Genomic DNA, 115,343 nt, shown 5'->3' on the forward strand with positions numbered 1-115,343 from the left:
TGCTAAACGAGAGCAAAATGTCAGGTTGAAACGGCAGCCCATAGGCCGCAAAAGACGCGTTTTCTACTCTGGTAGCACCCCAAACGACAATGGGAGCCAGTAAGTAGAGTGACACCAGTAACGGCAGTTTTTGGGCAGGAGCAAGGGGTTGCCCCGGGTGCCACTTCAACCAAATGGCTAAGGGAATAGCAATGGGCATCCATAGAGCCACCCATGCCAGGAAAAAGGCTGCAATGCTGAATAAAGCAGAGCGTTCCATGACCCATCCAAACGGTACGAATTCAAGCAGCTAACTCAGTGAGAGGATACTTTAAAAGTGCTGATTGTGACTCAAACTGCCCCCTATATTCCCCAGGGTTAGGAAATGTAGGAGGCGAATGCAGCCCATTTGATACCTTATAAAACAACCTCTAAAATATAGATTGATCAGGCAATGACTTGAGTTTCACACGACTGGATGCTGTAGTTTCTATGCAGGGATAAGAAGTATCGTCGCGAACCTGAACCATTCACAGCTAGAGAGTTGAACGCCAAAGGGCAACTGCATCCCCAGTGATGCTGAACCTTCAGATTCAGTAATACGTCTTACGTCAAACCAATGACAAAGTGCATTCGTCAAACCGCTTTCATCAGGATGCGGATTGTATCTACAGCACTAATGCAGTGGCTAATCAACACATTAGCTGAGCGATCGTTGCAGTTTGGTGTTAATCATCTTTAATTAGTGTTGAAGTAAAACACGCCTGGCGCTATCCCCTCAGCCTATCTAAAGTTATTCCTCTTCATCTTCATCTGCGTAACTGGCAGAACCATTTCGGTCGGCATCAATTTGGATTAAATGGATGTGCTTATAGCCCAACTTAATCTCAAATTCGTCTCCGGGCTTCAAACCCATCTTTTCGGTATAAGTTGAACCAATGACAATTTGTCCATTTTTGTGAACACTGACCCGATAGGTTGGTTCGCGACCACGACCATCTTTAGAGCCTTCAGCACTTAAGGGAGTCCCTTTTGCTTCAAGCAATGCTTCAAAAAAATCGGCGAGATTTACACGCGTCTGACTATTCTTTCCAACTGTGTAATATCCACAGCGCTTTGCTTTTTCGCGCCGGGGCAAATGTGAGAGTTCTTTTACTTTTTGAAGTAACGCTTTCCCCGTTAGCGGAGCAGTCGCAGTCTCAGTCATTGTTCTCAAGTTATCCCTATGATCTTCAAGAATAGACAATAAGAGCTGATGTTTGACGTTCCTCTACCAAAAATATAGCCTTAAATCTCTCTGTTGTGACAAGCACTTGATCAGCTAGATCTTTGACGTGGTGATTCATCAACCCATTCAATCTTATCCTACAGATTTCTATATCAAAATTAAACTCTTTTATAACTCAAAATTCAAGCCGCGAAATGAATTTCAGCATAAGAATCGTACAACCTGAGCTGATATCTGCGTTCAGTCAATTACAAAACTAGTCATTTGATGTTCTAACATTGTTGTCAGGATAAACCAGTGATGTATCTCACTAGAGCCAACACAACAATAAAGCAAAATAGTTCATTTATTGAGGCATGGCACGTTGAATCCTGCGATCGCTAACCCGTCCGATTTGGAAATCATCCTGGCTGAACGGCTACTGAGGGCTATTTCTGTCGATGGGTCACCCATAAGTGTCACTAAGTATCGCTGTGATGAAAACCTACTGTAGCGATACAAGCTTAGAAAATTTCGCTTTAGACTGGTAGATAGCAGCAAGGTTAAACAAGCTCGTTTCTACGCGAATTTGCTTTGTTCTTTGCAGAGGATGATGCTTTTTGAACTGAATTCAGAGAACGATCGACAAGCTAAAGAAACGTTAAGCAACCTCTGTCCTATTAATTTTTAATTTTGAAACCTTGGTTTTGCTTTATGCAAGTTTTGTTCAAGATTGTCCGGCAACAGGCTAATTCTGCCCCTCAATTTCAAACCTATAAGTTAGAGGTTGACCCGGGCAACACGGTTCTCGATTGTTTAAACCGAATCAAGTGGGAGCAAGATGGTAGTCTTGCTTTTCGTAAAAACTGTCGCAATACCATTTGTGGTAGCTGTGGTATGCGAATTAATGGCCGTTCTGCCCTGGCCTGCAAAGAGAGTATTCGTCACGAAGTGGCTCGGCTTCAGCAGATTACTGATGCGAATACATCGGTTAGTCACGATGGCGGTATTCCAACGATCACGATCGCCCCAATGGGCAACATGCCCGTCATTAAAGATCTGATTGTCGATATGACCAGCTTCTGGGACAACCTCAAGGCAGTCGATCCGTATGTGAGTACTGAAGCGAGGCAGGTTCCCGAACGAGAGTTTCTTCAAACTCCAGAAGAGCGCGATCGCCTCAATCAAACTGGCAACTGTATTTTGTGCGGTGCTTGTTATTCTGAATGCAATGCGCGGGACGTTGATCCAACGTTTGTGGGGCCACACGCGCTGGCTAAAGCCTATCGAATGGTCGCTGATTCCAGAGATAGCAAGACGGAGGAGCGTTTAGAGGACTACAGCCAGGGAACCAAAGGCGTTTGGGGTTGTACTCGCTGCTATTACTGCAACGAGGTGTGCCCGATGGACGTGGCACCGATGGATCAAATCGGCAAAATCAAACAGGAGATTCTCGATCGCCAGACGGAGCAAACGAGCCGTCCGGTTCGCCACCGCAAAGTCTTGATTGATCTGGTTAAACAAGGCGGTTGGATTGATGAGCGTCGGTTTGGTTTGCGCGTAGTAGGCAACTCATTTCGGGACATCAACGGAATTGTTAGCCTGGGTCCCCTGGGGCTACGAATGCTGGCCAGAGGCAAGTTCCCCTTCAGCTTTGAGCCATCGGCAGGGACAGCGCAGGTGCGATCGCTCATAGAACGGGTTCAAACGGCCGAGTTAGATACGCCCCCTCAGTCTTAATTCTGCTTCAGCTATCGGCTTAGTGCGCTATTCTCCGAGGTATATCCATTTCTTGCTCACAACGTTTTCTTGCTCACAACGTTTTGCTTCTAACGAGTACTGCACCGATGACTTCTAACGACACGCCTTCTGCCAACGAAACTTCATTAGAATCCTACAATCGGCCTGAACCGGCCTTTGGCTGGACAGCCTATGCCGAACAAATCAATGGCCGTTTTGCCATGATTGGGTTCGTCGCGCTTTTGATTCTAGAATGGTTCACTCGTCAAGACTTTTTTACCTGGGTGGGGTTACGCTAGTTCGATCCAGGTTCAGCGTCTCCGTAACGGTTGCCGGGTGGAGGTAGAGAAACTATCTGCCAGCGCAAAAAGTGAGCCTGTAAACAGGTTCACTCTTTGCGTCCACTCGTCCTACTAAACGCTAACGCACGGTCACGGTATACCGTCCCTGCCCGGTTGAGTCATAGGCGTTTGCAATCACGCGATAGGTGCCTGTGCTAGGAAGAGTGACCGTCAAGGCCGAGTTGCGATCCTCAGGAGAGATGTCGTCATTTTGCCCAAGTAGCTGATCGCCAGGGCCAAGCACAATCAAATAAGTATCGAACTCGTCGCTTGCTAACGTCACTGTCACGGTTTGGCCTGCACTACCCTCAAACGAATGCTCTTGATAGAGACTTCCATCAGAACGGAAGACGGGCGAGCCAGGGCCAAGGACTCCTTCTTCCTGCAAGATCACGCCTCCCGTGGGAGTCGGAGCTGGAGTCGGAGCCGGAGTCTGGGAGTTCGATTGCAGCCTTGCCTGTTGGCTTTGTTGTGTTCTGGCTTGCGGTTGGCTCCCGGCTCCTGTCGTTGCAACTCTGAGGCTATAGTTTCCTGTTTCTCTAGACGAATAGGAATTCGCCAGAATAATGTATGTCCCTGTACTGGGCAGGGTTGTGATCAGACGGGCGTTGGTGTCACCACCACCATCATCATCTTGTGCCAGGTCTGTTCCATCCGGTGCCAGCAATATCAAATAGGAGTCGAACTCAGAGCTGTTCATCTCTATGATGACTTGCTGTCCGGCTGTGCCATCAAAGCTATAGGCGTTGAAGTAGCTATCGTCGGCAGGCAGAATGTAGCTGTTCGAGGTAAGGCTCCCCTGGATTGGGGCACCGTTGAGCGTCACCCGTTGGGCATCATCCGGGGTTGGAATGAGGCGCTGGCGCTGTGCCGTGGTGGGTGCCCGCCCTTCTCGAACGGCTGCCAGAAATGGCTGCACCTGATCAACCGATAGGGCAAAGCCAATGCCAATATTGCCGGATGTTCGTCCAGTGGTGAAAATTGCGTTATTCACGCCAATCATTTCTCCACGGCTGTTCAATAACGGCCCCCCCGAGTTGCCTGGGTTAATCGCTGCATCGGTTTGAATCAAACCTCGCTCTCGATCAATCCGGCTAATGATTCCAGTGGTGAATGTGCCTTGAAACCGGCCAAAGGGATTTCCAATGGCAAAAGCTCGTTGGCCGACCTCAACCGAATTCGGGGCAGCCAGCCGTACACTGGGTAAATTCGTCTGGCCGGAGATACGAACGGCAGCTAAATCTAACCCGTTTTCGCCAAATGCAACGACCTCTCCTTGTATTTCTCTGCCATCCGCTAAAATAACGGTAACGTTGCGAGAGTCCTGCACAACGTGCGCGTTCGTCAACACCAATCCATCTGAATTAATGATTGTGCCGCTACCTTCACCCTCTCCAGCCTTAATTGAGACGACGGCTGGGGCAGCTTGTTGATAAACTCGAACGTTAATACTTTCTTCGGCATCTTGTGCCAAAGCAGTGTGAGATGTGGGCTGCCCCAAACGAGTCAGGCTTAAAAGATCAACTGGAGCGATCGCATTCAGGATGTTCATCCCAGTTGCGGCTCCGAGCACAAGGAAACCTGATGCAGTCAGACGGAGAAATTTGCTGTTCATGCTGCGAGTGTGGTTGACGGCTATCGTACAGAGCTTTAAATACCTAACAGATACCAATAAAGGCGATGCCACTCTGCCTACTTTCTATTTTCCTTCACACGCTTACTTTCATCCTCTGCAAATGACTTTGTTCCGGATCGATGCATTGCCAGGATCAAAGGTTTTGAATGGCGAAAGCTATTGACGTCAGTAGGGGTTAAACACCAGGCCAGAAAACTTGAATAGATAGAACTGGCGAGTACAATCTACCGGTTAGCGATTGTATCTATGATTGATGTCTTTAGAAATGCTTGGCTTGTTCCTTAAAATCTAGCCTGTTCTTCTCGATCTGGCTAACTTTTTCCTTTCGATTAACGTGGAGCAGTCGGTACAGGTAGCGGCTGCCCTGCGCGATCGTACAGCACAATATCCCACTGACCGTTGAGATTAGATTCAAATGCGATCGTGCTTCCATCCGCACTAATGGTTGGATGCCGGACTTCTGCCTTCAGGGATGTGGTCAGGTTACGGGTTTGACGCAACTGGCGATCGTGTAAATAAATGTTGGCTTTCCCCTCCTGGCTTGCCGCAAATACAATGTAGCGGCCATCCTGCGAGATGGCGGGATGGGACGCAACCGTATCAATAGCATTCAACTCTGGTAGCTCGACTAGCCGCCGCTCAACCCAATCGAACAGATAAATATCCTGACTACCGTTGCGGTCTGAGGCAAAAACAATGTACCGATTCGTGACCTGTGGTGAGAGATCCGCAAACGGGCTATTTAGGCTGCGGCCACTGGCATCAACCGGAAAGCTGAGGATGCGAGAGCCAGTGCAACCACTTACTAGACTCAACAGCGCGATCGCCAGAGCAAAAGCAAAAACGTTTACAAACAAGAGGAATAGGGGATGCCCGTTGGCTAGTCTTTAGGGCAAAACAATACGAGTGTAAGGCCAAATGCGTTACATGCCTCAAAGATTTTTTGACCGATTCATTGCCGTTTCGTGGCCGCCACTGAATCAGGCTCCATCACAGCTGGTGCGAGTCGATTGCTGCCGCGATGGCAGGAGCCAGATGGGAGCCACCACGACGACACGCCATGAAGCACCGCCTAATTTCTGTCGGGAAGATCTAGCTCAATTCTGGAGCCGCGATCGATGACTTCGACATCCCATTGTCCCTGCTGTCCCGTTTCGAAGGTGATATAGCGCCCGTTGGGACTGATACTGGGGTTCCGTACCCAACCTCGATAGCCAACAGTCAGTCCTTGAATTTGACCCGTTACCCGATCGTAAAGCTGAATTTCGGGCCTGGCGCGATCGCTGGCGACATACACAATATACCGGGCTGTGTTGCTAATACTAGGACTTTCTGCAACAGCGTCTCCCCGATTCAACCGGGGTAATTCAATGAACTGCTGTTGCCGCAGATCATAAAGCAGGATATCGCGCCCGCCGTTTCGGTTGGAAACATAGGCCATAAACCGACCATCTCCGCTGAGGCTGGGCTGCTCGTCGTTGTATCGGCTGTTCAGTGTGCCAGATGACCTGACGATTGGTTCGCTGCTCGGTTGGCAAGCACTAAGGATGATCAACCCACAAAAAACCACCGCTAAACTCAGCGGACGGTAAGTGCGGCTGTTGATGGGACGCAAGCGCTGGTTACTCGAACCCAGTTCCCGGCTCATCATCTGAGTAATCGACGGGTTGATAATCAACGTAGTCGGCAGATGATTGCTCTGAACGGACGCTGCGTCTGGCCGAGCCGCCCTGGGATCTGCTTCGTCTACTTTTGCTGCTAGCAGAACCGGAACTTCTTGCAGACGAGCGGGAGGCAGCAGAACCACGGGACGAATCGGCAAAATCATCATCCCATACGCTATTGACACCCGGTTGCTCCGATGGGCGACCTTCCGGACGAGCAGATGGGCGACGCTTCCGAGGGCGATCGCTGCTGGTTGCTCCATACCGTTCATCGCTAATACTGCGGCTACTCGGAGGGCGACGGCGCACTTCATCACCATACTCTTCCACTGGCGCAGGGCGACCGTCACGCGTTCCCCGAATGCGACGCGTCACGGTTCGCTGCTCTTCCAGGGGCGTTAGCTCATCCAGCTCGGCTCGATAAACCCGGCTAACCGGACGCTCATCGTCAACAACGGGCGTAGAGCGTTTGGCCTGCTCGGTGGCAACTCCACGCAGACGAATTGCTTCAAAGGCAAACCAGATGGTGGAACCCGTTAGCATGAACTGCCCAAATTGCAGAATTGGGTCTTGCCGCCAGCCTTGAAAGAACAAAATACCGCCGCACAATAGGGCAACTGCGGCAAAGAAAATGTCGTGATCCCTTGCTAAATTGGGACGTACAGAGCGCAAGAAATATAATCCTGCCCCTGAAACCGCGAGCGCAATGCCCACCATGCTGCTCCAGCTCAGCCCGACATTTACCATTGCTTTTCTCCGTGAGTACGTCCTAATCTTAGCGATTTTAAGAATGAAACCTCTACTATAGCCGAGCCGTTAAACCTCAGATGTGATCTGATGAACCCTTGGCAATTCATCGGCTCACCCGAGGGTAGGCGATGGCGATAAAAAGCCCCAGATTCGAAATGTTGACAGCGGATGGCTGTTTTTCATTTCTAGTTTCTGAGGCTGACAAATCATCAAACTATACTGTGTTGAAGCTTGCTGTGTTGAAGCTATAGCTGCACCAGCGTTGAATGCTGGTGCAGCAAATGAGTGGATGGTTAAGAGCGCTGAATCTTGTCTTTTTGGCTGATGAAGATCAGACCAACTACGATGGGAACGACTACAACGACTGCACCGGCTAGCAGGCTGTACAGAAAGTTTGCTAAAGATGGTGTCATAAAATCTTTGTCCTTGTTCGGGCAACCTCTTCATAAACAATCTTATCGGTCTATTAATCCTTTGAGAAGAGACTTGCTCGGAATATTTCGGCAGAATGGCGAGCTGATCCGGGTTTAGCGTCGAAAGCGAATCGCGGTAAAATATGAAGTGGCTCAGTAACAAAAATTAAAGATTTAACGGTTACCATGACTTCTGCTGCGATCGCCACCTGGATTCTCGGCCCCCTGGTAGGGGTGATGATTCTGCTGTTTATTCTTCGTATTGTGTTGACCTGGTATCCCCAGGCGGATCTCAACCAACTGCCCTATAATCTGGTTGCCTGGCCTACCGAACCGTTCCTGGTGCCGCTGCGTCAGATTGTGCCTCCTCTGGGTGGGGTCGATATTACCCCCATCATTTGGGTAGGAATTTTTAGCCTGTTACGAGAACTGCTGCTGGGTCAACAGGGCCTTTTAACCATGATGACGTACTGATGACGTACTGACGGCAATGGCTTATCGTTCTGCTTTCTCCTGGAGCGATCGCATCAGTTCTTCAACGAAATTGGTATACACGTGGCCTTGGGCAAACTCTATGCTGTCCAGAATCTTTTGATGAAAGCTGATGGTGGTGGGCAGCCCGGTGATAGCACACTCACGCAGCGCTCGCCTCATGCGCTGAATTGCAGATGCGCGATCGGGTGCCCAGACAATCAGCTTACCGATCAAGGAATCGTAGTAGGGCGGAATTTCGTAATCAGTATACACATGTGAGTCCATCCGCACACCAGGGCCACCGGGCGGCAAATATCCACTAATTCGTCCGGGTTGAGGGCGAAAGTTGTGGTCTGGGTCTTCTGCATTAATGCGACACTCAATCGTGTGTCCTCGAAATTGCACCTGCTCTTGAGTAAGCGCCAGTTCTGCACCTTGAGCAATTCGGATTTGTTCCGCAATCAGATCTAGCCCGGTAATCATCTCGGTGACTGGATGCTCGACCTGAATCCGGGTATTCATTTCCATGAAGTAAAAATGGCCGGATTGGTCGAGCAAAAATTCAACGGTTCCGGCTCCTACATATCGAATGGCTTGGGCTACCCGGACGGCAGCGGTGCCCATCTTATCTCGCAATTCCTGACTCAGGGCAGGACTGGGCGCTTCCTCTAGCAGTTTTTGGTGGCGACGCTGAATTGAACAGTCTCGCTCGCCTAAATGAATGACATTGCCATACATGTCTGCCAGGATTTGAAACTCGATGTGACGAGGGCGTTCAATAAACTTTTCTAAGTACACCCCTGGGTTGCCAAACGCCGCTTCAGCTTCACCTTGCGCGGCCAAAAACGATTTGACCAGTTCGCTTTCGTGCCGCACCAGGCGCATACCCCGTCCACCCCCGCCCGCCGTGGCTTTAATCATCACGGGGTAGCCGATTTTGTCGGCGATCGCCAATGCTTCCCGGTCATCGGTCAAGAGTCCTTCACTCCCCGGTACCGTAGGAACGCCGATTCGTTGCATCGTCTTGCGAGCTGTAGACTTATCGCCCATAGCCTGCATCGCCTCTGGAGATGGGCCAATAAACGCAATCTGGTGGTCGGCACAAATTTCTGCGAAGCGGGCGTTTTCGGCTAGAAAGCCGTAACCAGGGTGAATAGCCGTCGCGTTACGAGTCAGAGCCGCTGCAATGATATTGGGAATGTTGAGGTAACTCTTGCTGCTCGGCGGTTCACCAATACAAACGGCTTCGTCGGCCAACTGAACATGAAGGGCGTGGCGATCGATCGTTGAATGGACAGCGACGGTAGCAATCCCCATCTCCTCACAAGTGCGGAGAATGCGAAGAGCAATTTCTCCTCGATTAGCAATCAGAATCTTGTCAAAACGCATCTTCCGTATAGTCAGGTGAGGATGACGTGAAATAGAATTTTCCGAGTCACCTTAGCAGTCAAGCTTCAGCAGTGTAGCGGAGAGGCGCAATCTCGTAAACAGAGACAGGGATTCGGAACACGAATATTCAGGAGTTAATCCTACCACGCAGCCGCGCCCGCTTAGGCATCATTTGCCACAAGCAAGGGCACCCTGATCAAGAGTGCCCTTGTCTAAATCTGGTTAGAAGATGAGGTCAGATCGAGAACTAACCCCAGGCTCCGAATCAGCGATATTGCTCACGAACTTAGCTGTTGCCAGTAGCCAGTTCTGTGGCACCCCGAGACCGACGACGAGTCAAGCTATTGAACAGCATTTGGCCGATCGCCTTGACCAGGTTGCCTTCTAGCTCTTGGAAGAGTTTCATATTCATCCCAAACGCAGCATTAGCCTCATCCACGATGCGATCGGCCATGTCATCGTCAATCGGCAGCTCGTCTAAAGACTGACGATACTTCGCCTTAAACTGTTTTTCGTCCGGAATAGCTTCAAACTCATAGAAAGCCGTTCCTTCGCCGCTGGACAGGTTCATTGCCCGCTGAGCAATGTTTTTGAGAATTTGTCCACCCGACAAATCGCCCAGGTAGCGAGTGTAGGAATGAGCGACAAGCAGCTCTGGCTCTGTGTTGGAAATATCGCGGATTCGCTGGATGTATGCTTGAGCCGCGGGCGAAGGAGCAACCTGCTCTCGCCAGTTACCGCCATAGTAGTAGTACAAGTCCTGCTCAAGGCTTTCCTTGCGGTTCAGTTCAGAAAAATACACCTTGGACAGAACCGGATGCTGGCGGTGCCGTTCCATTTCTTCTTCCATTGCCGAGTAGACAAAGTAAAAGTTGGACACTAACTTCCGGTAAGAGCTTTTCTCAACAACCCCTTTAAGAAAGCATTTTACAAAACCAACGTTCTCAGCCATCGTATGGGCTTTTTTGGTGCCCTCTCGCAGCTTGGTTGCTAAATTACTGGTCATGCTAAATTTCCTAATGTTCTCGACACGAAATTTTGTCTACTGGAGTATCTGCATTTACAGAAGCGCTGAAAAGCCACCTAAATTGTTACAGTAGTCTGATTTGATGAGTGGTTTTATTAAAAATTTTTACGTAACGCGGCTGATTCTGAGGTCAGGCGATCGATTCACCCGGCAACCTTAAAGACATTGATGCCAATTGGCTGTGAATTGATACAATCCTGCTAAGATTAAAGGTAAGCATAATTACTTATTGAACCAGTCGCACTGGGGAGTGAATCTGCAAGAATAGCAAAAGCAGCGTAAAGCACCCATTTGTTTTTGGAGCGTTTTTTGCTGCCTATTCATTTCGGTGGTCAGATTTTGATAGTCAGATTTGATCCCTTGCTAAGACTAACTCTTGAGAGGCAAACTCGCAAAAGTGTATGATCTGGTTCATCATCTGGCGAACTATTTTAGTAAATACAGAGGGCAAGACGCAGTGATTAGAGTAGCGATCAACGGTTTTGGACGTATCGGACGCAACTTCATGCGGTGCTGGACTACCAGAGAAGCAAGTAATCTGGAACTGGTGGCTATCAACGATACCTCTGACCCCAGGACTAATGCTCACCTGTTGCGATATGACTCGATGCTAGGCAGGCTCGATGCAGATATCTCTGCTGACGATAGCTCCATAACCGTTAACGGTAAGACTGTTAAATGCACGTCCGATCGCAACCCTCTTAATCTCCCCTGGAAAGCGTGGGATATCGATCTGGTGATTGAGTCTACCGGAGTGTTTACCAGCCGGGAAGGTGCTGCAAAGCATTTAGAAGCAGGTGCCCGTAAGGTTCTAATTACCGCTCCTGGCAAAGGCGACGATGGGACGTTTGTCGTCGGTGTGAACCACCATGACTACGACCATCAAAAGCATATCGTGATCAGCAATGCGAGCTGTACCACAAACTGTTTGGCTCCTGTTGCCAAGGTTTTGCATGAAACCTTCGGCATTGTCAAGGGGACGATGACGACCACTCACAGCTATACGGGCGACCAGCGCTTGCTGGATGCCAGCCACCGTGACTTGCGTCGTGCAAGAGCAGCGGCTCTCAACATCGTGCCAACAACAACAGGTGCTGCTAAGGCGGTCGCTCTGGTGTTGCCAGCGTTAAGCGGAAAACTGAACGGAATTGCGCTGCGGGTTCCTACTCCTAACGTCTCAGTCGTAGACTTGGTCGTTCAAGTAGAAAAGCCAACGATCACAGAGCAGGTCAATGACGCGCTGCGGAGTGCGGCTGAAGGGCCACTCAAGGGCATTTTGGCGTACAGCGATTTACCTCTGGTTTCCTGCGATTATCGTGGGCACGACGCGTCATCGATTGTGGATGCCAGCCTCACCATGGTGATGGGGGGTGACATGGTGAAAGTGGTGGCCTGGTATGACAACGAGTGGGGCTATAGCCAGCGCGTTGTTGATATGGCAGAAGTAGTGGCTGAGCACTGGGTGGCTTAAGTGACTTAAGGCGGCATAAGAGTGCAGGTTGGTAGGCAAACAGCTTAAGGTCTGAATCCTGCCAATCTGCATTTGCTTTTGGTTTGAAGGTTGAGTTACAGGTCGATGTCGCCCTGGGACATGCCGGGTGCTTCAAATTTGTACCCTACTCCACGCACCGTTTGAATTAAAGCGGGTTGAGTGGTGTCAATCTCAATCTTCTTGCGAATTTGCCCGATGTGGACATCTACAACGCGTTGGTCGCCAACGTATTCGTAGTCCCACACTTTTTGAATCAGCTCTGCCCGTCGCCAGACGCGGCCAGGATGGCTTGCCAGGAAATGCAGCAAGTCGAATTCTAAAGCAGTTAAGGGCACAATATCGCCATTCAGGGTAACTTCTCGCCGAACCGGATCAATCGTTAATCCATTGAACGAAAGGCATTGCTGTTCGGCTGTGGTGACGGGGCGTTGACGTTTAAGGATTGCCCCCACTCTGACTTCTAGCTCGCCCAGGCTAAACGGTTTCGTTAAGTAATCGTCTGCGCCCTGGGAGAAGCCTCGGATCTTGTCGGCTTCATCGCTGCGGCTAGTCAACATCAGTACGAACACTCCAGTGCGACTTTGCATTTCCTGGCAAAGGGCATAACCAGTTGCGTCTGGCAAGTTAACATCTAGAATCACTAAGTCTGGATTGAACTGCTCAAAAATTGCCATTGCCGTTTTTCCGTCCTCAGCAGATTCCATCTGATAGCCCTGCTTTGACAAAAAACGATGAATTAACGTCCGAATTGAAGGATCATCATCAACTACGAGAATCTTGGCTGGGGCCATGGACATAACCTTATGTTGAGCTATGAAGAAACATCAATGAGGTGGTTGCGAAGGCTGGATAGATAACATGCTGGAATCTGACGATCGCCATCTCTATATAAGTAGATTCACAACAAATTTGTATATCCAGCACGTTATGCAGTTCTTGGAACAATTATCGTTTCATAAATCAGCAATGCAAATACCCGTGCTCATGATTCTAATGAGCTTAGGGGCAGATCCACCGCTCGTAAGAATCTTTTGTTAACTCTGTTTCCGAAAAGGAGTCAGGCGGTTACACTAATGGCAAGCAGCTTAGCGTGGGGCAGTAAATACTGAACTCCCGTAGGTCTCCTGATTTTCCTTATTGCCAATCATAATCGAATATAGAGGGAGTCTTCTGGAGGTTGTAGATGAGTGAGCAAAATCACTACGAAAAGCTTGGGGTAGACGAGAGCGCCTCATTTGACGAAATTCAGGATGCACGTAATCGCTTAATCATGCAATATAGCGCCGATCGCAAACAAGTAGAAGCGATCGAATCTGCCTACGATGCCATCCTGATGGATCGGTTGCGGCAGCGTCAAGAAGGAAAGATAAAAGTTCCAGATCGAATTCGGTTTCCAGAGCGGGTAGTCGAGCCTCCTCCTGAGTTTACTCCAGCGCCTCCTAAACAAACTCCAGACTGGTTACAGCGTTTCGTTGATACCCCTAGCCAGTCGGATATTTTGTGGCCAGCAGGTTTGTTTTTGGGCGTTTCCTTACTCAGTTTCAGCGCTCCGTCGCTGGCTTTGGCGTTGGGCGTAGGGTTCAGTCTCTACTTTCTCAACCGCAAAGAGCACAAGTTTGGTCGAGCGTTTCTGCTGACCCTGGTTGGCTTGATTGTTGGCGTGGTGTTGGGCTTACAACTGGGTGCCCTGGTTGCGGCTCAACTGGCCGGGTTCAATCTTGAAGTGACTTCGCTGGCGGCACTGGTGGCACTCTTTATCCTCTGGCTGATGAGCAGTTTTTTGCGGTAGATTATGCTGCCTGAGACAGAATCAAGTCTACTGCTGTGCTGAGATTGGGTGTAAGCCAATCAGGCTCGTGCTGTGAGAGTTGGGTGCGATCGCGAATCCCGCAAAGCACCCCAATGGATTTAACGCCATGAATTTTGGCTGCAATAATATCCGCCTCAGTATCACCTATCATCCATGTTTCAGCGGTTGAAGGACGCTCGGAAAGCGCCTTTTGCATCAACAACGGTTTGTCTTTAACATCGGATGCCTTGACGTAATCATTGCTGAGGCAATAGCGGCGATCGCTGGGAAAGAAGGATGTGAGGTGATAGCGATTGAAAGCATCTTCTAGCTCGCACTCTCGCCGCATGGTCATCACAGCTAAGTCTATGCGGAGGGTCTGAAGCCGTTCTAGGGTCTCAATGGCTCCGGGGACAGGCGTATCGTATTTCAGGTAGGGTGCCGTATGAACCGTGGTGCGCCGCAGCGATGCAAAGGTGCTGGCCTGTTTCTGATCTAACCCGGAGAGGTGGCCGATCTGGCGCTCTGGTACCTGCGATCGCTTCAACCGCCAAAACTCGCTTTTAGAGAGCCTGTTCACCGCTTGCCCTGGATGACAAGACTCTGCCAAACAATATAAATAAACGCGGTAATATCGCTCTGAAACGTCCATGATTGGCCCGTCAAAGTCCGTAATAATTCTCAGCATTTGGCAGAGGTTATCGAGTAACGTTTATTTAATTTTTATTTAATTTTATAACAGATATGTCTGTTTCCAGAACAACAGCTTGGATCTAGACGGTTCATTCCGAGGTCAAATAGGAAGAAGTTAGACCCTTCCCGGTCACTCTTTAGCTCTTAACCCTGGGACGCTATCAGGACAACCAAGGCCAACAGATTTTTTAGCTCAACACACTGACGAAGGGACGATTAGCCTCGCCGAGCAACGTCTGTTGAGGACTTCAGCCCTCTATCTGGGTGAAGCGTGGGTGTTGAAGCGACGTGAGCGGATTTCTCATTGAGGGCTGACGGGTGCTTGCTGGTCGCAGAGAAGCCCCGTGGGCAAACCGTCAATGCTATGCTGATTTTTCTCTTGCCAATACTTCAAAATTCCGTCTTCGCCTTTCTTTTCGGCCCAAGTTAATAGCGTTTCTCGACCTTGCTTGAATTCGTACATTGGAACGCCAAACCCGCATGATGTTTGCACCGCCTCAACGCTCAGCACGACGATTTGCCGTTTACCGGGCAGCAAGTCGAAGTGGGGGCAAACCTGTTGCCATTCGTCAGATCGGGGTTGAATCGCTTTCCCCAGTCCATAAAGCCGCAGAATAAGCGGCTGTTCTGAAAAACTGCAAAACATAATGGTCATACGGCCATTCTCTTTGAGATGAGCCGCCGTTTCGTTGCCGCTGCCGGTTAAGTCTAAATAGGCAACGGTGTTGCGATCGAGGCATCTAAAGGTATCAATCCCCTTGGGAGAAAGGTTTACTCGCCCCTTCGATGGAGCGGTTGCCGTAAAAAACAGCTTTTGTTCGGCAATAAACTGCTCTAGCTCGTCGGTCAGCTCGGTGTAAAACTTAGCCATGTTAACTGAAGGATGGAATGGGATAGCACTTACGGCAAGAAGCGATCGAGGGCTGCTTTAAGTTCTTCCAGTTCAACTTCAATATTGCCTTCCTTTGCTGCCCGCCCCACGCATTCGGTCAAATGTTCGTCTAAAATGATGCGTGCAACCCGATCGAGCGCACCACGAACGGCAGCAACCTGAATCAACACATCAGGACAGGGACGGCTCTCTTGCACCATAACCTTGATGCCGCGAATGTGTCCTTCGATGCGAGAGAGGCGATTCACAACTCGTCGTAGAGATTCCTCGCTGTGGACATGCGGATGCGGGGACGGCTCATTGCCATGATGATGCTCAGGCTGATCGGGAATCGGTTGGGGCTGAGGTAACTCAAAAGCTGTCATTTGAATACGTTTGGGAATATATTTGGATAGTTAACACAGGACTGAGCAATAGTCCATCTAGATTCTCTAAATGAGGAACCAACGATTGGTGAAATAGCTCAATTGTTGTATTCCGATCACACAACCTGGTTGAACGAAGGCGACCTGGCGTTTCAACAACTTATTCGTTTCTGGAGCCTTCCACCAATTCTAGCCCACTCTGTAGAAACTCCAGTGCTTTGAAGCGTTAGACGCCTTTGGCAATGCTGTTGTAGTCGCTACAATTTGAATTATGATTCGTCTTCTGGGACTCAGGACGCTACGATCGCCTGAGCATCTTCCCCAGATGAGGTTTCACCTGGAGGCTTTAAATGGATACTGAGCAACTTTTGTGTAAAATTCGGCACTATTTTCAATCTAAATTCGCTCGTGTATTTGCAGTCGGATGGCTAACAATTTTACTGCTGGCTGTTCCAGTGTCATCCAGTTGGGCAAAATCTATTGCAACTCCGGGATTCGTGCCCGCTTTCAATAGTGAGTCGGCTGATGTTGGCTCAACTGCGGAGACGTTAGAGCCGATTGTGGCTCAGGCTCCAGCCGCAACCGTTAGAGCAGGTAGCTTTGTGGCGGCAGCCGTTGAACGAGTGGGGCCAGCGGTCGTGCGAATTGACACGGAACGAACAATTACTCGTACGTCTGATCCGTTGTTTAACGACCCCTTCTTTCGCCGCTTTTTTGGGGATGGCATGATGCCGCAAGGCCCCTCAGGGGAGAGATTACAGGGGCAGGGATCAGGGTTCATTGTTGATGGCAGTGGCGTTATTCTTACGAATGCTCATGTTGTCGATCGAGCCGATCGCGTTACGGTCAGGCTCAAGGATGGACGGGCATTTGATGGAGAAGTGCGCGGGGCTGATGAAGTAACAGACCTGGCGGTTGTCAAAATCAATGTCAGCGGTGGCGGGTTGCCCGTTGCACCTTTAGGCGATTCTGACGAAATTCAGGTGGGCGATTGGGCGATCGCGGTGGGCAACCCGCTAGGACTGGACAACACTGTGACGCTGGGTATTGTCAGTACGCTCAACCGCTCTAGTGCGATGGTTGGCATTCCCGATAAGCGCTTGGAGTTTATTCAAACAGACGCGGCCATTAATCCGGGAAATTCGGGTGGGCCACTGTTGAACGATCGGGGTGAAGTGATTGGCATTAACACGGCTATTCGAGCCAACGCGAATGGTATCGGGTTTGCAATTCCGGTGAATAAGGCTAAAGAAATCACCGATCAGCTAGTGCGCGGTGAGTCGGTACAGCACCCTTACCTGGGTGTTCAAATTGCAACGCTGACTCCGGATTTAGCCAAGCAAAATAATGATGACATTAACGCTACAGTGATTCTGCCTGAGGTGAACGGTGTTTTGGTGATGGGTGTCATTCCTAATTCACCAGCGGCTCAGGCTGGAATTCGTCGTGGAGATGTCATTGTTCAAATTGATGGACAGCCCGTGACCAGTGCCGATCGCCTTCAGTTACGGGTAGACAGTAGCCGAGTGGGGCAACCCCTTCGCCTGACGATACGGCGCGGCGATCGCACACAGCAGATCTCGGTTCGTACGGCTGCACTCCCTTCGCCTGGACGCAATTCTTAGAGGATGGTTTAGAGGGCGGTTCGTTTCAACTCGAACCGCCCTCTAAACGTCCCAACGCTGGGGACTTTGAAATAGAACTGGCTCGGAAGTCCTCCAGGATTGGGATCTTGAAGTTCAGGCATACCAGAAGGAGCAGCCATTTCTCCCATCTTCATCATCTTAGAGACCAGTTATAACGCCACATAAAAAAGCCCCCTTGAAGCTGTTCAAGGGGGCTTTTGAAACACCTAAATTAATAGATTCTAAGAGGATGTTTCACAGGGCTGATTGTCACTTGAACCGTCCCCTAATCCCCAACTCTGGAGGAGTTTGAAACAGAATGGCTCGGACGTTGCCAAGAGCGGGGGTAGGGGGCGAATGCAGCACATTTGATACTTTGAAACCTCTAAAATCCATCAACAGGCTAAGATTTTAGTCCTCATCATCGTCATCGTCGTCGGTGTCAACTTCTTCGAAGTCGTCATCGTCGTCATCCAGGATAGGAGAATAGTCGTCACCATTAGAGCCAAAGCCGTAGCTTGAGCGGGTAAAGTCGAGACCGCCCTCCTGGCGATCGCGTGCAGGGGCACCGGGCGACGGTGGGAACATGTCAAATCCGCCCTCTAGCTCATAGGTGCGAGCGGTTCGGTCATCCAGCACAACGTCTTGCAGGCTAACATCGTCCTCAAAAACGCTGCCATCGTAGGTCAAATCGACATCAATGGGGCTAGGTTCTTCGTAAGCGTTGAAGCCTGTACCTGCTGGAATTAGACGACCAATAATCACGTTCTCCTTTAGACCTCGCAACCAGTCAGATTTACCTTCGATCGCAGCTTCCGTCAGAACCCTGGTCGTTTCCTGGAAACTGGCCGCCGAGATAAAGCTGTCCGTGTTGAGTGAGGCTTTTGTAATACCCAACAGCATGGGAGTATATTCTGCTGGAGCGCCCCCAGCAACAGACATCGCCTGGTTAAACTGCTCAATCTGATGCAGTTCAACTAGCTCGCCGGGCAGCATTGTCGTGTCGCCACCGTCATCCACTCTGCCCTTAGAGGTCATCTGTCGCACAATTACTTCAATGTGCTTGTCCGAAATCTCGATACCTTGAGATTGGTAAACCGACTGCACCTCATTCACCAGGAAGGTTTGCACCTTCTCCAGGCTGATCAGTGCTGCTTCATGGATGCCCTTAGACTCCTTGTGCAACTTGAAGAAAATCTCCAGGATTTCGTGTGGATTAGCTGGCCCATCGGTTAGCGGTTCTGCCGCCCCTACACGCTGTTCATCCATCACCAGGACATTTTGCCCAGGGCCAAGCGGATAGTCTGTAATGACTCCATCATCCTCAATCACTTTGACTTCGACGGTATCATCCTCACCGTAGACGACCTGGGCGACCCCAGGACGCGCCGCTAAGATGCAGGCTTCCTTCGGCTTCCGCGCTTCCAGTAGCTCTTCAATTCTGGGTAGACCCTGAATGATATCTCCAGTCTTAGCGCGCTCAAACACCAACAGCACCAGGTTGTCGCCCCGTTGAACGAGATCGCCGTCGTCAATGTGGAGCACGGCACCTGCCGACACCCGATAGGGACGAGCAATTCGCAGAACGACCTCAGAATCCGTGATCTTGACGATTTGACCTGACTCTTCAATGACTACACCGGGTGCAACTTCAGCACCTGCGACTAACAGGTTGCCAAGCTTAACCGTGGGCGATTTGCCCTGAAGATCGACCGTGAAGCGATCGGCATCTCGCACTACAAGAACACGACGGATAGCCTCAGCCCCTTCCCGAATACCGCGAATTTCCCCGGCTTCCTTACACTGAATCTCTGTGCGGGCAACAACAGCACCAGGGACAATCTGGTCACCGTCGTGTACCAACAGGCGGGTCAGTGTACTGCCCTGGGTTTGGTCTGCAACTACGTCCCGTCGAATCACCAGAGATTCTAGAATCACCAATTGCAAACGCATTACCGCTGGATCGGTCTCGTCGGGAACGAGTTCAATATCAGCAGCCAGTTGCGGTGTTTCCCGATCAATTTCCAACACTAGCTGAGTTCGCAGGAGTTCTAACCCTTCAACGGATTTGACCCGCTCACCATCCTTATAGGGAATACGCTGAATGGCTCGCAGACGGATTGAGCGCCCAGACTCTTCGTTGGTTGATTCCTGACTGGGTACCGATGGCTCGTTGGGAACCTTGAACTCAGTCACCGGACGCAGCAACAATGCTGGCCCTTCAGGAGATTCAATGTACTCGACGTAGCGCAACTCGGGAGATGTCAATCCGGGCATGACTTCCTGTCCCGGCGTGACGATAGTTCCATCTTTGCCCATGACGGCTTCAGGGTTATCAACCATGTGCATTTCGCCGGGCTTGATCACAATCTCCCGCAGAATGTCGTTCTTCTGAGTGACCTCAATTACACCACTGCTTTGACAGAAGATATCTTTAACGACCTCACTGCCGGCTTCAACATACTGCCCGTCTTCCACGAGCAGCAGGGAGATATCTTTGTTGACTTCGTGCGATTCTTCGGGAATCCAAAGCAGCGTGCCGCCCTGAACAACTTCGTAGCCCTGCTTCGCTTTGCCGCGTTTGCCAACCTCTACACCAGAGTATTTGAGAATACCGCCAGTTTGAGTGTGGTAGCGATCGTCAATTAATTCTGCAACGACCTGGTTGTTGGTAACTTTGGTGCCTGGGGTCGCAATAAGGGAGAAGCGCTGATTATGATTGGTTTCAATCACATAATGCTCACGTCCCTGATAGCTCTCTGCCATCACCCGCGCTTCATCTAGCAGCACAGAAGCGGTGATGATTTCAACCTCACGACCGCCTTTCCCTTCACTTTCGGGCGGGATGCGGACGACTCCACCATGCTCAGTCACCAGCTTGGTTTCCGCCAGAATGCTGTCTGAATCGACGCGATCGCCGTTCTTTACCACAGGCTCCGCGCCGGGTGGCAGGTTATAAACCTCACCCGAGAGAATCCAAAGCAAACCGCCTCTTTGGGCAATACGGGTTGTATTTCCCTGACGGTCTTTCTTTTCTTCTGGCACAACGTCTGCAAACTTCACTTCTCCGGCCAGGTCAGAGGCAACGTCTTTAGTAGCCTTCTCTGTGACCTTACGAACCCGGCCAGTGGCAGGCATTTCGGCTAACATTTGTCCCAGGCTAACGGTTTGACCATCGTGGGCAAAAAGAATTGAGCCGGGTGGAATGGTGAAGTTTTCTTTGCGCCCGCCGCTGGATTCAACGGTGATCGTGACGTTCACTTCAAGAACCAATGCCTCATCCCCATGACGGGTGCGGAAGGCTCGTGAGCGGAACTGCTTCGACTTGAAATGCACCACTCCATCAAACGGCGCACGAATCTGGGGTACTTGCTCTCCAGTAAACGTTCCACCCGTGTGGAATGTCCGCATGGTGAGCTGGGTTCCCGGTTCACCAATCGACTGAGCTGCAATAATACCTACCGCTTCGCCCAAATCTACCATGTAGGCATGGGCTAAACTCCAGCCGTAGCAGTGCTGACAGACCGATCGGGTTGCTTCGCAGGTCAGGGGCGATCGCACCACAACTTGCGAAACCTTGGCCTTACCAAATTCCTGAGCCAGTTCATAGGAAATAGCCTGGTTGCGGGTAGCCATGACCTCACCCGTTTCGGGATGCAGCACGTCTTCAGCCACGACTCGACCCAACAGGCGCTCTTTCAACGGAATCAGAACTCGTTCACCGTCGGTCATACTTCGAATCGGAATGCCGCGTTCGGTACCGCAATCGAGTTCTCGGATAATCACATCCTGTGAAACATCGACCAGGCGACGGGTCAAATACCCTGAGTCAGCAGTTCGCAGAGCCGTATCAACCAACCCTTTACGGGCACCGTAGGACGAGATGATATACTCCGTAACCGTTAGACCTTCGCGGAAGTTGGTTTTAATAGGAAGGTCGATGATCTCTCCTTGGGGATTGGCCATCAGCCCCCGCATTCCGACCAACTGGCGCACCTGGGAAATATTTCCCCGGGCACCCGAAAACGCCATCATGTAGACCGAGTTTAGCGGGTCATTAGACTTGAAGTGGCGAACAACCTCGTCTTTAAGTTCTTCACTCGTATCGTTCCAGGTATCAATTACCTTTTGAAAGCGCTCTACTTCTGTGATATCGCCACGGGTATACCGACTTTCTGTAATTCGAATCTGCTCTTCGGCAGCTTGCAACAGTTGCCGCTTGCTAGGCGGCACTTGTAAATCGTCTACGCTGATGGAAACCCCTGCTTTAGTGGCATACCGGAAGCCCAGATCCTTAAGATCGTCTGCCATGTTGGCGGTTCGCGCAGTGCCGTAATTGGTAAATGCCCACGCCACTAGCCTGCGCAGTTGTCCTTTATTGACAACATGATTTTGAAAAATTGCCTTTTGCTCAGGCTGTTGTGTTGAATTTTGATCGGCCATCATGTACCTCTGCCCCTCAATTGATGTATACCTCGCCGTTAGCGGTCAGCATCAGCCCACCATGCAGGCCAATGCTGACCGTCTCGTTAGCTAACCAGGGCATCCTGGATTGTCTTGTTGTAGATAATGCGTCCGGCAGTTGTTTTCACATATTGCGAAATCACATTGCCTTCGGCATCCTCGCGCACGCGACGGAACTTGTAGAGTTTTGTAACCGTACCGTCATTTGCTGGCTGAGTCTCGATAGGTTCAACGTCTGGTTCGTCCGTTTCGATTTCACCGTCATACCGCACCCAGATATAGGCATGGATGTCGATGATCTTTTGCTCGTAGGCAACAATCACATCCTCCAAACTTGAGAAGTAGCGTCCTACTCCCTTTTCAGCCTTAGGGTTTTCGGCTGTCAGGTAATAGCATCCCAAGACCATGTCTTGACTCGGCGTAATGATCGGTTTGCCGGTTGCCGGAGACAGGATGTTATTAGAAGCCAACATCAACAGCCTTGCCTCCGCCTGAGCTTCCAGAGAGAGCGGCACGTGAACCGCCATCTGGTCGCCATCGAAGTCAGCGTTGAATGCTGGACAAACCAGCGGATGAATTTGAATCGCCCGACCTTCTACCAGAATGGGTTCAAATGCTTGAATGCCCAAACGGTGCAGAGTCGGTGCTCGGTTGAGCATGACGGGGTGCCCATCAATCACTTCTTCAAGAACATCCCAAACGGCTGGATCGCCTCGCTGAATTAACTTCTTGGCCGCTTTAATGTTGTTGACCATGCCCTGACGAATCAGGCGGTGGATCACGAACGGTTGAAACAGTTCGATCGCCATCTCACGGGGCAGCCCGCACTGGTGAATCTTTAACTTTGGACCCACCACAATCACCGAACGGCCAGAGTAGTCTACCCGCTTACCCAGAAGGTTTTGGCGGAACCGACCCTGCTTACCCTCAATGATGTCGGATAGAGATTTCAGCGGGCGGTTGTTAGCACCAACCACCGTCCGTCCACGGCGACCGTTGTCAATTAGCGCATCCACAGCCTCTTGCAACATCCGTTTCTCGTTACGAACAATGATTTCAGGCGCTAGAATCTCCTGAAGCCTTGCCAGACGGTTGTTACGGTTAATGACGCGACGATAGAGGTCGTTTAAGTCGGAGGTCGCAAAACGGCCTCCATCAAGTTGCACCATTGGGCGCAAGTCGGGTGGAATCACCGGAATCACCGACAGCACCATCCATTCTGGTTTAGACTGGGTGGCAATAAAGTTATCGATCACACGCAGCCGCTTAATCAGCTTGGCTCGCTTCTGGCCTTTAGCCGTTGCAATCTCTTCTCGGAGTTGCTCTGCTTCCTTTTCGAGTTCCAGGTCTTGCAGTAGCCGTTGCAGTGCTTCCGCACCAATTCCAACTTCAACCCCCGTCAGTTGAGAATCTTCGCTGTAAAGCTGATCCTCGATCTCAATCCACTGATCTTCAGTGAGAAGCTGCTTGTAGGATAAGTTCTCCGCATTACCAGGGCTGAGGACTACATAGGCGTTGAAGTATACTATTTGCTCAACATCCCGCAGCGGCATATCTAGCAAAATAGCCATGTAGCTGGGAATCCCCTTGAGGTACCACACATGAGCCACAGGTGCGGCCAGCTTAATGTAGCCCATGCGGTGGCGGCGTACGCGGGACTCAGTCACTTCTACGCCACAACGCTCACACACAATTCCCCGATGGCGAACCCGCTTATACTTACCGCAGTGGCATTCCCAGTCTTTTGCTGGCCCAAAAATCCGTTCGCAGAACAGGCCATCCATTTCTGGCTTTAATGTCCGGTAGTTAATGGTTTCAGGTTTGGTTACTTCCCCGACAACCATGCCGTTGGGTAAGGTACGTTCTCCCCACTGGCGAATTCGCTCCGGAGATGCCAGACCAATTTTGACGTAGTCAAATCGCTGTTCGAGCTTTGGCATCGCTAATTCTTTCCTCTTTACGCTGGCAATAACACATAAGCTGGTGCGGCCATCAGCAGACGCTTTCACGATGCTGATGGCCAGGGGCGATCGCAACAGATGGCTAATCTTCTACTTCTTCCATCTCCTCTCGAGTAATTGACTCGTAGGTTGGACGAGATGGGGTTCGTCGAGCGCTAACATCGGCCATCAAGTCAACCTCAACATCACGGCTGGTGCCATCTTCCTGGGTTTGCAGCTTGTGAGCTGCAATGTCTAAACAGAGCGATTGAAGCTCACGCATTAACACCTTGAAGGATTCTGGCGTTCCCGGACGAGGAATAGCCTTGCCCTTCACAATGGCGTTGAGCGCTTCGTTGCGTCCCTGCATGTCATCTGATTTAACCGTCAGTAACTCTTGCAAGATGTAAGCGGAACCAAAGGCTTCCAGTGCCCAAACTTCCATTTCACCGAAGCGCTGGCCTCCCTGCTGAGCCTTACCACCAAGAGGTTGCTGAGTCACCAGTGAGTAAGGACCGGTTGAACGAGCGTGGATCTTGTCATCAACCAGGTGAACCAGCTTCAGCATGTACGCTTTGCCAATGGTGACAGGGCGATCGAACGGTTCACCCGTCCGCCCGTCGTACACCTGGATTTTGCCAGGATTATCCGGGTTGTAGACCCAGTCTTGCCCCGTCAGATCTCGGGCTTCTTGAATCTTGGCGTGGGTGGTGAGACGAGAAGCTTCTTCACCGTGCATTTCGTCAAAGGGGATCATCTTGAAGCGAACCCCCAAGTTATGTCCTGCCCATCCCAGCAGACACTCAAACACCTGGCCTACATTCATCCGAGAAGGGACACCCAGCGGGTTGAGCACGATGTCGATCGGAGTACCATCCGGCAGGTAGGGCATGTCCTCGATTGGCAAAATGCGGGAAATAATTCCTTTATTGCCATGACGACCAGCCATCTTATCGCCCACTTGAATCTTGCGCTTTTGGGCAACGTAGACTCGAACGACCATATTGGCACCCGGCGGCAATTCGTCTCCTTGCTCCCGTGTAAAGACACGCACGTCAACCACACGGCCTTTTTCACCATTCGGAACACGGAGTGAATTGTCTCGAACATCTCTAGCTTTTTCGCCAAAGATTGCTCTCAGCAGCTTTTCTTCAGGCGGCTGGTCAGATTCCCCTTTAGGAGTGACCTTACCTACCAAAATATCTCCAGCTTCAACCCACGCACCAATCCGAATGATTCCTGTTTCGTCTAGCTGGCGCAGTGCATCTTCCCCAACGTTAGGAATTTCACGGGTAATTTCCTCAGGCCCAAGCTTGGTTTGACGAGCCTCGATCTCGTATTTTTCAACGTGAATTGAGGTGTAAACATCGTCGTAAACCAGGCGCTCACTGATGAGGATTGCGTCCTCATAGTTGTAGCCTTCCCACGGCATGTAGGTGACCAGAATGTTTTGCCCAAGTGCCAGTTCACCGCCCTCGGTAGCTGAACCGTCGGCAAGCACCTGGCCTGCCACGACGCGATCGCCTGCAAACACAATAGGTCGCTGGTTTAGACAGGTATCCTGGTTCGATCGCTGGTATTTCTGAAGGAAATACTGGTGATCTTTGCCCTGTTCGTCGCGCACGCGAATCGTGTTGGCATCAACGTAGGTTACGTCTCCAGCCGTGCGGCTCACAATTACCATGCCAGAGTCGCGTGCCGCCTGCGCCTCTAACCCGGTACCAACGAGGGGACGCTCAGGCCGCAGCAGGGGAACCGCCTGTCGCTGCATGTTCGATCCCATCAGCGCTCGGTTAGCATCGTCATGCTCCAGGAAGGGAATGAGCGATGTCGCCACCGAAATGATCTGAACGGGCGAGACAGCAACATAGTCTACTTCTAAGGGCGTGGTGGTGGTGAAGTCCTGACGGTAGCGCACCGGAACCTGCTCACCCAGAATGTAGCCCTCTTCATCCATTGGAATATCGCCAGGTGCAACGCGAAGATCATCTTCCTCATCGGCTGTCATATACAGAGGCGTTTGATCTTTCAACACCTTGCCGCTTTCTACTCGGAAGAACGGCGTTTCGATGAAACCATAGGCGTTGACGCGAGCATGGGTGGCGAGGGAACCAATCAAGCCAGCATTGGGTCCTTCTGGTGTTTCAATCGGACAGATGCGACCATAGTGGGAGGGATGAATATCTCGAACCGCAAAGCCAGCTCGTTCCCGAGTTAAACCACCAGGACCCAAGGCGCTAAGACGACGCTTGTGGGTTAATTCAGCCAGTGGATTGGTTTGATCCATAAACTGGGAAAGCTGTGAGGAGCCAAAGAACTCCTTAATTGCCGCCACCAGCGGTTTGGGGTTGACCAGGGATGCAGGTGTTAGAGAATCCGCATCGGATACGGTCATCCGTTCGCGGATGATTCGCTCTAAGCGGTTGAGACCGACTCGAACCTGGTTTTGTAGCAGTTCACCTACCGATCGCACCCGACGGTTGCCCAAGTGGTCGATGTCGTCTACGCCACCAATGTCAAATTCCAGATTGATCAGGTAATCGATCGCCGCCAAAATGTCTTGCGGTGTCAAAACCCTGGTCGTTTCTGTAATGTTGAGTCTAAGTTTTTTGTTGAGCTTGTAGCGACCCACTTTGCCAAGGTCATACCGCTTGGGATCAAAGAAGCGTGATTCCAGGAGCTGCGTCCCGCCAGAAACCGTCGGAGGTTCACCGGGACGGAGTTTCCGGTAAAGTTCCATCAGCGCTTCTTCTTCGCTGAACTGACCTTCTTTCTCGATGGTTTTTTGGAAATACTCTGGATGGCGCAGCGCGTCGAAAATTTCGCTATCGCTTAAGCCCAATGCCTTTAGTAAGACTTGTGCCGACAGCTTGCGAGTTTTGTCGATACGCACCCAAACCAGATCGTTTTTGTCGGTTTCAAATTTCAACCATGCGCCACGGTTGGGAATCAAACTGGCGTTGTAGGTGCGTCGTCCGTTTTTGTCGGTTTCGGCTTTGTAGTAAACCCCAGGGCTACGCACAATCTGGTTGACGATTACCCGTTCAGCACCGTTAATGATGAAGGTGCCGCGATCGGTCATCAGGGGTAAATCCCCAATAAAAACCTCTTGCTCCTTAATCTCTCCCGTTTCCTTGTTGATTAGGCGAGTAGGAACGTACATTTGTACAGCGTAGGTCGCGTCCCGACGCTTCGCTTCATCAACGTCGTATTTAGGACGTTTAAGCTTATAGTCTTTACCAAGAAAGTGAAGTTCAAGCTTTCCAGTGTAGTCAGTGATGGGCGAAAAACTGTCCAGCTCTTCGATTAAACCTTCTTCCAGAAACCAACGAAAGCTGGCTCGCTGAATTTCAACTAAATCTGGCAGTGTAAAAACCGGGGGCGTTTGAACAGATACGGCTTGGGCGGGTGCTGCTTGGGTTAAGGCTGCTTGGGTTAAGTTAGTCATGCGTCTCCTCAAACGGGTCACGCTCAGGGCAAGTCCCTGATGTTACGGTGTGGGCAAAAATCTGTCAACGGAAAATTTCAGCCCTCGATTGGTGAGGACTGAAGAGCCATGCTTGGAAATGCAGGGAATGGCAGATGGAAATATTGAATAAAACTTTTAGAGAGGCTCAATGCTAGCGATCGGAACTCAGAGAAAGACACCAGAACTAGAAATGCTGGATAGCTAACTGTCCAACGTTTTGTCTCTATCAATACGGCCAATACGGCTTGTTCAGTAAAACCAACTTTTGGAGAAAAGCACGATCGAGTTTAGCAGGTTAAGTTACGACTGGCTACACCTTCTTTACATTATGCCGCAAGTAACTCGATCTGTGGTAACGCGTTTGGGAAGGCGAGCTAAAGTCATCGCTGGCTGCTGGTACCGAGGGTGTCTGTCCTAAGACGGTGTTACCAGGGCGGGTTGTCCCTCCAATGTCAGATCGTCTAACGTCAGACGGCCTGCTTCTGGCAACGTTAGCCCAAAGAGCCGACAGGCATTAGCGGTAGTTTGAGCGGCGATCGATTCCAGAGGCACTTGACGAAGCTGAGCAAGCTGTTCAGCCACATAACGGACATAAGCCGGTTGGTTACGCCGTTCGCCCCGTTTGGGAACCGGAGCCAGAAAGGGGCAATCGGTTTCAATTAAAAGGCGATCGTCTGGCACACCCCTGGCTGATTCTTGCACCTGCTTCGCGTTCTTAAACGTGACGATGCCACTAAAGCTGATGTAGCAGCCTAGATCTAAGAACCATTGGGTTTCCTCTGGGGTGCCGCTCCAACAGTGCATCACTGCTTGAACGGCTCCGTGGTTAGCCCAAAATGACCTCATCAGTTCCGCCATTCGTGCTGCTGCGTCTCGACAGTGAATGATCACTGGACGATCGAGTTGTCTGGCGATCGCTAGCTGGGCTAAAAATACCGACTCTTGCTGGTCTTGATTTTCGGCTTTGTAAAAATCCAGGCCAATTTCACCGATCGCGACCACACGGGCATCGGACATTGCGAACGATAGAATCTGTGCAGCCGAATCCGCTGTCCATTTTTCAACATCAAGCGGGTGTAACCCAACCGCAAACGAGAGTTCTGGGAAACGGTCGGCCAGCGCCTGCGTTCGCTCAAACTCAGACGGCTCCACGCAGGAATGCACCAAGTGAACCACCCCTGCATCACGCCAGTTTTGAGCAACATCTTCCAGATCGGCCTGAAAGCTGTCGAAGTTGATGTGAACGTGAGTGTCAATTAGCTGCATAGTGCTCAGGCGGCTAGTACTCGGGCGGTTGTACAACGATGAAGCTGGAAGAAGACAGCCACAAAGACCCAAATAGGAGTAAGCGCTCCTGATAAATCTTTATGTTTTCTAGTTTAGCGTCAACCGTCAGGATGCAGCTTGAGCGCTGGCCTGTTTCATTCTTAGCGCTTTCACCAGCCGCGATTTTTTCCGGGCACCGTTGTTGGGGTGCAGCACGCCTTTTTTCACTGCTTTATCAATCTTGCTGTAAGCCGCCGACATTTCTGCCTGTACTAGCTGCATCGATTCGTCGCTAGGGTTGGCTGCGTAAGCGTCAACGGCAGCAAAATACCGCTTCATCAACGTTCTGACGGCTGACCGGTAGGATTTGTTACGCAGACGATTGCGCTCTGTAATCTGGACACGCTTAATCGCAGATTTGATATTTGCCACGGTTACTCTCTAAATCTCAGGAATGTTTTCTATTTCTAGCAGTCTATTATTTTAGCTAATGATCTTGCCAAAATACAGAGGAGTTCATAATTGCAACAGCCGATGCAATACATAATCCTTGGAAAATCCAGGTTAAGCTAGAAAGATACAGGTCAGTCCGGTGATGATATGACTGGGACACAACAAATACTCCAGCTAACCTACGGACTCACGTTTTTAATTTGATGAAGCGATGCTGCGAATTATTACTCAGCGAGCTGAGGCACTAGCTGAACTGCGACGAATCTGCGATCGCACTCATGACGACCAGGTTGTCCACAAAGAGGCAACCGTTCGGGAGGTGATTCAGGCCGTCAAGCGTCAGGGTGACCGAGCCGTACTTCACTATACCGAAGAATATGACCAGCTAACGCTGACAGCCGAAGAATTGCGCGTGAGCGGTTCAGAGCTAGATGCAGCTTATCAACAGGTTTCTAAGGAACTGCTAGATGCAATCCGGCTGGCCTGTCGTAAGATTGAGGCGTTTCACCGTCAACGTGTACCCAAAAGCTGGGTGCGCTTTGAGGATGCTGAAGTCGTCTTAGGCAAGCGGTATACGCCTGTTGACCGGGCAGGGCTATATGTGCCGGGTGGTCGGGCTGCATACCCCAGTACCGTGCTGATGAATGCCATTCCTGCCAGAGTGGCGAAGGTGCCTCGGATTGTGATGACAACGCCACCTGGGCCGGATAAGTCTGTCAATCCTGCTGTGTTGGTGGCGGCTCAGGAGGCTGGGGTGCAAGAAATTTATCGGGTAGGAGGAGCGCAGGCGATCGCTGCCTTGGCCTATGGAACGGAAACCATTCCCAAGGTGGATGTGGTTACTGGGCCAGGCAACATCTACGTCACGCTTGCCAAAAAGCTGGTTTACGGGACGGTGGGCATCGACTCTTTGGCGGGACCGTCGGAAGTGCTGGTTATTGCCGATGAAGCGGCAAACCCTGTTCATGTAGCGGCAGACTTACTCGCTCAAGCAGAACATGACCCAATGGCCGCCGCTATTTTGCTTACAACCGATACGGCTCTAGCGAATAAAGTAGTGGCTGAGGTGAAGCAACAACTGGTGAACCATCCCCGCCGCATGCTGACCGAAAAGGCGATCGCCCATTATGGTCTGGTGGTGGTGGTAGATTCGCTAGATGCAGCGGTTGAGTTGTCTAATGAATTTGCGCCAGAACATCTAGAACTGGAAGTCACCGATCCCTGGGGACTGTTAGAGAAGATTCGCCACGCTGGTGCTATTTTCCTGGGATGCTCGACACCTGAAGCCGTTGGAGACTATCTGGCTGGGCCAAACCACACCCTACCAACTTCTGGCTCAGCTCGTTATGCCTCGGCGTTGGGCGTGGAAACGTTTATGAAACACTCTAGCTTGATTCAGTATTCTCCAGAGGCGCTAGATCAAGTGGCTGGGGCGATCGACGTGCTGGCGAAAGCAGAAGGGCTAATTTCTCATGCTGATTCCGTCCAGCTTCGGGTTCAGGGTGATACCTTGGACGCAGAAGCTTAGAGGTTCGCAATGTGACCACATCGGCTGAATTTGAAACCATCTTAGTTGCGCTGGACAGTTCGGAATCATCAGAACAGATTGTGCAGACGCTATTTCAGCTTCAGTTACAGCCAACCACTGAAGTGGTTTTAGCCCATGTTGTTGTAAATACGGCAAATCCTGATATTGTGAGCGATCGCCCTCCGGCTGAGATTGAAGAACTGCCGCAACGGCATATCGAACAGTTGCAAGCCTACCAATCCCAGTTACCCTGCGCCAGCAAAGTTGAGGTAGTGACCGGCGATCCGGCGGATGAGATCGTTCGACTGGCAAACATCCATCAGGCAGACCTGATTGTGATTGGCAGCCGTGGGTTGACTGGGTTGAATCGCGTGATTCAAGGCTCGGTGAGCAGCCAGGTGGTGGCCGATGCCCACTGTTCTGTTCTGGTGGTTAAGCACTAGGCAGCAAAGCCGACCTGGTTTCGTATCCAGTCAAAACGGTGCATCAGTGCGAAACTGATGCACTTTGCGATAACCATGTGCAGGTATTAAAGCGGTTGAGAACGGGTTAGAAACTGCCGTAGATTCAGCAAACTGACCGTTTGCCCCAGATTTAGCGGCAGCAACGAAACGCCTTCCAGCCGAGATTGCACCCACCCCTCGCCCCAGTACCATTCGTGGAACCCGTCGATTCCCCGATTCATGATCAGGCGTAAACCGTTGGGTTCGACCATTTCGACATGATGCTGAACGGCTATAGGCCCCAGCCAGCTTGTAAACACAGTACCCACCCGGAGACGTTCGGGAAGTCCGGGGGAAAAGCGCTGCAGTTGAAGCCATTGCTGAAAATCGCCTGGACACAGCAGACTGTCTCGAATCTTTTGCTCTGGTGCGTCAACCTCGATTCGCAAATGGCTCTGTTGAAAAGTGCCCAGCATAGTTCGATGAAGTGATACGGTTCACTTCTTCAGTGTAGACTAGCCTCCCGCTACGGCTGGCACAATACTGACTTCATCGCCTTCTTGCAGAGCAGTATTTTTACCCTCTAGAAAACGAATATCTTCACTATTGACATAAAAATTGATAAAACGGCGCAACTCGCCGCTGTCGTCGCACAAGCGTGCCTTAATGCCGGGACAGCTCTGCTCCAGAGAATCGAGCAGTTCGTTAATCGTACCGCCATTGCATTCAACAGTGGCCTGGTCGCGGGTAAATTTTTGCAGCGGGGTTGGAATCAGAACTTTAACAGCCATGAGAATCTGTAGCGAGTGATGAACGATAGGACTCAGTAACCGAAAACGATAAGGACAAATAGATAGCGGGGAAGAAGAACCTAACAGGCAGCCGACCACCGCTATCTATTTGCCTGAAACCTTAGACAAGAACTTGCTGCCATTCCAGGCGATCGAGGGTTTGCGCCCGTTCCAATGCCCGCTCGAAGCTGTCTAGCTTGGGTTCGATCGTCAGAGGTTCGCCGATGTAGCCTTGAACCGCTTCCTGAGTTTTCAATCCGTTGCCAGTAATATAGGCCACGGTGGTTTCCTCTGGGTCAATTTTGCCTGCTTCTACTAGCTTCTTGAGGACGGCGATCGTGGTTCCGCCTGCCGTTTCCGTGAAGATGCCTTCAGTTTCGGCCAACAGTTTCATGCCCTCGATGATTTCCGCATCCGTGACCGATTCAATATTTCCGTTCGTTTTCCTGGCAATATCAACGGCATAAATTCCATCGGCTGGGTTGCCAATGGCGATCGACTTGGCGATCGTATTGGGCTTAACGGGGGTGATAAAGTCGCGCCCTTCACGGAACGCTTGAGCAATAGGAGAACAGCCTTCAGCCTGAGCGCCACTAAAACGGACGGTTTTGTCTTCGACCAGCCCAACCTTAATAAATTCCTGAAAGCCTTTGTGAATTTTGGAGAACAGCGACCCAGACGCCAGGGGAGCCACAATGTGATCGGGTAACTGCCAGCCGAGCTGTTCCGCAACCTCATATCCCAACGTTTTTGAGCCTTCGGAATAGTAAGGGCGCAGGTTGATATTGACAAAGCCCCACCCATGCGTGTTTGCCACTTCCGAACAGAGGCGGTTGACCTGGTCATAGTTGCCCTGAACCGCCATGACGGTAGGCCCGTAAATCAGCGTTCCTAATATCTTGCCTGCTTCTAGATCCGCAGGAATAAACACGCAGCACTCTAAACCAGCATGAGCGGCGATCGCGGCGGTTGAGTTGGCCAGGTTTCCGGTGCTGGCACAGGACACGGTTGAAAACCCTAACTCGCGCGCGCGCGTCAACGCTACCGAAACCACCCGATCCTTAAAACTAAGGGTGGGCATGTTGACCGCATCATTTTTGATGTAAAGCCGCTTGAGACCCAGGCGACGAGCCAGGCGGTTAGTTTGCACCAGCGGAGTCATACCCGTTCCTACATCGATCGGGTTATTGGTTTGAACAGGCAGAAACGGACGATAGCGCCAGATTGAGTTGGGGCCAGCCTGAATCGTCTCGCGAGTTACAGTGCGGCTGAGGGCGCTGTAGTCGTAAGCCACTTCAAGGGGGCCAAAACAAAATTCGCAAACATGCAGCGCTTTTGCTTCATAGTCTGCACCGCACTCTTTACACTTCAATCCGGTAAAGGTTGCCGCCGATTGGGTTGGGGTTGTCGCTTGGGTCGCCTGGGTCATGGGTGAAGTCTCTCAACAGCAGTTCAACGAGTAAAAATTAGTTCAGATACAAAATTTGGAATGGTTTTTCCTAACTGTTGAGGAATAGTAGCACGGGCGACAAAACCCGGTCAAACATACCCGACAAAAATTGTCGGGTATGTTTTTGGTCGCTTTAACCAACGTTCAATCCGGCGACAGAACTAATCTATAAATCTCTATAGAGGTGTGGAGCCAATGTTCAGCAAAGAGGTGTTTCGAATGCCGCCTCCATTTCTACTGATGCTTAGCCGCCGCTGACGGGCGGAATTAAAACCACTTCATCTCCTGACTGAAGCACAGCATCCGGTTCAACAAACTGGAGGTTAATGCCGAAGCGAGTCACGTCGCGCCATTGTTCGAGTTCGGGGTGATCTGCCAGGAGGCGATCGCGCACATCGCTAACGGCACTGCCACGGGGCAAATCTAGAACCAGTTCTGGCACGCCATACGCTTCTTGATATGCTGCGAATAGTTTGACTGTGACTGTGACTGTCGGATCGGACATGGAATGCCATCTCACTGGATATAAATGCCGCATCGAGCAGAATACGGCCTGCTGGCAAAAATTGGGTCACTTGCCAAGACGTTGTGCTGGAGAACCCAGTTACTATAAACATACAGGGAGTCTAACCCTGGCTCACGCCTAACTCGTCCCAGGCCATCGGGCGATGTGAGTTGCTGTCAAACCAATGTGAGGACTTACTTCAACAATGGCAGAAGAAGACGCAAAAAATCCCAAGGGCGAAGAAGCTAGCGCTCCCGATGCGGCTTCGGACAAAGCTGAGAATTTAGCTGGACAACCGAGTGATGATCCGGCTGAAAGCGATCGCGCCAATCAGGTTGCCAATCCAACTGCCGGGGAAGCTGGCACTCCTGACGTTGCTCAGGCACACGCTAGCCGTACCGATGAGCCTGTTGCCACGGATCTTCCCTCTGCTGGTAAGCCTGATGCAGAACCCACCGGCCCAGAACAAGAGCCTAAAGCCGGATCGGCAAAGCTAGACAAACCCGCCCCTGAACCTGAGGCTAATAAACCGGATTCTGAAGAAAAGGCTAAACCCGCCGCCGCCAGGGCAGATAAGCCACCCAGGGAAAAAGCGGCTGCAAAAGCATCTGGGGATGGGGATTCTCCGCCAGCCAGAGCCGCAAAGAAAGAAAAGCCTCCGGCTGTAGAAGACAAACCCTTCCCTGAATTCATCACGCAAGAGTACCTTCCCAACTTGCAGAAGATGTTGGCAAAGCAGGGAATAGAGGGAGTAGACCTCAAATTTGAGAAGCAAAAATTGCCGATTCGGGGTGTGGACGACACAGACTGCTGGCAGGTCATTGGCAAACTGCGTGCGGACAAGCACCTGTTCATCATTGGTTTCATGAAAGAGGATATCAGCGGCCCTAAGTTCTTCTGTGCCGCCGATTATGGAGCAAAACCAAGCATTCTGGAATCGTTCATGATTGACGAACGACGGGTAACGCTTGATTTACTGTTGCTCTACACGATTCAGCGTCTTAACGGCCAAAAGTGGCTGAACACGGCTGTTTCTCGTAATTGAAGTAGAAGGTTGGGAGCGCTAAGGCTAGCTTGTATAGTCAGCCTTAGCGCTCTTTTGGCCTAAGCATGTAGGCAAATGGTGAGTAGTGGCAGCAGTGAAACGAATAGCCACAGCCACAGTGCTGGAGTGGTGGTTGAGGAGGCTGGAGATGCTGTGAGTAAGGCATCAATCCGTTCCTCCAGACGACTGGTGGCTGCCATACTGCCAAAGGCAGCGCTGTAGATTGGCTCATCAAGCAAGGGCGATCGCACTACGAGCAGCAGGGACTCGGCTAGCAACAGCGAATCGACCCGCTGTGCCGCCCAACGGTCTGCGCGCAGTTCTCGCAGCAGCAGTAATTCTTGCCAGAGGACTTCTGTATGGGGCAACCAGGCTGTGAATTGACGCAGCCAGCCCAGCCAGAAAAACCAGAAGGTATCCCGGTAATAGACATGTGCCTGTTCGTGGGTGAGAACAGCGTGAAGCTGATCCGGTGATAGCGTTTGTAATAATCCACGGCTCACCACTAACTGGGGCTGCCAAAAGCCAACTTGCCCTGCGAAAAGAGCGGTGGTGTTTAACGTGCGCCCGCGTTGGTTGTTCAAATGCGCGAGTGGATAGGTTTGAATACGCTGAAGCGATCGCCAACCCTGCCATGCGAGATATAACCCCAATCCTGCTGCAACTCCCAGAAACCCAAGGGCGATGGAATACCCAATCCAACCCACTGGGAGTCCTAGCATGGTGCCTTGCGTTCCCATACAAAGAACGGCTATGGCAGTCATCAACACCAACAGCGGCGGCAGCAGAAACAGCCCCAGGGTGCGTTGCCAGCGATCGCCCCAGTTTCCGGGGGAGCGCTGCCAGAATCGCAAACTCCAGGCCAAACCTAAGGAAAACACGATTAAGCTGAAATGCATCACTGCTCCTCCCTTGCTTTACGGGCTGCCTTCAGGCGCTGGGCGATCGCCTCTAGCTGGTCAACGCTAGCGCCATCTAAACTGTCTGCAAACGCAGCAACAACATCAGGATTGCCAACTGCTAAAAACTGCTGAAGCTGGTTATGAGCCTTCAAGATTTTGGCTTCAGCCCGAGAAACAAGAGGATGCCAAACAAAGGCTCTATCCTGGCGATCGCAGGTGAGCCACCCTTTGTCGGTGAGCCGTCTTAACACCGTCATCACAGATGGATAGGCCAGTTCGCGGTTAGGGTCAGCCAGAATTCGATCGTGAATATCTTTGGCTGTTGCAGACTTCAATTCCCAAATGATACTGAGGATTTCTGCCTCTAGCGGTCCAAGCGACAAATGTTTAGGGCGGTGGTCTGGTAAGGGGGACATGACCAGGTGATACGAATAGGATTTCTCCTCAGCTTACTGCCAATTGCAAAGTCTGTCGTAATCTGAAATGTTTGACGCAGCGTCTTTTGACAGGGTTCATCCGGTTCCGCAGGATGAATAGGGCTATGTCTTGAGGAGACGCTGCGTTGAATAAGATTCTTTTTGGCATCGTTCTGACGATTGCCATGATTATGTTGATGCTTCCTCCTGTGGCGATCGCTGCCGATTTAGGAAACGGTGCCAGGGTGTTTACCAACAACTGTGCTTCCTGCCACATGGGCGGCGGTAATGTGGTCAATCGCGCTAAGACCCTTAAACAAGAAGCATTGGAACAGTACGGGATGGCGTCTGAAGACGCGATTAAAACCCAGGTAACGCAGGGCAAAAACGCGATGCCTGCCTTCAAGGGACGCTTGAGCGCACAGCAAATAGAGGATGTCGCAGCTTATGTTTTTGATCAGTCGGCAAAAGGCTGGTAGTTGGGTTGTTGGACTCTGGATCATAGCCGTGGTGCTGCTAGGGCTAATGGTAGCTCCTGTTCGGGCTGAAGGATACGCCACGGCTCTGGTGGATGGTCGGCAGTTGTTTCACTCTGGCGTGGAGGCCTATCAACGTGGAGACTATGATGCCGCAGTAGACCGCTTTACCCAGACTATTCAGCACGGTTCTGAACTCGCTGCTGCGTATCACAATCGGTGTTTGGCTCATTTGCAGTTGAATCAGTATTCATCTGCTGTTTTAGATTGCACCCAGTCGTTGCAGCTTGATCCGCACCAGCCAGAAGCCTATCTCGATCGCGGTTTAGCGCACTACCGCTCAAGCAACTATCCTGCCGCGATCGCCGATTACAATCAGATGCTTCAGCACCAGCCGTACGACTATCGAGCCTACTACAATCGCGGTTTAGCACAGTTTGCCCAGGGCAACGTAGAGCAAGCGATCGCCGATTACACTCTGTCGATGCACCACAGCCCTCTGTTGCCTGATGCCCAACTGGCTGACATTTACAGCGATCGCGGCGTAGCGTATTTAACGCTAGGGGCTAACCGCAACGCGATTTTAGACTTTGACCGAGCCATTGCCTTTGACCAGACCAATGGCAGAGCCTATTACAACCGTGCCTGTGCCTGCCATCAGGCGGGGGATCTGGCGGCGGCATTGCAAGACTTTACCCAGGTTCTACAACTGAATCCAAACCATGCTCAGGCTCATTTCAGTCGCGGCATGATTCAGCAGCAGCTTGGAAACCAACGGGCGGCGATCGCCGATTTGCAGCAGGCCGCCGATTGTTTTTGTGAACAGGGAGCGATGGCTGCCTATCACCAAATGCTGAGCTTGATTCAGCAAATTGAAACGGCCTATTCCGCGATCGGATAACCCGTCGTAACGCGATTGAGAAAGTCATTGAATCTTAAACCTAACGTATGAATCGGAAACTGTTAGTCATGGCGGCAGTCTTTGCTACTCTCACAGCCCTGGGCGTGCATAAAGGGGTGGGTTGGAGCCGAACGGGGCAACTGAATCTGCTGCTGGCGCATGAAACCCCTGGTTCTCCTGAGCATGGTGCTGAACACCACCACCCTGGCTCGACAACTGATGCCGAACACCACCACAGCGCGATCGAAATTCCTGCTGGTCAACCCTTACCCACCGTCGATTTGACGGTTCATCCCGATCCGATGCGCGGTTGGAATTTGGAAGTTCAAGTCGCTAATTTTGAATTTGCGCCAGAGGAATTGGGGCAAGCCAGCCGTCCCACTGCCGGACATGCCCATCTTTATATCAACGGCGAGAAAATCACTCGGCTCTATGGCACCTGGTATTATCTAGACGGTTTGGCACCGGGTAGACACAACGTTACGGTTAGCCTCAATACCAATGGACATGAAGCATTGGCTCATAACGGAGTGCCAATTGAAGATAGCGAAATTCTAGAAGTGGCGGTAAACGATACGCTGAAGTGATGGGTTGTAGTTTGAAGTCGCCATGCTGGATTTTTTGCTGATGCTAAGCCTGGGATTTTTGGGCAGCTTTGGGCACTGTGTTGGCATGTGTGGCCCACTGACCGCAGCCTTCTCGCTCTCGGCTCAGCGATCGCCAGACACCAACCCGTCTCGCTGGCAGCAGTTGCGCTTTCAACTGTTGCTCAATGTGGGACGAATCCTCAGCTATGCCCTGGTGGGTGCTGGCATCGGGGCGATCGGTTCCGTTCTGCTGGCTAGCGGCCAGATGGCCGGAATTGGCAGCGGGTTACGGCGCAGTATGGCGCTCATGACGGGCGGCTTATTGATTTGGTTTGGGTTAAGGCAGATCAACCCGCAGCTTTTGCCCATGCTGCCTTTCCTGAACCCAATGGCACAAGCCAAGCTGCACGATCGCCTCAATCGCGCCATGCTCAATCTTTCGTTTCATCAGCATTGGTGGACACCGGCCCTGCTCGGTATGGTGTGGGGGCTGATTCCCTGCGGATTTCTCTATGCAGCGCAAATTAAAGCGGCAGAAACAGGCAACTTGTGGATTGGCTCGGCCACAATGTTGGCCTTTGGGGTGGGTACGTTGCCCACCATGCTGGGGGTTGGGATCTCGACGGCCTGGGTGAGCCGCGATCGCCGTAGCCAACTGTTTCGCCTGGGCGGCTGGATTACGCTGCTGATTGGGATACTAACCCTGCTGCGAACGGGCGACACGATGGTTGACTTTACCGGACACGCTGCCCTCCTGTGCCTGATGCTGGCGCTGGTTGCCCGTCCCATTAGCGGTCTTTGGTCGGCTCCGCTCCGCTATCGACGAGCCATCGGTATGGGTGCGTTTGTTTTAGCGGTCGCGCATACCGTCCACATGATAGAGCATAGCTGGGGCTGGCAATGGCAGGCGGTGCGGTTTATGTTGCCACGGCACCAGTGGGCGATCGCGATCGGAGCGGTAGCCCTGCTTTTAATGCTGCCGCTGACGCTTACCAGCTTCAACCAGGCTCAAGTTTGGTTGGGGCGGTGGTGGCGACTGTTGCATCTGCTGAGTATTCCAGCATTAGTTTTGGTGGCGGGTCATGCCGTTTTAATTGGCTCTCATTATCTTGGACGGCTGCAATCGACCGGAGTTAATCGAACCTTTACAGGGCTGTTGATTGCGGTGGTGCTGGGCGTTTTACTGGTGCGATCGCGCTGGGTTTGGTCATGTCTAAAGTTGGAGAAATACTATGTCCCGCCAAAGTCAAAGCTCCCGAAGCCTGTATAGACGATGGGGTTGGGTGCTGCCGTGGCTGGTGTTGCTCGCTCCTGCCGCCGCTCACAAGGTGCAAACCTCTGGCGATATTGGTGGCACTCAACACATTGAGCCGAACGACACCCCCAGAGCAGGAGAGCCTAGCCTGACCTGGTTTGCGCTGACCCGCCAAGGCGGCGAAGTTCTGCCGCTAGAAGCATGTGACTGTTCATTAGCGGTTTACAAGCAGCCCTACACCGAACAAGATGCACCCATTTTAGAGTCGGCGCTGGAACCCATCTCAACCGAAGGCTATCAAAACATTCCCAGTGCAGAAATTACGTTCCCTGAGGTTGGCGCTTATGAAGTGGTGCTGCGTGGTCAGCCGCGAGCTGAGGGAGATTTCCAGCCGTTTGAGCTTCAGTTTGATGTAACGGTTGCCGTTGGAACGAGCCGTTCTCCTGAGGCTGGGGCGATCGCTCCAGCTTCAGCACCCGACGCAAATTCACCCGTTGCCATACCATCCACAGTGCATCCGCTGATGACATGGCAACCCTGGGTCGTGGGGCTTGCTGTCATTGGCGTGGCTGGTCTTGGCATCCTGGCCTGGCAGGTGAAAGGTAAACGACAGCCCTGATTCCACAATCAGCAGCAGCACGTCAATTACATGGTTGAGCTAAAAATTCTGTACTCGACGATCGCCAGTTGTCTCCCGCTCATGTTCGTCTTGGTGTAATGACGCGCCACTTTACCGCCGAGTGATTCTGGAATTTTGCGGCTGGGAATGTTGTTTTGATCGACTGGATAGAGAAGATACTCATAGTTCAAATGCTCATCTGCCCACTGTTTGAGAGCGGCGATCGCCTCTCGTCCATAATGGTGACCGTGGGCAGATTGTTTGATCCAGATCCCTAACTCTGGCGCTGGGTGATGGATGTTATGCAGTCCCGCGCATCCCAAAAAAGTTTGGGTGCTGTTCTGCAAAACGGCTAGTGATAAATCAGAGCCGTTCTTGAGCTGTCGCAGCGCTCCGTTAATCCAAAATTCGGCTTCTGCCGGGTGGGCAGGTGGGCTGGAATGCATGTAGGTTGTGATAGCAGCGGTAAATTCGGTAAAAATGGCTTCTTTATATTGCAGCGAAATGGGTTGAAGTAAGAGGCGATCGCTCTGTATTTTTACCTCTGTTAGCGGCATGGGTCGTTTAAAATCAGGGATTGATTCAGGGATTGATTCAGAGAGCTTCCTCATGAGTCGGCTTTATCACCCCATACTGTATGACCGTTCTCTTCCTGTTCGCAGTTATTGGGAGTCTTTGGCTACCAGGCAATCGGATGAGTTAGATTACCCGCCGTTCAGCCAGTCTCAAACCTGCGAGGTTGCTATTATTGGCGCTGGGATCACAGGGCTGACAGCCGCTCTCCATTTAGCTCGCGATTTTGGCACAAACGCTTACATTTTAGAGGCAGGTCGCCCTGGATGGGGAGCCTCCGGGCGTAACGGTGGATTTTGTTGTGTCGGTGCAGCCAATCTATCCAATCAGCAGTTGATCAAACGCTTCGGCAGGGCAGAAACGGCTCGTTATTACCAGGAGCAGCGGCAGGCCGTTGATTGGGTGCGGCAACTGGCAACCGATGAAGCCATTGAAATAGATGCCCAGGGAGATGGCACGCTTGTTGTGGCGCATCGTTCGTCTCGCCTGGCGGAATTAGAAGGCGAACAGGAGTTTCTCACAGCGATCGCCCACTACCCTTGCCAGCTATGGTCGCAAGCGGCCCTGGCTGACCACGGCTTTCGCAGTCCAGAGGTTTATGGTGCGTTACATATTGGAGTCGGGTTTGGCTTAAATCCGCTGCGCTACTGCCAGGGACTTGCCAGAGCCGCCGTGCAGCGGGGTGCAACTCTCTGCGCCCGTAGTCCGGTCGCTGCCTGGGAGAAGGACGGGGACTGGCATCTGCTCCACACTTCAGGCGGAACCTTGAGAGCAAAGAGGGTGGTAATTGCCACCAATGGCTATACCGCTGATGGTGTGCCGTCTGATGTGGGCGATCGCCTCCTGCCTGTGATTTCCAACATCGTCACGACACGACCGCTCACTCCAACCGAACTAGAGGCTCAAGGTTGGCAAACCGAAACCCCGATTTACGACACGCGCCATCTGCTGTTTTATTACCGCTTGCTCCAAGATAATCGTCTGTTGTTTGGCAGTCGGGGCGGTACGTGGGGCAGCGAACAAGAAGGCGATCGCTATCGCCGCTGGATGGTTCGACGCTTGGGCGAAATGTTTCCGGCGTGGCAAGCGGTCGAAATCACTCACTGCTGGAACGGGCTAGCCTGTGTTTCGGCAGATCGTACCTTTCATGTGGGGCAACTGGCTGCCGATCCAACCGTCTATTACGGACTGGCCTATCATGGCAGCGGCGTTGCTACAGGCACCTGGAGCGGACGGGCGATCGCTCATCTGGTTACTGGCAAAGAGCAAGTAGCCGACTGGTCGGCGGTGGCTCGCCAACCGCTGCCGCGCTTTCTGCTTCCTGGTTTGAGAAAAGGCTATTTACGCCTGGGATATGCAGTTGGCGAGGTAAAAGACAGAATGGTTTAAATGGGCTGTCATCCTTTCAGTTCAAGCCCTTTCCAGCTTTCAATTGGGTCAGTAGACTGGACGATGTGCATTCCAGCGGCCTGAAATCGCGCAAAGGCATCATCAGCCTGATCGGTGAAATCCACCACATCTGGGACAACTACAGCAGAGGTACAGTCTTCTAGCAAGTAGACCCGTTGCGCCAAACTCGGATCGGTGACTTGAATTTCGTTCAACAAATCTTCAATCGTCCAGGCGACACAGTGGCTCTTGGCTTGTCCGGCAATCACGATGGCATCAAACTCTAGCAACTTTTGCAGCAGGGAAGCATTTTTGTTGGCGATCGCCTGGTTCTTTTCATCCAACAACACTTCCGGCTGCAAGACCGAATAGTTTTCAGTCAGAGGGTTATCGCCCTTAATTTCAAATCGGGTTTGGCTTTGACGCGCCAGATTGTGAAAAAAGCACGCCTCCTCAACTGCAGACACCAGCGCGTGCCCAATGCCGCCCAGCATGGAGTGATAGGGCCAGATAGTGAGTAAAAACTTGCTGTTGCAGTTGAGCTGGCGCACATAGTGGTGGGCATAGCGTTGCAGCCGTTCATAGTCGCCCCCCGCAATCTTGGTGGCGATCGCTGGATTCACCTGCCATTTGCCCTGCTCCACGTCTTCCAGGGAAATCATGGTCATCGCTGGAGGATGCTCTCCGGCATCGTTCACCCAAAAGACCGAATGGAAGATTTGGGTAGCGGTGTGCGTGTCCATTGTGGGAGTAATTTCGGTGATGGCTCCCAGGTTGCGATAAATGAATTCGCAGAGGCGAATGTTGTCCTCTACTGCGCCCATGCCCGATCGCCCACCCACAAACAGTTCAAAGTCGGGAATGCAGAAGGTGTTTTGTACATCGATCGCCAGCAAACAGATCCGAGTAGCGTCAGTTGCCGCTGGACGAAGCTGGTGCTGTACAGCCCATTCTTCCGCTTCAACGGCTCGTTGCTGGTAAGGAACGCGCCAAACCTCTCCCACCCGGTTGGGAGCAAAATGAGACGGAATGGGTAACTGTGTAATGGTACTCATAATGGTTTCCAGGCTGCTGGATGCTCAACGTTTAGAGAGGCGGATCGGGCTTAGAACGTCTGCTAACGGCCTAGGTCTTCCCGTGCCTTCTGCCGCAGTGCGCGGGCGTTCGGTTCGTTCGGATCAAGTTGTAGCGCTTTGTCGAGGGAGGCGATCGCTTCATTGTAGCGTCTGAGATTCCACAGGGCAGAGGCACGGGCACTCCAGGCTTCTGCCGATTCACGGTTCAGCCCAATGCCCCGCTCTAATGCGGTCAACGCTTCTGCCGATCGTTCCAGAGTTTGCAGCGCCATTCCTTGAGCAATCCAGGCATCGGCTAACTGCGGATTAACCGCTGTAGCGTACTCGTACAGCCTCAATGCTTCGATGTAGCGCCGCTGTTGCTCCAATGCCTTGCCTTTACCAACAATAGCCTCTGCATACTGGGGATCGATCGCCAGCGCATCATTGCACGCCACCAACGCTTCGTTGGGCTGCTCTAACGCATTTAAGATGCTGCACCGTCCCCAGTAGGCTTCTGCTAAATCCGATCGCAACTCCAGGGCTTTATCGTAGGCGGTCAACGCGTCTTGATACTGTCCAGCCTCTCGCAATTGATTGCCGTTTCGCATCAGTTCTATGGCTTCTTGCTCTGGAAATAGCCCAATTAAGCTGCTAGCCATAGTTTGTACTGGATTCAGCGGTTGCTCTTTAGCTCGTCTCAGCCCCGCAGGTTCCAGGGCAAAAATAGCCGCCGCCGCCGCCCCGGTTCCCATCGCCAGTACAGCCAACCCTCGCCAAATCGGAAAACGCCGTTTTTGAGGTACTTTAGCGGCAACGGTTTGTACCGCACTGCCGTTGCCATTCATCATCGGTTGGGTTGGGGCAATGCTGTCGGTTGCGTGGGCAATGGTTAGCGTGTGAGTGGTTGAATCATTATGAAGCCACAGGCTTGTCGGTTCTAGCTCTGGTTCAACCTCAATCAGGTCTGGAGTGCTAGGCAGATAGGGGCGCTCTGCATGAATCACCTCTAAGACTGGCTGAGGCATGGGAGAAGGGGGCGGCAATGACTTGATCATGTCGCTAGGCAGGCTGCGAAGCGCGCCCAGCGCTTCAATGGCCGTGGGGTAGCGATCGCGAAAGTCGTAGCGCACCATTTGCTCTAACACATCAATCAGTTCACGACTGGCAAAGGTAGCGCGATCGCGCCAGTTAATTTCTCCCGTGCGCGGATCGTCCTTCAAATGTTTGGGATGGATACCAGTCAACGCCCAAATACCAATGATGCCAACCGCATACACATCACTGCTGTAGCGAGGCTTTCCGGCCAGTTGCTCATTCGGAATAAAACCCTGCGTACCAATAGAAATAGTCATATCCGTTAACTCAGTATCCGAGTTAACGCACTGTGTACTTACCTGCTTAACCGCTCCAAAGTCGATTAAAACAATGCGATCGTCTTTGCGGCGGCGGATAAGGTTAGCGGGCTTAATGTCTCGGTGGATTACCTGCTGCTGATGCACAAATGCCAGGATTTGCAGAATATCTTGCAGCAGCGTCAGCACCTGCTCCTGTTGCCAGGGTTGCCCTTCCAATAGCTCTTTGCTGAGCGGGGCACCTTCCACAAACTCCTGTGCCAGATAAAACTCTTGATGTTGTTCAAAGTGAGCTAATAATCGAGGAATTTGGTCGTGGCTGCCCAGCTTATACAAGACTTTGGCTTCTGTATCAAACAGGCGTCTTGCCATTTCCAGGTTTTCGGTGTCGTTCTTTTGCGGCAATAGTTTTTTGACCACGCACCGAGGATGACCTGGTAAGTGTAGGTCCTGCACCAGAAACGTTTGACCAAATCCGCCAGCGCCCAGCTGACTGATGATTTCGTAACGTCCGCCAAGCGGAATGTCGAAGTTCGGTTGGGGGGAGGATTGGCTCATGGTTTGGCTAACCTTCTCCAACGCTAGTCACACTGAAGCCAGTAATGCATCCTGGGTGCAAGCCATAACGCTGAAAATGCTGGCAGTCCTTCATAATAAACACTTTAACGATGAGTCTGATGATTGAACGCTCAGCATTAAGGTTTGAAACTGCGATTCATCGCACTCTCATCTTCAGAATAGGCGATCGCTTCACTCCTCTACGTCTGGTTTGATCCCTATTTCCGGAAAATACTGAATCGTTGAGGCAGCACTTAACCGTGAACAAAAACAGACGGAACTCAAGGCTTTGAGGCTAAGACCACGTGAATGGCAAGGGATAGGGAAGCCAGACACCGTTCGCAGTTGCAAAAGTGGCTGCATTTCAAAGCGTATCAATTCTAACTAAAAATTCACAATGCTGGAACAGGCTTAAACAGGATACACAATAGTGAATTGTCTGGGATTTGCAGCCATTTCATAGAGCTGTACGAGAGCTGAGTTTGTACATGGGGCACAAACCATAGTAGGTTTTCTCGGTAACTCTACTGTAGCAAAAGAAACATCTTCTTTCGCAGCCAATCTGTCGCTGGGGTAGAGCCATTGGAATAGATAAGATGCCGTCTCATAGACGTAATGGTGCGTCAGCATGGGTTTGTACACCGCCAGGAGTAACCACGGATAACGAGTTTGAAGCAGCAACTGCTGAGTCAGCCTATTCAGTATTGTTCCTGTTCAAATTTAAACGCGCGACAATGAACGACCCACACCACATCAGATCCAATTCTGGTGTCTTTGCTCATCCTGAGCTAATCACCCTTTTCCTGCTTTCAGCCGACGAAGCTACATAAATCTGCAGGGCGAACAACGTCCATCCAAAGCGTTTGGGTCAACCTTCGGCTCAAGATGGCATTGCTCATCCTACCGTTTTATCAGGTACCGATACAGATCCGATCGCGCTTTACGAGGCCGCTACGGTTAAGCTGTCGGGATTGCTAAAGTTGCCGCTTACCTTGATCCCCCGCTGGTTAAACGAAAGATGCCGCACAATTTTGTAGATGACCTCAGCCTGGTCGCCCCCAACCTTTTCTGCTAGTGCTGCCAATGAGAGCGGCTCTCCAGCGTCTTGCACCACCTGAACCACTCGCCGTTGCAAATCCAGAACGGCGGCTGCCGCTTTCTTACCTGCTTCTACTCCAGGCTGGTGATAGGCATTAATGTTTACCAACGAGGCGTAGAGACCAACCGCTCGCTCATATAAAGCAATCAACGCGCCAACCGTGCGCGAATTCACGTCAGGAATGGTGACCGTAATGGAGTCGCGATGGTTTTCGTACAGTGCCTGCCGCGTGCCTTGCAGTAAGCCAGACAGGTAATCGCCAGAGGTGACACCCGGTTCAACCTCGATTGAGTTTTTTTGGCGATCGCGCAGCACTTCAATAAACGTCATGAAAAAGTTGGGCACTCCTTCACGCAGTTGTTGAACGTAGGCATGTTGGTCGGTCGATCCCTTGTTGCCATAAACGGCAATTCCTTGATAGACCGTGTTACCTGCCAGGTCTTTTTCTTTGCCCAAAGACTCCATCACAAGCTGCTGTAAGTAGCGGCTAAACAGCAACAAACTGTCTTTATAAGGCAGTACGACCATATCCTTTTCGCCCTTGCCGTTGCCCGCATGGTACCAGCTCAATGCCAGCAGCGCGGCAGGGTTGCGCTTCAAATCGGGGACGCGAGTGGCCTCATCCATTTCCCTGGCTCCAGCAAGCATGGCATCAATATCAATCCCTTGCAGTGCCGCTGGAAGTAAACCAACTGCCGACATTTCTGAGGTGCGGCCACCGACCCAATCGTGCATGGGAAAGGTGGCTAACCATCCCTCCGAATTTGCCAGTTTATCTAAGTTGCTGCCTTTGCCAGTGGTGGCTACGGCATAGCTAAAAAAGTGCAGCCCTTGTCGTTCATACGCGTTTTTGACCTCCAACATGCCGTTGCGGGCTTCTGGAGTGCCTCCAGACTTGGAAATGTTGATCACTAACGTGGTAGCAAGGCGATCGCCCAGTTCCGTCAGGGTGCGATCGATTCCCGCTGGATCGGTGTTGTCAATAAAGTGAATCGCCATAGGTGGATTCACTCCAGCCAGAGCTTCCGCCACAAATTGAGGGCCTAACGCCGAACCCCCAATGCCAATTGAAAGAATGTCTGTAAACCGGGTAGCATTCGGAGGATGAATCTTGCCACTATGGACATCTCGAACAAAGGTGTGAATTTGTTCCAAAGTTTCAACAATGTCTTGCTTCAGTTCGGGTGTTGGAGCTAATTCCGGATTCCGCAGCCAGTAGTGACCCACCATTCGATCTTCATCAGGGTTGGCGATCGCTCCTGCTTCCAACGCCTCCATATCCTGAAATGCCTTCTCAAACTTAGGCTGGAGCTTCGCTACGAAATCATCATCAAACCGCATCCGGCTGACGTCGAGGTAAACCCCTAAACCTTCATGGAAATACAGCCAGTCTTGATAACGTTGCCAGAGTGCAGCGGCGTCCATAAAATTCAACCTATCGCTTTCGACCAATCATGTGTACTGAGCAGACTAGCGCCTGAACCTGAAAGGAGCATTAGGATTTGCTCATTTTTGCTACAGGCATCTACTTGAGTTGTATGTTGATAACTAATGTAGACCGTGTTAACTAGCTTAGTCTCTAGACGGAGACCGTTCGATTTTAACTTTTGAACGGTTCTATTCTGGCATCATGTTTGGTTTCGCTCCAATGTGTAGGTCAGGGTTTACCATTCCAACATCGTTGGCGATCGCCGCCACTTGGGTTTCATTCTCCATTCCTGTCATCATTCAGTATGGAAGGCTACATTGTTTCGCTGATTATCTTTACAGCCACTTTTGCGCTGTTTGGCTTGGGGCTAAATTTGCAGTGGGGCTATACCGGGCTAATCAATTTTGGCCATGTTGCGTTTATGGCTGTAGGTGCCTATACCACCACTCTGCTGAGCTTATCCGGTGTGCCGCTAATTCTGGCTACCGTGCTCGGTGCTGGGTTGGCGGCTGCGTTAGGGTTACTGATTGGTCTATCCACACTGCGGTTACGAGAAGATTACCTGGCGATCGTCACCATTGGGGTGTCCGAGATGCTGCGGCTCGTGGCGGTCAACGAGGAGTGGCTCACCCGTGGAACCTTCGGCATCCAGCGATTTCCTCTGCCGTTGGCTACCCTTAACCCCAGATTGCCCGTCCGGGTGGGAATGGTCATGGTGCTAACGCTGGTTGTTGGACTTGGCTTTTGGCAGGTGTGGGTGTGGCTACAGCAGCGGTTGAAAGGGGTTCCCCGACAGGCAATTACAACCAGTTCCCTGGCGATGTTGGGCTACCTGGGTTCATTAGGGCTGCTGCTGTATGGCGTTGGTGTTGGCGCAAGCCAGCTCAAAATCAGCGATCTGCCCGATTGGGCGTTGGGTCTGGGGCTGTTGATAACGGTGATTGGTATTGGCTGGGTTTATCTTTGGTTAGGCGATCGCGTCTTATCACAGTTACCAGGCGCAACCGCTGGACTGGCTGTCGCTTCCGGTGCCTTCTGTCTGGTGTTTGGCGTATGGATTTATCGCTTTGCTGCCAGTGCCTTGTACCACTACTCTCGCAATCCATCTAAAACAGGGCTGATGTTTTTGTCGGTGCTGCTGGTGGCGATCGTGTTTTGGGCACTGCAACGTCTGGTGCGATCGCCCTGGGGGCGGGTCTTAAAAGCGATTCGTGAAGATGAGGAAGTCGCCAAAGCGCTGGGTAAGCCTGTGTTCTGGTACAAACTACAGTCGTTAATGTTAGGTGGTTTTATTGCAGGTCTAGCAGGTGCGCTGTATGCATGGCAGCTCACCACTGTCTATCCCGATAACTTTCGACCGCAAATTACATTCAACGCCTGGACGATCGTTGTGCTGGGTGGGGCTGGAAACAACGTTGGTACATTACTGGGGGCGGCTCTGTTCCTGACCTACGAAAACCTGACCCGTTTTGTCCTACAAGATATTATTCCCCTCAGCGACTCGCAGTTAGGAGCATTCCGTATCATGGTGATCGGGCTACTGCTCATGGTGCTGATGGTATGGCGACCGCAGGGCATTTTGGGCAAAAAGGAGGAATTGACCCTTGGTCGATAGTCATGGTCGTCAACCGCTTTTAGCGGCAAATGCACTGTCCAAAAGTTTTGGCGGTATTCGAGCCGTTGATAACGCCTCACTTGAGGTTTTACCGGGCAGCATCACCGGGTTAATTGGGCCTAACGGTGCCGGAAAAACCACACTATTTAATCTCCTCTGCCGTTTTGTTCAACCCGATAGCGGCCAAATTATTTTTGATGGCGTATCCATACAGCATTTGCAGCCGCACGACATTGCACAGCAGGGAATGGTGCGAACCTTTCAAGTAGCGCGAGTGCTATCAAAGCTCTCTGTGATGGAAAACATGCTGCTGGCGGCTCAGCATCAAGCCGGGGAGCGCTTTTGGAATGTATGGTTACGATCGAGCACGGTGCGCCAGCAGGAACGAGAACAGCGGGAGCAAGCCAGCGCCATTTTAGAATCCGTGGGCTTAGCGCACATGGCGCAGGACTATGCTGGAGCATTGTCGGGCGGGCAGCGCAAACTATTGGAAATAGCGCGAGCGTTAATGGTACGTCCCAAGCTGGTGTTGCTAGATGAGCCAGCGGCTGGAGTAAACCCAACGCTGATCAACCAAATTTGTGACCATATTCTGAGATGGAACCAGGAGGGGCTAACCTTTCTCATCATTGAGCACAATATGGATGTGGTCATGTCACTGTGCGATCGCGTCTGGGTGCTGGCAGAAGGACGCAACCTTGCCTCTGGAACACCAACCGAAATTCAGCAAAACGCGCAGGTTCTAGAAGCCTACCTGGGGCAGTAGGCTGGCATGTTCATCCAGGCTGTTTCGAGTCGGTCAAGTCTGGGCACTCTCTAATATAGAGGATGCAGGGCATTCATAAGCCTGGACTCAGTATTCATGCCGTCTGGTTTAACCGTTCAGCACTTCGCTTGAGTGGCAACCTGGCGATTCTCTGCGTACTGAGGCTAGTCGGTTGCTGGCTCAATCATGCTTTGAACAGAGCGTGTTTGATCACACTCACGCTGCGAGTAGTGCAGAGCGGTTTTCTGTCGCTATCGTGGCTTGAACCGAGAGAAATGTTCCCGTACTATTACGTAGCCAGCTAATGGTAGAGGTTGGTCTACTGGCCATGAACGGAGCCGTCATCTCAATCATCAAGGGTTCATAAAGCGCAGGTTCACTATCCGAAAAGAGTTCACCAGAACTTTATTCAAAACTACAGCCAATGAGGTGATACTCAGTCATTAAAATAACTCTATGGGATGGTTCTAAGGTGTATTCGATACGATTGGTAACTACGCAGATATACAGAGAACCGATATACAAAAAATTGGCTCCAAAAGCCCCACCTCAACGAAGTGGTTAAACGTTCTCTCCCTCAACATTCTGCAAGTGGTTTCACCTTTCGGTGTATCCCATTTTTTTGAGATGGTGATTCGGATAATCGGTTGCCATCAGCTTGATGTAAAAGCGCTCCAGTGATTGCCAGTCATGTCAATCAACAGCTTCTAGTCGCTTTGGGCGAAAGCTGGGTGTGAATATTTGTCGTTGTAGATCCTAAGCAGTGCGAGGTAGCAGGTGCTTCTGGTAATTTGCTCACAACTCCTAGAGTTTGATTGGGGTGCCCTGACGGTCAGTCGGCGCTGGGCAGCGTTTATCGATCATCCAATGTGATGGAGTCCAGCATGGCAGACTCTAACATTGGTCGCAGACTCATTAACCGCTATCAATTAGTCGGCTTGCTGGGGCAAGGGGCAATGGGGCGCGTTTATGAGGCCAGGGATATGCTGCTCGGAGGCGTGCCAGTCGCGGTTAAGTTTCTGGCTCAAGCCTTGATGAATCAGAAAATGCGCGATCGCTTTGAACGAGAAGCCATGACCTGCGCTCTGCTTGGACAAAGAAGCATTCATATCGTTCGCGTTACCGATTATGGGGTGGACGAAGGAGATGGGGTTCCGTTTTATGTGATGGAATACCTCCAGGGTGAGAGCCTCAGCCAGTTGATTAGCCGTCAGCCGCTCAGCTTACCCCGGTTTCTCAGCTTTTGCCGTCAAATTTGCCTGGGGTTGCAGTGTGCCCATCATGGCATTGTTATTGATGATGAGATTTGCCCAGTCGTTCACCGCGATGTCAAGCCCAGCAATATTCTGATCAGCCACGATACCAGCCTGGGAGAACTGGCTAAAGTCTTAGATTTTGGTATTGCTAAGATGTTGCAGGCCGATGGCGACCAAACCAGTTGCTTTATGGGAACCCTGGCTTACTCGTCGCCAGAACAAATGGAAGGGCGCGAACTGGATGCACGATCTGACATCTACAGCCTGGGTGTCATGATGTTTCAAATGCTGACGGGCAAGATGCCACTCTCTGCCGACACTCACAGCTTCGGTGGATGGTACAAGGTGCATCACTTTCAAGCGCCTCAGTCGTTTGAAACGGCCAATGCCAGTGTCCGCTTACCGAAAGCGCTGGAAAGTTTGGTGATGAGCTGTTTGGCGAAGTCTGCCGACGATCGCCCTCAAAACATTACTGAAATTTTGCGATCGTTAGAGCCGTTAGAACAACGGTTTGGTACCGGGCGGCAGATTGGGCAACGAATTGGAGCGGCTCTTTCTAAGCTGCCCGTAACTACAACGCCCAAAATGCCGAGTCAACTCTCGGCAGAAGAGGTTTGTCGGCTGGCATCCTGGCCGAGTAACATGCCTGTTGCTGAAATTGTGTTTCCGAAAGCACTGCCTACCAGTAAGGGCGTGTTGGCAACGCTGTGGGTCATGCTGCCCTCAGCCGAGGTAGACAAGCGGCTGGTTTGTACTCGCTACAACCAGTTTTTGTTTTCAGCCGCTCCCTATCCGCTGCTGCTCTGGTTGACCGTGCTCTACAGCCATCGACATGGGCCACGTTGGCTGCCGTGCTACTTAGACCTGAGGACAGCACAAGGACAGCAATTGTCGCAACTGTTAGGGCAATCCGGTGCCTACCGACTGCTGTTTTTCGCGTCTGAGGAGCCACAACGCTGTGCCCATGTTTTGACCTCTACGATCGCCCCGGCTCAGTGCAAAATGCTGCAAGATTGGGCGGTGATGGGTCGAACTGCGAGCGGCAACCTCCAGTTGAACGGAGTCAGTAAGGAACAAACGAAGGAACGCCTAAAGGCAGCCCTAGAGGAAATAAAGCCCAAAATCGTGATGAAGCTGCAATCTCTCTATGGCGATGAGGCCGATATCTCTAACTAAGTCCATCCGGGTGCAGGCTAGCTGCTTATGCCTTTGCCGGCGGAAAGTAGATCACCGGATGCCAGCTACGGCGCAGCAGTTCTCCAGTGAAACTGGGCACCGACCACTCAAATAGTTTGCCTAAACTGCCGGAAGACGTGGCGATCGCGCTGATGTCGTAGTCTCTAGCGGCGGTTAAGAGTTCTGCAATGGGGTTACCAGTGACCACCTCGGCCTCTACTTGCAGACCCAGAGTAGCCAGGTCTGTTTTCACCCGCTCTAGTTCTTCTTTGGCTGGCTTAACCTGATAATCCTTGGGCAATTCGCGGCGACGCACTTCCTCAACGACTCGATAAAGCAAACAGCATTCTAACGAGTTTTGCGGACGCTTTTCGGCGTAGCGCTTCACTTGCTGCACCAGATATTTAGATGTGTCGCTGCCGTCGTAGGGAATCAGGAAATAGCGAAACAGATGACGGCACCTTAGATCCAGTTCCTCCACTGTGTAGGTAGAGATTAACTGTGGCCGCAGGATCATAATCGGAGTGCTAAGGCGCTGGCACAGTTCCATCGTGGTACTGCCAAACAGCTTTTCACTGAGCAATGTGCGGCTGGCGGTGCCCAACAAAATGATATCAATCTCGTGCTTCTTGACTGTGTTAGCGATGTGGTCAACTGGTTTGCCCCGCTGGATTTCAACTGCAACTTCAATTCCGTCTGACTGTTGCTGTAGGGCAGGCGCAAATTTCTCTCGAATCCGTTCTACTTCGCTCTCGTCGATTCGAGGGATTTCCCGATCGTTTGATACTGGAATGCTGTGAAAAAAAGTGACCTTCTTAATGCCACCAGCAGCAAGGCTAGGAACAAAATCGACTAAACGGTGCAGACCATCTGAGAAATCTGTACAGATTAAAGCACTATGAAACATAAGCTAAAAGGTACTTAGGGCTGTGGGCAACACGCTCCTTCTAAACCCTAACATTCCTCAGGCAAACCGCGCTCGTTTTGGACTGACCTGCTTGTCAAACCGTTCTTGTGGTGTGGAGCAACTGTATAACGTCACAAGAAGAGCAAGCTGGACAGCTTTGTTTCATTAAGCAAACTATTCAATTGTGTATTCAGTTGTGTAAAAACTAGAGGTGCTAACGATGCAGGATATAGAGGTCGAGCCTGACCGAAAGGCCGGTTTAACTACTGGATCAATGCAGAGATTGGAGGGTGTGGAGCGATCGCAAATTCGTTGTTGCGACTGATGCGTTGGCTTAATAGTACGCGGTGAGCGGATGGTTGGTAAGTTGACGCCCCGGCATCCCCAGCCCATTTCCCCTTGAGAACACAGCAAGAGAGGGAGGTCGTCCACTTGGTGTGGAGTTATTCGAATTGAGGAGCCGTCTCAATTCCCCACTGATGCTTCAGGAAGTGCTTGTACATGGTTTCCCGCATCATCATCTGCTCGTAGAGCTTGACAAGGAAGTGTTGAGCTTGTTCACGACTCATTCGCTCAACCTGGGTTTCGAAAGACTTGAGGCTAAATTGCTGCTCAAGTGAGAGTTCAATAGGCTGGTTCATAGCTGACTCCGTGTTAGACAAGTGGAACAATCGTTAGCGGTCAGAATTTGGACATTCAGACCTGGAGCGCTTGGGGAATCTTGGTCTTGTCCCAGTATGCCCAGGTGAGCCTGACCGTGAACTTCATATTACAAAAGATAACAATCGTTTGACAAAATGCACACCCCCTAACTGAATACATCTTCAGGCAGAGCTTTTTCGGTCAGGAATATGATTTCTCCTTTTTTGTGCTGCTAAAGGTATAGGACTTTTTAGCAGGTTACAAATTGTAAAGATGTTCGTTGTAAACTGTTTTAATCAGCTATGGGAGAACGAATCTCCCTAAGCTAGACCTGGCGCTAATTTGCGATGGATAAACTTTCTGGTGGGATCACACCGATTGCTTTGTTGAGAAGTCCCATTCGACCGTTTGACCACTTTGTCTGCGGGCGTTACTCCGAAGGGGTATGGCTAGAAAATACGTAGATTCGTTGCATTTCAAGCTGCTGACAGATTGACGACGGCTTGATGGTTTCAACGGTTGAGTGTTTATCTAACCGAAATATTTGGCGATCGAGCTGAACTTGAAGGTTGTTCATGGGATCATGACCAGATGCGACCAAAAATTCGAGCTGTTGGACGGGTTGTAATGTGGTGATATCGTCTAAGATTTGAGCGATCGCCTTCACATAGGGATGGCCTGGATGGTCATACCAATCGGCTGCTGCAAGGCGAGGTTGGTCTAAGCCAAGGTGGAATATGAGCGACGAACGGCCAAACAGCGCGATCGCCACAGGACGGGCTTCTTCCTGTAGCAACAAATCATGTTCCTTGACCAGATGCCGCAATTTTTCCAGGCGTTCGTAGCGCTCGGTGGGCGATTGAGGATCGTCTTGCCACTGAATCGCCACCGTAATTAAATAGGTTTGCAGCAACAAGTGACCGAGCTTCTCGGCTTTGGTAGCCAGATATACTGAGTTGTGGGACGTGGTTTCGATCAGCAGCGGCACCCGATCGACCATGTCTAGTCCGTAGCCTTTCAAGCCTGCAATTTTGCGTGGGTTATTGGTAATCAAGCGGAACTGTTTAACCCCAACATCGTTGAGAATTTGAGCGCCCATGCCGTAGTTACGCTGGTCGGCTGAAAATCCTAATTTTTGGTTCGCCTCGACCGTGTCGAGTCCCATATCCTGCAACGAATAGGCTTTGAGCTTATTCACCAGCCCAATGCCTCGACCTTCCTGCCGTAGATAGACAACAACTCCGGCTCCGGCGTTCTCAATCATCTTCAGCGCTGCCTGTAGCTGCATCCGGCAATCACAGCGTAGCGACCCCAGCGCATCGCCCGTTAAACATTCGGAGTGGACGCGAACCAGGATCGGCGCATCTTTGAACGTAGCCGGATCGCCTTTAACAATTGCTAAATGTTCAGAGTTATCGAGCAGGTTTCGGTAGGCATACACCTGAAACTGACCGAACTGCGTTGGCAGTTGGGCGATCGCTTCTCGATGAATAAACCGCTCGTGCTGGAGTCGGTAGCTAATCAGGTCGGCAATGCTGATCAGTTTTAGGTGATGGGTTCTGGCATACTCAATTAGCTGTGGTAACCGCGCCATGGAGCCATCGGGGTTAGAGATTTCGCAAATAACAGCAGCCGGATACAGCCCAGCCAGCCGGGCTAAATCGACCCCAGCTTCGGTGTGCCCTGCTCGCTTTAGCACTCCCCCCTCTCTGGCTCGGAGCGGAAAGATGTGCCCTGGTCGGCGCAAATCGTTTGGCTTAGCTTCAGGGTTGATAGCAATTTGAATGGTTCTGGCGCGATCGTCTGCCGAAATGCCCGTTGTGACACCCAGATGAAGGGCGGCATCAATACTAACGGTAAAAGCGGTTTGCTCGTTGCTGTCTTCGTAAGCCTTGTTGCTCACCATGAGGGGCAAATCCAACTGATCGAGGCGATCGCCCATCATCGCTAAACAAATCAGACCACGTGCCTCAACAGCCATAAAATTAATCAGGTCTGGCGTGGCAAATTGAGCCGCGCAAATGACATCGCCTTCGTTTTCGCGATTTTCGTCATCGACGACAACCAGCGCTTTCCCGGCTTTGAGATCGGCTAAGGCCGCCTCGATTGAGTCAAATTCAAACGCCAGGGTGGAGGAGGTGAGAGGTGTATCCCCTTGAGAATGAAGCGGTTCCACGGGAAACGTTCCTAGCAACGATGGATCAATTAAGGTACGGGGGCAATGATAAACAGATCTCAAAAGTAAGGCATTTGCATCACTTGAACGGGTTTACAGACCCATTCTGTGTGCTGCGGCCTGGTATTGTAAATTTTCTTGAAGTTTATTTAGCTACTATTGTAGCTTGTTTGGCCTGGCAGCATGGCCTGATGCGGCTGCACAAAACCGTCCAGGTTGGCATAAATCGCTACATCAAGCCGCAACGGTTCAGTCTACAATTCAGCTTTTAGATGGACGTATATGGACGCAACAGACAGAATTAATCTATTGTATTTCTACTAAACTTCGTACATACCTTGCAGTGGTCAGGCATCATGGGTGATTCAGGACGCGTGCCAGTTGGAATTGTGGGAGCGTCTGGCTATGGGGGAGTGCAACTCCTGCGCCTCTTGCTAGATCACCCACGACTCGAAATTGCTTACCTTGGCGGTGATAGTACGGCGGGGAAAGCATTTTCTGATCTTTATCCTCATTTGGGGCACCGAGTTGAACAGTTGATTGAGCCGATCGACCTGGACGTGATTGCCGATCGCTGCCAGGTGGTGTTTCTCTCGTTGCCCAATGGGCTTGCGTGTACGATGGCTCCCTCGCTGCTAGAACGGGGCTGCAAGGTTTTAGATTTATCAGCTGATTACCGATTTCGGGATCTGGATACCTACCAAAGCTGGTATGCCGTCGAGCGTACCGATCACGCGGTGGCAGAAACGGCTATTTATGGCTTACCTGAGCTATATCGCGATCGCATTGCTGAAGCGCAGTTGGTGGGTTGTCCAGGGTGCCACGTTACGACCAGCTTATTGGCGATCTCTCCGCTCCTTAAACAAGGGCTAGTGGCTCCCGAAAGCGTCATCATTGACTCTAAAACCGGAACATCGGGGGGCGGACGGCAGGCCAAAGTCAACATGCTGTTGGCAGAAGCCGATCAATCCCTGGGAGCCTACAACGTAGCTGGACACCGGCATACGCCAGAAATTGAGCAAATCTGTAGCGAATTAGCCGGGCATGAAGTTTTGGTACAATTTACGCCGCACCTGGTGCCGATGGTGCGAGGCATTTTGGCCACCGTTTATGCCACTCTGCGTGACCCCGGATTGGTGCGCGACGACTTGTTGACTATCTACCAGGCGTTTTATCGCTCTTCGCCCTGGGTGCGAGTGTTGCCGAGCGGTATCTATCCGCAAACCAAGTGGGCTAGTGGTACAAACCTTTGCTATATCGGTATTGAAGTTGATCCGCGTACCGAGCGGGTGATTGTGATGTCGGCGATCGACAACTTGATGAAAGGTCAAGCAGGACAGGCGATCCAGTGTCTCAACATTATGATGGGATGGGATGAAACCTTAGGATTACCACAGCTCAGTTTCTATCCTTAGAAGGTGTAGAGACAGTTGATCTTAAAACGGTTGAGCTGAACAAAGCCCTCTGCACTGGAGCAGCCTTTTCAGAATTATTTTAATGCAATCAACCAATTCTTTTGGTTTTGCTTGACTTCAAAAGCGCTAACTGATTGCAGGAACTTGATAAAGGTTCCAGTTAGCTTCAAATCTTCTTTGATCACCGCGTTGATACTTTTCTTGTACTGTTTGTTAAACTCGGCACCTAGCAGCGTGACTGGAATATAACCTCCTGCTGATTTGGCAGGCTTCAACTGTTTCAAGAGTTGGAGCAGCAGGGTTTCTAAATCTTTCGCCGAATTAAGTTTGTCCAGCGTTTTGTTGGTTGAAGTTGAAGTGCCTAAAACAGCTTCTTGATCTGTTTGAGGTACTGTCGATGGGGCTATAAATAGTGAAACAAACGGTTCGGTTTGCCCTGGCGGTTGATGAACAACAAACTCTTCGGGATAGTCTAAAAGAAAATCTTTAACTTTCTTGCCGTCAGGATAATGAGCCGTTAGTGCCTGACTAATGGTTAGCTGATTTCGTTGGTGGAACAGTTGTGAGAGGCGAGAAACTTTGATCCAGGAACTGTTGGTTTGTTGGGTTTCTTCTTTGATCAGCGTTTTGCTCCAGCTCATTAGTGTCTTTAACGATAGTGTTTCTGCTTTTGGATAATAGGCTGTGCTTAGCCCTGTTTGAATATTGGTTAGGGTGATTTTCTCTCCTCGACGGTGGACAGAATAAACCGTCAGCCCGTGAACCTGTAAACGATTACGCAAATGATTGAAGTCTTGATCGGTGGCGCACACCAAAACTTCTTTAGCATTTGGGTATTGAGAGAAGATAGACGAACCGTATGCCGTCATCTCCATATCTGCGCTATTTTTGCGAGCCGGAACATGGATCATTTGATATCCACGTTTGTGAAAATCGGCATCCTTGTTGCCCATGCTTTTCCAATTTGCAAATGCAACTTTGACGCGAATTGGATAGGTACATTGCTCTGCTAAAAACGCTTCAACTTTGGAGTCGAGCGGCAAATTTTCGGCATCCAGTAAAAGAATAGCGATCGCCTCTTTTAGTGAATGGTTGTTAGCAGAAATGTCTTTGCTTTGCGGAGGAGGAGAAGTATTTGTAGAATGCTGAACTGCTTGATGCGTTGAATTGACGGATTGCACCATCAAGGCTTCGATTTGATTTAATAATAGTTGATAGCTGGATGATGTAAAAAAAACGGGAATCAATATTTGATGTAAGAAATGCTCCATCTGAGCTTTCAACGTGTTGTAAGTTTTGGCTGAACCCAGGGTTGCTGCCAATTTTCTGGTAAAAGCAACCTGATGTTGCTGGAGTGAAACGGTTTGATATTTCTCAACTAGCCAAAGGGGTTCTTTTTTTTGTACCGCAACGATCGCTTGATGAACCAACACGCTAATTTGTTCAACAACCGTCTTTTGATGCACCGTCGCTAAAGTTAGCTCTCTTTCCACATCGGTTTCATGTGCCACAGATTTCATATCAGCCCTCTCAGAAGGTTGGATATTAGCGTTGGCAAGCCTCTCGCCTGGCGGACGGCTTGTTGTCTAGAATTCACTATTTTGGTGAAACCCTATCAGCAGCACAGGCCATTTATCAAGTAGAGCGGAGTGTATTTGGAAACTTGAGTCGCTATTGAGCGTGAAACTCCATCTCGTTTCATAATGAGAGGAGACGCTTCACATTGCTTTACTATGGCGAGAGACCTGCGGGAATTCCTAAAACAGATTGAACAGCGAGGACAACTGCGGCGAATTAGCGCCTTAGTCGATCCAAATTTAGAAGTTGCTGAAATATCCAACCGAATGTTGCAGCAGGGTGGGCCAGCGCTGTTGTTTGAGAACGTGAAGGGTTCTCCCCACTCGATCGCCATTAACGTTATGGGAACCGTAGAGCGCATCTGTTGGGCGATGAACATGGAGCATCCCGAAGAGCTAGAAACGCTCGGCAAAAAGTTAGGGATGCTGCAACAGCCCAAGCCACCGAAGAAAATTTCCCAGGCGATCGAATTTGGCAAGGTGCTGTTTGATGTCGTGAGAGCCAAACCCGGTCGCGACTTTTTGCCACTGTGTCAGCAGGTGGTTATTAAGGATGATGAACTGGACTTGAACCAGGTTCCGATGATTCGTCCCTACTGTGGCGATGCCGGGAAAATCATTACGCTCGGTCTGGTCATTACCAAAGACTGTGAGACTGGAACACCGAATGTTGGGGTGTATCGGCTTCAGCTTCAGTCTAAAAACACAATGACGGTTCACTGGTTATCGGTACGGGGTGGCGCAAGGCATTTGCGGAAAGCGGCAGAGCGGGGCAAAAAGCTAGAGGTGGCGATCGCTCTGGGGGTTGACCCGTTGATCATTATGGCGGCGGCAACGCCAATTCCAGTTGACCTGTCGGAGTGGCTGTTTGCGGGGCTGTATGGCGGTTCTGGTGTTCACTTAGCGAAATGTAAGACCGTTGATTTAGAAGTTCCGGCAGATTCAGAGTTTGTGTTGGAAGGTACGATCACGCCTGGGGAAGTATTGCCGGACGGGCCTTTTGGCGATCACATGGGCTATTACGGCGGGGTTGAAGACTCGCCGCTGGTTCGCTTTCACTGCATGACCCACCGCCGCGATCCGGTCTACCTCACCACCTTTAGCGGTCGCCCGCCCAAAGAGGAAGCCATGATGGCGATCGCGCTAAACCGAATTTATACGCCGATCCTGCGGCAGCAAGTTTCAGAAATTGTGGACTTCTTTCTGCCAATGGAAGCGCTGAGCTACAAGGCCGCCATCATCTCGATCGACAAAGCGTATCCAGGTCAGGCTCGACGAGCAGCGCTGGCCTTTTGGAGCGCACTGCCGCAGTTTACGTACACCAAGTTTGTAATTGTGGTTGATAAATCAATTAATATCCGCGATCCGCGTCAGGTGGTGTGGGCGATTACGTCCAAGGTTGACCCGGTTCGAGACGTATTTATCTTGCCCGAAACGCCATTCGACACGCTGGATTTTGCCAGCGAACGGATTGGTCTGGGTGGACGCATGGGCATTGATGCCACAACAAAAGTGTCACCTGAAACTGATCATGCCTGGGGCGAGCCGCTGGAATCTGACCCTGATGTGGCAGCAATGGTAGAACGGCGATGGGCAGAATACGGTTTGGCTGATTTGTCACTGGGCGAGGTTGATCCAAACCTGTTTGGTTATGACATTCGATCGTGAGCCGAATCGGGTTGGTGTGGTTCACGGTTTGGGAACCTGGCTCAGCCGTTGAACAACTTACAGCAGTTCTCAATCGAGTCAGCCACCGTCTCGCCAAGATGGGGGTGGGGTGTAGTGTTTGGTGTGGGGTGGATGCCAATGGAAATGGCTGTAACTATGACGACCTGAGGCGGTTGAGCATGTGTTGCGCGATCGGAGGCGAGAAGAGGATCTGCACGCTAATCTTGAGGGCAACGATCGCCATCAGCCGGGTTCGCTTTAGCAGTAACGAGCCATCATAGCGGATAGCATTCAGCCAATAACGGGTGGCAGTGATGCTTCTCTGTCGTGAGGGCATTCCGTCGATCGCCTTGAAGGTTAGAAACAGGTATAACGTCGCCAAGCTGCGAGGTTTGAGAGCCTGAATGGCTTGAGGCGCACGCTGAAATTCACGATCGAGGATTTGACGGCAGGCTCGTTCCAACCGAACCACATTGGTAGACATAGAGCCAGGGGAGGCGCGATAGAGAATTTGGGGCGATCGCACCACGGCAAATTCGTAACGGGCGGCTAACCGCAACCCCATATCCCAGTCTTGAGCGGCTGGCAATGATTCATCAAAGCCGCCCACATTGGTCAATGCCTGCTTTTGCACCAACAGGTTCGAGCCGTTCTCTAAAAAGTTGCTGACCAGTAAATCAGCATACACGTTGCCACTGGGGCTTAAATGTCTGCCGTGCCGCACAAACTGCCCGCAGGTGTCGATCCAATCCGTCCAGCTATAGGCAACTGCCGCCTGGGGGTGCTGTTGCAGCGCATCAAGCTGCTTTTCTAGTTTGTCGGATGTCCAGAGGTCATCAGCATCCAAAAATGAAATGAATTCTCCCGATGCTTGAGCGATACCGCGATTACGGGCGATCGCCAATCCACCATTGGGATACGACAAGACCTTCAGGCGCGGATCGTGAATGCGATCGACTACATTCAGCGTGGCATCGTTCGATCCATCATTGATCACAATCACTTCAAGCGCGGTGATAGTTTGATCCAGGGCAGAGGCGATCGTGGCTTGAATCGTCTCGGCGGCATTGAACGCTGGGATGACCACTGAAACGAGTGGCATCATAGACTGCAACCCGCTTGCATTAGGGTGACTAAGGGTGGCTGACGCATCAGGAAAGACGGTTTTTTACGACATAAAAAGGACTCAGCACGCTGCCTAGAAAGAATTGCAGTTCAAAGGCGGCAATCAGGTTGGTGCTGAACTGTCCGCGATACCGGATCAGATGTAAGGCAATGCGGCGCAAATTTCCCAGTATGGTGCGGATGCAAATGATTGGAATTTGCCAGGGAGCGGCTGTTACCAAACGAAGCTGACAGGTTGCTAATCCAGTGCTACGGGCAAGAGTGAGCAGGTAGCCTCGTTCCAGTCGCTGGCGCGGAATTTGGTGGCTTAAATGCATGGTGGGGCAGTACCAAATTTCCCAGCCTGCTTTGTGTAAATGCAGTAGCGCTTCGTAATCTTCACCTGCCACGAGCGATCGCTGCCTGCGACCGCGTAGCCTGAGCTGTTTCGGCACATTCTGGTACCATGCCTGCTGACGCACGACCAGCCCTGCGCCGGGTGGTAATCTGAGCTGCCCCGGTTCAAACTGGCGAGAGGCACCTCCGGGATGACGAATGGCTAAAAATGCCTGAATGCGTTTGAACTGCTCTGGTGGCGGGACTTCAAACTCGCCGTGAATTTGCCCGCTAAATGCTCCGGCCTGGGGGTGGTCTTGTCCAAAGGCGTGGGCGTTAGCTATCCAATTGGGTGCGGGGAAGTTGTCGTCGTCTAAAAACGCCACAAATTCACCCTGCGCTTCTTCGATGCCCCGTTGACGGGCCGAAGCCAGTCCTTGCTTAGCCGCAAAACAATATCGGAGTGGGAAGGGATAGTCCCAATGGGTCTGATATGCCTGGACGATCGCGGCGGTGTTGTCGGTGCTGTTGTTATCGACGACCAAAATTTCCCAGGTCAACGGTTCGGGAGTCACTTGCGATCGCAACCGTTCCAGCACCAGCGGCAGACGAGTTGCTCCATTGTAGGTTGGCACTACTACTGTGAAATCAAGCCCCATAGCACCCCTCTCATCATTGGTTCATCCATCGGTTTACAAAGACTCCACCTCAGTTGTTGGCATTAACTGTGGCTCTCTACGGCGCAAATAGCCGTTGTTATGGAGGTAAAAAGGGCTAATGAGGCTACTGAGATATAGCTCTAACTCACAAACTGCCGCTAAATCTGTACGGATAGTGCGGCGATATTTAGCCAGATGAACTGCAACCTTGCGGAGGTCGTTAAGCATATAGACCACTCTCATCAACGGGCGATATTGCGGCTTAGTGCTGGCCATGCGAGTGGCATAACGGCTCAAGCCAATTCCGCGAAAGAACGACATCAGATAAGGCCGTTCAAATCGCCATTGAGGAATTTTGTGGGTGATGGTCATGTTGGGGTTGTGCCAAATTTCCCACGGCGATCGCTGCATATGAGCTAGAGCTTCTGTATCTTCCCCCGTCAGCATATTGCCAGTGACTCGACCGTTGAGAATCGTTTGTTCGGGTACGCAGTTCGTCCACGCCTGTTTGCGTATCACTAAGCCAGCCGAGGGTGGCAATATCTTGCGGGAACGTTTGTATAAAGAGGGAGTTGTCCCTCGTTGAATAATGGCGAAATAGGGAAGCAATCGCTTGAAGTGTTGAGGGGGTTCGACCTCAAACTCACCGTTAATGCGACTGCCGATCGCTCCGGCATTGGGGTTGGCATGGGCAAAGCGAACAGCGGCGGCAACCCAGCGGTCTGCCGGAAGATTGTCATCATCCAGGAACCCAATCAAATCGCTGCTTGCGGTTCGAATGGCACGTTTGCGTGCAAACGCAGCACCTTGCTCTGGTTCCAAGCAGTAGCGAAGCGGATACGGGAAATTGGCCTGATAGCGCTGAACTATCTCGCGTGTTCGATCGCTACTGTTATTATCGATGACCAAAATCTCCCAGGCCAGACCGTCTACATCAATTTGCGATCGCAGACACTCCAGCACGTCTGGTAAACGCTGCTCGCCATTGAAGGTGGGAATGGCTACGGTGAAATCGATCATCCTGATGAGGTTGCAAGCATACGTCTAAACAATACGCAGCTTCAATTTCGTCTGACCTCAGTGATTCTCTTCAAATCGTTTCGACTTTGCTAGAAAAACGCAAAAACCTCTGTAAACATGCGTAGGGTTGCGGCGCAACATGGCTATGGTAATCCGTTGATCCAGTTGGGGAATATGGACAGGCCAACGCTGCCTACGTATCGTTTGGTAGAAATGTTAATACAGCAGTTCTCAATCGAGTCAGCCACAGTCTCGCCAAGATGGGGTGGGGTGTAGTGTTTGGTGTGTGGTGAATGCAAATGAAAATGGCTGTAAGAAGGGAGCCGGAAACATAGACGTTTCCGGCTCCCTGAGAAGCTGTTTTAACCTTTAAAGCATCCCTGAGATTAGTTCATAGTTAACTTAACGAGTTCGGTGTTTGCCGAGGAGTTTGTCACGCAGGTGTTTGATGCGATCGCGGTACTTTGCCGCTTCCTCAAACTCCAGTCCTTTAGCCGCCTCCTTCATTTGCGCTTCAAGCTGCACAATCAAATTGGGGATATCTTCTAATGGCAAATCGTCGGCCTGCTCATAAACCGCTTCTAGCTCGTGGGCATTAAGCCGACGCGACACTTCCAAAAAGGCCAGAATTGAGTTGTTTTGCCGTTTCACAATCGGTTGCGGCGTAATGCCGTGTTTTTCGTTGTAGGCCAACTGTTTGGCGCGGCGATGCTCGGTGGTACTGATTGCTTTGGCCATACTGTCGGTCAGGTTATCGGCATAGAGGATCGCTTGCCCCTGAACGTGACGCGCGGCACGCCCAATGGTTTGGATGAGCGATCGCTCTGCCCGCAGGAAGCCCTCTTTATCGGCATCGAGAATGGCAACCAGCGAGACTTCTGGCAAGTCCAACCCTTCTCGCAACAGGTTCACACCGATCAATACATCAAATATGCCCTGGCGCAGGTCTTGCAGAATCTCAATGCGCTCAATTGAGTTGATTTCGGAATGTAGATAGCGAACGCGGACGTTATGCTCTTGCAGGTAGTCGGTCAAGTCTTCGGCCATCCGCTTGGTCAGTGTAGTGACCAGCGTTCGTTCTCCCCTGGTTGCCCGCGTTCTAATTTCACCCAGCAAATCATCAATTTGCCCTTCGGTTGGCCGGACAAAAATTTCGGGGTCTAACACACCCGTTGGCCGAATAATTTGTTCCGCAACCCGATCCTCAGAAATCTCTAGCTCCCAATCGCCCGGAGTGGCCGAGACAAAGACGCACTGGCTCACCTTGTCCCAAAACTCTTCTGCCTTCAGTGGACGGTTATCGGCGGCACTGGGGAGGCGAAACCCGTGATCGATCAAAACAATCTTGCGGGCGCGATCGCCGTTATACATGCCTCGAATTTGCGGAATGGTGACGTGAGACTCGTCAATTACCAATAGCCAGTCTTTAGGAAAGTAGTCAATTAAACATTCGGGTGGCGAGCCAGCAACGCGACCCGCTAGGTGACGGGCATAGTTTTCAACGCCGTTACAATATCCCACTTCCCGCAGCATTTCCAGGTCGTACCGGGTGCGCTGTTCTAGCCGCTGTGCTTCTAGCAGTTTATTTTCACCTTCTAGCTCCACAAGCCGCTGCTTTAGTTCCAGTTCGATCGCCTCACACGCTTCCTGTAATCGATCTTCTGGTGTTACGAAGTGGCGTGCTGGGTAAACGTTCACTGCGTCCATACTTTGCAGCGTTTCGCCTGTAATGGGGTCAATGTAGCGAATCGCGTCAATTTCATCGCCAAAGAATTCAATCCGAATCAACCGATCTTCATAAGCTGGCCCAATTTCCAGCACATCTCCTTTGACGCGAAACTTGCCGCGCCCCACTTCCAAATCGTTGCGATCGTACTGAACCGATGCCAGATCGCGCAAAACCTGCCGCTGGTTGACTTCCATCCCCACACGAAACGGAATTGAGGCGTTCAAGTATTCCGATGGAATGCCCAAGCCGTAAATGCAGCTAATGGAGGCCACCACGATCACATCTTTACGCTCAAACAGCGATCGCGTCGCCGAGTGCCGCAGCATGTCAATCTCTTCATTAATGGACGAGGTTTTGGCGATGTACGTGTCTGTGACTGGAATGTATGCTTCGGGCTGATAGTAATCGTAATAACTGATGAAATATTCAACAGCATTATCTGGAAAGAATTCGCGTAACTCGTTGCAGAGCTGCGCGGCTAAGGTTTTGTTATGTGCTAATACGAGGGTTGGTTTGCCAATGTTTTGAATCACACGAGCCATCGTGTGCGTTTTTCCGGTTCCAGTTGCCCCCAATAGGGTTTGAAAACGGTGCTTTTCCTGAAGCATTTTGGTGAGTTGAGCGATCGCTGTTGGCTGATCTCCCTTCGGTTCAAAGGGTGCCTGAATATCGAACTCTCCCATACTTGCCGCCTCTGATTAGAGATAAAGCCATACTTCTCTATGATGACGAATTTGCTCGAATTGTTGGCATCGCAAAAGACAGGTTGACCGAATCGAACAGTAGGGAAGGGCGATCGGTACAGATGGAATTTGTCTCACGTCTTCAGGTGTGGGTGGATTGTCGAATGGGGCGATCGTTGTTCAGCCAGCGTCCCTATTTCCCTTAACTCGTTTCAGTAATATTACTGAAGCGCTTTTACCGAAAAGATTAGCGTTCAGACTCTCTGGATAGCTGAACGCTGAATGTTTCACAGGGTGGACGCTGACCGCCGCCAGCCGCTCGCCAATATAACCCATGTGTGTGATTTCTTAGATTGGTATTAGGAGTTCTAATAAAACCAGATCGCTCCACGATAGTATCAGAACACCCGACCTTAACCTGGGTCGTTTGTATGGGTTTATACGTCGATTTGTTCGGTAAACAGTCTTTCGTAGAACAGTCTTTCGTAGAACAGTCTTCCGTCGCTATTCCAACCGTTTCTATTTTGCGAACAACGTAGTGTAAGTTTTTCGGTGCCGCCAAGCTCTCGTACAAATCAACGCTGTTTTCGTGCTTCGTATGACTGAAACGCTTGCCCCTGTCGTTATTTTAAGCCCACGCAAGAATGAGGTCTTCATTTCCTATTCTCATAAAGACACCGATTTTGTAAATCGGCTGAATGAAATGCTGAAGCAGTGCAAACGAGACTGGTGGCTTGATCATGAAGACATTCCAGAAGGCAGCCAGTGGCGAGATGAGATCAAGAAAGGCATCATCAACGCCCATACCTTTCTTTTTGTAATCAGCCCTGATTCTGTCATTTCACCAGAATGTAAAGTAGAGCTGGAGATTGCTCTGGAGTATAAGAAGCGGTTGCTTCCGGTTTTGTGGCGGCAGCCCTACGAATCCGATGTCCCAGATGCACTCAACAAATTACAGTGGACAGACTTTGTTAAAAACGACTTTAAGCAAGCGTTTAACAAATTAATCGAAACAATTGATACTGATCTGGAATACGTAGAAACCTACACTCGTTTCTTAGGAAAAGCGCTTGAGTGGGCTGAACTCGAAGAGAAGGATAAGAAGCACAGCAACGATCTGCTATTGCGAGGCAAGGAACTTCAAGTCGCTAGAGATTGGCTGGTACAGAAGGTTAGCAGTAGAGTGGCTGGCGAGAAGCCTTACCCCGCAGAATTGCAGGTATATGTTGCCAAAAGTAGCGCTGCTGAATCTGCTAGAAGTGCCCGCAATCTGATTGTTGCAGTCATTGTTGCCTTTTTAGTTGGCTCATTTGGTGCCTCTGCATTTACCGCAAAGGTAGGTCAGATTGATGCCCTGGTTACATCGTTGGAAGAGAACCAGGGGCTGGATGCATTGATTACCGGGTTGAGAGCGGGAACCGAGTTAAATCGATATAGCTGGGTAGTAAGCAAAATTAACTCCCAGTTGCAAGTTAGGGCTGTGACTGCTTTGCACAAAGAGGTATACAGTCTGAGAGAGCTAAATCGCCTGTTGGGACATCAGAAACCTATTTTCAAAGTCAGTTTTAGCCCCGATGGAGCGCTAGTTGCCTCGGCAAGTGAAGATGGTACGGTCAAACTATGGCAAGCAAACGGCAAACTGATTAAGACTCTCTATGGACATCGCAACGCGGTGGTGGGTCTTGCTTTTAGCTCGGACGGCCAAATCCTTGCCTCTGCTAGCTATGACGACAATATTAAACTTTGGTCAACTGATGGCACGCTGATTAAAACACTGGTATCTCATCGCGATCGCGTCATCAATGTCATGTTTAGCCCCGGAGGGCAACTGCTAGCTTCCAGTAGTGCAGACGGTACCGTTAAACTATGGTCTCGTCAGGGAGATTTGATTGCAACGCTAGACCATGACCAACCCGGAACGGGTTTACCTCGAACAACCGTATGGGACGTCAGCTTTAGCCGCTATGGCGAAATCCTTGCTTCTGCTGGTGGAGATGGCAACGTTGTGCTTTGGACTCGTGAGGGCAAACGGCTAGCCACGCTAAACCACGGCCAACCCGTTATTAGTGTTAGCTTCAGTCCCGATAGTCAACTCATTGCTTCAGCCAGCGTAGACGGCACCATCAACATGTGGCAGCCCAATGGCACCAAAATTGCGGAGTTGAAGAAGCATGAAGGCATTGTCTATCGAGTGGCATTTAGCCCCGATAGCCAACTACTGGCTTCGGCAGGGGAAGACAGCACGGTCAGGCTTTGGAGCCGTAAAGGCAAGCTGGTTCATACGCTTCGTGGTCATCAAGGTGCTGTCTATCGTGCCCAATTCAGCCCGGACGGTCGAACATTGGCTACGGCAGGGGCAGATGACACGATTAACCTGTGGAAACCAGATGACAGCACCTTGCTCGATACCTTTGATACCCACAAAAATCAAGTGCTTGGCATCGACTTTTCACCCGATGGAAAAACCATAGCCTCGGCCAGTGCCGACAGTTCTGTGCGACTGTGGCGAGTCGATAGTCCTATCCGAGTTCTTCCTCACAACAACACTGCGCTAGATGTAAGCTTCCGTTTTGATGATCGCATGGTTGCATCTAGCAGCCGCGAAACCATCAGCCTGTGGCGACAGGATGGCACCCTGTTGAACAAAACCACTGCGCATAAAGGGAATGTATTTAGCGTCAGTTTTAGCCCGAATGGGCAACTGTTGGCCTCTGCGGGTGAAGATGGAACGGTGGCATTATGGCGGCTCGATGGTACTCATCTGTTTCGATTCAGAACCTTTAGAGACGCTTATAAAACAGCAGCTTTGAGCGTTAGCTTCAGTCCGAATGGACAAATACTGGCATCGGGTGGTGAAGATGGCATCATCAAGCTTTGGCAAATTGCGGACGGTTCGCTTGTTGCCGCAATAGATGGCCAGCAGGGCGCTATTTCTAGCGTTAATTTCAGTCCTGACGGTCGCATTCTGGCTTCTGCCGGAAAGGGTACACCATCGGCATCAGGCACAGTAAAGCTATGGCGGCTCGATGGTGAGTTGCTTGCGACCCTGGAAGGCCATCGAGGCATGGTTGACGATGTGAGCTTTAGCCCTGGTGGTCAAGAAATCGCCTCTGTAGGTGAAGACGGCACCATCAGACTTTGGCGTGCCAATGGCGATCTGCTCAAAACGATCGACGGCGATGGCAGCGAGGTTTTAAGCGTCAGTTTTAGTCCAGATGAGAAGTTGATCGCTTCAGCCAATCGAGATGGCACGGTCAAACTCTGGACTATAGGGGGTCGTCCTATCACCACGCTTCAGAGACACCGCCGGGAAGTGTCTAGTGTTAGCTTCAGCCACGACGGCAAAACGCTGGCTTCGGCTAGCTATGACAACAGAGTATTGCTCTGGCAATTACCCACTCACTTCGATCAAAGAGCTTTAAAGAACCTGCTGCAAGAAGGATGCACCTTAGCTAATCATTATCTGGTGAGTTTAGCAGCGCACAAAGCTGACGCTAGACCCAATGGTTTGTGCAAAGAATTTTCTACACAGCAACCTGTTCGACCTGTTCGTTCAGTGGAGTCAGTTAACTGACGTGCTGCCGATTGGGAGGCTGTGTGAGTCGATGCATTATCCGCACAACAGCACTAACCAGGTTGACAACTAGACGGATTGTTAACGTAGTCACAGTCTAGCTGAGCAATAATGAGTGTCTGGTTCACGCTAACAGCGTTGCCTGGAGTTTGAAGCGGCAAATTGACTTGCAGAGATATTAAGGTTGCCAGTGTGCCAACGGCCATAACTATACGACTTGCCATACTTGCCATCTCCCAGAAATTAATTCTGCTAATATACGTAGTCAACAATAAGAAAATTTGTAGCGTTCCTGATGAATAGTGTCACTCCAGGAAAAGAGCCTCATGGGTTGTATTGTGAGATCCTTTAGCCACTCTGTGTTGATCGCCTTGTGACATCAAGAACTTAAATTTACACCCTTACACCTATTCTAAATTCAATTACTGAGCCAGGGCTAACGTCTCCGGAACTTGTTCTAAACTTAACCGTTGGCTTGGTTGGGTGCTTCAGTAAAACTACAGCAACCGATCGCCCGCACTTATATCAGAATTTTCCTCATTGCTCGTCCGTTAACAGGAATTAAAGCAGGCGATCGCTCCGTTACAACCTTCTGGTTAGATGATTCTTTCAGCAGATGTTAATAGCAGCCAAACCCACTACGATTGATGGCTGGACAGGAAGCGATTTTCCTTTTTTCTGAGGAAAGTGCTGACCTGCGAACTTTATCCTTGATATAGGAGGTTTACATGGGCTTTGTTAAGCGTGGACGGAAAATACTGGCGGCTCTGGGCGTAGCGCTGATGTTGGCGATCGCTCCGATGGTGGGTCTGTTTACAAACGCCAGTGCTGCGACAGCCGCAACCTTGCAGTCGGTATCACCCAGCCAAATTGCTTTGGGTGATAGTGGGCTGGAGCGTCGAACCAAAGCAACTGCTGAAAAACTAGAAGGACAAGCTCAGCGCTCCTACGGCGATGCGGTGGATAGCCCTGCTAACCAAATTGAGGGTGCGGCCAAGCAATTTTCTGGTAATACCAGAAACCGAGTTGAAGATGCAGGCGATCGCGCTAAGGATCTAGCGAGAGAAACTGAAAAGCAGTCTGAAACGCTAGTCGATCGCGTCAAAGACTTTTTTAACTAATCGCTCACGTTAGTCCGATTGACGGTATTAACCAAATCTTAAGGGCTACTTTATCCGGTGGGGGATGGTTAAAACCGTCCCCTATTTTGTTCTGAACGATGCTGGGGTGTGGTACTGGGGTGTGGGAAGATCAGCGAAGAGGATTTCGATCGCTAACCTCGTTTGAAATCCTTCCCCATTCATTGGTTTGTATTCACAATCACCATTACGGCTGCGAACATGTCTCAGGGCATTTTGTCACTGGCCAAGCAAGGAAATCCTCGTGCTATTGCGGCATTAATCAATCACTCGACTCGGCCTCAGGGAATTACGGTACAGGTTGCCAGACAGGATGATTGTCTGCATGTGCTGTTTGAATCAGCACGGGCACCTAATCAGCAGGACGCTGTTGTTTTGATCTGCAACAGCATGAAGATTCTCAAGGTTGAACCGATTCAATCGGTCAAGGTTTATGGGCGACAAAGCGGTGAGAAGCCTGTGGCATGGAGCCAGGTGATTCAGGTTAAACCCGCATTCAACCCGTCGAGTGTAGATAGTTCGAGTGCAGACAGTTCAAGTGCAGACAGCCACGCGTCGGATGTACCAATTTCAACGGGTAGTCCTGTGACTCAATTAGAGACTCAATCAGAATTTCCCCCAGCGGCGATCGAATCCCAGTCTGTTGACCCTACCCCCTTGCTTGAGCCGCCTGAGTTGCCGTCTGCGGGCACTCAGCCATCTGAACTGCCTGAGGCGATCGCCACTCCCTCTGAGGTTACTGCGACTCCCGGCCAAGACTGGTTGCGCCGTCCAGAAGCCGTGGTTTTGATTCTCTTTGTCAGCATGATTATGCTCTGGCAACTGTACATCGACCTGCTAGAGGAGGCTGAAGCCGACTCGCTGAGCGGGCGCGAACTTGCGGAACGGTTGGGCATCAACCAAAGTACCATCAGCCGTCGCAAAGACCGCGACGATTTTAGCGAGTGGACACGCAGCCTCGACCCCGATGGCATTGGTTGGGTTTACCAGAACCAGTCCTTTGTACCCAAACTACACGCGGACGAATAACGACAACCCGATTGCAGGATGATCGGTTGTAGAAAAACTCCGTAGGGTAGAGGGAAACATCCTCTAATTTCAGGCAGTCTTGTTTCAATACTTGTAACTGCCGGATCAACCTTCGCTTTGTTTTCTACTCTGAAGCTATGCCCCCCTCTGTCAAGTCATCTGCCTCGAATCCGGCCTGGGATGAGCTGACGCTGGCAAACCAGCCCGACCCGACCCAACTGGACAACATCAAAGCCCAGCTCGATCTGGTTTTACTGGCGTTAGAAGCGCTGGCAAAGATCACCTCGGAGGGTATTCTTCAGGCAGCAGTTGAGCTAAACCTGGCTGATGTTGTGTCCGATCGGGTAGCGCTGTGGCGGCTGCGTCAATCCAGTCCCTTACGGCGGGGACGCGGGCGGAAGCGACTAGACATAGAGGAGGCGCGGGCGCTGGTTTTAATTATTTGCCACCTGGCTAAGCAGCATCAGGAGCTAATTCGCCGTGCCGTTGCTCTGTTAGAGCAATTGACCGAACAAAACAAAGAGCCTCACCATGCTTCGCTCCTGGGAGATTATCTAGATAATTTTAGTAATACGTACCAGGAACGCATGGAAGAAGGGGAGAATTCTTCTCCCGATCAGCTCACCTACCTGGCGTTGAAATTGCTAGTTGATCTGCTGTTTTATAGCGCACCTAGTGGTTCTCGTCGCCTCTGGCTAGCACTGTTAGATCGGTCACGCGATCGCAGGGAATAACTATTCCTTTAGCCCTCGTCACTTGTTGCTCATTCTTGCTTATGTCATCAGTTCTACGTCGATATACTCCTCCAACCTGCACCTTAGAAATTGCAGCAAAGGGTTCGCCTTTGTCACGGTGGACTGATCGTCCAGTGCTGAAACAATTGCGGTTTCAACTCAGTTTTGATGACCCCAAGCTGCCCACCGAACAGCAGGTCAAGGTTAGAGGCGATCGCGCTCAGCTTGAACGGCTGTGTGAAGTGGTTGAAACTTACATTCAGCACACCCTGAATCAACCCTCTCATGTCCTTATGCCGCTGCGGTTTGAGTTGCCCTCTAAGCCTGTGGATCAAGACCTGTCTTCTACGGAAGCAGGCATTCGTCTTAAACCGAAAGGGCTGCTGTCCCATGAGCTATGGTTGGGCGGTCTGGCGACTGAAGAGTCGGGTTCTGTGGTTCACCTCAGTGCCTTGCAGTTGTTTGATCTCGCCAACGCGTTAGACGAATACACGGCTGAATCGCTGGCTATTCCGTCTTTAGGACGGTCAAACTGGTTCAGCCGCTCATCGGGATGGGCACGAATTGCAGCGATCGCAGTTTTAGCGTTGGGAGCCTCCTCCGTGCTGGCGAAGTTTGTGATGGATGTATCTTCGCCAACCGCCGTGCAGACGGCAACCACCACTGCGGCTCAGGAATCGGGGCGTCAGGGTTTAGAGTCTCCAGTGGCTCTGGATGATTTTCCGGATGTTGCCAATTTGCCAGATGCCACCAAAACCGCACCGCCGTCCTTGGGCAACCTGGAACCGTTACCGCCGCCGCCCGTTCCTGGTAGCACCCAACCGCCGCCCCCAGCGCTTCCTTCGGTGGTAGTGCCTCCTAATCCGGCAGTGGTGGCTCCACCGCCCTCGGCAGCGCAATCTGCCCCTGTACCGGCTCAACCGTCTGCCGCTCCGCCTGCGGCTGCGCCCCCTACTCAGGCACCGATCGCCCTATCTATTCCCGAAAATGGTGCTGCCAGTACAACCAATGGTGGGCAGTCGCCTGTGGAGGGTTTGAATGACGTTCCGCCGCAAGGAGCGGATAGCACGGCACGACAGGCTCCTGGGGGTGGTACGGCGTTTGACTCAATTCCGCAAATTGCTGAGGTTCGCAGCTATTTCCAGGATCGCTGGCAACCTCCTGATGGGCTGGCGCAAACTCTAGAATATCGGTTGGTGTTGAACAGTGACGGGTCGCTTCAGCGGATTACGCCGCTGGGAACGGCTGCCGGAACGTATCTCGATCGCACGGATATGCCGTTGTTGAACGAGCCATTTGTATCGCCAACGGACGGCGGGCAAACCCCACAGGTCAGGCTGGTGCTACGACCAGATGGTGGAGTTCAAACGTTCGCCGATCCAGGCAGCTAGTCTACCTGGATGGCAGGGTTGAACCGGGATGCGGTTGAGGCCGTTGCGCTTGGATGAACGATCGCAACACGCTAGCATCAATACATCAGCCTGTTTCAACGTTCAGTGAGTGCAACCCATGACAACGGCAGTGACCCAGCGCAATTGGCAGCCCATTATCAAGCAGTTTGAAGCGGTGGTGGACAAAAAAGGCGTGATGCAGCGGCGAGAAGAGTTGCTGGTCTACGAGTGTGATGGGTTAACGAGCTATCGTCAGCGTCCGGCGGTGGCCGTCTTTCCCCGCACTACCGAACAGGTGGCAGAACTGGTGAAAATTTGCGATCGCCACACGGTGCCGTTCATTGCCCGCGGAGCCGGAACTGGCCTGTCGGGTGGAGCGCTCCCAATCGAAAACTGCGTTCTGATCGTAACCTCTCTGATGCGGCAGATTCTTGAAATTGATTTTGAGAATCAGCGGGTAGTAGTGCAACCGGGGGTGATCAATAGCTGGGTAACGCAAGCCGTGAGCGGTGCTGGATTCTACTATGCGCCTGATCCCTCCAGCCAAATTGTTTGCTCGGTGGGCGGCAACGTGGCCGAGAATTCCGGCGGCGTACACTGCCTTAAATATGGTGTCACGACGAATCATGTGTTGGGGCTAAAGCTGGTATTACCCGATGGGTCGATCGCCGATGTGGGCAGCAAAATTCCCGAAATGCCGGGATATGACCTGACCGGGCTGTTTGTTGGCTCTGAGGGTACGTTGGGCATTGCTACCGAAATTACCCTTCGCATTCTCAAGGCTCCAGAGGCGATCGCCGTTCTCCTGGCCGATTTCACTAGCATTGAAGCTGCGGGACAAACGGTGTCTGACATCATCAGCGCTGGCATTATTCCGGGCGGCATGGAAATGATGGACAACTTCAGCATTAACGCCGTTGAAGACGTAGTGCGAACAGACTGCTACCCGCGCGATGCCACCGCAATTTTGCTAATTGAACTGGACGGATTGACGGTTGAAGTGGCGGCTAACCGTGAACGGGTGGAGGCGATTTGCCGCCAAAATGGTGCCCGTAGCATTACGACAGCGGTCGATCCTCAGGAGCGGTTAACGCTATGGAAAGGCCGCAAGGCCGCGTTTGCGGCGATGGGCAAAATTAGCCCCGACTATTATGTGCAAGATGGCGTTATTCCGCGTACCAAACTGCCGGATGTGCTGCGGGAAATTGAAGCGTTGGGAGAACAGCACGGTTACAAAGTGGCGAACGTGTTCCATGCGGGTGATGGTAACCTGCATCCGCTCATTCTTTACGATAATTCGGTGCCTGGTCAGCTAGAGGCCGTTGAAGCGCTGGGGGGCGACATTTTGAAGCTGTGTGTCAAAGTCGGCGGCAGCATTTCTGGCGAACACGGCATTGGTGCCGATAAACGGTGCTATATGCCAGAAATGTTTAGCGCGACGGATTTGGAAACCATGCAGTGGGTACGCCAGGTATTTGACCCCAAGGGCATTGCTAACCCCGAAAAATTGTTGCCAACGCCTCGTACGTGTGGTGAAGCAGCGCAATCGATCGCCCATCAGCCGTTTCCAACCCTGGAACTATACTAAAAGCGGCATAGAAAAAGGGCGAATGTATCGTTCGCCCTAGCAAGGAGAATTCCAGTCAATCCACTCATTCCCCAAAGGTCATTCCTCAACGGCACCGATCGCTTTACTGACATCGGCTGAGGTTTCAAACTCATCATCTGGCATTTGCTGTAAGGTGTTTAGCACCTCTTTATCTGCCCCTTGCTCTTTTGCATGGGACACCACATCCTCTTTGGAGGCCGGATAGCTTATGCCTTTTAGAAATTTCTGAATTTGAATTGGATTGGCTTTAGCCATTGAGTTGCTCCCTTGAGGCGTTCAACTGAACTACTCAATCGTAGAATGAACCATTCGCTGTATTCCTCCTACTGAAGGCTCAGCTCGGTTGCTCTAGATTCTGTCTCAAGATTGATTTCAAATAAAGGTAGGAACCCCATCTCGCCCCCGGCAGCCAGGGTTCAACCCAGTTGATGTAGAACAGATGCGATATGCGGAAGAACACAAGCCACTGCATCTCTTTTACAATGCGATCGACCCCACAACCGATTTCATCATGTGCCGATTGCTCGGATATTTAGGACGATCGATTCAGCTCGATCGCCTGTTGTACAAGCCAGATCATTCGCTGATAGTGCAAAGTTATCAGCCGCGTGAAATGACCGCTGGCTTGCTGAATGCAGATGGGTTCGGCGTGGGCTGGCATCATCCCCATCAAGACACCTTGCCGTTCACCTATCGCAATACATTGCCAATCTGGAATGACAGCAATTTACCTGGCTTAAGCCGTTACATTGAGTCTGGCTGTGTGGTGGCCAGCGTTCGCAGCGCCACGGCTGGGTTGGCGGTTGACCTCAATAACTGTCCACCGTTTCAGTACGATCGCCTTCTGGCTGTTCACAACGGCTACATCGAAAACTTTCGCCAAACGCTGTATCGCCCCATTCGCGATCGCCTCAGCGACTCGCTTTATCAATCCATTCAGGGCACCACTGATTCAGAGCATATTGTGGCGCTGTTAATCCACGAATGGCAGCAGTCTCATTCCCTGGAGCAAGCCTTAAAGGACACATTGATTGAGCTATTTAAGCTGGCTGCCGCGCACAGCGTGACAGCAGGTGCCAATTTGATTGTGAGTGATGGGCAGCGCTTAGTGGCCTGCCGCGCTTCTAATCGCTCTCCTGCCCCGTCTCTTTATTGGCTGAGAGACGACCCTCTCTTTCCAGAGGCAGTAGTGATTGCGTCGGAACCATTGTTTGCTGGCAAATGGAACGCGTTTCCAGAACACAGCATCCTAAGCGTAAGGAACGATCTTGATGTTCAAATTCAATCATTCGGATGACTTCGGACGTGCCAACATCCAGTCTCGCTTTGCCCCACTAGGGCACGCCCCCAGCGACATTGTGCGAGATTCGCTGCACCAGACCGTGCGCGATCGCCGTCAACAGCTCAAGCGTTGGCTGCAATCGTGTCGGCAGGCGACCCTCGACCAGTTTGAGGAGGTTGATTATGAAACGCTGTGCCATCAAGCCCATCCAGACTTTAGCCCCATCGGGTGGCACTTAGGCCACATCGCCTTTACCGAATCGATGTGGATTTTGGAGCGCTATGCCGGACAGTCGCCTCTGTTCCCACAGTACCGTCGGCTACTGGCGGCAGATGGATTACCCAAAACGGAGCGGGGCAACTTGCCTACGTTGCCAGAACTGTTTCACTATCTAGATACGGTGCGAGAGCACGTCTTAATCTATCTGGAAACAGCACCGCTAGAGCAGCAAGAACGCCTCTGGCGCTGGTTGATGCAGCATGAAAGTCAGCACAGCGAAACCATCAGCCTGGTGCTGCAATTGCAGCGATCGCGTCAGGGTAATGGTCAGTGGTCTAGCCGCAACCCACCGTCTTCTCAAGCGGGTGCGACAACACCCAGCTCAGAGTGGCTCTCCTCAGACATGATTCAAATTCCGGCAGGCTATTTTGAGCAGGGCAACCATTCGCTGGATGCGCTCGACAACGAACGCATGGTGCATCCCGTTTATTTGGAGACGTACTGGATCGATCGCTATCCGGTGACATGCGCCGACTATCGCGTCTTTATGGAATCAGGCGGCTATCAAGAATCGCGCTGGTGGTCGGAGGCCGGATGGGACTGGTTGCAACATCATCCGATCGCCAAACCGCTCTACTGGTCAGACCATCCTGAGTGGAATAACCACCCCGTCTGTGGTGTGAGCTGGTTTGAAGCAGAAGCCTATGCCAATTTTGTCGGCAAGCGCTTGCCAACCGAGGCAGAGTGGGAAAAGGCCGCTGGTTGGAATCCTGAACTGGAGCAACGGCAGACCTACACCTGGGGCAACGCATTACCAACCTCTCGTCATGCCAATCACGATCACTGGGTGGGTCATACGACTCCGGTAGATGCTTACCCAGCGGGTCGCAGTGCTTACGGCTGCGAGGATATGCTCGGCAATGTTTGGGAATGGACAACCGACTGGTTTGATGGCTACCCCGGCTTCCAGGCGTATCCCTATCGCGGTTACTCCCAGGTTTATTTTGATGGCAAACACCGGGTGCTGCGGGGAGGAAGTTGGGCTACGCGCCCGTGGGCGCTACGTTGCGCCTTTCGCAATTGGTATCATCCCGGTGTGCGGCAAGTGCTGGCAGGGTTCCGCTGTGCCCGCGACCAGGGCGCAACTCGCTAACCTGTTCAGACGACTCTAGCAATTTCTCTGATTTCCTCCTAAAGGTTTAAGCTGAATCTCAGAATCGGGTGGGAGAATACAAAGCGGATGTTTGCTGTGAACTAATAGTCGGCATTGAGTTCGGCTGAGAAACATCCATTAAAGGGTTCTAAGAGGCTTCATGCAAGTAACACCAACATCTAACTCCGTGAGTGCAGTTACCGATACTCGCGATCGCCACCCTGACCATTCGCTCGATCTGACTCGTTTAGAGATTGATTATTTGCTCAATCCAGTTGAGGCAAATCAAGCAGAATTAGAGGCTGCTCAAGATGTTGTAAATGGATTACGCCAACCGCAGAAAACCTTGCCGCCCCGTTATTTTTATGACGATCGCGGCTCTGAACTATTTGAGCAAATTTGCAATTTACCCGAATATTATTTGACCCGCAGCGAAACGGCCATTTTCAACACCTGTGCCGAGGCGATCGCTCAGATTACCGGAGCCTGTGAACTGGTGGAACTAGGCAGCGGCAGTGCTACCAAAACCCGCATTTTGTTGAATGCGTATCAGGCACAGGGGCACCCCCTGCGCTACCTGCCAATTGATGTCAGTGCTGGAATTTTAGAAAGCAGCGCTCGCGATTTGCTGGCAGATTATCCCAGTTTGACGGTGCAGGGCCTGGTAAGTACCTATCAACTGGCTTTAGAGCGGCTTGTCCCAGCGCAACTGCCCACTCGAATGATTTGCTTTATTGGCAGCACGTTGGGCAATCTCGACCCGCACGCCTGCGATCGCTTTTTTAGCCAGATCACCCGAGCGTTGCAACCAGGCGAATATTTTTTGCTGGGGGTTGACCTGCAAAAGCCAAAGGAGGTGCTGGAAGCGGCCTACAATGACAACCAGGGCGTAACGGCAGAGTTCAACTTGAATATGCTGCGACACTTAAACCGCCGCTTTGACGGCAACTTTGACCTGACTCAATTTGAACATTGGTCAGTTTACAACGAGTCGCAACATCAAATTGAAATGCGCTTAAGAAGCCTGACAGCTCAGCAGGTTGAGCTACGGGCATTGGATCTGCAAGTTGAGTTTCGACCGGGTGAAACCATCTTGAGTGAAATTTCCCGCAAGTTTGATCTGGATGTACTCCAACACGACCTGAAAACCAGAGGACTTGTCCCGATTCAATCGTGGACTGACCCAAATCACTGGTTTGGCGTGCTGTTGTGCCAGTTGCCGCTAAAGGATGCTGCATAGCATCGTAGCCCTATTCATTTCCCACAGAGTGGCGACAGAGTGGCGACAGAGTGGCGGTCGATCGCCATGATTACACCTGATAATGGATCTACTGCGATCGCTTTACTGAAAGACCCATGACTGGCTTGCGTTCAGGCTTCGATTCATCTCACACCCAACGGTCACTGGCACACTATCCTCTGAGTGTGGCTCCCATGATGGATCGAAGCGATCGCCACTTTCGCTACTTCATGCGTCAGATTACCCGGCATACGCTGCTGTACACCGAAATGGTAACCAGTGCCGCTATCTTGCATGGCGATCGCAACCGTTTGTTGGGGTTCTCGCCTGAAGAAAAACCGCTGGTGCTTCAGGTGGGGGGCGACACGCCGCCCGACCTGGCAGAATGTGCCCGCATTGCCGAAGCAATGGGCTACGACGAAATTAACCTCAATGTTGGCTGTCCCAGCGATCGCGTTCAGACGGGCAACTTTGGAGCCTGTCTCATGGCGCAGCCCCATCGCGTTGCTGCCTGCGTGGAAGCGATGCAAAAAGCGACGACCCTTCCTGTCACCGTGAAGCACCGAATCGGGATTGACGATCGCGATCGCTATGACGATATGGTCGATTTTGTGCGGATTGTGGCAGAGGCAGGATGCCAGCGGTTCACCGTTCATGCCCGCAAAGCGTGGTTGCAGGGGTTAAGCCCGAAAGAAAATCGAGATATTCCCCCCCTGCGCTATGGCGATGTGCATCGGCTGAAGCAAGAATTTCCTCACCTGTTTATCGAAATTAACGGTGGATTTACCACCCTGTCGCAGGTGCAGGAACAGGTACAGCATGTGGATGCCGTCATGATTGGTCGCGCTGCCTACGACAATCCCTATTTGTTTGCCCCCGTCGATACCGAGTTCTATGGCGCGGTGGGCACCCCTCCTACTCGGCACCAGGTGGTTGAAGCGATGGTTCCCTACATTGATTTTTGGTCTGCGAAAGGCAGCAAGCTTCACAAAATTACGCGCCATATGCTGCAACTCTTTGCCGGACAACCGGGCAGTCGGGTGTGGAAGCGGTATTTAACCGAGCGATCGTGTCTACCCGAATCCGACTCTGATGTGGTTCGTGCGGCTCTGGCTCTGGTACCCGTTGCTATGCCATCGGCAGATCAGTCGCCTCCCAACGCGATGGAAGCGGGTTGAGCCACGCAACGAATCTAACCCTAAAATTGTTGGCAGGCACCCCAATTTGCAGGCGATCGCACAGCAGATACGAATGCTTGACATTTCGTAATCATAACGAGTACGCTTAGCTGGTTGATTTGCAGTGACGAGTGTTAGAAGGAGCCTGATTCATGTTGCCCAATCGCGAAGGACAGAAAGTTCCTAGTGTCAGCTTCCGTATCCGTCAAGATAACGAATGGGTGACCCTCAACACAGATGATTTGTTTGCAGGAAAGACCGTCGTTGTTTTTGCCTTACCGGGTGCGTTCACACCCACCTGTTCCTCAACCCATCTACCCGGATATAACGAGCTAGCGCCCATACTCAAGAAAAATGGCGTGGATGATATTGTCTGCCTTTCGGTAAACGATACCTTTGTGATGAACGAGTGGGCAAAGTATCAGGAGGCCAATCACTTAACCCTCATTCCCGACGGCAACGGCGAATTCACTGAAGGTATGGGGATGCTGATCGACAAGTCGGATCTGGGATTTGGCAAGCGATCGTGGCGTTATTCCATGCTGGTGAAAGATGGTGTCATCGAGAAGATGTTCATTGAACCTGAAGAACCAGGCGATCCGTTTAAGGTGTCTGATGCAGAAACCATGCTGCAATACATTAATCCGGACGCTAATAAACCCACGTGCGTCTCTATCTTTACAAAGGTGGGGTGTCCTTTCTGCGCCCGTGCCAAAACAATGCTAGGCGAACATGGCATGGTCTACGACGAAATCGTTTTAGGCGATGCTGTCACCACACGGGCATTACGGGCTGTAACAGGTGCAGCAACGGTGCCCCAGGTGTTTATTGATGGCAGGCTCATTGGCGGTTCCGAGGAGCTTGCGGCTCATCTTGGCGTGGCCTAACCCTGGTCATTTCGTTTCAACACATTTTTGTGCCAATCATACCGAACAATAAAGAGTCCCCTGGCTCATCTTGAACCAGGGGACTTTGATTTAGACGCGATCGCCCTCTCAGGCCGTTAGCTGAACCGACCAGTGAGGTAAGACGGCGACATATCAGACCACGACTGTTTCACCAAATCGTTGTCTGCTTTGATGCTGCCCAGATAGTTTCCAGCCGGAAGAGCAGGGAAGCGCTTGTAGGGCACTACATCCTCGCCAAAGTAACGAGCATACTCAGGGCTATCTACGATCGCTTCAACCGCAGCTCGTAAACCACCATCAGCCAGCAGCTTGTTGTACTGCTGAATTTCAGCTTGAGTCGCTGGAGCACGACCCAACAGGTGACGGAACAGGAACTCAATCACCTTGGTGTTGGGATAGGGCGTGTAGAACCGCTTGCGGTAAATTTCGGAACTGGCTAGCGATTTCACAAACTCTCGCACCGAAATTTCGCTATTACGCAGCTTGCTCTCCAGATCAGAGCGGCGGAACTCGGACGGCACCTGACCGCTAAAGACATCCATCACCTGAATGTAAATAGCATCCAGCACCAGCGCTGTTTCACCCTGATCCATGCCTGGGTTCATCCGGTAAATGCGAGCAGGCTTGCGGCGATAGGTACCCACCCCAGCTTCCACTGACTGACCACCACCATTGGTGAACGAGCGTCCTAGTTGAATAAACAGCGGCTTGCTCGTGTCGATCTTCCGCATATTAGCGGTAGCATCTGCCATCGCTTTGCCCATCAACGGGAGCTTCGTGATGTCAAGGCGCGACTTCACTGGCTTAAAGCTAGGCACGACGACATCGTCGTTTTGCTTGGTGAGCTGGTTATACAGCTTCTCGGTGTTGGGGAAGTTTGCGGCCGGCAAGGTTGGGAAGCGACGGTAGGGCACTGTATCTTCACCGAAGTTTTCGGCATACTCAACGCTGTTTACCATCGCCCCAATAAAGGCACCCAACCCTTCGGAAGCCAGAATTTGGTTGTACTTACGAATTTCTGGCTGATCCAGCGGTGCCCGACCCAGGAAGTGCTTCGTCCCCAGTTCAATCACCTTGGTGTTGGGGTAGGGAGCGTAAAACTCCTTGATATACAGCCGGGAGGTTCCTAATGCCTCAACAAACTCTTTGAGGTTAGTTTCGCCGTTCCGCAGTTTGCTTTCCAGCGCCGTGAACTCGTTTCGAACAATGTAGGGTTCAACGTCTCGCTCAAAGATTTGACGATAAGTGGCTCGAATCGCTGTATTGACCTGCGTATTATCGTGCCAGTCGGTGATCTTGAAGGTTTTGGTTTGCTGACGCTGTTTGTTGACTCCTTGGTTCACCCGGAATTCAACATCAGCAATCGATCGCCCATCCTTAACCGTACCTAGCTCAACAAATCGTGGTGTTTCCTCCTTCGCCACTTGAGTGCCCTTGTCAGCAATGCTGCCGATGCGGTTGGTGCGAAGGGCTAACCCGTTGGGGGTTAGATAGCGCTCGTAGGGAACGGTATCTTCACCAAAGGTTTCTTCGTATTCTTTGCTGTCAATTAGCTGATCGACCAGGGCATAAAGGCCTTTCTTGGAGCATAGATCGAAGTACAGGTTCATCTCCTGCCGCCCGTAGGTAGGGCGACCCAGTAGACGACGGTGGATATATTCGATCGCCTTCGTCACATAAAGCGACGACCAGTAGAGCTTCCGGAACAGGTCAGATTTCGCCAGTTGGCGGATAAACTCTCGAATGGTAATTTCGCCATTCTCTAGCTTAATCTCGGACACCTTCAGGCGTTGACCGTCATACACATCACGACCAAACACTTGCAGGTACGCAGCCCGAATCACCGCCTGAGTTGAGCTTTCAGAGAATTTGACGCTGACTCCCTGAGAGCCACCCCCGCGCTTGCTGAACGTTCCGGTGTAGCTCGGAAGTTGATCCAGCTTGAACACCTTTGGTCCTAAGGAACCAGGGGCAGACCCTCTTGCTCCAGGATTACTGAGCTGGTTGTTAATTCCTGGCCCCCGATTAATTAAGATACGGCGAGTATCTTTGCTAAACGGAGCAGGGCGAGTGCTGGGATTTTTGGTTTGTTTCGGGAAGATGGCACCAAACTGAATCTCTAGCGGATCGTTGCCAGAACCGTACACATGCTGATCGGGCAACGGCTGGTTGTAGTCCGCAAAGGTGGTAATAAACTGAGGCACCTTACGGAACGGAGCGCTGTATTTAAACAGATCCTGCTGAGGTCCCCAGTTGCGGCACTCTTGTGCTTCTTGCCCCAGACCCCGAATGTAGGGAACGGTTTCTTCGCCAAAATAATCGCTGTATTCGTTGGAATCCACCAGCGCATCAATCAATGCCGGTAAACCGCCGTTCGACACGATCGAGAAGTATTTTTGAACCTCTTCGCGTGAACTGGGACCTCGTCCTAAAACGTGCCGGAAGGCGAGTTCTAAGGCGCGGCTGTTGATGTACGGATCGTAAAAGTTTTTGCGATAGAGCGGCGACTTGGCTAAACGGCGGATGAATTCCTTCATCGAAATCTCGCCGTTCTTCACCTTCGATTCCAGATCAGAGATCGCCAGGGAGTAAGCACGAGTAATATCGCGCTCAAACACCTGACGGTACGCTGCCTTAACCACATCATTCTTCTCGGTGGAAGAGAGACCGGGCTTCATCGCATATTTAGGTCTGCGCTCTGCCGCGTTGAAGTAGATCTGGGGCAGTTGTAAACCCTGCTGGTCGCCGGATGGCCGCTGACGCAACTTGTCAGATGGAGAGGGAGCCCGAAACTCTGTGATGAGAACATCGAAGTACTGCCCCACAATCGTAGAGGCGGCCTCATCCCGACGGAAGTAGCCCAGCGCCGCTTGCCGCATTTCTTGCAGCGCGACGATGGTAGCTTCGCCCGAACAGGCATTTTCGATGATCTCCCGTAAACCGCGTGTATTCACGGCAATGATGTTGGGGTCACCCGCTACGATCGCATAGGTGACATAGCGCAAAAACCAGCTCAGGTCGCGTAACGACTTCTGCATGTTGGCAGGGCCGTACCGCGCCACGTTAATCGGTCGGAACCCTGCCGGAGATGGCCCTCCTCCGGTAGCGCTAAATAGCGATCGCAACCCTTCGAGAAAACCGCCCCGGCTTTCTACATAGGTTGCTGTCCCCAACTTCATGGCTTCCCGCGCGTCGAGGCTGGCTTCAGCCGTCGCAAAACTCTCGACTGGCACACTTGGCTTCTCCAGGTATGCCATCGGAGAACCGCCGACAAAGATGCGGTTAGCGGCACGAGAAACAATTAGCTCAGCCCCTTCCGTCAAAGCCGACGCGATTTCCAGACGCTTCAACCCTGAATTGAAGTAGCTGGATAGCTCGCTCAGTTCGCCTCGCCCTAGGAAGCGATCTTGTTGCTCTGCTTGAGAAATAGTTGCGACGGGTAAGGTTTGGTATAGCTGCGGACGCGCAACAGAGCTTCCACCACTTGCCTTTACACTCATTGGATTTCAAAAGCTCCCTTGAATCGTTTGCATCAGTGATTGCATTCTTTAGATTTGCCCAGCGTGACATCTGGTAAACGTTCCTAAACCGTTTGATGCTATACCGTTTCGTATCAAACAGCTCTCGGTCGAGGGTTTACCAAAACGACTGCTCGGGGTCACCAGCTTTTTTATTAGATTAAAACGATTGGGACTCATCACACTGATTTATTAAAAAGTGTGTAGTAGACCCATCAGACATCTCATTGGCGATCATAGGGGATATGTATCAACCAGATGAGAACAAGTATAAGTTTTGTTACCTTCTTAGGATTTCCTGAACCAAAATCGCGGTTTTGCATCGAGAGAACCGTTCACCCTGGGGGCAAGCGATCGCTGTCCCATCCCACCCCTGATTACAGACGGTAATTTCTGAGGTGCAAGTTAGAGCTGGCTGTCGCAACACAATTCTTTCGCGTATTTGCAGCATAGTAGGGATAGGGTTCCGCAAACCGCTGACAAGTGTAAAGAATTGGTTCGATTGCTCCAGAGCATTCCGTCGGGCATATCGGGTAGATAAACCCTGTTAGATGCCTCCGATCAACTAAATGGCCCCGATGAACGTGCAGCGGGATGCCTATCGTTTTCGATCGCACCAACACCCCAGAGTTCGCTACACTCAGTTTTGCTGCGATAGTTGCTGCGATCGAACCCACCATGCCCGATCAAACCACCATTAGTGCGGCTGTTGCCAAACTTTACGACACTTACCCCTTTCCACCAGAACCGTTGCTCGACACGCCGCCGCCCGGATACAACTGGCGCTGGAACTGGTTGGCTGCCTATAACTTTTGCACCGGGCAAATGCCGCAAAAGCAAGATGTTCGCATTTTAGATGCAGGCTGCGGCACCGGCGTGGGGACGGAATATTTAGTGCATTTAAACCCCCACGCCCACGTGGTGGGCATTGACTTGAGCGCTGGCGCTTTAGCCGTTGCCAAAGAACGATGTCAAAAGTCAGGAGCCGATCGCGTCGAATTCCATCACCTGTCCCTCTACGATGCTGACCAGCTACCTGGAAAATTTGACCTGATTAATTGCGTTGGCGTATTACACCATACGCCTGACCCGATTCGCGGCATTCAGTCTCTGGCTCAAAAGCTGGCTCCCGGCGGCTTGATGCATATCTTTGTGTATGGCGAATTGGGCCGCTGGGAAATTAAGTTGATGCAGCAGGCGATCGCCCTCCTGCAAGGCGAGCAACAGGGAGACTACCGCGACGGCGTGCAGGTGGGGCGAGACATTTTCGCTTCGTTGCCCGAAACGAACCGCCTGCTGAAACGCGAGCAAGAGCGCTGGTCGCTGGAAAATCAGCGAGACGAAAATTTTGCGGATATGTACGTCCATCCTCAAGAGATTGACTACAACATCGAGACGCTGTTTGAGCTGGTTGCGGCCTCTGGTCTGGAATTTCTGGGGTTTTCCAATCCCCGCACCTGGCAGCTTGAGCGCTTGCTCGGCAAAGCGCCAGGGTTGCTGGAACGAGCCAGGGGGTTAAGCGATCGCCAGCGGTATCGCCTGATTGAACTGCTTGACCCCGAAGCGATTACCCACTACGAATTCTTTTTAGGCCGCCCACCCCTGGCGCAGGCAGACTGGTCATCCGATGCAGCGCTGTATGCCGCGATTCCTGAGCGTAGTCCGTGTATGGACGGGTGGGATAGCCGCTGCCTGTTTAACTATGACTACCAGATCGTAAACTTAAGTGAAGCCGAATGGCAGTTTCTCAAAGCCTGTGATGCTAACCTGGAACGGCGATCGCTCCAGCAGATTTTAGCAGCGGTGCCGTTGGACTTGGCAGGGGTGCGATCGCTGTTAGCCCAACAGTTGATTCTGCTAACGCCAGGAACCAGCGATTAGACCCAAACTCACTCAACGACTGAATGCACTCAATGCCCAACGGCAACGGACGGGTGCTGTTCCCATTACCTCGCGATCCCGGTCGCCTAATCTGACAGAAACTTAATTAAGTATTGTTACCTGTCAGTGATATGATCATGTTGGCCTATCGTCATCCAGCTAACACTCTGGACCAGGTTCTAGACAATCGTGAACTCGCCAGAAAGACCTCTCGAAACCGCTCCTGAAACAGGGAATGTTCAGCCCGGTCAACTGCCACCAGAGCCGGACCTGTCGATGCAGGAATACTACAAACTCCAGCAGGATTTGTTCAAAGTAATTCTGATTCTGACAGCGATTATTTTCGTCTCTGTTTGGATCTTCTACTCCTTGAACATTGCTCTCAATTATCTGATTGGAGCGTGCACAGGTGTGGTTTACTTGAGAATGTTGGCTAGAAATGTCGAGCAGCTTGGTAGGGGAAAGAATCGGGTGAGCAGCTCTCGCCTTGCTCTCCTGATAGGGCTGATTTTAATCGCATCTCGATGGGATCAGCTGCAAATCATGCCTATTTTTTTAGGATTCCTCACTTACAAAGTCGCCATCATCTTCTACATGCTGCGGACGGCGATTTTGCCTGACTCAAATTGATTCAGGCTATCCTAGCACTCCTAAATAAGTTTGGGGAAACTCTTTCGCATGGAAATGCTGAACGCTCTTAATGTCATCAACGCTTTCCCCCTGGCGGAACTGGAAGTAGGAAAGCAATTTTACTGGCAACTTGGCAACCTCAAACTGCACGGGCAGGTTTTTCTCACGTCCTGGTTTGTAATTGCGTTGCTAGTCATTGTTTCAGTTCTGGCAACTCAGAAGATCCAGCGAGTTCCTTCCGGGGTTCAAAACCTGATGGAATATGCGCTAGAGTTCATTCGAGACCTGGCCAAAAACCAGATTGGTGAGAAGGAATATCGCCCCTGGGTTCCCTTTGTTGGCACCTTGTTTTTATTCATTTTCGTGTCTAACTGGTCGGGGGCGCTGGTTCCCTGGAAGCTGGTTCATTTGCCTTCAGGCGAGTTGGCTGCGCCAACGAGCGATATTAACACCACCGTAGCGCTGGCGTTATTGACCTCGTTAGCCTACTTTTACGCTGGGTTTAGCAAAAAAGGGTTGGGTTACTTTGGCAACTATGTGCAGCCGGTACCCTTTATGCTGCCATTCAAAATTATTGAAGATTTCACTAAGCCCCTGTCGCTAAGCTTCCGTTTATTCGGCAACATTTTGGCGGATGAACTGGTGGTTGGGGTGTTGGTTCTTCTCGTGCCGCTGTTTGTACCGCTGCCGGTGATGGCGTTGGGCCTCTTCACTAGCGCAATTCAGGCGTTGATTTTTGCAACCCTGGCGGCAGCCTACATCGGTGAAGCGATGGAAGACCACGGTGAGGAGCATGGGGAGCATTAGGATCCTCAGTTGGGGCACAGGTTACGTCTGCCCTTTTGGCGAAAGGTTCGATCGCAATACCGCCAACAGGCGGCTATAGGCTCGAATCTGAGCTGGTTTGAATACGCTTGTCTAGTTCCGTTTCTCTAAATCTGTAATCGAAGTAAGGAAAGTTTAAGTCATGGATCCACTAATTGCTGCTGCTTCTGTCATTGCTGCTGCTCTTGCTGTTGGTTTGGCCGCGATCGGGCCTGGAATTGGTCAGGGAAATGCAGCAGGACAAGCTGTGGAAGGGATTGCTCGTCAGCCCGAAGCTGAAGGTAAAATCCGTGGTACGTTGCTGCTAAGTTTGGCGTTCATGGAAGCGTTGACCATTTACGGGTTGGTGGTTGCACTCGTTCTATTATTTGCCAACCCCTTCTCGTAATTCATCCCATCATTCTGTAGAGACGCGGCTGGCCGCGTCTCTACGGGTGATTAACTGCATGTCGTGTCTTCAATTCATTGTTAAACCCCTCTTGGGACGTATGGGGTAACTTAAGTTATGACTTACTGGACGATCCTGCTAGCTGTTGAAGCCGCTGCCGAAGAGGGAGGCGGGCTGTTTGATCTAGATGCAACCTTGCCGTTGATGGCAGTGCAGTTTTTGCTGCTGGTAGCCATTCTCAACGCTGTCTTCTATAAGCCCCTCAGCAAAGCGCTCGACGATCGCGATTCCTATATCCGCTCGAACATCACCGATGCTCAAGAGCGACTTTCGAAGGCGCAAAACCTGGCAAAGCAGTACGAGCAGGAATTGGCTGAAACTCGTCGTCAATCCCAGGCAATTATTGCAACTGCTCAAGAAGATGCTCAAAAGATTGCGGCTCAAAAGGTAGCTGAGGCACAGCGTGAAGCGCAGGTGCAGCGTGAGCAAACGCAGCAGGAACTGAATCAACAAAAGGAAGAAGCGATGCGATCGCTAGAGCAGCAGGTTGATGCTCTGAGCAACCAAATCGTTGAACGATTGTTGGGTAGCGTTTCAGCTGGCTAATCGATCGCGTGGGGCTGTTGTAGATGGAAACTATGGGAACCTTATTACTGTTTGTCGCCCAGATTGGTTCATCAGCCGTTGAAATGGCGGAAGAGGTTGAAGGGCATAGCTTTGGCTTAAACTTTGATCTGCTAGACACCAATCTCATCAACCTTGTCATTATTATTGGCGTACTGGTTTATTTCGGACGCGGCTTTTTGGGCAAAACCTTATCAGAGCGGCGATCGCGAATTGAAGACGCTATTCGGGAAGCAGAAGATCGCAAAAAGAAGGCGGCTTCTGCCCTGGCCGCAGAACAGCAAAAGCTGGCTCAAGCACAGACTGAAGCAACTCGAATTCGGGCTGCCGCAGAAGAAAGCGCCAAGGCTGCAAGAGCTGCGATTTTGGCTCAGTCTGAACAGGATATTCAGCGACTGCGAGCCGCTGCTCAGCAAGATTTGACCTCTCAGCAAGAGCGGGTTGTGACGGAACTGCGTCAACGGGTTTCAGCCATGGCCGTGCAAAAAGCTGAGGAGCAGTTGAAGTCGCGGATCAATGAGAATGTGCAGCAGCAGTTGATCGATCGCAGCATTGCAACCATAGGAGGGCGCTCATGAGCATCGTTTCAACCGAAATTTTAGATCCGTATGCTAAAGCGTTGATGTCGCTTGCCAAAACCCAGGAGTTAACTGAACGGTTTGGGGAAGATTCGGCCTCTTTGATCCGTTTGTTAGACGAATCAGAGGAGTTGCGGCAGTTTCTTGCCAGCCCTTTAACCCGACCAGATGCCAAAAAAGCCGTTTTGCGGCAAATTGTTGGCGAGCAGATTCATCCCTACATGCTGAACTTTTTGCTGCTGCTGGTCGATCGGGGGCGCATCCTGTTTTTAGAAGGTATTTGTAAGCAGTATCAGGCACTATTACGCGAACTCAACCAGACTGTGCTTGCAGAAGTAACGTCGGCGGTTGAACTAAACGAGGAGCAACAAGAATCGGTTCGCCAGAAGGTGGTGAATTTAGTTGGAGCCACTCAAGTTGAGCTTGATACTAAGATTGATCCAGACCTGATTGGTGGCGTGATTATTAAAGTCGGTTCCCAGGTGATTGATGCCAGTCTGCGTGGTCAACTGCGTCGGATTGGTCTGCGCCTGAGCACAACTTAGGGCGTTCTGAATTATGGGTTTCGAGTTTTGAGTGGGTTTCGTAGTCGGCTCAAAATTCAGAATTCAAAACTCAAAACTGCCTTCATTCTTCATTACCTCATCCCTGTAACTAGAGAGAAGCAGCAATGGTAGCGATTAGACCAGACGAAATTAGCAGTATTATTCGACAGCAGATTGAGCAGTACGACCAGGACGTTAAGGTCTCTAACGTCGGTACTGTTCTGCAAATTGGTGATGGCATCGCCCGCATCTATGGCCTGGAAAACGCGATGGCGGGTGAGCTTCTAGAATTTGAAGACGGTACGGCTGGTATCGCTCTTAACCTGGAAGAAGATAACGTCGGTGCGGTGTTGATGAGCGAAGGCCGCAACATCCAGGAAGGCAGCACGGTAACTTCGACGGGCAGAATTGCCCAGGTTCCGGTTGGTGATGCAATGGTTGGGCGGGTCATTGATGCGCTGGGTCGTCCGCTTGACGGCAAGGGCGACATCAACACGTCTGACTCTCGCTTAATTGAATCTCCGGCTCCTGGAATTATTCAGCGCAAGTCGGTGTATGAGCCGATGCAAACGGGCATTACCGCGATCGACTCAATGATTCCCATTGGTCGGGGTCAGCGAGAACTGATTATTGGTGACCGTCAGACTGGCAAAACGGCGATCGCCATCGACACCATCCTTAACCAGAAAGGCGAAGACGTGATCTGCGTGTATGTGGCGATCGGGCAGAAAGCCTCGACCGTGGCGCAGGTTGTTAACGTGTTCCAGGAGCGAGGCGCAATGGATTACACCATTGTGGTCGCTGCTAACGCAAACGATCCGGCTCCGCTACAGTGGTTGGCTCCTTACTGTGGTGCTGCTCAGGCAGAGTACTTTATGTACAACGGCAAGGCCACGCTGGTCATTTACGATGACTTGTCCAAGCAAGCGCAGGCGTATCGTCAAATGTCGTTGTTGCTGCGTCGGCCACCCGGACGGGAAGCGTATCCTGGCGACGTGTTTTACTTACACTCTCGCTTGCTGGAGCGAGCCGCGAAGCTCAGCCCTGAATTGGGTGAAGGCAGCATGACGGCATTGCCGATTGTGGAAACTCAGGCGGGTGACGTATCGGCCTACATTCCAACGAACGTAATTTCGATTACGGATGGCCAAATCTTCCTGTCATCTGACCTGTTCAACTCGGGTTTGCGCCCGGCGGTAAACGCGGGTATCTCCGTATCCCGTGTGGGTTCTGCGGCTCAAATTAAGGCGATGAAGCAGGTTGCGGGTAAGGTGAAGCTGGAGTTGGCGCAGTTTGCCGAGCTAGAAGCCTTCTCGCAGTTTGCCTCTGACTTGGACAAAACCACCCAAAATCAACTGGCGCGGGGTCAACGGTTACGCGAAATTTTGAAGCAGCCTCAGTATTCGCCGCTGCCCGTTGCCGATCAGGTGGCGTTGATTTACTGCGGTATCAATGGCTATCTGGACGATATCCCGGTTGATAAAGTGACTACCTTTAACAAAGGGTTGCGGGAATATCTGCACAACAGCAAGCCCAAGTTTGGGGAAATCGTCAAGGGCGAGAAGAAGCTGACCGACGAAGCAGAGAAGATCCTGAAGGATGCGATCGCTGAGCACAAAAAGACCTTTCTAGCCTCGGTGTAGGAGACTCCTGGATTCCTGGACGGGGGGTTGGACGTACATGCTGCCCCCCTCCACCCGTCTCTGTTGCCTCCTTAATTCCTAATCCCACACTCCCATTCCCTAGCTATGGCAAATTTGAAGGCGATTCGTGACCGAATTCAGTCGGTCAAGAATACAAAAAAAATTACTGAGGCGATGCGTCTTGTGGCGGCAGCAAAGGTGCGTCGCGCCCAGGAACAGGTGATTGCAACCCGTCCGTTTGCTGATCGCCTGGCTCAGGTGTTGTATAGCCTGCAAACCCGCTTACGGTTTGAAGATGCCAACCTGCCCCTGCTGCGGCAGCGGGATGTTCAGACGGTTGGTTTATTGGTTGTATCGGGCGATCGCGGCCTTTGTGGTGGCTACAATGCCAACGTCATTCGTCGGGCTGAAAACCGAGCCAAAGAGCTGAAGCAAGAGGGCATCAACTACAAGCTGGTGATTGCCGGACGAAAGGCTAACCAATATTTTCAACGTCGAGAGCAGCCGATTAGCGCTGTATTCACGGGGCTGGAGCAAATTCCTACCGCTGCTGAAGCGTCTAAGATTGCAGACGAACTGCTGTCGCTGTTTTTATCGGAAGAGGTCGATCGGGTCGAACTGATTTATACCAAATTTGTTTCCCTGGTTAGCTCCCGTCCCGTGGTGCAAACCCTGCTGCCTCTCGATCCCCAGGGTTTAGAAGCCGGAGACGATGAGATTTTCCGGTTGACCAGTCGCGGCGGTGAGTTTCAGGTGGAACGGCAACGGGTAGAATCAACCGCGCCTCGACCCTTGCCATCTGACATGATCTTTGAACAAGATCCGGTGCAAATTTTGGATGCGCTGTTGCCGTTGTATCTGAACAACCAATTGCTGCGGGCATTGCAAGAGTCTGCTGCCAGCGAGCTGGCGGCTCGGATGACGGCGATGAACAACGCCAGTGACAACGCTTCAGATATCATTAAGGACTTATCGCTGTCTTACAACAAGGCGCGGCAGGCGGCTATCACTCAGGAAATTCTAGAAGTGGTGGGCGGTGCAAATTCACTCGGTTAAGTGGTTTCTGGATCGAATGGTGCTTGAGCAACCCTCAAGTCAGTGCGGTTCATAGCTGAAACGATCGCCATTGAATTAAGCGCAGGATATTCCCCTGCGCTTAATTTTTTATTGGGTTTCTTAATCGGGTTCAAATAAATCAAGGGGCAAATGGCCGTACATCTCATTAATGCCTGACTCATAAGCAGATTGACAAGACACCAAAACACCGCGATGTTCACCAGCGTAGGAGTCGGCGTAGCACAGGTTCGATTTGGGGTTGAATTTGATATACACTGCGCCTTCAACGGGTGCTAACTCAGGGTTGAGTGTGTAGCCCAACGCGGTGGCGTAGCTGGCTAACGCCTGACGACCTGGGGCGATCGCATCGGCACAAATCCCCAAGATCTGATAGTCGGAATGACGCACAACCAGCAATAGCGCGTCACGAATCACGTTTTTATCTGGCGTTGTCTCCGTTGCCTGCGGTTTGAGGCAATCAAACTGCTTCAAAATACGGTGCGCTTCTGCCAGGGTTAATGGGGTGGGGTGGGGAGTGGACATGCGATCGCTCATTATCAAGACTAAGCCGTTGCCTGGAGGATGAACCTCCTACTCTACGCCATTCTGTCCAGATCACACGTCCAGAGCAGGGTATCTGGTTCAGGCCATGCCTGCGGCTTGCAGCGCCATCTCCATCAGAATTTTTTGGGCACTTTGTTCTGCGCCCTTGGCACTGGGACGACGCTGGACATAATGACCATCGGACTGTAAATCCCAGGCTTGACGGTTATCTGCCAGCATAACGCCCAAAATCTCCTGAAGATCTTTAGCAATGTCTGGATCTTCAATCGGCGTGATGGCTTCTACGCGGCGATCGAGGTTGCGGGGCATCCAGTCGGCACTGCCAATGTACACTTCCTCCTGTCCGTTGTTGTGGAAGTAGAAAACGCGGGAGTGTTCCAGGAAGCGACCTACAATACTCACTACCCGAATGTTTTCACTCACTCCTTTTACGCCGGGACGCAAACAGCAGATACCACGAATAATCAGGTCAATTTGCACCCCTGCTTGCGACGCTTTGTAGAGTGTGGTGATCACTTCTGGGTCAACCAGCGCGTTCATTTTGGCTACAATTCGACCATGTGCCCCATTGCGGCAATGCTCGATTTCGCGTCGAATTAAAGCCAACATGCGATCGCGCAGATTCACCGGAGCCACCAGCAGCTTGCGATAGGATTGTTGCCGCGAGTATCCGGTCAAATAGTTGAACAGGTCGGTTAGATCGGCTCCCAAGTCTTCTCGACAACTGAGCAGACCTAAATCAGTGTAGATTCGCGCCGTTTTGGGGTTGTAGTTTCCGGTGCCAATGTGAACATAGCGGCGGATGCAGTCTTCCTCTCGGCGCACTACCAACACCACCTTGGTGTGGGTTTTCAGCCCAACCAGGCCATACACCACATGTACGCCCGATTTTTCTAGCTTGCGTGCCCAATTGATGTTGTTTTCCTCATCAAATCGGGCTTTTAGCTCTACCAGAACCGCTACTTGCTTGCCGTTTTCGGCTGCTGCAATCAGCGCATTCACGATCGGCGAGTCGCCAGAGGTGCGGTAAAGCGTCATCTTGATGGCCAGCACCTCCGGATCTTGCGCCGCATGGGTGATAAACCGCTGCACCGTTGCCGGGAACGAGTAGTAGGGATGGTGTACCATCAGATCTCGCCGACGAATCACCGAAAAGAAATCTTCTTTGTCGTCAATTTCCAGCGAAGCGCTGTCTTCCGGTTTATCGGTCACGCGCCGCAAGCGGGGATGAACCACCGGAGTCCACGCCTCATCCTTCAGTTGGGGCAGCGGCAAATCCATGAATGACATCAGATCGCTCAGGCTCAACAGCCCATCAATGTCATACACATCGCTGTCGCCCAGCTCCATTTCCTGCATCAGCGTTGCTCGCAGATGGTCGGGAATGGCAGTATGAATTTCCATCCGCACCACAGAGCCACCCATCCGGCGTTTGCGTAGCTCTTGCTCGATCGCCAACATCAGGTCATCTGCTTCGTCTTCTTCCACCTCCAGGTCGGCATTGCGGGTAATGCGAAACGGATGGTATTCCTGGATATCCATGCCAGGAAACAAAAACTCTAAATTGTGGGCGATCACTTGCTCCAGGGGAATTCCAGTCCAGGCCGATGGACGGTCTTTATGCTGTAACCGCAATTCTGGAGGCAAGGGCACGAAACGAGGCAAGACGTTGGGCACTTTCACCCTGGCAAAGTGTTCTTCCTGCGTTTCTGAGTCTTTAACGACCACTGCTAAATTCAGGCTGCGGTTGGAAATATAAGGAAAAGGATGGCCGGGGTCTACTGCCAGCGGGGTTAGCACTGGAAAGATCTGGTCTTCAAAGTAGTGCTGGATGTAGAGCCGTTGCTCCTGGTTTAGATCCATGTAGTCCAGCAGATAAATCCCTTTGCTTGCCATTTGAGGCCGTAGAGCCTGCTCAAAGTGGCGATGCTGCTCTTTAACCACGGGGCGCAAGTGGGCACTAATATCATTCAACTGGTCTTGAGGACTACGGCCATCGGGCGTGAGCCGATTCACCCCCGCCTCGACCTGTTGCCTTAAAGCTGCAACTCGCACCATGAAGTATTCGTCTAAGTTGGCGCTAAAAATAGCCATAAACTTGAGACGCTCCAGCAATGGCGTGCGCGTATCCAGCGCTTCCTGCAAGACTCGGTTGTTAAACTCTAGCCAGCTCAGCTCGCGGTTAAAGAAATAGTTCGGATCTTTGAGATCAACTTTAGATACGGCTTTATTAACTTTAGGCATACGTTTGAGTCAATCTGGACTCATCTATTTCAGTGGATGCTTGAGTTTGACACGGTTCATGGTAGTTGACTTGGCTGCAACCGTACTCTTTCTGGCGAAGGAAGCGTTCTGGAAGATGAAGGAACCGATCGCCTAAAATGCCTGATCTTCAATGCCCACCCACCACTCGCCTAGATTCATCAAGTCCTGATGAATATCAGCAAGCTGCCGCGCATACTCATCTGGCGGTAACGTCTCCTGCCGCTCTTTTAGCTTTTGAAGGCGAAGTTGCGCCAACAGCCACGGTTTAGAAATTCCGTTTGTTTCTTCTAGATATTGGGCAAGTTCCTGGCTATCCATGCAGCAGCGCACAACCTTACTGACTCTATAGATTTAGATTAACGTATTGTTGGACGCTGAATTGTCTTGCATATGACATTGATTTATCGCCTGGATTGTTTACTTGCCTATCTGTTTGGCTCATAGACTACCAAAATGTCGTTATCATAGCGTTTGTTACAGCGGCTATAGACATGGGCAGACAACGGACATTATTGGCGTTTATTTTGATGTTGACGATCGCCGCCATCGTCGTCATGGTCAATATTCCAACCCGCTTAGGGCTGGATTTGCAGGGCGGCGCACAACTGACGCTTCAAATTCAAACCACACCAGAGGTTCCGGAAATTACGCCGGAAAAACTGGAAGGCGTGCGACGGGTGGTGGAAAACCGGGTGAATGCGCTGGGGGTATCGGAAGCGGTGGTGCAAACGGCTGGGGAAGACCAGTTAATTGTGCAGTTGCCGGGAGTGAGCGATCCGGCGCAGGCCGAGCGGGTTTTGGGCGGCACCGCACAGCTCGACTTTCGCGAGCAGCGGCAAGGCAGTGAAGCGCAGTTGGCGGCGGAGTACCAGGTGCGGCAAGACCTGCTGTTGCAACAGCAGCAGTTACGAGAAAGCGGTGACGAGGAGGCGATCGCCCAAAACCAGGCGGCACTCGACCGTAGTAACGATGCGATCGCCGGACTGTTTGATCAAACTGGGTTAATGGGCGATCGGCTGCGAACGGCCTATGCTCAACCGCTGGGGAATGCCTGGCAGGTCATTCTGGAATTTGACAGTCAGGGTGCGGATGCCTTTGCTGAACTGACCAAAAGCGTGGCTGGAACCGGGCGCAGCTTGGGGATTTTTCTGGACGACCAGTTGCTGAGTGCCCCACGAGTCGATGTTGAATATGCCGAAACGGGTATCAGCGGCGGCACCGCCAGTATTACAGGCGGTTTTACAACTCAGGAAGCGAGTGATTTAGCGGTGCAACTGCGAGGCGGTGCCCTGCCGGTTCCAGTGGAAGTAGTGGAAAACCGCACGGTAGGTGCCACCTTAGGGCAAGACAGCATTCAGCGCAGTATCTATGCAGGCGTTGCCGGATTGATTCTGGTACTGATTTTTATGGTGGTGTATTATCGCCTGCCGGGACTGATTGCTGACCTGGCGTTGATCATTTACGCTATTCTGACGCTGGCGGTCTTTACCCTGCTGGGTGTGACGCTAACGCTGCCCGGAATTGCCGGGTTTATCCTCAGTATTGGGATGGCGGTTGACGCGAACGTGCTAATTTTTGAACGCACTCGGGAAGAGCTGCGAGCGGGTAAAACACTCTATCGGTCGGTCGAATCTGGATTCTATCGCGCCTTTTCCAGTATTTTGGACAGTAACGTCACGACGTTAATCGCCTGTGGCGCGTTGTTCTGGCTAGGAGCTGGCCTGGTGAAGGGATTTGCCTTGACGCTGGCGCTGGGTGTGGCCGTTAGCATGTTCACGGCATTGACCTGTAGCCGTACCCTGTTGCTGGTGGCGCTCAGCATTCCTAACCTGCGAAAACCGTCGTGGTTTTGTCCTAACTTGTCTCCCGTCTCTAAATCCCAACCAGAGGCAACCCCATGAAATTGCACATCATTAAACAGCGATCGCTCTGGTGGACGTTGTCGTCTGTTGTGATCCTGGCTGGCATTGCTGCCATGCTGGTGTCGTGGCAGCAGCTTGGCACACCGTTGCGTCCCAGTCTTGACTTTGTCGGCGGCACCCGCTTACAGCTCGAACTGGACTGCACCGTTCCCAACAACTGCGATCAGCCTATTGATCCGGCGGTGGTGCGGCAGGTGACAACCGATGAAGGGTTGGGCAACAGCAGCATTCAGGTGGTAGGCCAAGAGCAGCAGGCCGTGTCGATTCGAACGTCAACGCTGGATGTTGACCAGCGAGATAGCCTGGTATCGGCCTTGAGCGAGCAAGTGGGTGCGTTCGACCCCAACTCAACGCAAATTGATACCGTTGGCCCAACGATTGGGCAGCAGTTGTTGACATCGGGTCTGTTAGCCTTAATTGTCTCTTTTGCTGGAATTGCAGCTTATCTGAGTCTGCGGTTTCAGCTAGACTATGCCATCTTTGCGATCGTTGCCCTGTTGCATGATGTGTTCGTCACAGTGGGAGTGTTTGCTGCCCTGGGATTGTTTCTAGGGATTGAGGTAGACAGCTTGTTTATCGTGGCACTGCTGACGATTGTGGGGTTCTCGGTTAACGATACTGTTGTTATTTATGACCGGGTGCGGGAAACGATTAAGAATAACCCCGATCGCCATATCAATGATGTTGTAGATGATGCGGTCAACCAGACGTTGGCGCGATCGATCAACACGACCCTCACTACCCTGTTGACGCTAACGGCTATCTTCCTCTTTGGGGGCGAAACCCTAAAATACTTTGCGCTGGCGTTGATTATTGGATTTGCGATGGGTGCCTATTCCAGTATTTTTATTGCCAGCACCCTGTTGGCGTGGTGGCGAGAAAACTTTGGTAAAGCGGTTGCAGTTCCGGCACGGGAACCCGAACTAGGCGACCCGGCAAGCTCCGAGGATATATAGCCTCAGAAAGGATTGATAAGAAGAGAGTAGGGAACGCTGAACAGAGGGTTGCTGGTGCCGTTTAGTCTTTGTTGGGCGGCGGCCCCTGCTCATGCAGATTGGTGACAACTCAGTGCTGGAACGCTTGATAAACATGAAAGAACTCGACCTTAAACAGACGATTGGTTTGCTCAATGCCATCATGGAATTTGAGTTAGCAGGGGTGGTGCGCTATACCCACTATTCACTGATGGTGACTGGCCCCAACCGCATTCCGATTGTTGATTTTCTCAAAGCCCAGGCGAGTGAGTCGTTGCTGCACGCGCAGCAGGTTGGCGAAATTATCACGGGGCTAGATGATGGCCATCCGAGCTTGAAAATTGCCCCAATTGAGGAAAGCTACCGTCACTCGATTCGAGATATTTTGGCCGAGAGTTTGACGCACGAAAAGAAGGCGCTCGATCTCTATAAATCTCTGCTGGATGTGGTTAAGGATGCCAGCGTTTACCTGGAAGAATTTACCCGCACGATGATTAGCAACGAAGAAATGCATACGCTGGAGTTGCGGAAGATGTTGAGAGACTTCAGCGTGGCTGATGTTTAATTACGAGAACGCGAATGGATCTTAGTGCTGCTCTGCCAACGTTTGTGGTCACGTTACGAGAAGGCGTGGAAGCGGCTCTCGTGGTTGGAATTGTGTTGGCATACTTAAAAAAAGCCGGACAGAGCCACCTCAATTCCTGGGTGTATGCGGGGGTGGGGGTAGGGCTTGCTGCCAGCGTGATGGTGGGAGCTTTATTTGTTGGGTTAATGCGGGTTCTAGACGTTGCCAATCCTGAGTATGCTCCAGTGGTAAAACCCCTGCTGGAAGGCGTATTTGGTGTGGCGGCGATCGCTCTCCTCAGTTGGATGTTGATCTGGATGACGCAGCAGGCTCGCTCCATGAAAGCGGAGGTGGAAGGGGCGATTACAGCGGCGTTGCAACAGGCTGGTCATGCCGGATGGGGGGTATTTGGCTTAATTACGATCGCCGTTCTGCGCGAAGGATTCGAGACGGTTCTGTTTATTGCCGCCAAATTTCAGCAGGGGTGGATTCCTGCCCTGGGAGCAGTAGCCGGGCTAATTGGAGCCGTCATCATTGGCTTTTTGCTGTTTCAACTGGGGATTAAAATTAACCTGCGGCTGTTTTTCCAGGGCATGGGCGTACTGTTGCTGCTGATTGTGTCTGGCCTGGTCGTTTCAGCGTTGCGCCACTTTGATGCGGCGGTTGCGGCGTTGGCGGTCGTTAATCCTGAATTTGCCTTTCTGTGTTCTGCGTCTAGCCCGTCTTGCATCTTAGGAGCGCAGGTATGGGATGCCAGCCATGTATTGCCCGATCGCCAGTTTCCAGGGATTTTGTTGAAGGCGTTTTTTGGCTACACGCAACGGCTTTATTGGGTGCAGGCGATCGCCTATCTCATCTTTTTAACCACGGTTGGCGGCCTCTATCTTCAGAGCATCACTGGTTGGAAAGCGGGACAGCTCAATCGCAATGCGTCTGCATCTGGCGCAGTCCGTTCTCAGCAAGATTGATTGCAGGCGTTGTCATCACGGCTGACGTTTGGTCTGTGCCGCTTAACGTACCTGTCTGACTCATTGAGCCTGACTTACTGAACTAGTTCGCTCGATCGCGTCGCAGCATTCTAGCACGGCGGCACGTTTCTGCATTGCCGCTACCAGCGCTTCATAGGCCGACCAATGACTTTGGATCAGCGTTTTAGCTTGAAATGCCGACCAGTTTAGCTTCTGGAGTCCTTCTGCCTCTGGTCGGTGCAATTGCGCCCAGAGAATGCCAAATTTTTCGCGATCGTCTGCCCCACCTTCCGACTTGCCGTAAATCAGCGTTTCGGCGGCAATGCCAGCCATCCACACCTTGCAGTAGCGATCGACTAACTGCGCCGAAATAGCCCCTTGTTCTACCTGGGCATCCAACTCCTGGCAGTCAAAGCTCACCCCACCCCGTCCGGTTTGTCCTTGTTGAAAGGCTTCCCATGCGGTTAACGTGTAGCCCGTGATTGGAATACCCAGCAGATGCGCCACCAAAAAATGCCCTGCCTCGTGACGCACCACGCGATCGCGGTGCTCTGCTGAAAAGCTGGCAAACCAGTCGAGCAGCAAGGTACTCCCTCGCCCTTGAAAGCTGAAGTTGTCCAGCGTTGCGACACCCAAGAGGCTAAAGATACCCAGAGCCGGAATCACAGGCGAAATATTCAGCACGGGGCCGAGCAAGCTCATCATCACCACCGTAAAGATCGTGATGGCAGTTAAATTGAGTCCTGTTTGGCTCACGGTGCTTTACTCCTGATTACTTCCGGCCAGTTGTCGTGCTTTAAAGAAAGTTTCTAAGCTGTGGCGATCGCCCACAAAGCGCCAATGCCACGGTTCATAACTAATCCCTTCGGCATTATCGCGTGGAAACGATAGCTCAAAGTTAAACCGGGCGGCATTTTGCTGCATCCAGCGGAACGCTTCGGTGCCCTCAAAACTAATCTCCAGGTCGGTTTCCGATTGTTCGCCATCAACAATATCAACGGCGTAACCCGTGTGGTGTTCGCTATAACCCGGAGGAGCGCTCACTTCAGCTCGCTCTGTCGGACTTTCGCCCTGCTGAGCCTTGATGCCAAAGAACACTTGCTCCTGGTCGGCGATCGACCGGAACCCGGAGATCGGCACAATCACCACGCCATCGGCTCTGGCGGCCTCTAGTAAATCTAAAAACTGAGCAGCGGCAATGGGTCGCAGCTTGATGCTGTTGTCGGCCACCACCGATTGCAGGTCATCTGCCGGAGCTTCTTCGTAGGGCAGATGTCCGAGTAACGAATCGGGCACGTTGAGCTGTTGGGTAATTAACGCCGATTGCAGCCCTGTCTGTGCTGCTGCACCGTTGGCAGCCTGCGCCGTTGTGCCGACTTGCGCCGACTGCCAGCTCACGACCATACCCAGGATGAGGGCGATCGCTACACCAATTAGCCCCCAACCCCAAAAAGGCAGTTTGAACCGAGGTCGAGGGCTGGCAACTGCTGTTTCTCGCAGTGCTTCGGGAATGTCATCGGTCGGGGGAGTGGAAAACTCGGGTGGTTTTCCGGGCAGACCAGTATTATTCACAAAACAAGCCCCACACTACAACAGTTACACAAGTCAGTCCTTAGTTGATTGTAGACTGGGGCAGTGCCTTACCAGCGCAATTGCATCTGTCGATCGCAGAACCATGTCTGGCCTGGAGACGAATTTACTCAAACTTTATGCACCGCTAATGGCATGGGTAGGGCTAGGAATAGTCCTGGGACGCAAGCTGCCAACGGTCGTTCCATTTCAACTGGGTCAATTTTTGTTTTGGATCGGGGTTCCCGTTAGCATTGTCGTTTTTTTGCGGCAAGCTGACCTTTCCGCCTCGATCTGGATTGCGCCAATAGTGGCCTGGATCGCGATCGCCCTTGGTGCTGGGTTTGCCTGGGCATGGATTCAGGGTCAAGCGTATCTGGCTCGTCTAGCGGCACGCTATCTGGAGGCTCCGGTGGGGTTGTCCTGGTGGCAACGGCGGCTGGCAACATCTGCCCAACCGATTCCACAACGTCCCTCTCAGGGCAGCTTTTTGCTGTCTGCCATGATTGGCAACACGGGCTATCTTGGTTATCCGGTCATTTTGGCACTAGTGGGGCCACAGTATTTTGGTTGGGCTATTTTTTATGACACGATCGGCAGCACCCTGGGCGCATATGGACTGGGCGTACTGCTGGCCGCTCGCTTTGGCATGGCAACCCAAAACCCCTGGAGACTAATTGCCGCGACGCTGAAGAATCCGGCCTTGTGGAGTTTTGGATTTGGGTTGGGGTTTCGCCGTATTCCGTTCAGTGAACCTGTAGAGGGGAGTTTGCGAGGAGCCGCATGGGGTGTCATTGCCCTGTCGCTGCTGCTGATTGGAATGCGGTTAAGCCAGCTTCGCTCGTGGCGCAGTATGAAACGGGCGATCGTCAGCCTGTCAATCAAAATGCTGATCGTGCCGCTCTTAGTTGGTTTGGGGCTAACCTGGGTGGGGTTTACAGGGCCACCCCAATTAGTGATTGTGCTGCAAGTTGCGATGCCGCCCGCCTTTGCCACCCTGGTGATTGCCGAAGCCTACAACCTGGATCGGGAACTGGCGGTTACCGCTCTGGCGGTTGGTTCGATGGGGTTGCTGGTAATGTTGCCCATCTGGCTCTGGCTGTTCGCGGCTTAACCAACCCAGCTCACGTCTTCATCCGGTGGCTGAACGGATGGAAGCGGCTTGGCGATCGGGGGACGGCGATCGATGGGTGTATTGGGCTGGGAAGCGGCTGTCCCGGAAAAGCGTGGCGTTGATTGAGATGTTGATTGAGGAGTAGCCGAACGTGCGGCGGGTCTAATGCGAGTTAAGCCGTTAATCAGCTCTGGATCGTTTAAGTCGGCCTGAGTCAGGCGGCGTGGCTGAGAAGGTGTCGTCTGCACAGCTTGCCGAGCGGATTGGGATAAATCGGGGGTGGGGGGTTGGCTATATGCCTTGCGTTCTGGAATGACCACCTGACTCATGACCCATTCCACGGTTTGCTCTTTTAGCCAACCTCTGGCGACCAATATTTCCCCCAGCCGCAACCCGGTTGCCTGCTGGTCTCGCAGGGCTACGTGAATTTGGTCTGAGGTCACCAGTCCGGCGTCCATCAGGTAGCCGCCCAACCGTTTGGGAGTGGGTGCTGGTTGCGGGGCGTGGGTTGAGGTGCGATCGCTCCTATTTAGCATGATTCCTCCAAATGGGCTGCTGGCTCAGCGTATTCCCCATAGTATAACAGCACACCTACGTAAGCTTCATGAAAAAGTTTACTGCTGTCCTGTAAGTACTGCGTACATTCACGGGGAGGCCAACCAGAAAAGCCCTATAGAGCAAAGCGTCCAGAACCATCACCCTTGTAAAGCGGTTGCAACGGTTTAGACCCAGGCTTTCGCTTTACATCTCGCTTTGTTGCGGCAACGGTGCGTCCAGAGACCCCTCAATAAAGGTTGCACCATAATCGTGCCAGGAATATGGTGTAGTTCCCTGCTCCAGAGAGGCAGGGACGGGAGCTACAGTTACCGTGTTAGTTGGCTGCACCACCGCACCACTGCCAAAGTCGATCGCACTCAACCCCAGGCCAAACAGTTGCTCTGCTAAACCCGAATATTGAAGCTGGATGGGGGTTGGATTCATAAATGAAAAGCACTGAGAGCCACCAGGAGACAACTCCCGAACGGCGCAGCTTGCTCCAGTAAAGCCGCTGACAAAAAACAGTGCTGAAGCACCTGTCATGCTCAGCACAAGCCGCTTTTTCATAGGAGTTACCTCTGCCTGTAAGCTCGGTACTCCGGCAGGTTTGCAGCAACCTGAGAAGATTTTACGCGAATCGGTACGAGGCAGGGAGAAAGGCTTTGTTGAAGAGGAGTGATAGAGAACGTAATTGCAGCGATCGCACGGTGAACCATTTTGAGTGGCATAGTCAGGTAACTACAACCATAAATGAACAGCGTGTTAAAAAACGTTGCGATCGCTACTCTTTGTTGATGGTTAAACATGAGTGTTTGTCCTTGTTTTCAAAAAAAGCGTTATTAACGAGAGGCAATGATGAGCCAATTTTGTGGCTGAAAAATGGAATGATATGAATCAATAATGACAACTTTTGTTGAAGAAGGGATCAACCAAAAGGCAGGGTAGGCTAGTTAAAACTACTGATTAACACTACTGAATGATTTGGGTTAGCAACGAAGCTTTGATTAATTTCCTCTGAAATATTGATAAATAACACATCTCCAGGAGGATGCGCCAGAATCCATAACCTTGCAAGATGATGGCGGATTTGGTGCTACTGTTTTTCTTAGCCCATTCTGTTGATTGAAGTTGTTAGATTTAAATCATTATCGAGTCAAGTATTGTTGATCGTTTGTTAAGGAGTACCATCCGTGGATATTGTTCGGCTCATATGTGCTGTGTTTCTACCACCATTAGGCGTTTTTTTACAGGTGGGGATTGGCCCACAGTTTTGGATTAACATCTTGCTTACTTTGTTAGGCTATATTCCCGGAATTATTCATGCCGTTTGGATTATTGCCCGCCGATAAACAGGATGGGGTTGGTTGGGTCAGTTGTCATTGGCTCAATTGAATTCAGGTGAACTCAGGTCATGCCGTTAGTCTTTCATCACAAGCGCTCTTACTTCTTTTAGCAATTCGTCTTGTTCGCGCTTTACAGCTTCAAGCCGATCGAGCAGGGTTGCTAATTTTTCTTGAGCCTGATTGGGTGAGATTTTGGGCAAGGCTTGAGGGCGATCGCCCCGTTGAAATAAAGCGGCTACGCGATGCAGCATCCAGCGACCTACCTTGAGCGGTGCCTGTAAGGTCATTAACCAGATGCGCTCAGACAAATGCGCGATCGCCCCTAACAGTCCCCACCCCAGCCAGATCAGCACCAGCATCAGGAACAGCGCAATCAGCGGATGTGTGATGAACCATGCCAGCATTGGATGTCCCTCTAGCCAGGTTTGGATGGATTGAGCGATCGCCGTTTGAACCGCATTGGTGACACCACCGCTCAGGGCTTCAACCCGCTGAAGGTTGCCATCTAGCGACGTTTTAGCCTGTTCTGTGGCGGTGGTCAGGCGAGCGATGGCCAGGTCACTGGCAGTGGTCATGCGGTTCATGGCTAGTGCTGTCGTTTCGTTCACCGCCTGCTGCGTCGTTTCCGTTGCGACAGTCAACGAATTCAGCGTATCTGCCAGGTGACGGTTCGCCTGATTCGATAGGTTTACAATAACCGTTTGAGCCTGGTTGGAACTTGCCGCAACTGAGCCGATCGCGCGTTGAGCCGTCTCCGTCAAGGTGAGCTGCTCCTGTCTAGCCGTTGTAGTAAGGGTGGCGATCGCATCATTGGTCGCCTCCAGGGTGCTGAGGGTGCTATCCCTGACCGCCTGCCAATGGTTCCATAGACCTTCTGACCAGTCCACCGGGCTGAAACGCTCTTGAGGGTCGATACTGTCGATCGCCATTTTAGTTTGCATCGCTACACTCCGAGCAACTAACGATAAAAGTTGATATACAACCATTTTCAGTTGCATTCACCACGCCTCAAACCCTACACCTCACACCTAGTTTGGCGAGACTGTGGCTGACTCGATTGAGAACTGCTGTAAGTCTGAATAAACGGTTCAAATCTGCTGTACGGTCAGCATTCCCTCATTCTAAAAAGCACTGATCCTCAGAGGGTGTTTGAAAAGTATCTTTTACGTCTCGGTAGGGGCGAAGCATACTCTGCGAGAAGCAAGCTACGAATCAGGATGGCTAGAACAACCGAGACATTGTCTACCGAATGCTTCGCCCCTACACCTATCGGGTAACTAATCAAACTTTTAAAACATCCTCTCAGACAGACAGATCAGGATGCCTGACCGATCGGTGGGGTGTGAACTGGGGCTGCGCTCACCTTTATGCCCTACAGGTTCCGCTAACCATAGGCCAATGCCGCCGCACCGAAGAATCAGCGTTTTCGCAGCCTGATGCAGGCAGTTAAGATTGTTCGGTCAGCCGTACTGTTCCTTCAGTTTAAGATTCTAAAGATTGCGCCAAAATGAACTGTTAGGGAGGGTTCAACGCATCTGAGAGGATATCTGAGAATGGCTCAACATTCTAAATTAGCCCCCAAAATCACCCAATTTGGGGGACTTCCGAATCAATTCTGTTTCAAAGTCCCCGTTCGGCTGAGCGCTCACGTCGAAGCCAATTTTGGGGGATTAGGGGGCGGTTCGCGTTGGAGCTTAGCACTTTTAAGACATCCTCTGACCTGATACTACTCATTGGGTTTGGAGGATGCTTTAAAGGGTTTAATTTGTAGGTCGGCACTGTAGGGGTGTGGCATCCAGGCAAATATATCTAGGTTATATCTGGGTCTATTTTGGGAACGATCTGCCGCACGTGCGCCCTTACAGGAGACATTCCATCCGTTGCAAACAGCCTCTTAGGTGATGCACTGCTGCAATGCAATATTCCATACATTCACCGAGTCCTTATCTTCATCGTCATTCAAGCCAGCTATTGCCAGGTTGGTCTCGTTCTATCTCGTCGGTGTTGGTGGTTCTGCAACCGTGCCCCTTTGCCTTGATCGATCGCACCGTTGAAATAGAGCAGAGCAAACATCAACTGCGGCAGGATTTTGTGACGTTTGGAATGCGCGTAGCGGCAAGACTGACCCAAATGAATCAATTAGTGGAGCTATTTGACCCTCGCACCGGATGGCCGATGCTGTCTGCTCCGGGTTCGCTGCGGCTAGATGATGTGGCGGTTGTCCATGCCCTGCTTGGATATGACCGGATTAGCAGCGGCGGTTGCTCAATGGTGTTGCATCCAGTGTGGGGAAATGCGGTGTATCCGGCTATTCTGGTGTCCTCGGCTCATCCGGAACGGCTGGAGGAGGTCGTTGGGGCGATCGCTCATCCTTCTGCACCATTACAGCCGTTGTAGCAGCAGCCCTCTGGGGGTACGTCGCTGTCTACGATTCGCCGCTCACCCTATCTAACGTCGGCACATTCGTCTGACTATTGACGCTATTTACGTCGGGGGGATAGGTTGGGGGCTGCGGTTTTTTGGAATACCACCACTCCCGTAGCGGGACAGGCAGCTTTACTGGATAAAGCGTCATAACAAACGGCACGCTGGAATACTCTTGCCCAATCACTTCCACGGAATACGACGGACTATTGCGTGATGCCATATCAACCACCAATCGTCTGCCCACCCGCCGCCAGCTCGGTTCTTTGCCACGCCACTGGAGCCGACAACACGGCCACGGCAGTTCTTCCCGATCAAACAATCGGCAACATGGCCCAATCACCCGATAGGTGAAGTGGCTACCGGGGCTTTGAAAGATGTGCCCATGTTGAAAGGGATGCTGGGGCGGTTGCATCGAGGATGCGTCTCGCATAACGTAGCTGCGATGGTTCGAATACTGACTGTACTATGACTCAGCCTATCGCGCCCGCTATGACAAACGGTAGAGGAGACCACAATTGCATGAACAGAATCAGTCGATCACTGTAGCTGATTCCTGTTACAGTCATTTTCATTTGCATTCACCACACCTCAAACCCTACACCCATCTTGGCGAGACTGTGGCTGACTCGATTGAAAACTGCTGTAAGTGGCTGAAACCGAAGCAAAGGAGTGGTGAGTGCCGCTAGCCCTTTTAACCCATCCTTTTAAGCCATGATGCGTTCAACCCAACCCAAAAGAAGGCAGACCCATCAGTAATGATGAAGGGAAGCAATGTGTTTATCTTTGGGAATGAACAAGCAATAAGGCAACACGAGGCATGGCTGACGTTTTCATCTCATACTCTCGTAAAGACAAGGCATTTGTGCGAGCGCTGTATGCCCATCTCATCACGCTAGACCGTGAGGTCTGGGTGGATTGGCAAGATATTGCCCCCGCATCGGAATGGAAACTGGAGATTAAGCGGGGGATTGAGTTAGCCAACAAATTTATTTTTGTGATCAGTTCCGATTCGGCTCAATCTGAACATTGCCTCTATGAATTAGAGTGCGCGATCGCCCACCATAAACAAATCATTCCGCTGGTCTGCCGAGATCTGGTCGAAGAGGTGTTGCCTGCTGAGTTGGCGCAATATCAATGGATTTCGTTTTGTAGTGACGATGATTTTGGCACGGCGTTACAAAAACTGATTGAGGTGATTGATTCCGATCTGGAACATAGCCGGATTCATGCTCGGCTCAAATTTCGGGCTGAAGAATGGGAGCGCAGCGATCGCCAAAGTGATTTTCTCTTGCGCGGCACAGAATTAACCGAAGCTCAACAATGGCTAATTGCGGGAGCCAGTAAGTCGCCTAAGCCGTTGGCTTTACAGCAAGACTTTATCGCGGCCAGCCAAGATTGGCAGCACCAGGAAGCAACCCGCTGGAAAGAGCTATACGAAATTGCAGAACGCGAGCGCAAACGGGCAGAAGTGGCAGAAGTGGACGCTCTGAACCTTTCTTCTCAGGCGTTGTTTACGGCCAATGAACAGATTCGGGGATTGGTGACGGCCATCAAGGCAGGGAAGAACCTGAAGCGGGCAGAACCTCCGATTGAGATGCAGCGGCGGACGATCGCCACCTTGCGGCAGATTGTGTATGAAATTCGTAATGTTAACAGCTTGCAGGGGCACCGCTCAGGCGTGAGAAGCGTTCACTTTAGTCCGGATGGGCAACTGTTGCTCTCTGGAGGCAGCGATGGTTCTGTGTGGTTGTGGAGCCGCAATGGTCGGGCACTGCGATCGTTCAACGGCCATGATGATCTGATTCGCTGTGTTCGGTTTAGTCCGGATGGTCAATTTTTGGCAACCGCCAGCAGCGATCGCACCGCTAAACTGTGGCGGGTCAACGGAGAATGGCTGCACACCCTGGCTGGGCATAAAGCTGGAGTGACCAGCGTTAGCTTTAGCCCCAGTGGGCACGTTGTTGCAACGGGCAGCATTGACGGCACCCTGAAACTCTGGACGCTTGATGGAGAACTGGTGCAAACGCTGACCGGGCACAGCCGGGGCATCAACAGCGTAGAGTTTAGCCCCAACGGCCAGTTCTTTGCCTCTGGTAGCGGCGATTTTACGACAAAGATTTGGGGGGTAGACGGTCAGGAACAGCGGACGCTAGTGGGGCATGAGGGCTGGGTGGATAGCGTCAGCTTTAGTCCCGATGGGCAACTGCTGGCAACGGCTAGCGGCGATCGCACCGTGAAACTCTGGTCTGTGGATGGGCAGGAGCTGAAAACGCTGAGTGGGCATCGTTCTGATGTAACAGGGGTGCGCTTTAGCCCGGATGGTTTACGGCTGGCAACGGCCAGCAGCGATGCTACCGTCAAACTGTGGAATTTGGATGGTCAAGAGCTGCATACCTTTGTTGGGCACAACGATTGGGTGAGAGGTCTCAGTTTTAGCCCGGATGGTTTGCTGTTGGCCTCGGCTAGCAGCGATCGCAATATTCACCTGTGGAGTCTGCACCGGACAGGATTGCAAACATTATTTGGACACAGCGATTGGGTGGGTAACGTCTGTTTTAGTCCCGATGGGCAATGTTTGGCAACGGGCAGCAGCGATTGCACCGTCAAGATCTGGAACTTGCAGGGTCAGGTGTTAGAGACGTTCAAAGGGCACCAAAACTGGATTAGCAGCATTCGGTTTAGTCCAGATGGGCAGCTTATCGCCTCGGCGAGCGGCGATCACACTATTCGGCTATGGACGCGAGACGGTCGCCGCCTCCGCACGTTTTCCGGGCATCGACGCTGGGTAAACTGCCTTAGCTTTAGTCCCAACGGTCAGCAAATTGTATCGTGCAGCGGCGATGGCACTATCAAACGCTGGGATCTGGAGGGTCAGGTTTTACAGACCTATGCCGATCATCAAGATCAGGTGTATAGCGTTGCGTTTAGTCCGGATGGACAGCAGATTGTTTCCAGTGCCCGCGATGGCAGCGTTCGCATTTGGAACCTGGATGGTCAAGTTGCTCAGGTGTTCCCGACGTTAGACGCCACTGTAATGAGTGTGTGTTTCAGCCCGGATGGTCAACGGATTGCGATGGGAGGTGGCGATGGTAGCGTCAAGCTAATGGGGACAGATGGACAAGCCTTGCAAAACTTTTTGGGTCACAAAGCAACGGTGCGATGCGTTTGCTTTAGCCCCAGTGGAAACATGCTAGCTTCTAGCAGTGTCGATCGCACGATTAAGCTCTGGAGTTTGGACGGACGCGAACTGCAAACCCTCACCGGGCACACCGATTGGGTTAACAATGTTTGCTTCAGCCCGGATGGACAATCGATCGCTTCCAGTAGCCGCGATCGTACCGTCATTTTACGAAAGCTCGATTTAAATTTGCTCTCGCTCAACCTTGACCAGCTCCTCACGTTGGGTTGCAATTGGGTTCGCGATTATTTGCACACGAACCCATACGTGGAAGAGAGCGATCGGCTTCTTTGTGAGGGAATTGCAGATTAAAGGGCAGATTGTTCTGCCCCCGTCCTTACCCTTGCCAAACCAGTACCTTTGCTTCGTACTCTGGCAGGTCAAGCGTCATTGTGTTATCTCCTGATTCCATATCATAATTTCCGGTCCATTCGTGCCATTTACCGTTTTCGGGGAAATTGGTGATCTGATAATCGGCATGATAATGATCGGAGAAGTTAGCGATGACCACAACACGAGAGCCTTCATCATTCCAGCGAACATAAGCCAGAACCTTACCGTCTGCATCTTCATGGAAAAAATTGATATTTTCGGCATGAAGCGATCGGTTCTCTTTTCGCAGGGCAATTAAACCTTTGTAGTATTCAAACAGCCCCCGGTTTGTGTCATTTTCCAGTAGTGACCATTCAATCTTGGCTTGCTCGATGGTTTTGGGTTTGTACTCACCAAATTCCTCGCCCATCCACACCATTGGAATGCCAACGGCGGTTATCATCAGCGCTACACCCAGTTTAATTCGCTTGAATGCCGTTTCATCAAAAATGTCGTGTTCGGCCAGTTCGGCCATTAAATGATGATGATCGTGATTGGTTATGTAATTAACCACATTGGTTACTCCCATATACCCCCGACGTTTGGCATCCAGAACATCCTGAAGCTGCTCCATATCCAACGATTCACCACACAGGAGCGGTACAACGCAGTGATAGAAACTATCGTGCCAGCAGCCATCCATTGGGCCATCAACATTGGTGATGTCGGGTGTATCAGGAATATGCTCGGCAATGTTGTAGAAGGGTTTGCTTCCAGCCGATTTCTTGGCCTCCTGCACAATCCAGTGTAAGAAATCGTAGTTGCCCAATTGTTTGACGGCATCATAACGAATGCCATCAATGTGGTATTCCTCTACCCAAAACCGCACCACGTCACCAATGAAACGGCGGGCAGGATAGGTATCTAAATTCTCGTCGTAGTGTTCGTAGTTAAACTCTGGCCCCCAGTTGTTATCTGGATCTTGGGGATCGTGATGATACCAGTAGTCGTAATCAATTTTAGTGAGTGGGCTTTCAGATTCTGAGTGATTGTAAATGCCATCAATGATGACGCGAATACCGCGAGCATGGCATTCATCAATCAGGTGCTTCAACTCTTCGGTGGTACCATAGCTGGATTCGGTGGCAAAGAAGTAGCGAACGTTGTAGCCCCAACTGTGATCGCCGGGATATTCGTTCACTGGCATTAGCTCGATCGCGTTGATTCCCAGTTCACACAGATAGTCGAGCTTTTCTACCACATGTTTGTATTGACCACGCGCCTTATCATCATTTTCCCCTCCGGAAAAATCGCCAACATGCATTTCATAGATGACGAGTTCATGATCGGCGGGTAGAGATTTATCATCATGTTGCCAAACATAGGTATCCACAATGCGATCGCCATCTTTGATTCGCAGGACGCTGTTTTGGCTGGGGTTATCAATGTCGGTGGCGTAGGGATCATTGACATCAATCCATTCATCGGCTTCCAGGAACCAGCTTTTCGTTTGGACTCGAAACTTATACTGATGAACACCATCCTCTAGTTCGACTTGTGCCCGAAAGTAACCGTCTTCTCCTTTCTCCATTGGAATCTCTTCCCAATTAGAAAAGGTTCCAATCACTGCGGCTCCGTTGTTGTAGGGAGCAAACAGGTTAAATTCAATCAGGTTAGCCATAAACCTCTCAAGGAAGAGTAAAGTGATCTGATTGTCCAAAGTTACCCCAGGTTTAGGCATCCTTCCTTTGAGATAGAGGATTCGTGACGAGGGCTAAGTTCTTTCCGAAGAGAGATAGGAAGCGTTATATTTTGACTTTGAGATTGACTCACACGGCAACCTTCTGTTTTGGTTGGAGCAAGCCGGACAGGATGCGGCAAATCGATGGCCATCGATTTTGTTTCCGGTGTGGCTACATGGATGGATAATTGAATGGATAATTGGTTGAGAGTAATGAAAGATTAAAGCCAGAAGTGTGTCCGTCACTTCTGGATCAGGGTAATGAGTGTAGATGCGATCGCCATCCACCAATGCCTCTATTGGGGAATGATAGGGCTGCGATCGCTGCCTGGTAATCGATCGGGGTTGCGGGGCAAATGTGGCTGAGAGGGTCTTCGCTGCGGAAACGGGAAGGGGAACGGAATCGAAATACCGGGTCTACGTCGCCGCTGTGGTTCTTCTGGTTCAATGGCAGCTACGTCTGCACACAGGGTATTGTCTGTATTTGATACCGTTTCGGACTGGGTTGATTGCTCTGCCAGGGCTTCTGCTGTTTCGGCTCGAATGATTTCCAGCGTTTCCTCAACCTCGGATGAGGGTTGCACAGCGGATGGCGTAGCGTTGGGTACTAAATCGGTAGCCAGATCGCACGATTGATAGAAGTCCTGCAAATTGAATGGTTCCACCGAGCCAACTACACCATTGCGAATAGCGACTTGTTCCCCTGCCCGGAGGCGAACCGTACCCTCACCGTTGAGGTTGGAAACAATGATTGGCCCTGCCGGATTAGTGGTGAGTGCCGCGACGCGCGATCGATTCTGGCTGGCATCATGCTGTACGAGTAGGGCAGTACCCATTGCGATCGCCATTCCCTCGGGTGTGATAATGGTGGTCATGCCATTGCTGGGGCGAATCATGCCAATGATGGTGCCGTTGCGGAGTTGAAAGCTGCGGGTTCCGGGTGAAAATCGGAAGATGGCATTGGCACCAATTCGAGCCAGTGAGCCTTCATTGAACAACAGTTCTGCCCTGGATTGCTGTCCCGTTTGCAGCGCATCCAGGGGAACTAAAACATCATTGATTCTGGCGGTTCGGGCTGAGGCACGATGGGGCTGGATTTGAACCTGGTTTGCTAAGCGATACACTTCGGCTCGTGTGAGTAAATTGGCCTGAGCCACGGCTGGAGCAATGCCAAGCAAGCTGAATAAGCTGCCAGCAATTAAACGTTGGTGCCATGACCCGATTCGCGTTGCCATTTCAGTATCTCTCCAGAGTGGTTCAGCCGATTGAACAAGGAATAACCCGGTTCTACTGAATTCAACTAGCTAACGTTCTCAAAATACTGACGATCGCAACAAAATGTTGCGTAGCAGACCCGATAGATGAGCGTTTGCCAGGACGATGATTCAAGGTAAGCCAGCCTTTCAAATGAGTGAACGAGTGGCAGTGTTTACCGCTGCCACTCAATTGATGAAGTAGCGATCGCCCTATCTCGAAGGGGAACCGTCGTGATGCAGATACTTAGTCAAGATGCTGATGTAACTCCCCGGCGGCAGGGTTGCCAACAATCGCTGGCGTTGCTCCTCGCTCTCAGGAGAGGCGATCGGCTTTGTCCAGTCTCCCGCTTCGGCAAACCCCCGTCGATGTAAGTTCTTGATGGTATCCATCACATCCTGTTTTGTTCCCAGCAATAGCACTCGTAACGGACGGCGATCGCCACTGACAACCGGGATGACCTGATGCCGTTCTGGTTGTGACTCTACAGTGCGATCGCGCTCCATCTGAGCAATGAAATCAGCCATGATACTTCTCCTGTTTGGCTTACGGGTAAGGAAAGCCAAAAACCTAGCCACCCCGCATATCATTGAAGCGCAAAGCAGGGTGGCTTGCAGGAGTGGTAAGATCTCCCAAGCCTCCGCGTTGCCGTACCAACGTGGGGGTCAGCTATCCTTGGCTGCTGCGAACAGCCCTGGATAGCGCTTGACTAGATTTTTGGTGTCTGGTTGCTCTGCTGTGGTTTACACCACAAACAACCTAACTCATCACGGTACGGGATTTGTCTGGCAGAGTCAATACAGAGAATGGAGGGAGGGGGGCGATCGAGTGACTAGCCACTCGTCATTTGTGATACCTTCTCGACTGAGGTGGTTGCAGAAGCAACACTGTTGAGTCGTCCATCTGCTCATCTGCATTAGCAAGCCGAACATAGGGGGAACGATTCGGGCTATCTAGCCTGAGCAGTATGTTAGGCAGACACAATCTGCATAAGTAGTAAAATCGGGTGAATAGGCAGAATGATTCCGCCTATCCAACCATTTTGGGATCTTAGGCGGAAACTTTCAGTCTAATAATAGTTAGACCGCTTTACCCGTTGGCAAGGGCGATACTTTAAGATTTTGGGTTGGGTTATAAAATGTTGGAATCTTGGTAAACACCTGGCTAGATTCGGCATCAAGAGTAAGAAGTTATACTGTCGTATAGTCAGAGAATCTGCGGTTTCCCTGATTAAACTACCTACTGAAAACTAGCAAAGCGATCTATGAATGATCAATCTGATCTAACGAACCT

103 protein-coding genes and 1 pseudogene (1 of these 104 running past the window's edge) are annotated in these 115,343 nt (G+C 51.5%); 52 read left to right on the forward strand and 52 right to left on the reverse strand.

All coding sequences use genetic code 11. The features are described from left to right. Positions 1-259 (reverse strand): annotated as a pseudogene (locus IQ268_RS11420) (CPBP family intramembrane glutamate endopeptidase); the annotation flags it as partial. A 339-nt stretch (positions 260-598) separates the two neighbouring features. On the opposite strand from IQ268_RS11420, the gene IQ268_RS32855 reads away from it, so the two are divergent. After that, entirely contained in the window at positions 599-721 is a 123-nt protein-coding gene (locus IQ268_RS32855) for a hypothetical protein (protein ID WP_255527173.1), read from the forward strand. Positions 722-772: 51 nt separating this feature from the next. Here IQ268_RS32855 and IQ268_RS11425 read toward each other — a convergent pair whose 3' ends face one another. Beyond that, positions 773-1,186, reverse strand: coding sequence for an AbrB family transcriptional regulator (locus IQ268_RS11425; RefSeq protein WP_193878614.1), 414 nt, complete (start codon positions 1,184-1,186; stop codon positions 773-775). Positions 1,187-1,900: 714 nt separating this feature from the next. Here IQ268_RS11425 and IQ268_RS11430 point away from each other — a divergent pair. Together IQ268_RS11430 and IQ268_RS11435 are read left to right on the forward strand one after the other, a co-directional pair. After that, on the forward strand, positions 1,901-2,926 hold the full coding sequence (locus IQ268_RS11430; RefSeq protein WP_193878616.1) for a succinate dehydrogenase/fumarate reductase iron-sulfur subunit: 1,026 nt from the start codon (positions 1,901-1,903) through the stop codon (positions 2,924-2,926). A 107-nt stretch (positions 2,927-3,033) separates the two neighbouring features. Then, the gene (locus IQ268_RS11435) at positions 3,034-3,225 is read left to right on the forward strand and encodes a chlorophyll a/b-binding protein (RefSeq protein WP_193878618.1); all 192 of its coding nucleotides are present in this window, start codon (positions 3,034-3,036) and stop codon (positions 3,223-3,225) included. Positions 3,226-3,346: 121 nt separating this feature from the next. Here the strand turns inward: IQ268_RS11435 and IQ268_RS11440 are convergent, their stop codons facing one another. The 5 genes from IQ268_RS11440 to psbX all read right to left on the reverse strand — a co-directional run bounded on the left by IQ268_RS11440 (position 3,347) and on the right by psbX (position 7,730). Then, positions 3,347-4,882 carry a trypsin-like peptidase domain-containing protein gene (locus tag IQ268_RS11440; protein ID WP_193878620.1) on the reverse strand — a complete coding sequence of 512 codons (1,536 nt, stop codon included), beginning with the start codon at positions 4,880-4,882 and terminating at the stop codon, positions 3,347-3,349. A 350-nt stretch (positions 4,883-5,232) separates the two neighbouring features. Beyond that, entirely contained in the window at positions 5,233-5,760 is a 528-nt protein-coding gene (locus IQ268_RS11445) for a Tol biopolymer transporter periplasmic protein (RefSeq protein WP_228035273.1), read from the reverse strand. 215 nt (positions 5,761-5,975) lie between these two features. Beyond that, positions 5,976-6,554: a biopolymer transporter Tol gene (locus IQ268_RS11450; protein ID WP_228035274.1), complete on the reverse strand. Its 579-nt coding sequence runs from the start codon at positions 6,552-6,554 to the stop codon at positions 5,976-5,978. Further along, complete coding sequence (locus IQ268_RS11455; protein ID WP_193878622.1) at positions 6,526-7,314, reverse strand: Ycf66 family protein; 789 nt, start codon at positions 7,312-7,314, stop codon at positions 6,526-6,528. Before IQ268_RS11455 ends, IQ268_RS11450 begins: the two co-directional genes overlap by 29 nt. A 296-nt stretch (positions 7,315-7,610) precedes the next feature. Next, the gene (psbX, locus tag IQ268_RS11460; protein WP_193878624.1) at positions 7,611-7,730 is read right to left on the reverse strand and encodes a photosystem II reaction center X protein; all 120 of its coding nucleotides are present in this window, start codon (positions 7,728-7,730) and stop codon (positions 7,611-7,613) included. Positions 7,731-7,916: 186 nt separating this feature from the next. Between psbX and IQ268_RS11465 the strand changes: the two genes are divergently transcribed. Beyond that, positions 7,917-8,204 (forward strand): YggT family protein, encoded by a 288-nt coding sequence (locus tag IQ268_RS11465; protein ID WP_193878626.1) that lies wholly within the window; start codon positions 7,917-7,919, stop codon positions 8,202-8,204. A gap of 21 nt (positions 8,205-8,225) precedes the next feature. Here IQ268_RS11465 and accC read toward each other — a convergent pair whose 3' ends face one another. Both accC and IQ268_RS11475 read right to left on the reverse strand, forming a co-directional pair. Then, a complete protein-coding gene (gene accC, locus IQ268_RS11470; RefSeq protein WP_193878628.1) occupies positions 8,226-9,593 on the reverse strand; it encodes an acetyl-CoA carboxylase biotin carboxylase subunit in 1,368 nt (455 codons plus the stop codon). Between the two features lie 286 nt (positions 9,594-9,879). Beyond that, a complete protein-coding gene (locus tag IQ268_RS11475; RefSeq protein WP_193878630.1) occupies positions 9,880-10,599 on the reverse strand; it encodes a heme oxygenase (biliverdin-producing) in 720 nt (239 codons plus the stop codon). Between the two features lie 478 nt (positions 10,600-11,077). Here IQ268_RS11475 and IQ268_RS11480 point away from each other — a divergent pair, with 478 nt between their 5' ends. Next, entirely contained in the window at positions 11,078-12,091 is a 1,014-nt protein-coding gene (locus IQ268_RS11480) for a type I glyceraldehyde-3-phosphate dehydrogenase (protein ID WP_193878821.1), read from the forward strand. A gap of 95 nt (positions 12,092-12,186) precedes the next feature. Here the strand turns inward: IQ268_RS11480 and IQ268_RS11485 are convergent, their stop codons facing one another. After that, positions 12,187-12,903: a response regulator transcription factor gene (locus tag IQ268_RS11485; RefSeq protein ID WP_193878823.1), complete on the reverse strand. Its 717-nt coding sequence runs from the start codon at positions 12,901-12,903 to the stop codon at positions 12,187-12,189. A 392-nt stretch (positions 12,904-13,295) separates the two neighbouring features. Between IQ268_RS11485 and IQ268_RS11490 the strand changes: the two genes are divergently transcribed. Further along, positions 13,296-13,901, forward strand: a complete 606-nt coding sequence (locus IQ268_RS11490) for a CPP1-like family protein (protein WP_193878632.1) — start codon at positions 13,296-13,298, stop codon at positions 13,899-13,901. Position 13,902: 1 nt separating this feature from the next. Here IQ268_RS11490 and IQ268_RS11495 read toward each other — a convergent pair whose 3' ends face one another. The 3 genes from IQ268_RS11495 to IQ268_RS11505 form a co-directional block, all read right to left on the reverse strand. Then, complete coding sequence (locus IQ268_RS11495) at positions 13,903-14,589, reverse strand: HAD family hydrolase (RefSeq protein ID WP_193878634.1); 687 nt, start codon at positions 14,587-14,589, stop codon at positions 13,903-13,905. Positions 14,590-14,895: 306 nt separating this feature from the next. Beyond that, positions 14,896-15,465, reverse strand: a complete 570-nt coding sequence (locus tag IQ268_RS11500; RefSeq protein ID WP_193878636.1) for a pyridoxamine 5'-phosphate oxidase family protein — start codon at positions 15,463-15,465, stop codon at positions 14,896-14,898. A gap of 29 nt (positions 15,466-15,494) precedes the next feature. Beyond that, positions 15,495-15,851, reverse strand: a complete 357-nt coding sequence (locus tag IQ268_RS11505) for a metal-sensitive transcriptional regulator (protein WP_193878638.1) — start codon at positions 15,849-15,851, stop codon at positions 15,495-15,497. 350 nt (positions 15,852-16,201) lie between these two features. Here IQ268_RS11505 and IQ268_RS11510 point away from each other — a divergent pair, with 350 nt between their 5' ends. Further along, on the forward strand, positions 16,202-17,476 hold the full coding sequence (locus tag IQ268_RS11510; RefSeq protein ID WP_193878640.1) for an HhoA/HhoB/HtrA family serine endopeptidase: 1,275 nt from the start codon (positions 16,202-16,204) through the stop codon (positions 17,474-17,476). A gap of 8 nt (positions 17,477-17,484) precedes the next feature. On the opposite strand, the gene IQ268_RS32860 is transcribed toward IQ268_RS11510, so the two are convergent. The 6 genes from IQ268_RS32860 to rpsT form a co-directional block, all read right to left on the reverse strand. Beyond that, entirely contained in the window at positions 17,485-17,616 is a 132-nt protein-coding gene (locus tag IQ268_RS32860) for a hypothetical protein (RefSeq protein ID WP_255527174.1), read from the reverse strand. A gap of 271 nt (positions 17,617-17,887) precedes the next feature. Next, a complete protein-coding gene (locus IQ268_RS11515) occupies positions 17,888-21,919 on the reverse strand; it encodes a DNA-directed RNA polymerase subunit beta' (RefSeq protein ID WP_193878825.1) in 4,032 nt (1,343 codons plus the stop codon). Between the two features lie 86 nt (positions 21,920-22,005). Further along, positions 22,006-23,880, reverse strand: coding sequence for a DNA-directed RNA polymerase subunit gamma (locus tag IQ268_RS32865; protein WP_193878642.1), 1,875 nt, complete (start codon positions 23,878-23,880; stop codon positions 22,006-22,008). A 103-nt stretch (positions 23,881-23,983) separates the two neighbouring features. Then, a complete protein-coding gene (rpoB, locus tag IQ268_RS11525) occupies positions 23,984-27,328 on the reverse strand; it encodes a DNA-directed RNA polymerase subunit beta (RefSeq protein WP_228035276.1) in 3,345 nt (1,114 codons plus the stop codon). A gap of 435 nt (positions 27,329-27,763) precedes the next feature. Beyond that, positions 27,764-28,615, reverse strand: a complete 852-nt coding sequence (locus IQ268_RS11530; protein ID WP_193878644.1) for a TatD family hydrolase — start codon at positions 28,613-28,615, stop codon at positions 27,764-27,766. A gap of 126 nt (positions 28,616-28,741) precedes the next feature. After that, positions 28,742-29,047, reverse strand: a complete 306-nt coding sequence (gene rpsT / locus IQ268_RS11535) for a 30S ribosomal protein S20 (protein WP_193878646.1) — start codon at positions 29,045-29,047, stop codon at positions 28,742-28,744. Positions 29,048-29,279: 232 nt separating this feature from the next. Here rpsT and hisD point away from each other — a divergent pair, with 232 nt between their 5' ends. Together hisD and IQ268_RS11545 are read left to right on the forward strand one after the other, a co-directional pair. Beyond that, complete coding sequence (gene hisD, locus IQ268_RS11540) at positions 29,280-30,596, forward strand: histidinol dehydrogenase (RefSeq protein WP_193878648.1); 1,317 nt, start codon at positions 29,280-29,282, stop codon at positions 30,594-30,596. Between the two features lie 11 nt (positions 30,597-30,607). Beyond that, on the forward strand, positions 30,608-31,039 hold the full coding sequence (locus tag IQ268_RS11545) for a universal stress protein (protein WP_193878650.1): 432 nt from the start codon (positions 30,608-30,610) through the stop codon (positions 31,037-31,039). Between the two features lie 86 nt (positions 31,040-31,125). Here IQ268_RS11545 and IQ268_RS11550 read toward each other — a convergent pair whose 3' ends face one another. From IQ268_RS11550 to IQ268_RS11565, 4 genes are all read right to left on the reverse strand, one after another. Then, complete coding sequence (locus IQ268_RS11550; RefSeq protein ID WP_193878652.1) at positions 31,126-31,515, reverse strand: hypothetical protein; 390 nt, start codon at positions 31,513-31,515, stop codon at positions 31,126-31,128. A 39-nt stretch (positions 31,516-31,554) separates the two neighbouring features. Beyond that, positions 31,555-31,830, reverse strand: coding sequence for a MoaD/ThiS family protein (locus IQ268_RS11555; RefSeq protein ID WP_193878654.1), 276 nt, complete (start codon positions 31,828-31,830; stop codon positions 31,555-31,557). Positions 31,831-31,951: 121 nt separating this feature from the next. Beyond that, positions 31,952-33,259 carry a threonine synthase gene (thrC, locus tag IQ268_RS11560; protein ID WP_193878656.1) on the reverse strand — a complete coding sequence of 436 codons (1,308 nt, stop codon included), beginning with the start codon at positions 33,257-33,259 and terminating at the stop codon, positions 31,952-31,954. 265 nt (positions 33,260-33,524) lie between these two features. Further along, the gene (locus IQ268_RS11565; protein WP_193878658.1) at positions 33,525-33,785 is read right to left on the reverse strand and encodes a MoaD/ThiS family protein; all 261 of its coding nucleotides are present in this window, start codon (positions 33,783-33,785) and stop codon (positions 33,525-33,527) included. A gap of 205 nt (positions 33,786-33,990) precedes the next feature. Here IQ268_RS11565 and IQ268_RS11570 point away from each other — a divergent pair, with 205 nt between their 5' ends. Further along, the gene (locus IQ268_RS11570; protein ID WP_193878660.1) at positions 33,991-34,830 is read left to right on the forward strand and encodes a DUF2996 domain-containing protein; all 840 of its coding nucleotides are present in this window, start codon (positions 33,991-33,993) and stop codon (positions 34,828-34,830) included. Between the two features lie 59 nt (positions 34,831-34,889). Here IQ268_RS11570 and IQ268_RS11575 read toward each other — a convergent pair whose 3' ends face one another. After that, positions 34,890-35,729 carry a M56 family metallopeptidase gene (locus tag IQ268_RS11575; protein WP_193878662.1) on the reverse strand — a complete coding sequence of 280 codons (840 nt, stop codon included), beginning with the start codon at positions 35,727-35,729 and terminating at the stop codon, positions 34,890-34,892. Then, complete coding sequence (locus tag IQ268_RS11580) at positions 35,729-36,148, reverse strand: BlaI/MecI/CopY family transcriptional regulator (protein ID WP_193878664.1); 420 nt, start codon at positions 36,146-36,148, stop codon at positions 35,729-35,731. Before IQ268_RS11580 ends, IQ268_RS11575 begins: the two co-directional genes overlap by 1 nt. A 185-nt stretch (positions 36,149-36,333) precedes the next feature. On the opposite strand from IQ268_RS11580, the gene petJ reads away from it, so the two are divergent. From petJ to IQ268_RS11605, 5 genes are read left to right on the forward strand one after another with little or no spacing between them, the layout of a single operon-like run. After that, positions 36,334-36,627 (forward strand): cytochrome c6 PetJ, encoded by a 294-nt coding sequence (gene petJ, locus IQ268_RS11585; RefSeq protein ID WP_193878829.1) that lies wholly within the window; start codon positions 36,334-36,336, stop codon positions 36,625-36,627. Further along, entirely contained in the window at positions 36,596-37,525 is a 930-nt protein-coding gene (locus IQ268_RS11590; protein WP_193878666.1) for a tetratricopeptide repeat protein, read from the forward strand. Before petJ ends, IQ268_RS11590 begins: the two co-directional genes overlap by 32 nt. Before the next feature lie 47 nt (positions 37,526-37,572). Next, the gene (locus IQ268_RS11595; RefSeq protein WP_193878668.1) at positions 37,573-38,112 is read left to right on the forward strand and encodes a hypothetical protein; all 540 of its coding nucleotides are present in this window, start codon (positions 37,573-37,575) and stop codon (positions 38,110-38,112) included. A 22-nt stretch (positions 38,113-38,134) separates the two neighbouring features. Further along, positions 38,135-39,382, forward strand: coding sequence for a sulfite exporter TauE/SafE family protein (locus IQ268_RS11600; protein WP_193878670.1), 1,248 nt, complete (start codon positions 38,135-38,137; stop codon positions 39,380-39,382). Beyond that, positions 39,345-39,986, forward strand: a complete 642-nt coding sequence (locus IQ268_RS11605; RefSeq protein ID WP_193878672.1) for a hypothetical protein — start codon at positions 39,345-39,347, stop codon at positions 39,984-39,986. Before IQ268_RS11600 ends, IQ268_RS11605 begins: the two co-directional genes overlap by 38 nt. Before the next feature lie 26 nt (positions 39,987-40,012). On the opposite strand, the gene IQ268_RS11610 is transcribed toward IQ268_RS11605, so the two are convergent. Further along, entirely contained in the window at positions 40,013-40,543 is a 531-nt protein-coding gene (locus tag IQ268_RS11610; protein ID WP_193878674.1) for a GNAT family N-acetyltransferase, read from the reverse strand. Here IQ268_RS11610 and IQ268_RS11615 point away from each other — a divergent pair. Next, positions 40,542-41,948, forward strand: coding sequence for an FAD-binding oxidoreductase (locus tag IQ268_RS11615; RefSeq protein WP_193878675.1), 1,407 nt, complete (start codon positions 40,542-40,544; stop codon positions 41,946-41,948). The two genes, IQ268_RS11610 and IQ268_RS11615, sit on opposite strands and share 2 nt — an antisense overlap. A gap of 8 nt (positions 41,949-41,956) precedes the next feature. Here IQ268_RS11615 and IQ268_RS11620 read toward each other — a convergent pair whose 3' ends face one another. The 3 genes from IQ268_RS11620 to IQ268_RS11630 form a co-directional block, all read right to left on the reverse strand. Next, positions 41,957-43,003 (reverse strand): isochorismatase, encoded by a 1,047-nt coding sequence (locus IQ268_RS11620; protein ID WP_193878677.1) that lies wholly within the window; start codon positions 43,001-43,003, stop codon positions 41,957-41,959. Positions 43,004-43,065: 62 nt separating this feature from the next. After that, positions 43,066-44,916 carry a tetratricopeptide repeat protein gene (locus IQ268_RS11625; protein WP_193878679.1) on the reverse strand — a complete coding sequence of 617 codons (1,851 nt, stop codon included), beginning with the start codon at positions 44,914-44,916 and terminating at the stop codon, positions 43,066-43,068. A gap of 940 nt (positions 44,917-45,856) precedes the next feature. After that, positions 45,857-47,440, reverse strand: coding sequence for a glucose-6-phosphate isomerase (locus IQ268_RS11630; protein ID WP_193878681.1), 1,584 nt, complete (start codon positions 47,438-47,440; stop codon positions 45,857-45,859). Between the two features lie 308 nt (positions 47,441-47,748). Here IQ268_RS11630 and IQ268_RS11635 point away from each other — a divergent pair, with 308 nt between their 5' ends. The 3 genes from IQ268_RS11635 to IQ268_RS11645 all read left to right on the forward strand — a co-directional run bounded on the left by IQ268_RS11635 (position 47,749) and on the right by IQ268_RS11645 (position 52,257). Then, on the forward strand, positions 47,749-49,059 hold the full coding sequence (locus IQ268_RS11635; protein WP_193878683.1) for a branched-chain amino acid ABC transporter permease: 1,311 nt from the start codon (positions 47,749-47,751) through the stop codon (positions 49,057-49,059). Continuing rightward, on the forward strand, positions 49,049-49,825 hold the full coding sequence (locus IQ268_RS11640) for an ABC transporter ATP-binding protein (protein WP_193878685.1): 777 nt from the start codon (positions 49,049-49,051) through the stop codon (positions 49,823-49,825). Before IQ268_RS11635 ends, IQ268_RS11640 begins: the two co-directional genes overlap by 11 nt. An 884-nt stretch (positions 49,826-50,709) precedes the next feature. Beyond that, positions 50,710-52,257, forward strand: coding sequence for a serine/threonine-protein kinase (locus IQ268_RS11645; protein ID WP_193878687.1), 1,548 nt, complete (start codon positions 50,710-50,712; stop codon positions 52,255-52,257). Between the two features lie 25 nt (positions 52,258-52,282). On the opposite strand, the gene IQ268_RS11650 is transcribed toward IQ268_RS11645, so the two are convergent. The 3 genes from IQ268_RS11650 to ribBA all read right to left on the reverse strand — a co-directional run bounded on the left by IQ268_RS11650 (position 52,283) and on the right by ribBA (position 55,982). Further along, positions 52,283-53,164, reverse strand: a complete 882-nt coding sequence (locus IQ268_RS11650) for a universal stress protein (RefSeq protein WP_193878689.1) — start codon at positions 53,162-53,164, stop codon at positions 52,283-52,285. 443 nt (positions 53,165-53,607) lie between these two features. Beyond that, positions 53,608-53,805 carry an NblA/ycf18 family protein gene (locus IQ268_RS11655; RefSeq protein WP_193878691.1) on the reverse strand — a complete coding sequence of 66 codons (198 nt, stop codon included), beginning with the start codon at positions 53,803-53,805 and terminating at the stop codon, positions 53,608-53,610. Positions 53,806-54,236: 431 nt separating this feature from the next. After that, positions 54,237-55,982 (reverse strand): bifunctional 3,4-dihydroxy-2-butanone-4-phosphate synthase/GTP cyclohydrolase II, encoded by a 1,746-nt coding sequence (gene ribBA / locus IQ268_RS11660; RefSeq protein ID WP_339383266.1) that lies wholly within the window; start codon positions 55,980-55,982, stop codon positions 54,237-54,239. A gap of 356 nt (positions 55,983-56,338) precedes the next feature. Between ribBA and argC the strand changes: the two genes are divergently transcribed. Beyond that, positions 56,339-57,397: an N-acetyl-gamma-glutamyl-phosphate reductase gene (gene argC / locus IQ268_RS11665; RefSeq protein ID WP_193878693.1), complete on the forward strand. Its 1,059-nt coding sequence runs from the start codon at positions 56,339-56,341 to the stop codon at positions 57,395-57,397. A 74-nt stretch (positions 57,398-57,471) separates the two neighbouring features. On the opposite strand, the gene IQ268_RS11670 is transcribed toward argC, so the two are convergent. After that, positions 57,472-58,917, reverse strand: coding sequence for an NYN domain-containing protein (locus IQ268_RS11670; protein ID WP_193878695.1), 1,446 nt, complete (start codon positions 58,915-58,917; stop codon positions 57,472-57,474). A gap of 213 nt (positions 58,918-59,130) precedes the next feature. Here IQ268_RS11670 and IQ268_RS11675 point away from each other — a divergent pair, with 213 nt between their 5' ends. Beyond that, the gene (locus IQ268_RS11675; RefSeq protein ID WP_193878697.1) at positions 59,131-60,642 is read left to right on the forward strand and encodes a UbiD family decarboxylase; all 1,512 of its coding nucleotides are present in this window, start codon (positions 59,131-59,133) and stop codon (positions 60,640-60,642) included. 154 nt (positions 60,643-60,796) lie between these two features. On the opposite strand, the gene IQ268_RS11680 is transcribed toward IQ268_RS11675, so the two are convergent. The 4 genes from IQ268_RS11680 to uvrB form a co-directional block, all read right to left on the reverse strand. Beyond that, positions 60,797-61,747 carry a glycosyltransferase gene (locus IQ268_RS11680; RefSeq protein ID WP_228035277.1) on the reverse strand — a complete coding sequence of 317 codons (951 nt, stop codon included), beginning with the start codon at positions 61,745-61,747 and terminating at the stop codon, positions 60,797-60,799. A gap of 46 nt (positions 61,748-61,793) precedes the next feature. Then, complete coding sequence (gene hpsE / locus IQ268_RS11685) at positions 61,794-62,741, reverse strand: hormogonium polysaccharide biosynthesis glycosyltransferase HpsE (RefSeq protein ID WP_193878699.1); 948 nt, start codon at positions 62,739-62,741, stop codon at positions 61,794-61,796. A gap of 33 nt (positions 62,742-62,774) precedes the next feature. Continuing rightward, entirely contained in the window at positions 62,775-63,761 is a 987-nt protein-coding gene (hpsE, locus tag IQ268_RS11690; RefSeq protein ID WP_193878701.1) for a hormogonium polysaccharide biosynthesis glycosyltransferase HpsE, read from the reverse strand. A gap of 402 nt (positions 63,762-64,163) precedes the next feature. Then, positions 64,164-66,173, reverse strand: coding sequence for an excinuclease ABC subunit UvrB (gene uvrB / locus IQ268_RS11695; RefSeq protein WP_193878703.1), 2,010 nt, complete (start codon positions 66,171-66,173; stop codon positions 64,164-64,166). 2 nt (positions 66,174-66,175) lie between these two features. Here uvrB and IQ268_RS11700 point away from each other — a divergent pair, with 2 nt between their 5' ends. Both IQ268_RS11700 and IQ268_RS11705 read left to right on the forward strand, forming a co-directional pair. Beyond that, positions 66,176-66,379 carry a hypothetical protein gene (locus IQ268_RS11700; RefSeq protein ID WP_193878705.1) on the forward strand — a complete coding sequence of 68 codons (204 nt, stop codon included), beginning with the start codon at positions 66,176-66,178 and terminating at the stop codon, positions 66,377-66,379. Positions 66,380-66,771: 392 nt separating this feature from the next. Then, positions 66,772-69,747 carry a TIR domain-containing protein gene (locus IQ268_RS11705; protein WP_193878707.1) on the forward strand — a complete coding sequence of 992 codons (2,976 nt, stop codon included), beginning with the start codon at positions 66,772-66,774 and terminating at the stop codon, positions 69,745-69,747. A 53-nt stretch (positions 69,748-69,800) separates the two neighbouring features. On the opposite strand, the gene IQ268_RS11710 is transcribed toward IQ268_RS11705, so the two are convergent. Further along, on the reverse strand, positions 69,801-69,971 hold the full coding sequence (locus tag IQ268_RS11710) for a hypothetical protein (protein WP_193878709.1): 171 nt from the start codon (positions 69,969-69,971) through the stop codon (positions 69,801-69,803). A 246-nt stretch (positions 69,972-70,217) separates the two neighbouring features. On the opposite strand from IQ268_RS11710, the gene IQ268_RS11715 reads away from it, so the two are divergent. From IQ268_RS11715 to glcD, 6 genes are all read left to right on the forward strand, one after another. Next, complete coding sequence (locus IQ268_RS11715; RefSeq protein ID WP_193878712.1) at positions 70,218-70,370, forward strand: hypothetical protein; 153 nt, start codon at positions 70,218-70,220, stop codon at positions 70,368-70,370. A 105-nt stretch (positions 70,371-70,475) separates the two neighbouring features. After that, a complete protein-coding gene (locus IQ268_RS11720; protein WP_193878714.1) occupies positions 70,476-70,868 on the forward strand; it encodes a CsbD family protein in 393 nt (130 codons plus the stop codon). A gap of 219 nt (positions 70,869-71,087) precedes the next feature. Beyond that, positions 71,088-71,915, forward strand: coding sequence for a hypothetical protein (locus IQ268_RS11725; RefSeq protein ID WP_193878716.1), 828 nt, complete (start codon positions 71,088-71,090; stop codon positions 71,913-71,915). 137 nt (positions 71,916-72,052) lie between these two features. Beyond that, on the forward strand, positions 72,053-72,649 hold the full coding sequence (locus IQ268_RS11730) for a DUF3038 domain-containing protein (protein WP_193878718.1): 597 nt from the start codon (positions 72,053-72,055) through the stop codon (positions 72,647-72,649). A gap of 41 nt (positions 72,650-72,690) precedes the next feature. Continuing rightward, complete coding sequence (locus IQ268_RS11735; protein ID WP_193878720.1) at positions 72,691-74,040, forward strand: DUF4335 domain-containing protein; 1,350 nt, start codon at positions 72,691-72,693, stop codon at positions 74,038-74,040. A 118-nt stretch (positions 74,041-74,158) separates the two neighbouring features. Continuing rightward, a complete protein-coding gene (gene glcD, locus IQ268_RS11740) occupies positions 74,159-75,628 on the forward strand; it encodes a glycolate oxidase subunit GlcD (protein ID WP_193878722.1) in 1,470 nt (489 codons plus the stop codon). Between the two features lie 78 nt (positions 75,629-75,706). Here glcD and IQ268_RS11745 read toward each other — a convergent pair whose 3' ends face one another. After that, positions 75,707-75,904, reverse strand: a complete 198-nt coding sequence (locus IQ268_RS11745; RefSeq protein WP_193878724.1) for a DUF2795 domain-containing protein — start codon at positions 75,902-75,904, stop codon at positions 75,707-75,709. Between the two features lie 256 nt (positions 75,905-76,160). Here IQ268_RS11745 and egtC point away from each other — a divergent pair, with 256 nt between their 5' ends. The 5 genes from egtC (at position 76,161) to IQ268_RS11770 (ending at position 81,608) form a co-directional block, all read left to right on the forward strand. Next, positions 76,161-76,946 carry an ergothioneine biosynthesis protein EgtC gene (gene egtC / locus IQ268_RS11750; RefSeq protein ID WP_193878834.1) on the forward strand — a complete coding sequence of 262 codons (786 nt, stop codon included), beginning with the start codon at positions 76,161-76,163 and terminating at the stop codon, positions 76,944-76,946. Then, positions 76,921-78,303 carry an SUMF1/EgtB/PvdO family nonheme iron enzyme gene (locus tag IQ268_RS11755; RefSeq protein WP_193878726.1) on the forward strand — a complete coding sequence of 461 codons (1,383 nt, stop codon included), beginning with the start codon at positions 76,921-76,923 and terminating at the stop codon, positions 78,301-78,303. The genes egtC and IQ268_RS11755 overlap by 26 nt, the downstream gene beginning before the upstream one ends. 160 nt (positions 78,304-78,463) lie before the next feature. Next, complete coding sequence (egtD, locus tag IQ268_RS11760) at positions 78,464-79,543, forward strand: L-histidine N(alpha)-methyltransferase (protein WP_193878727.1); 1,080 nt, start codon at positions 78,464-78,466, stop codon at positions 79,541-79,543. Between the two features lie 116 nt (positions 79,544-79,659). After that, the gene (dusA, locus tag IQ268_RS11765) at positions 79,660-80,721 is read left to right on the forward strand and encodes a tRNA dihydrouridine(20/20a) synthase DusA (RefSeq protein WP_193878728.1); all 1,062 of its coding nucleotides are present in this window, start codon (positions 79,660-79,662) and stop codon (positions 80,719-80,721) included. 152 nt (positions 80,722-80,873) lie between these two features. After that, positions 80,874-81,608 (forward strand): glutathione peroxidase, encoded by a 735-nt coding sequence (locus IQ268_RS11770; RefSeq protein ID WP_193878729.1) that lies wholly within the window; start codon positions 80,874-80,876, stop codon positions 81,606-81,608. A gap of 116 nt (positions 81,609-81,724) precedes the next feature. Here IQ268_RS11770 and IQ268_RS11775 read toward each other — a convergent pair whose 3' ends face one another. Further along, entirely contained in the window at positions 81,725-85,129 is a 3,405-nt protein-coding gene (locus IQ268_RS11775) for a phycobilisome rod-core linker polypeptide (RefSeq protein ID WP_193878730.1), read from the reverse strand. Positions 85,130-85,825: 696 nt separating this feature from the next. Here IQ268_RS11775 and IQ268_RS11780 point away from each other — a divergent pair. The 9 genes from IQ268_RS11780 to IQ268_RS11820 all read left to right on the forward strand — a co-directional run bounded on the left by IQ268_RS11780 (position 85,826) and on the right by IQ268_RS11820 (position 93,317). Further along, the gene (locus tag IQ268_RS11780) at positions 85,826-87,028 is read left to right on the forward strand and encodes a methyltransferase domain-containing protein (protein WP_193878835.1); all 1,203 of its coding nucleotides are present in this window, start codon (positions 85,826-85,828) and stop codon (positions 87,026-87,028) included. Positions 87,029-87,217: 189 nt separating this feature from the next. Further along, the gene (locus IQ268_RS11785) at positions 87,218-87,658 is read left to right on the forward strand and encodes an ATP synthase subunit I (RefSeq protein WP_339383270.1); all 441 of its coding nucleotides are present in this window, start codon (positions 87,218-87,220) and stop codon (positions 87,656-87,658) included. Positions 87,659-87,712: 54 nt separating this feature from the next. Next, positions 87,713-88,465, forward strand: a complete 753-nt coding sequence (gene atpB / locus IQ268_RS11790; RefSeq protein WP_193878837.1) for a F0F1 ATP synthase subunit A — start codon at positions 87,713-87,715, stop codon at positions 88,463-88,465. Positions 88,466-88,625: 160 nt separating this feature from the next. After that, positions 88,626-88,871, forward strand: coding sequence for an ATP synthase F0 subunit C (gene atpE / locus IQ268_RS11795; RefSeq protein WP_190641179.1), 246 nt, complete (start codon positions 88,626-88,628; stop codon positions 88,869-88,871). A 117-nt stretch (positions 88,872-88,988) separates the two neighbouring features. Further along, positions 88,989-89,477, forward strand: coding sequence for a F0F1 ATP synthase subunit B' (locus tag IQ268_RS11800; RefSeq protein ID WP_193878731.1), 489 nt, complete (start codon positions 88,989-88,991; stop codon positions 89,475-89,477). Between the two features lie 32 nt (positions 89,478-89,509). Then, positions 89,510-90,073, forward strand: coding sequence for a F0F1 ATP synthase subunit B (locus tag IQ268_RS11805; protein WP_228035278.1), 564 nt, complete (start codon positions 89,510-89,512; stop codon positions 90,071-90,073). After that, the gene (atpH, locus tag IQ268_RS11810; RefSeq protein WP_193878733.1) at positions 90,070-90,618 is read left to right on the forward strand and encodes an ATP synthase F1 subunit delta; all 549 of its coding nucleotides are present in this window, start codon (positions 90,070-90,072) and stop codon (positions 90,616-90,618) included. The genes IQ268_RS11805 and atpH overlap by 4 nt, the downstream gene beginning before the upstream one ends. 125 nt (positions 90,619-90,743) lie before the next feature. Beyond that, positions 90,744-92,261: a F0F1 ATP synthase subunit alpha gene (gene atpA, locus IQ268_RS11815; RefSeq protein WP_193878735.1), complete on the forward strand. Its 1,518-nt coding sequence runs from the start codon at positions 90,744-90,746 to the stop codon at positions 92,259-92,261. A 105-nt stretch (positions 92,262-92,366) separates the two neighbouring features. Beyond that, the gene (locus IQ268_RS11820) at positions 92,367-93,317 is read left to right on the forward strand and encodes a F0F1 ATP synthase subunit gamma (RefSeq protein ID WP_193878737.1); all 951 of its coding nucleotides are present in this window, start codon (positions 92,367-92,369) and stop codon (positions 93,315-93,317) included. Positions 93,318-93,437: 120 nt separating this feature from the next. Here the strand turns inward: IQ268_RS11820 and IQ268_RS11825 are convergent, their stop codons facing one another. The 3 genes from IQ268_RS11825 to IQ268_RS11835 all read right to left on the reverse strand — a co-directional run bounded on the left by IQ268_RS11825 (position 93,438) and on the right by IQ268_RS11835 (position 96,464). Beyond that, on the reverse strand, positions 93,438-93,872 hold the full coding sequence (locus tag IQ268_RS11825; protein WP_228035279.1) for a DUF1824 family protein: 435 nt from the start codon (positions 93,870-93,872) through the stop codon (positions 93,438-93,440). Positions 93,873-93,959: 87 nt separating this feature from the next. Beyond that, the gene (ppk1, locus tag IQ268_RS11830) at positions 93,960-96,125 is read right to left on the reverse strand and encodes a polyphosphate kinase 1 (protein WP_193878741.1); all 2,166 of its coding nucleotides are present in this window, start codon (positions 96,123-96,125) and stop codon (positions 93,960-93,962) included. 132 nt (positions 96,126-96,257) lie between these two features. Further along, positions 96,258-96,464 (reverse strand): hypothetical protein, encoded by a 207-nt coding sequence (locus tag IQ268_RS11835; RefSeq protein WP_193878743.1) that lies wholly within the window; start codon positions 96,462-96,464, stop codon positions 96,258-96,260. Between the two features lie 173 nt (positions 96,465-96,637). Between IQ268_RS11835 and secD the strand changes: the two genes are divergently transcribed. The 4 genes from secD to IQ268_RS11855 all read left to right on the forward strand — a co-directional run bounded on the left by secD (position 96,638) and on the right by IQ268_RS11855 (position 100,575). Further along, on the forward strand, positions 96,638-98,047 hold the full coding sequence (secD, locus tag IQ268_RS11840) for a protein translocase subunit SecD (protein ID WP_193878744.1): 1,410 nt from the start codon (positions 96,638-96,640) through the stop codon (positions 98,045-98,047). Beyond that, positions 98,044-99,024: a protein translocase subunit SecF gene (gene secF, locus IQ268_RS11845; RefSeq protein ID WP_193878746.1), complete on the forward strand. Its 981-nt coding sequence runs from the start codon at positions 98,044-98,046 to the stop codon at positions 99,022-99,024. The genes secD and secF overlap by 4 nt, the downstream gene beginning before the upstream one ends. 133 nt (positions 99,025-99,157) lie before the next feature. Next, complete coding sequence (locus IQ268_RS11850) at positions 99,158-99,607, forward strand: bacterioferritin (RefSeq protein ID WP_193878749.1); 450 nt, start codon at positions 99,158-99,160, stop codon at positions 99,605-99,607. A 14-nt stretch (positions 99,608-99,621) separates the two neighbouring features. Further along, on the forward strand, positions 99,622-100,575 hold the full coding sequence (locus IQ268_RS11855) for an FTR1 family protein (protein WP_193878751.1): 954 nt from the start codon (positions 99,622-99,624) through the stop codon (positions 100,573-100,575). A gap of 60 nt (positions 100,576-100,635) precedes the next feature. Here IQ268_RS11855 and IQ268_RS11860 read toward each other — a convergent pair whose 3' ends face one another. After that, positions 100,636-101,331 carry an ATP-dependent Zn protease gene (locus IQ268_RS11860; protein WP_193878753.1) on the reverse strand — a complete coding sequence of 232 codons (696 nt, stop codon included), beginning with the start codon at positions 101,329-101,331 and terminating at the stop codon, positions 100,636-100,638. 6 nt (positions 101,332-101,337) lie between these two features. Next, positions 101,338-102,147: a M15 family metallopeptidase gene (locus IQ268_RS11865; protein ID WP_339383272.1), complete on the reverse strand. Its 810-nt coding sequence runs from the start codon at positions 102,145-102,147 to the stop codon at positions 101,338-101,340. A 103-nt stretch (positions 102,148-102,250) separates the two neighbouring features. On the opposite strand from IQ268_RS11865, the gene IQ268_RS11870 reads away from it, so the two are divergent. Beyond that, positions 102,251-103,258, forward strand: a complete 1,008-nt coding sequence (locus IQ268_RS11870) for an AEC family transporter (protein ID WP_193878755.1) — start codon at positions 102,251-102,253, stop codon at positions 103,256-103,258. Here IQ268_RS11870 and IQ268_RS11875 read toward each other — a convergent pair. Together IQ268_RS11875 and IQ268_RS11880 are read right to left on the reverse strand one after the other, a co-directional pair. After that, positions 103,255-103,794: a hypothetical protein gene (locus IQ268_RS11875; protein WP_193878757.1), complete on the reverse strand. Its 540-nt coding sequence runs from the start codon at positions 103,792-103,794 to the stop codon at positions 103,255-103,257. The genes IQ268_RS11870 and IQ268_RS11875 overlap by 4 nt on opposite strands. 205 nt (positions 103,795-103,999) lie before the next feature. Further along, complete coding sequence (locus IQ268_RS11880; RefSeq protein ID WP_193878759.1) at positions 104,000-104,362, reverse strand: hypothetical protein; 363 nt, start codon at positions 104,360-104,362, stop codon at positions 104,000-104,002. Positions 104,363-104,985: 623 nt separating this feature from the next. Here IQ268_RS11880 and IQ268_RS11885 point away from each other — a divergent pair. Next, positions 104,986-105,144: a YqaE/Pmp3 family membrane protein gene (locus tag IQ268_RS11885; RefSeq protein ID WP_193878761.1), complete on the forward strand. Its 159-nt coding sequence runs from the start codon at positions 104,986-104,988 to the stop codon at positions 105,142-105,144. A 68-nt stretch (positions 105,145-105,212) separates the two neighbouring features. On the opposite strand, the gene IQ268_RS11890 is transcribed toward IQ268_RS11885, so the two are convergent. Continuing rightward, the gene (locus IQ268_RS11890; protein ID WP_193878763.1) at positions 105,213-106,079 is read right to left on the reverse strand and encodes a hypothetical protein; all 867 of its coding nucleotides are present in this window, start codon (positions 106,077-106,079) and stop codon (positions 105,213-105,215) included. Positions 106,080-107,052: 973 nt separating this feature from the next. On the opposite strand from IQ268_RS11890, the gene IQ268_RS11895 reads away from it, so the two are divergent. Then, positions 107,053-107,535, forward strand: coding sequence for a methylmalonic aciduria and homocystinuria type D protein (locus tag IQ268_RS11895; RefSeq protein WP_193878765.1), 483 nt, complete (start codon positions 107,053-107,055; stop codon positions 107,533-107,535). Positions 107,536-107,563: 28 nt separating this feature from the next. On the opposite strand, the gene IQ268_RS11900 is transcribed toward IQ268_RS11895, so the two are convergent. Continuing rightward, positions 107,564-107,995 (reverse strand): hypothetical protein, encoded by a 432-nt coding sequence (locus tag IQ268_RS11900; protein ID WP_228035280.1) that lies wholly within the window; start codon positions 107,993-107,995, stop codon positions 107,564-107,566. Positions 107,996-108,382: 387 nt separating this feature from the next. On the opposite strand from IQ268_RS11900, the gene IQ268_RS11905 reads away from it, so the two are divergent. After that, positions 108,383-111,055: a TIR domain-containing protein gene (locus IQ268_RS11905; protein WP_193878767.1), complete on the forward strand. Its 2,673-nt coding sequence runs from the start codon at positions 108,383-108,385 to the stop codon at positions 111,053-111,055. 25 nt (positions 111,056-111,080) lie between these two features. Here the strand turns inward: IQ268_RS11905 and IQ268_RS11910 are convergent, their stop codons facing one another. From IQ268_RS11910 to IQ268_RS11920, 3 genes are all read right to left on the reverse strand, one after another. Further along, complete coding sequence (locus tag IQ268_RS11910; RefSeq protein ID WP_193878769.1) at positions 111,081-112,736, reverse strand: alpha-amylase family glycosyl hydrolase; 1,656 nt, start codon at positions 112,734-112,736, stop codon at positions 111,081-111,083. A 356-nt stretch (positions 112,737-113,092) separates the two neighbouring features. Beyond that, positions 113,093-114,031 carry a FecR domain-containing protein gene (locus tag IQ268_RS11915; RefSeq protein WP_193878771.1) on the reverse strand — a complete coding sequence of 313 codons (939 nt, stop codon included), beginning with the start codon at positions 114,029-114,031 and terminating at the stop codon, positions 113,093-113,095. Positions 114,032-114,262: 231 nt separating this feature from the next. Further along, complete coding sequence (locus IQ268_RS11920) at positions 114,263-114,577, reverse strand: hypothetical protein (RefSeq protein ID WP_193878773.1); 315 nt, start codon at positions 114,575-114,577, stop codon at positions 114,263-114,265. A 737-nt stretch (positions 114,578-115,314) separates the two neighbouring features. On the opposite strand from IQ268_RS11920, the gene IQ268_RS11925 reads away from it, so the two are divergent. Beyond that, positions 115,315-115,343: the 5' portion of a hypothetical protein gene (locus IQ268_RS11925; protein ID WP_193878775.1), read on the forward strand. Its footprint extends 1,414 nt past the window's final position; 29 of the gene's 1,443 nt are visible here — the first part of the coding sequence; it begins with the start codon at positions 115,315-115,317; its stop codon lies off the right edge, out of view.

It is taken from the genome of Oculatella sp. LEGE 06141, from assembly GCF_015207605.1.
GTDB lineage: Bacteria > Cyanobacteriota > Cyanobacteriia > Elainellales > Elainellaceae > Oculatella.

Bases quoted from the DNA above. Each gene is read 5' to 3' on its own strand.
- IQ268_RS32855 (WP_255527173.1), top strand. From the start codon at position 599: ATGACAAAGTGCATTCGTCAAACCGCTTTCATCAGGATGCGGATTGTA.
- IQ268_RS11425 (WP_193878614.1), bottom strand. From the start codon at position 1,186: ATGACTGAGACTGCGACTGCTCCGCTAACGGGGAAAGCGTTACTTCAA.
- IQ268_RS11430 (WP_193878616.1), top strand. From the start codon at position 1,901: ATGCAAGTTTTGTTCAAGATTGTCCGGCAACAGGCTAATTCTGCCCCT.
- IQ268_RS11435 (WP_193878618.1), top strand. From the start codon at position 3,034: ATGACTTCTAACGACACGCCTTCTGCCAACGAAACTTCATTAGAATCC.
- IQ268_RS11440 (WP_193878620.1), bottom strand. From the start codon at position 4,882: ATGAACAGCAAATTTCTCCGTCTGACTGCATCAGGTTTCCTTGTGCTC.
- IQ268_RS11450 (WP_228035274.1), bottom strand. From the start codon at position 6,554: ATGATGAGCCGGGAACTGGGTTCGAGTAACCAGCGCTTGCGTCCCATC.
- IQ268_RS11455 (WP_193878622.1), bottom strand. From the start codon at position 7,314: ATGGTAAATGTCGGGCTGAGCTGGAGCAGCATGGTGGGCATTGCGCTC.
- psbX (WP_193878624.1), bottom strand. From the start codon at position 7,730: ATGACACCATCTTTAGCAAACTTTCTGTACAGCCTGCTAGCCGGTGCA.
- IQ268_RS11465 (WP_193878626.1), top strand. From the start codon at position 7,917: ATGACTTCTGCTGCGATCGCCACCTGGATTCTCGGCCCCCTGGTAGGG.
- accC (WP_193878628.1), bottom strand. From the start codon at position 9,593: ATGCGTTTTGACAAGATTCTGATTGCTAATCGAGGAGAAATTGCTCTT.
- IQ268_RS11475 (WP_193878630.1), bottom strand. From the start codon at position 10,599: ATGACCAGTAATTTAGCAACCAAGCTGCGAGAGGGCACCAAAAAAGCC.
- IQ268_RS11485 (WP_193878823.1), bottom strand. From the start codon at position 12,903: ATGGCCCCAGCCAAGATTCTCGTAGTTGATGATGATCCTTCAATTCGG.
- IQ268_RS11490 (WP_193878632.1), top strand. From the start codon at position 13,296: ATGAGTGAGCAAAATCACTACGAAAAGCTTGGGGTAGACGAGAGCGCC.
- IQ268_RS11495 (WP_193878634.1), bottom strand. From the start codon at position 14,589: ATGCTGAGAATTATTACGGACTTTGACGGGCCAATCATGGACGTTTCA.
- IQ268_RS11500 (WP_193878636.1), bottom strand. From the start codon at position 15,465: ATGGCTAAGTTTTACACCGAGCTGACCGACGAGCTAGAGCAGTTTATT.
- IQ268_RS11505 (WP_193878638.1), bottom strand. From the start codon at position 15,851: ATGACAGCTTTTGAGTTACCTCAGCCCCAACCGATTCCCGATCAGCCT.
- IQ268_RS11510 (WP_193878640.1), top strand. From the start codon at position 16,202: ATGGATACTGAGCAACTTTTGTGTAAAATTCGGCACTATTTTCAATCT.
- IQ268_RS32860 (WP_255527174.1), bottom strand. From the start codon at position 17,616: ATGGCTGCTCCTTCTGGTATGCCTGAACTTCAAGATCCCAATCCTGGA.
- IQ268_RS11515 (WP_193878825.1), bottom strand. From the start codon at position 21,919: ATGGCCGATCAAAATTCAACACAACAGCCTGAGCAAAAGGCAATTTTT.
- IQ268_RS32865 (WP_193878642.1), bottom strand. From the start codon at position 23,880: ATGCCAAAGCTCGAACAGCGATTTGACTACGTCAAAATTGGTCTGGCA.
- rpoB (WP_228035276.1), bottom strand. From the start codon at position 27,328: ATGACTAACTTAACCCAAGCAGCCTTAACCCAAGCAGCACCCGCCCAA.
- IQ268_RS11530 (WP_193878644.1), bottom strand. From the start codon at position 28,615: ATGCAGCTAATTGACACTCACGTTCACATCAACTTCGACAGCTTTCAG.
- hisD (WP_193878648.1), top strand. From the start codon at position 29,280: ATGCTGCGAATTATTACTCAGCGAGCTGAGGCACTAGCTGAACTGCGA.
- IQ268_RS11550 (WP_193878652.1), bottom strand. From the start codon at position 31,515: ATGCTGGGCACTTTTCAACAGAGCCATTTGCGAATCGAGGTTGACGCA.
- IQ268_RS11555 (WP_193878654.1), bottom strand. From the start codon at position 31,830: ATGGCTGTTAAAGTTCTGATTCCAACCCCGCTGCAAAAATTTACCCGC.
- thrC (WP_193878656.1), bottom strand. From the start codon at position 33,259: ATGACCCAGGCGACCCAAGCGACAACCCCAACCCAATCGGCGGCAACC.
- IQ268_RS11565 (WP_193878658.1), bottom strand. From the start codon at position 33,785: ATGTCCGATCCGACAGTCACAGTCACAGTCAAACTATTCGCAGCATAT.
- IQ268_RS11570 (WP_193878660.1), top strand. From the start codon at position 33,991: ATGGCAGAAGAAGACGCAAAAAATCCCAAGGGCGAAGAAGCTAGCGCT.
- IQ268_RS11575 (WP_193878662.1), bottom strand. From the start codon at position 35,729: ATGCATTTCAGCTTAATCGTGTTTTCCTTAGGTTTGGCCTGGAGTTTG.
- IQ268_RS11580 (WP_193878664.1), bottom strand. From the start codon at position 36,148: ATGTCCCCCTTACCAGACCACCGCCCTAAACATTTGTCGCTTGGACCG.
- petJ (WP_193878829.1), top strand. From the start codon at position 36,334: ATGATTATGTTGATGCTTCCTCCTGTGGCGATCGCTGCCGATTTAGGA.
- IQ268_RS11590 (WP_193878666.1), top strand. From the start codon at position 36,596: ATGTTTTTGATCAGTCGGCAAAAGGCTGGTAGTTGGGTTGTTGGACTC.
- IQ268_RS11595 (WP_193878668.1), top strand. From the start codon at position 37,573: ATGAATCGGAAACTGTTAGTCATGGCGGCAGTCTTTGCTACTCTCACA.
- IQ268_RS11600 (WP_193878670.1), top strand. From the start codon at position 38,135: ATGCTGGATTTTTTGCTGATGCTAAGCCTGGGATTTTTGGGCAGCTTT.
- IQ268_RS11605 (WP_193878672.1), top strand. From the start codon at position 39,345: ATGTCCCGCCAAAGTCAAAGCTCCCGAAGCCTGTATAGACGATGGGGT.
- IQ268_RS11615 (WP_193878675.1), top strand. From the start codon at position 40,542: ATGGGTCGTTTAAAATCAGGGATTGATTCAGGGATTGATTCAGAGAGC.
- IQ268_RS11610 (WP_193878674.1), bottom strand. From the start codon at position 40,543: ATGCCGCTAACAGAGGTAAAAATACAGAGCGATCGCCTCTTACTTCAA.
- IQ268_RS11620 (WP_193878677.1), bottom strand. From the start codon at position 43,003: ATGAGTACCATTACACAGTTACCCATTCCGTCTCATTTTGCTCCCAAC.
- IQ268_RS11625 (WP_193878679.1), bottom strand. From the start codon at position 44,916: ATGAGCCAATCCTCCCCCCAACCGAACTTCGACATTCCGCTTGGCGGA.
- IQ268_RS11630 (WP_193878681.1), bottom strand. From the start codon at position 47,440: ATGGACGCCGCTGCACTCTGGCAACGTTATCAAGACTGGCTGTATTTC.
- IQ268_RS11635 (WP_193878683.1), top strand. From the start codon at position 47,749: ATGGAAGGCTACATTGTTTCGCTGATTATCTTTACAGCCACTTTTGCG.
- IQ268_RS11645 (WP_193878687.1), top strand. From the start codon at position 50,710: ATGGCAGACTCTAACATTGGTCGCAGACTCATTAACCGCTATCAATTA.
- IQ268_RS11650 (WP_193878689.1), bottom strand. From the start codon at position 53,164: ATGTTTCATAGTGCTTTAATCTGTACAGATTTCTCAGATGGTCTGCAC.
- IQ268_RS11655 (WP_193878691.1), bottom strand. From the start codon at position 53,805: ATGAACCAGCCTATTGAACTCTCACTTGAGCAGCAATTTAGCCTCAAG.
- argC (WP_193878693.1), top strand. From the start codon at position 56,339: ATGGGTGATTCAGGACGCGTGCCAGTTGGAATTGTGGGAGCGTCTGGC.
- IQ268_RS11670 (WP_193878695.1), bottom strand. From the start codon at position 58,917: ATGAAATCTGTGGCACATGAAACCGATGTGGAAAGAGAGCTAACTTTA.
- IQ268_RS11675 (WP_193878697.1), top strand. From the start codon at position 59,131: ATGGCGAGAGACCTGCGGGAATTCCTAAAACAGATTGAACAGCGAGGA.
- IQ268_RS11680 (WP_228035277.1), bottom strand. From the start codon at position 61,747: ATGATGCCACTCGTTTCAGTGGTCATCCCAGCGTTCAATGCCGCCGAG.
- hpsE (WP_193878699.1), bottom strand. From the start codon at position 62,741: ATGGGGCTTGATTTCACAGTAGTAGTGCCAACCTACAATGGAGCAACT.
- hpsE (WP_193878701.1), bottom strand. From the start codon at position 63,761: ATGATCGATTTCACCGTAGCCATTCCCACCTTCAATGGCGAGCAGCGT.
- uvrB (WP_193878703.1), bottom strand. From the start codon at position 66,173: ATGGGAGAGTTCGATATTCAGGCACCCTTTGAACCGAAGGGAGATCAG.
- IQ268_RS11705 (WP_193878707.1), top strand. From the start codon at position 66,772: ATGACTGAAACGCTTGCCCCTGTCGTTATTTTAAGCCCACGCAAGAAT.
- IQ268_RS11710 (WP_193878709.1), bottom strand. From the start codon at position 69,971: ATGGCAAGTCGTATAGTTATGGCCGTTGGCACACTGGCAACCTTAATA.
- IQ268_RS11720 (WP_193878714.1), top strand. From the start codon at position 70,476: ATGGGCTTTGTTAAGCGTGGACGGAAAATACTGGCGGCTCTGGGCGTA.
- IQ268_RS11725 (WP_193878716.1), top strand. From the start codon at position 71,088: ATGTCTCAGGGCATTTTGTCACTGGCCAAGCAAGGAAATCCTCGTGCT.
- IQ268_RS11730 (WP_193878718.1), top strand. From the start codon at position 72,053: ATGCCCCCCTCTGTCAAGTCATCTGCCTCGAATCCGGCCTGGGATGAG.
- IQ268_RS11735 (WP_193878720.1), top strand. From the start codon at position 72,691: ATGTCATCAGTTCTACGTCGATATACTCCTCCAACCTGCACCTTAGAA.
- glcD (WP_193878722.1), top strand. From the start codon at position 74,159: ATGACAACGGCAGTGACCCAGCGCAATTGGCAGCCCATTATCAAGCAG.
- IQ268_RS11745 (WP_193878724.1), bottom strand. From the start codon at position 75,904: ATGGCTAAAGCCAATCCAATTCAAATTCAGAAATTTCTAAAAGGCATA.
- egtC (WP_193878834.1), top strand. From the start codon at position 76,161: ATGTGCCGATTGCTCGGATATTTAGGACGATCGATTCAGCTCGATCGC.
- IQ268_RS11755 (WP_193878726.1), top strand. From the start codon at position 76,921: ATGTTCAAATTCAATCATTCGGATGACTTCGGACGTGCCAACATCCAG.
- egtD (WP_193878727.1), top strand. From the start codon at position 78,464: ATGCAAGTAACACCAACATCTAACTCCGTGAGTGCAGTTACCGATACT.
- dusA (WP_193878728.1), top strand. From the start codon at position 79,660: ATGACTGGCTTGCGTTCAGGCTTCGATTCATCTCACACCCAACGGTCA.
- IQ268_RS11770 (WP_193878729.1), top strand. From the start codon at position 80,874: ATGTTGCCCAATCGCGAAGGACAGAAAGTTCCTAGTGTCAGCTTCCGT.
- IQ268_RS11775 (WP_193878730.1), bottom strand. From the start codon at position 85,129: ATGAGTGTAAAGGCAAGTGGTGGAAGCTCTGTTGCGCGTCCGCAGCTA.
- IQ268_RS11780 (WP_193878835.1), top strand. From the start codon at position 85,826: ATGCCCGATCAAACCACCATTAGTGCGGCTGTTGCCAAACTTTACGAC.
- atpB (WP_193878837.1), top strand. From the start codon at position 87,713: ATGCTGAACGCTCTTAATGTCATCAACGCTTTCCCCCTGGCGGAACTG.
- atpE (WP_190641179.1), top strand. From the start codon at position 88,626: ATGGATCCACTAATTGCTGCTGCTTCTGTCATTGCTGCTGCTCTTGCT.
- IQ268_RS11800 (WP_193878731.1), top strand. From the start codon at position 88,989: ATGACTTACTGGACGATCCTGCTAGCTGTTGAAGCCGCTGCCGAAGAG.
- IQ268_RS11805 (WP_228035278.1), top strand. From the start codon at position 89,510: ATGGGAACCTTATTACTGTTTGTCGCCCAGATTGGTTCATCAGCCGTT.
- atpH (WP_193878733.1), top strand. From the start codon at position 90,070: ATGAGCATCGTTTCAACCGAAATTTTAGATCCGTATGCTAAAGCGTTG.
- atpA (WP_193878735.1), top strand. From the start codon at position 90,744: ATGGTAGCGATTAGACCAGACGAAATTAGCAGTATTATTCGACAGCAG.
- IQ268_RS11820 (WP_193878737.1), top strand. From the start codon at position 92,367: ATGGCAAATTTGAAGGCGATTCGTGACCGAATTCAGTCGGTCAAGAAT.
- IQ268_RS11825 (WP_228035279.1), bottom strand. From the start codon at position 93,872: ATGAGCGATCGCATGTCCACTCCCCACCCCACCCCATTAACCCTGGCA.
- ppk1 (WP_193878741.1), bottom strand. From the start codon at position 96,125: ATGCCTAAAGTTAATAAAGCCGTATCTAAAGTTGATCTCAAAGATCCG.
- IQ268_RS11835 (WP_193878743.1), bottom strand. From the start codon at position 96,464: ATGGATAGCCAGGAACTTGCCCAATATCTAGAAGAAACAAACGGAATT.
- secD (WP_193878744.1), top strand. From the start codon at position 96,638: ATGGGCAGACAACGGACATTATTGGCGTTTATTTTGATGTTGACGATC.
- secF (WP_193878746.1), top strand. From the start codon at position 98,044: ATGAAATTGCACATCATTAAACAGCGATCGCTCTGGTGGACGTTGTCG.
- IQ268_RS11850 (WP_193878749.1), top strand. From the start codon at position 99,158: ATGAAAGAACTCGACCTTAAACAGACGATTGGTTTGCTCAATGCCATC.
- IQ268_RS11855 (WP_193878751.1), top strand. From the start codon at position 99,622: ATGGATCTTAGTGCTGCTCTGCCAACGTTTGTGGTCACGTTACGAGAA.
- IQ268_RS11870 (WP_193878755.1), top strand. From the start codon at position 102,251: ATGTCTGGCCTGGAGACGAATTTACTCAAACTTTATGCACCGCTAATG.
- IQ268_RS11875 (WP_193878757.1), bottom strand. From the start codon at position 103,794: ATGCTAAATAGGAGCGATCGCACCTCAACCCACGCCCCGCAACCAGCA.
- IQ268_RS11880 (WP_193878759.1), bottom strand. From the start codon at position 104,362: ATGAAAAAGCGGCTTGTGCTGAGCATGACAGGTGCTTCAGCACTGTTT.
- IQ268_RS11890 (WP_193878763.1), bottom strand. From the start codon at position 106,079: ATGCAAACTAAAATGGCGATCGACAGTATCGACCCTCAAGAGCGTTTC.
- IQ268_RS11895 (WP_193878765.1), top strand. From the start codon at position 107,053: ATGCAATATTCCATACATTCACCGAGTCCTTATCTTCATCGTCATTCA.
- IQ268_RS11900 (WP_228035280.1), bottom strand. From the start codon at position 107,995: ATGCGAGACGCATCCTCGATGCAACCGCCCCAGCATCCCTTTCAACAT.
- IQ268_RS11905 (WP_193878767.1), top strand. From the start codon at position 108,383: ATGGCTGACGTTTTCATCTCATACTCTCGTAAAGACAAGGCATTTGTG.
- IQ268_RS11910 (WP_193878769.1), bottom strand. From the start codon at position 112,736: ATGGCTAACCTGATTGAATTTAACCTGTTTGCTCCCTACAACAACGGA.
- IQ268_RS11915 (WP_193878771.1), bottom strand. From the start codon at position 114,031: ATGGCAACGCGAATCGGGTCATGGCACCAACGTTTAATTGCTGGCAGC.
- IQ268_RS11920 (WP_193878773.1), bottom strand. From the start codon at position 114,577: ATGGCTGATTTCATTGCTCAGATGGAGCGCGATCGCACTGTAGAGTCA.